General features: G+C 66.8%; 106 protein-coding genes (2 of these 106 running past the window's edge). 55 read left to right on the top strand and 51 right to left on the bottom strand.

All coding sequences use genetic code 11. The features are described 5' to 3' along the window. Window positions 1–521, bottom strand: partial view of a phosphatidylglycerophosphatase A family protein gene (locus EV147_RS00525; protein ID WP_130389187.1) — the 5' portion only. 52 nt of this gene lie to the left of the window's left edge; the window shows 521 of its 573 coding nt (coding positions 1–521); its start codon is at window positions 519–521; its stop codon lies beyond the left edge, outside the window. Window positions 522–639: 118 nt separating this feature from the next. Beyond that, window positions 640–1,668 (bottom strand): thiamine-phosphate kinase, encoded by a 1,029-nt coding sequence (gene thiL, locus EV147_RS00530; protein ID WP_130389188.1) that lies wholly within the window; start codon window positions 1,666–1,668, stop codon window positions 640–642. Window positions 1,669–1,931: 263 nt separating this feature from the next. Here thiL and EV147_RS00535 point away from each other — a divergent pair, with 263 nt between their 5' ends. The 3 genes from EV147_RS00535 (at window position 1,932) to EV147_RS00545 (ending at window position 5,651) form a co-directional block, all read left to right on the top strand. Further along, on the top strand, window positions 1,932–4,256 hold the full coding sequence (locus tag EV147_RS00535) for an NADP-dependent malic enzyme (protein WP_130389189.1): 2,325 nt from the start codon (window positions 1,932–1,934) through the stop codon (window positions 4,254–4,256). Between the two features lie 433 nt (window positions 4,257–4,689). Next, window positions 4,690–5,046 carry a ribonuclease domain-containing protein gene (locus tag EV147_RS00540; RefSeq protein ID WP_130389190.1) on the top strand — a complete coding sequence of 119 codons (357 nt, stop codon included), beginning with the start codon at window positions 4,690–4,692 and terminating at the stop codon, window positions 5,044–5,046. Then, window positions 5,043–5,651, top strand: a complete 609-nt coding sequence (locus EV147_RS00545; protein ID WP_130389191.1) for a barstar family protein — start codon at window positions 5,043–5,045, stop codon at window positions 5,649–5,651. The genes EV147_RS00540 and EV147_RS00545 overlap by 4 nt, the downstream gene beginning before the upstream one ends. 82 nt (window positions 5,652–5,733) lie before the next feature. Here EV147_RS00545 and EV147_RS00550 read toward each other — a convergent pair whose 3' ends face one another. The 4 genes from EV147_RS00550 to EV147_RS00565 form a co-directional block, all read right to left on the bottom strand. Beyond that, complete coding sequence (locus EV147_RS00550; RefSeq protein ID WP_130389192.1) at window positions 5,734–6,348, bottom strand: YidB family protein; 615 nt, start codon at window positions 6,346–6,348, stop codon at window positions 5,734–5,736. Between the two features lie 31 nt (window positions 6,349–6,379). Beyond that, a complete protein-coding gene (locus EV147_RS00555; RefSeq protein WP_130389193.1) occupies window positions 6,380–7,123 on the bottom strand; it encodes a 16S rRNA (uracil(1498)-N(3))-methyltransferase in 744 nt (247 codons plus the stop codon). Window positions 7,124–7,133: 10 nt separating this feature from the next. Next, entirely contained in the window at window positions 7,134–7,583 is a 450-nt protein-coding gene (locus tag EV147_RS00560; protein ID WP_130389194.1) for a VOC family protein, read from the bottom strand. Between the two features lie 67 nt (window positions 7,584–7,650). Continuing rightward, window positions 7,651–8,625 carry a spermine/spermidine synthase domain-containing protein gene (locus tag EV147_RS00565; RefSeq protein ID WP_130389195.1) on the bottom strand — a complete coding sequence of 325 codons (975 nt, stop codon included), beginning with the start codon at window positions 8,623–8,625 and terminating at the stop codon, window positions 7,651–7,653. Between EV147_RS00565 and tkt the strand changes: the two genes are divergently transcribed. The 3 genes from tkt to EV147_RS00580 all read left to right on the top strand — a co-directional run bounded on the left by tkt (window position 8,573) and on the right by EV147_RS00580 (window position 13,132). Next, window positions 8,573–10,660, top strand: coding sequence for a transketolase (gene tkt / locus EV147_RS00570; protein ID WP_407923187.1), 2,088 nt, complete (start codon window positions 8,573–8,575; stop codon window positions 10,658–10,660). The two genes, EV147_RS00565 and tkt, sit on opposite strands and share 53 nt — an antisense overlap. A gap of 84 nt (window positions 10,661–10,744) precedes the next feature. Further along, the gene (gap, locus tag EV147_RS00575) at window positions 10,745–11,743 is read left to right on the top strand and encodes a type I glyceraldehyde-3-phosphate dehydrogenase (RefSeq protein WP_130389197.1); all 999 of its coding nucleotides are present in this window, start codon (window positions 10,745–10,747) and stop codon (window positions 11,741–11,743) included. A gap of 393 nt (window positions 11,744–12,136) precedes the next feature. Beyond that, complete coding sequence (locus tag EV147_RS00580) at window positions 12,137–13,132, top strand: LysR family transcriptional regulator (protein WP_130389198.1); 996 nt, start codon at window positions 12,137–12,139, stop codon at window positions 13,130–13,132. Window positions 13,133–13,212: 80 nt separating this feature from the next. Here EV147_RS00580 and fur read toward each other — a convergent pair whose 3' ends face one another. Then, entirely contained in the window at window positions 13,213–13,644 is a 432-nt protein-coding gene (fur, locus tag EV147_RS00585; RefSeq protein WP_130389199.1) for a ferric iron uptake transcriptional regulator, read from the bottom strand. A gap of 197 nt (window positions 13,645–13,841) precedes the next feature. On the opposite strand from fur, the gene EV147_RS00590 reads away from it, so the two are divergent. The 9 genes from EV147_RS00590 (at window position 13,842) to EV147_RS00630 (ending at window position 23,568) form a co-directional block, all read left to right on the top strand. Further along, the gene (locus EV147_RS00590; protein WP_130389200.1) at window positions 13,842–14,438 is read left to right on the top strand and encodes an outer membrane protein assembly factor BamE; all 597 of its coding nucleotides are present in this window, start codon (window positions 13,842–13,844) and stop codon (window positions 14,436–14,438) included. A 96-nt stretch (window positions 14,439–14,534) separates the two neighbouring features. After that, on the top strand, window positions 14,535–15,332 hold the full coding sequence (dapB, locus tag EV147_RS00595; protein ID WP_130389201.1) for a 4-hydroxy-tetrahydrodipicolinate reductase: 798 nt from the start codon (window positions 14,535–14,537) through the stop codon (window positions 15,330–15,332). 142 nt (window positions 15,333–15,474) lie between these two features. Next, window positions 15,475–18,096 (top strand): leucine--tRNA ligase, encoded by a 2,622-nt coding sequence (leuS, locus tag EV147_RS00600; RefSeq protein ID WP_130389202.1) that lies wholly within the window; start codon window positions 15,475–15,477, stop codon window positions 18,094–18,096. Between the two features lie 50 nt (window positions 18,097–18,146). Continuing rightward, on the top strand, window positions 18,147–18,662 hold the full coding sequence (locus EV147_RS00605) for an LPS-assembly lipoprotein LptE (RefSeq protein WP_130389203.1): 516 nt from the start codon (window positions 18,147–18,149) through the stop codon (window positions 18,660–18,662). Between the two features lie 25 nt (window positions 18,663–18,687). Beyond that, window positions 18,688–19,758, top strand: a complete 1,071-nt coding sequence (gene holA, locus EV147_RS00610) for a DNA polymerase III subunit delta (RefSeq protein WP_130389204.1) — start codon at window positions 18,688–18,690, stop codon at window positions 19,756–19,758. 101 nt (window positions 19,759–19,859) lie between these two features. Further along, window positions 19,860–21,140: a glutamate-5-semialdehyde dehydrogenase gene (locus EV147_RS00615; protein WP_130389205.1), complete on the top strand. Its 1,281-nt coding sequence runs from the start codon at window positions 19,860–19,862 to the stop codon at window positions 21,138–21,140. Window positions 21,141–21,157: 17 nt separating this feature from the next. Further along, window positions 21,158–21,580: a CopD family protein gene (locus EV147_RS00620; RefSeq protein ID WP_130389206.1), complete on the top strand. Its 423-nt coding sequence runs from the start codon at window positions 21,158–21,160 to the stop codon at window positions 21,578–21,580. Between the two features lie 34 nt (window positions 21,581–21,614). Further along, window positions 21,615–22,220, top strand: coding sequence for a 2-hydroxychromene-2-carboxylate isomerase (locus EV147_RS00625; RefSeq protein WP_130389207.1), 606 nt, complete (start codon window positions 21,615–21,617; stop codon window positions 22,218–22,220). Window positions 22,221–22,290: 70 nt separating this feature from the next. After that, complete coding sequence (locus tag EV147_RS00630) at window positions 22,291–23,568, top strand: THUMP domain-containing class I SAM-dependent RNA methyltransferase (protein ID WP_130389208.1); 1,278 nt, start codon at window positions 22,291–22,293, stop codon at window positions 23,566–23,568. Window positions 23,569–23,571: 3 nt separating this feature from the next. On the opposite strand, the gene EV147_RS00635 is transcribed toward EV147_RS00630, so the two are convergent. From EV147_RS00635 to EV147_RS00650, 4 genes are all read right to left on the bottom strand, one after another. Next, a complete protein-coding gene (locus EV147_RS00635) occupies window positions 23,572–24,621 on the bottom strand; it encodes a response regulator (RefSeq protein WP_130389209.1) in 1,050 nt (349 codons plus the stop codon). Window positions 24,622–24,832: 211 nt separating this feature from the next. Next, window positions 24,833–26,305, bottom strand: a complete 1,473-nt coding sequence (locus EV147_RS00640; protein ID WP_407923189.1) for an NAD(P)(+) transhydrogenase (Re/Si-specific) subunit beta — start codon at window positions 26,303–26,305, stop codon at window positions 24,833–24,835. Beyond that, window positions 26,305–26,637, bottom strand: coding sequence for an NAD(P) transhydrogenase subunit alpha (locus EV147_RS00645; RefSeq protein WP_130389211.1), 333 nt, complete (start codon window positions 26,635–26,637; stop codon window positions 26,305–26,307). Before EV147_RS00645 ends, EV147_RS00640 begins: the two co-directional genes overlap by 1 nt. 111 nt (window positions 26,638–26,748) lie before the next feature. Further along, window positions 26,749–27,870: a Re/Si-specific NAD(P)(+) transhydrogenase subunit alpha gene (locus EV147_RS00650; protein WP_130389212.1), complete on the bottom strand. Its 1,122-nt coding sequence runs from the start codon at window positions 27,868–27,870 to the stop codon at window positions 26,749–26,751. A gap of 337 nt (window positions 27,871–28,207) precedes the next feature. Between EV147_RS00650 and EV147_RS00655 the strand changes: the two genes are divergently transcribed. The 5 genes from EV147_RS00655 (at window position 28,208) to mnmA (ending at window position 32,049) form a co-directional block, all read left to right on the top strand. Then, a complete protein-coding gene (locus EV147_RS00655; protein WP_130389213.1) occupies window positions 28,208–29,014 on the top strand; it encodes a TorF family putative porin in 807 nt (268 codons plus the stop codon). Between the two features lie 140 nt (window positions 29,015–29,154). Then, window positions 29,155–29,475, top strand: coding sequence for a hypothetical protein (locus EV147_RS00660; protein WP_130389214.1), 321 nt, complete (start codon window positions 29,155–29,157; stop codon window positions 29,473–29,475). Further along, window positions 29,462–30,370: a 4-hydroxy-tetrahydrodipicolinate synthase gene (gene dapA / locus EV147_RS00665; RefSeq protein WP_130389215.1), complete on the top strand. Its 909-nt coding sequence runs from the start codon at window positions 29,462–29,464 to the stop codon at window positions 30,368–30,370. Before EV147_RS00660 ends, dapA begins: the two co-directional genes overlap by 14 nt. Before the next feature lie 57 nt (window positions 30,371–30,427). After that, on the top strand, window positions 30,428–30,949 hold the full coding sequence (locus tag EV147_RS00670) for an NUDIX hydrolase (RefSeq protein ID WP_130389216.1): 522 nt from the start codon (window positions 30,428–30,430) through the stop codon (window positions 30,947–30,949). 17 nt (window positions 30,950–30,966) lie between these two features. Next, window positions 30,967–32,049 carry a tRNA 2-thiouridine(34) synthase MnmA gene (gene mnmA, locus EV147_RS00675; RefSeq protein ID WP_130391141.1) on the top strand — a complete coding sequence of 361 codons (1,083 nt, stop codon included), beginning with the start codon at window positions 30,967–30,969 and terminating at the stop codon, window positions 32,047–32,049. A 58-nt stretch (window positions 32,050–32,107) separates the two neighbouring features. Here the strand turns inward: mnmA and EV147_RS00680 are convergent, their stop codons facing one another. Next, complete coding sequence (locus EV147_RS00680; protein ID WP_130389217.1) at window positions 32,108–32,722, bottom strand: glutathione S-transferase N-terminal domain-containing protein; 615 nt, start codon at window positions 32,720–32,722, stop codon at window positions 32,108–32,110. Window positions 32,723–33,090: 368 nt separating this feature from the next. Here EV147_RS00680 and purB point away from each other — a divergent pair, with 368 nt between their 5' ends. From purB to EV147_RS00720, 8 genes are all read left to right on the top strand, one after another. Then, on the top strand, window positions 33,091–34,467 hold the full coding sequence (purB, locus tag EV147_RS00685) for an adenylosuccinate lyase (protein ID WP_130389218.1): 1,377 nt from the start codon (window positions 33,091–33,093) through the stop codon (window positions 34,465–34,467). 275 nt (window positions 34,468–34,742) lie between these two features. Continuing rightward, window positions 34,743–35,306, top strand: coding sequence for a cytochrome b (locus EV147_RS00690; RefSeq protein WP_130389219.1), 564 nt, complete (start codon window positions 34,743–34,745; stop codon window positions 35,304–35,306). Window positions 35,307–35,355: 49 nt separating this feature from the next. Beyond that, on the top strand, window positions 35,356–35,931 hold the full coding sequence (locus EV147_RS00695; RefSeq protein WP_130389220.1) for a YceI family protein: 576 nt from the start codon (window positions 35,356–35,358) through the stop codon (window positions 35,929–35,931). Between the two features lie 76 nt (window positions 35,932–36,007). Next, window positions 36,008–36,598: a YceI family protein gene (locus EV147_RS00700; RefSeq protein ID WP_130389221.1), complete on the top strand. Its 591-nt coding sequence runs from the start codon at window positions 36,008–36,010 to the stop codon at window positions 36,596–36,598. A 390-nt stretch (window positions 36,599–36,988) separates the two neighbouring features. Next, window positions 36,989–38,380 carry a class I SAM-dependent methyltransferase gene (locus tag EV147_RS00705; RefSeq protein WP_130389222.1) on the top strand — a complete coding sequence of 464 codons (1,392 nt, stop codon included), beginning with the start codon at window positions 36,989–36,991 and terminating at the stop codon, window positions 38,378–38,380. A gap of 28 nt (window positions 38,381–38,408) precedes the next feature. Continuing rightward, entirely contained in the window at window positions 38,409–39,749 is a 1,341-nt protein-coding gene (locus EV147_RS00710) for a sensor histidine kinase (protein ID WP_130389223.1), read from the top strand. A gap of 7 nt (window positions 39,750–39,756) precedes the next feature. Then, a complete protein-coding gene (locus EV147_RS00715) occupies window positions 39,757–40,890 on the top strand; it encodes a hybrid sensor histidine kinase/response regulator (RefSeq protein WP_130389224.1) in 1,134 nt (377 codons plus the stop codon). Next, window positions 40,887–41,879 (top strand): response regulator, encoded by a 993-nt coding sequence (locus EV147_RS00720; RefSeq protein ID WP_130389225.1) that lies wholly within the window; start codon window positions 40,887–40,889, stop codon window positions 41,877–41,879. Before EV147_RS00715 ends, EV147_RS00720 begins: the two co-directional genes overlap by 4 nt. A gap of 82 nt (window positions 41,880–41,961) precedes the next feature. On the opposite strand, the gene secF is transcribed toward EV147_RS00720, so the two are convergent. The 5 genes from secF to queA all read right to left on the bottom strand — a co-directional run bounded on the left by secF (window position 41,962) and on the right by queA (window position 47,811). Next, the gene (gene secF / locus EV147_RS00725) at window positions 41,962–42,936 is read right to left on the bottom strand and encodes a protein translocase subunit SecF (RefSeq protein WP_130389226.1); all 975 of its coding nucleotides are present in this window, start codon (window positions 42,934–42,936) and stop codon (window positions 41,962–41,964) included. A gap of 22 nt (window positions 42,937–42,958) precedes the next feature. Then, window positions 42,959–44,824 (bottom strand): protein translocase subunit SecD, encoded by a 1,866-nt coding sequence (secD, locus tag EV147_RS00730; protein WP_130389227.1) that lies wholly within the window; start codon window positions 44,822–44,824, stop codon window positions 42,959–42,961. Between the two features lie 210 nt (window positions 44,825–45,034). After that, entirely contained in the window at window positions 45,035–45,361 is a 327-nt protein-coding gene (yajC, locus tag EV147_RS00735; RefSeq protein WP_130389228.1) for a preprotein translocase subunit YajC, read from the bottom strand. A gap of 233 nt (window positions 45,362–45,594) precedes the next feature. Continuing rightward, a complete protein-coding gene (tgt, locus tag EV147_RS00740) occupies window positions 45,595–46,725 on the bottom strand; it encodes a tRNA guanosine(34) transglycosylase Tgt (RefSeq protein ID WP_130389229.1) in 1,131 nt (376 codons plus the stop codon). Between the two features lie 18 nt (window positions 46,726–46,743). Then, window positions 46,744–47,811, bottom strand: coding sequence for a tRNA preQ1(34) S-adenosylmethionine ribosyltransferase-isomerase QueA (queA, locus tag EV147_RS00745; protein ID WP_130389230.1), 1,068 nt, complete (start codon window positions 47,809–47,811; stop codon window positions 46,744–46,746). Window positions 47,812–47,980: 169 nt separating this feature from the next. Here queA and recG point away from each other — a divergent pair, with 169 nt between their 5' ends. From recG to ubiA, 5 genes are all read left to right on the top strand, one after another. Continuing rightward, a complete protein-coding gene (gene recG / locus EV147_RS00750) occupies window positions 47,981–50,134 on the top strand; it encodes an ATP-dependent DNA helicase RecG (protein ID WP_130389231.1) in 2,154 nt (717 codons plus the stop codon). A 126-nt stretch (window positions 50,135–50,260) separates the two neighbouring features. Further along, entirely contained in the window at window positions 50,261–51,217 is a 957-nt protein-coding gene (locus EV147_RS00755) for a LysR substrate-binding domain-containing protein (protein WP_130389232.1), read from the top strand. Window positions 51,218–51,441: 224 nt separating this feature from the next. Next, entirely contained in the window at window positions 51,442–51,642 is a 201-nt protein-coding gene (locus EV147_RS00760) for a hypothetical protein (RefSeq protein WP_130389233.1), read from the top strand. An 87-nt stretch (window positions 51,643–51,729) separates the two neighbouring features. After that, on the top strand, window positions 51,730–52,215 hold the full coding sequence (locus EV147_RS00765) for a Dps family protein (protein ID WP_130389234.1): 486 nt from the start codon (window positions 51,730–51,732) through the stop codon (window positions 52,213–52,215). A 108-nt stretch (window positions 52,216–52,323) separates the two neighbouring features. Beyond that, window positions 52,324–53,208, top strand: a complete 885-nt coding sequence (gene ubiA, locus EV147_RS00770; RefSeq protein WP_130389235.1) for a 4-hydroxybenzoate octaprenyltransferase — start codon at window positions 52,324–52,326, stop codon at window positions 53,206–53,208. A 54-nt stretch (window positions 53,209–53,262) separates the two neighbouring features. Here the strand turns inward: ubiA and proC are convergent, their stop codons facing one another. Further along, window positions 53,263–54,084 carry a pyrroline-5-carboxylate reductase gene (proC, locus tag EV147_RS00775; protein ID WP_130389236.1) on the bottom strand — a complete coding sequence of 274 codons (822 nt, stop codon included), beginning with the start codon at window positions 54,082–54,084 and terminating at the stop codon, window positions 53,263–53,265. Between the two features lie 73 nt (window positions 54,085–54,157). Then, the gene (locus tag EV147_RS00780) at window positions 54,158–54,847 is read right to left on the bottom strand and encodes a YggS family pyridoxal phosphate-dependent enzyme (RefSeq protein WP_130389237.1); all 690 of its coding nucleotides are present in this window, start codon (window positions 54,845–54,847) and stop codon (window positions 54,158–54,160) included. A 65-nt stretch (window positions 54,848–54,912) separates the two neighbouring features. Between EV147_RS00780 and EV147_RS00785 the strand changes: the two genes are divergently transcribed. The 3 genes from EV147_RS00785 to EV147_RS00795 all read left to right on the top strand — a co-directional run bounded on the left by EV147_RS00785 (window position 54,913) and on the right by EV147_RS00795 (window position 57,687). Then, window positions 54,913–55,956: a type IV pilus twitching motility protein PilT gene (locus EV147_RS00785; RefSeq protein WP_130389238.1), complete on the top strand. Its 1,044-nt coding sequence runs from the start codon at window positions 54,913–54,915 to the stop codon at window positions 55,954–55,956. Between the two features lie 10 nt (window positions 55,957–55,966). After that, complete coding sequence (locus tag EV147_RS00790; protein WP_130389239.1) at window positions 55,967–57,106, top strand: PilT/PilU family type 4a pilus ATPase; 1,140 nt, start codon at window positions 55,967–55,969, stop codon at window positions 57,104–57,106. 83 nt (window positions 57,107–57,189) lie between these two features. After that, complete coding sequence (locus tag EV147_RS00795; RefSeq protein WP_130389240.1) at window positions 57,190–57,687, top strand: glutathione peroxidase; 498 nt, start codon at window positions 57,190–57,192, stop codon at window positions 57,685–57,687. 10 nt (window positions 57,688–57,697) lie between these two features. Here the strand turns inward: EV147_RS00795 and EV147_RS00800 are convergent, their stop codons facing one another. The 8 genes from EV147_RS00800 to EV147_RS00835 form a co-directional block, all read right to left on the bottom strand. Further along, window positions 57,698–58,423 (bottom strand): LrgB family protein, encoded by a 726-nt coding sequence (locus EV147_RS00800; protein ID WP_130389241.1) that lies wholly within the window; start codon window positions 58,421–58,423, stop codon window positions 57,698–57,700. Continuing rightward, entirely contained in the window at window positions 58,420–58,788 is a 369-nt protein-coding gene (locus tag EV147_RS00805) for a CidA/LrgA family protein (RefSeq protein ID WP_130389242.1), read from the bottom strand. Before EV147_RS00805 ends, EV147_RS00800 begins: the two co-directional genes overlap by 4 nt. Window positions 58,789–58,921: 133 nt before the next feature. After that, the gene (gene glcF / locus EV147_RS00810) at window positions 58,922–60,187 is read right to left on the bottom strand and encodes a glycolate oxidase subunit GlcF (RefSeq protein WP_130389243.1); all 1,266 of its coding nucleotides are present in this window, start codon (window positions 60,185–60,187) and stop codon (window positions 58,922–58,924) included. Window positions 60,188–60,215: 28 nt separating this feature from the next. After that, entirely contained in the window at window positions 60,216–61,331 is a 1,116-nt protein-coding gene (gene glcE / locus EV147_RS00815; protein ID WP_130389244.1) for a glycolate oxidase subunit GlcE, read from the bottom strand. A 33-nt stretch (window positions 61,332–61,364) separates the two neighbouring features. Then, window positions 61,365–62,309: an ion transporter gene (locus EV147_RS00820; RefSeq protein WP_130389245.1), complete on the bottom strand. Its 945-nt coding sequence runs from the start codon at window positions 62,307–62,309 to the stop codon at window positions 61,365–61,367. A gap of 59 nt (window positions 62,310–62,368) precedes the next feature. Then, complete coding sequence (locus tag EV147_RS00825; RefSeq protein ID WP_130389246.1) at window positions 62,369–63,871, bottom strand: FAD-linked oxidase C-terminal domain-containing protein; 1,503 nt, start codon at window positions 63,869–63,871, stop codon at window positions 62,369–62,371. A 200-nt stretch (window positions 63,872–64,071) separates the two neighbouring features. Beyond that, window positions 64,072–64,962, bottom strand: a complete 891-nt coding sequence (locus tag EV147_RS00830; RefSeq protein WP_130389247.1) for a LysR substrate-binding domain-containing protein — start codon at window positions 64,960–64,962, stop codon at window positions 64,072–64,074. A 13-nt stretch (window positions 64,963–64,975) separates the two neighbouring features. Next, window positions 64,976–66,394, bottom strand: a complete 1,419-nt coding sequence (locus EV147_RS00835; RefSeq protein WP_130389248.1) for an FAD-binding oxidoreductase — start codon at window positions 66,392–66,394, stop codon at window positions 64,976–64,978. A 186-nt stretch (window positions 66,395–66,580) separates the two neighbouring features. Between EV147_RS00835 and EV147_RS00840 the strand changes: the two genes are divergently transcribed. From EV147_RS00840 to EV147_RS00855, 4 genes are all read left to right on the top strand, one after another. Further along, a complete protein-coding gene (locus EV147_RS00840; protein ID WP_130391142.1) occupies window positions 66,581–67,138 on the top strand; it encodes a cob(I)yrinic acid a,c-diamide adenosyltransferase in 558 nt (185 codons plus the stop codon). A gap of 175 nt (window positions 67,139–67,313) precedes the next feature. Beyond that, complete coding sequence (gene dnaK / locus EV147_RS00845; protein WP_130389249.1) at window positions 67,314–69,260, top strand: molecular chaperone DnaK; 1,947 nt, start codon at window positions 67,314–67,316, stop codon at window positions 69,258–69,260. Between the two features lie 173 nt (window positions 69,261–69,433). Then, on the top strand, window positions 69,434–70,570 hold the full coding sequence (gene dnaJ / locus EV147_RS00850; protein ID WP_130389250.1) for a molecular chaperone DnaJ: 1,137 nt from the start codon (window positions 69,434–69,436) through the stop codon (window positions 70,568–70,570). Window positions 70,571–70,684: 114 nt separating this feature from the next. Next, a complete protein-coding gene (locus EV147_RS00855) occupies window positions 70,685–72,535 on the top strand; it encodes a chorismate-binding protein (RefSeq protein ID WP_407923190.1) in 1,851 nt (616 codons plus the stop codon). A 58-nt stretch (window positions 72,536–72,593) separates the two neighbouring features. Here EV147_RS00855 and panB read toward each other — a convergent pair whose 3' ends face one another. The 6 genes from panB to hda all read right to left on the bottom strand — a co-directional run bounded on the left by panB (window position 72,594) and on the right by hda (window position 77,730). Continuing rightward, on the bottom strand, window positions 72,594–73,415 hold the full coding sequence (gene panB, locus EV147_RS00860) for a 3-methyl-2-oxobutanoate hydroxymethyltransferase (RefSeq protein WP_130389251.1): 822 nt from the start codon (window positions 73,413–73,415) through the stop codon (window positions 72,594–72,596). Window positions 73,416–73,510: 95 nt separating this feature from the next. Next, window positions 73,511–74,152: a deoxynucleoside kinase gene (locus EV147_RS00865; RefSeq protein ID WP_130389252.1), complete on the bottom strand. Its 642-nt coding sequence runs from the start codon at window positions 74,150–74,152 to the stop codon at window positions 73,511–73,513. A 3-nt stretch (window positions 74,153–74,155) separates the two neighbouring features. Next, a complete protein-coding gene (gene folK, locus EV147_RS00870; protein ID WP_130389253.1) occupies window positions 74,156–74,674 on the bottom strand; it encodes a 2-amino-4-hydroxy-6-hydroxymethyldihydropteridine diphosphokinase in 519 nt (172 codons plus the stop codon). Between the two features lies 1 nt (window position 74,675). Then, window positions 74,676–76,232 (bottom strand): polynucleotide adenylyltransferase PcnB, encoded by a 1,557-nt coding sequence (pcnB, locus tag EV147_RS00875; RefSeq protein ID WP_130389254.1) that lies wholly within the window; start codon window positions 76,230–76,232, stop codon window positions 74,676–74,678. 1 nt (window position 76,233) lies between these two features. Beyond that, the gene (locus tag EV147_RS00880; RefSeq protein WP_130389255.1) at window positions 76,234–76,908 is read right to left on the bottom strand and encodes a histidinol-phosphatase; all 675 of its coding nucleotides are present in this window, start codon (window positions 76,906–76,908) and stop codon (window positions 76,234–76,236) included. 108 nt (window positions 76,909–77,016) lie between these two features. Continuing rightward, window positions 77,017–77,730: a DnaA regulatory inactivator Hda gene (gene hda, locus EV147_RS00885; protein ID WP_130389256.1), complete on the bottom strand. Its 714-nt coding sequence runs from the start codon at window positions 77,728–77,730 to the stop codon at window positions 77,017–77,019. Between the two features lie 213 nt (window positions 77,731–77,943). On the opposite strand from hda, the gene purM reads away from it, so the two are divergent. After that, window positions 77,944–78,996: a phosphoribosylformylglycinamidine cyclo-ligase gene (purM, locus tag EV147_RS00890; RefSeq protein WP_130389257.1), complete on the top strand. Its 1,053-nt coding sequence runs from the start codon at window positions 77,944–77,946 to the stop codon at window positions 78,994–78,996. Window positions 78,997–79,062: 66 nt separating this feature from the next. Here purM and miaA read toward each other — a convergent pair whose 3' ends face one another. Together miaA and mutL are read right to left on the bottom strand one after the other, a co-directional pair. Continuing rightward, entirely contained in the window at window positions 79,063–80,028 is a 966-nt protein-coding gene (gene miaA / locus EV147_RS00895) for a tRNA (adenosine(37)-N6)-dimethylallyltransferase MiaA (protein ID WP_130389258.1), read from the bottom strand. Window positions 80,029–80,041: 13 nt separating this feature from the next. Continuing rightward, the gene (gene mutL, locus EV147_RS00900) at window positions 80,042–82,024 is read right to left on the bottom strand and encodes a DNA mismatch repair endonuclease MutL (protein WP_235844571.1); all 1,983 of its coding nucleotides are present in this window, start codon (window positions 82,022–82,024) and stop codon (window positions 80,042–80,044) included. Between the two features lie 142 nt (window positions 82,025–82,166). On the opposite strand from mutL, the gene EV147_RS00905 reads away from it, so the two are divergent. Beyond that, the gene (locus EV147_RS00905; RefSeq protein ID WP_198680201.1) at window positions 82,167–82,802 is read left to right on the top strand and encodes a VTT domain-containing protein; all 636 of its coding nucleotides are present in this window, start codon (window positions 82,167–82,169) and stop codon (window positions 82,800–82,802) included. Window positions 82,803–82,826: 24 nt separating this feature from the next. Here the strand turns inward: EV147_RS00905 and EV147_RS00910 are convergent, their stop codons facing one another. Further along, window positions 82,827–83,675 carry a SirB1 family protein gene (locus EV147_RS00910; RefSeq protein ID WP_130389260.1) on the bottom strand — a complete coding sequence of 283 codons (849 nt, stop codon included), beginning with the start codon at window positions 83,673–83,675 and terminating at the stop codon, window positions 82,827–82,829. 16 nt (window positions 83,676–83,691) lie between these two features. Next, window positions 83,692–85,242: a murein biosynthesis integral membrane protein MurJ gene (murJ, locus tag EV147_RS00915; protein WP_130389261.1), complete on the bottom strand. Its 1,551-nt coding sequence runs from the start codon at window positions 85,240–85,242 to the stop codon at window positions 83,692–83,694. A 340-nt stretch (window positions 85,243–85,582) separates the two neighbouring features. On the opposite strand from murJ, the gene rpsT reads away from it, so the two are divergent. Beyond that, a complete protein-coding gene (rpsT, locus tag EV147_RS00920; protein WP_124683347.1) occupies window positions 85,583–85,849 on the top strand; it encodes a 30S ribosomal protein S20 in 267 nt (88 codons plus the stop codon). A 172-nt stretch (window positions 85,850–86,021) separates the two neighbouring features. On the opposite strand, the gene EV147_RS00925 is transcribed toward rpsT, so the two are convergent. Next, the gene (locus EV147_RS00925) at window positions 86,022–86,324 is read right to left on the bottom strand and encodes a DUF3579 domain-containing protein (protein WP_130389262.1); all 303 of its coding nucleotides are present in this window, start codon (window positions 86,322–86,324) and stop codon (window positions 86,022–86,024) included. 403 nt (window positions 86,325–86,727) lie between these two features. On the opposite strand from EV147_RS00925, the gene argF reads away from it, so the two are divergent. Both argF and ppnP read left to right on the top strand, forming a co-directional pair. Next, complete coding sequence (gene argF / locus EV147_RS00930; RefSeq protein ID WP_130389263.1) at window positions 86,728–87,651, top strand: ornithine carbamoyltransferase; 924 nt, start codon at window positions 86,728–86,730, stop codon at window positions 87,649–87,651. Between the two features lie 83 nt (window positions 87,652–87,734). Further along, window positions 87,735–88,046 (top strand): pyrimidine/purine nucleoside phosphorylase, encoded by a 312-nt coding sequence (gene ppnP / locus EV147_RS00935; RefSeq protein WP_130389264.1) that lies wholly within the window; start codon window positions 87,735–87,737, stop codon window positions 88,044–88,046. A gap of 15 nt (window positions 88,047–88,061) precedes the next feature. Here the strand turns inward: ppnP and murB are convergent, their stop codons facing one another. Continuing rightward, entirely contained in the window at window positions 88,062–89,072 is a 1,011-nt protein-coding gene (murB, locus tag EV147_RS00940) for a UDP-N-acetylmuramate dehydrogenase (RefSeq protein WP_130389265.1), read from the bottom strand. A 71-nt stretch (window positions 89,073–89,143) separates the two neighbouring features. Between murB and EV147_RS00945 the strand changes: the two genes are divergently transcribed. Beyond that, window positions 89,144–89,629: a YajQ family cyclic di-GMP-binding protein gene (locus EV147_RS00945; RefSeq protein ID WP_130389266.1), complete on the top strand. Its 486-nt coding sequence runs from the start codon at window positions 89,144–89,146 to the stop codon at window positions 89,627–89,629. 43 nt (window positions 89,630–89,672) lie between these two features. On the opposite strand, the gene EV147_RS00950 is transcribed toward EV147_RS00945, so the two are convergent. The 3 genes from EV147_RS00950 to EV147_RS00960 form a co-directional block, all read right to left on the bottom strand. Then, complete coding sequence (locus tag EV147_RS00950; protein WP_130391145.1) at window positions 89,673–90,131, bottom strand: DUF192 domain-containing protein; 459 nt, start codon at window positions 90,129–90,131, stop codon at window positions 89,673–89,675. Window positions 90,132–90,376: 245 nt separating this feature from the next. Continuing rightward, the gene (locus EV147_RS00955; RefSeq protein WP_130389267.1) at window positions 90,377–90,565 is read right to left on the bottom strand and encodes a hypothetical protein; all 189 of its coding nucleotides are present in this window, start codon (window positions 90,563–90,565) and stop codon (window positions 90,377–90,379) included. Window positions 90,566–90,692: 127 nt separating this feature from the next. After that, a complete protein-coding gene (locus EV147_RS00960; protein ID WP_130389268.1) occupies window positions 90,693–91,304 on the bottom strand; it encodes a pseudouridine synthase in 612 nt (203 codons plus the stop codon). 141 nt (window positions 91,305–91,445) lie between these two features. Between EV147_RS00960 and icd the strand changes: the two genes are divergently transcribed. Then, entirely contained in the window at window positions 91,446–92,696 is a 1,251-nt protein-coding gene (gene icd / locus EV147_RS00965; RefSeq protein ID WP_130389269.1) for an NADP-dependent isocitrate dehydrogenase, read from the top strand. Window positions 92,697–92,708: 12 nt separating this feature from the next. Here icd and EV147_RS00970 read toward each other — a convergent pair whose 3' ends face one another. Next, entirely contained in the window at window positions 92,709–93,449 is a 741-nt protein-coding gene (locus tag EV147_RS00970) for a carbonic anhydrase (protein ID WP_130389270.1), read from the bottom strand. 315 nt (window positions 93,450–93,764) lie between these two features. Further along, window positions 93,765–93,971 carry a cold-shock protein gene (locus EV147_RS00975; protein WP_130391146.1) on the bottom strand — a complete coding sequence of 69 codons (207 nt, stop codon included), beginning with the start codon at window positions 93,969–93,971 and terminating at the stop codon, window positions 93,765–93,767. Between the two features lie 510 nt (window positions 93,972–94,481). On the opposite strand from EV147_RS00975, the gene clpS reads away from it, so the two are divergent. The 4 genes from clpS to EV147_RS00995 all read left to right on the top strand — a co-directional run bounded on the left by clpS (window position 94,482) and on the right by EV147_RS00995 (window position 99,169). Further along, a complete protein-coding gene (gene clpS, locus EV147_RS00980) occupies window positions 94,482–94,808 on the top strand; it encodes an ATP-dependent Clp protease adapter ClpS (protein ID WP_160472928.1) in 327 nt (108 codons plus the stop codon). Further along, window positions 94,805–97,102, top strand: coding sequence for an ATP-dependent Clp protease ATP-binding subunit ClpA (gene clpA / locus EV147_RS00985; protein WP_130389271.1), 2,298 nt, complete (start codon window positions 94,805–94,807; stop codon window positions 97,100–97,102). Before clpS ends, clpA begins: the two co-directional genes overlap by 4 nt. Window positions 97,103–97,313: 211 nt before the next feature. After that, the gene (locus EV147_RS00990) at window positions 97,314–98,318 is read left to right on the top strand and encodes a Bug family tripartite tricarboxylate transporter substrate binding protein (protein WP_198680154.1); all 1,005 of its coding nucleotides are present in this window, start codon (window positions 97,314–97,316) and stop codon (window positions 98,316–98,318) included. Then, a complete protein-coding gene (locus EV147_RS00995) occupies window positions 98,315–99,169 on the top strand; it encodes a VOC family protein (RefSeq protein ID WP_130389272.1) in 855 nt (284 codons plus the stop codon). Before EV147_RS00990 ends, EV147_RS00995 begins: the two co-directional genes overlap by 4 nt. A gap of 77 nt (window positions 99,170–99,246) precedes the next feature. Here EV147_RS00995 and dut read toward each other — a convergent pair whose 3' ends face one another. The 6 genes from dut to EV147_RS01025 all read right to left on the bottom strand — a co-directional run bounded on the left by dut (window position 99,247) and on the right by EV147_RS01025 (window position 106,710). Beyond that, window positions 99,247–99,744, bottom strand: coding sequence for a dUTP diphosphatase (gene dut / locus EV147_RS01000; RefSeq protein WP_130389273.1), 498 nt, complete (start codon window positions 99,742–99,744; stop codon window positions 99,247–99,249). Between the two features lie 55 nt (window positions 99,745–99,799). Beyond that, window positions 99,800–100,831 carry an LLM class flavin-dependent oxidoreductase gene (locus EV147_RS01005; protein ID WP_130389274.1) on the bottom strand — a complete coding sequence of 344 codons (1,032 nt, stop codon included), beginning with the start codon at window positions 100,829–100,831 and terminating at the stop codon, window positions 99,800–99,802. Window positions 100,832–100,852: 21 nt separating this feature from the next. Continuing rightward, complete coding sequence (coaBC, locus tag EV147_RS01010; protein ID WP_130389275.1) at window positions 100,853–102,052, bottom strand: bifunctional phosphopantothenoylcysteine decarboxylase/phosphopantothenate--cysteine ligase CoaBC; 1,200 nt, start codon at window positions 102,050–102,052, stop codon at window positions 100,853–100,855. 134 nt (window positions 102,053–102,186) lie between these two features. After that, entirely contained in the window at window positions 102,187–102,723 is a 537-nt protein-coding gene (gene lspA / locus EV147_RS01015) for a signal peptidase II (RefSeq protein ID WP_130389276.1), read from the bottom strand. Then, complete coding sequence (gene ileS / locus EV147_RS01020; RefSeq protein ID WP_130389277.1) at window positions 102,723–105,602, bottom strand: isoleucine--tRNA ligase; 2,880 nt, start codon at window positions 105,600–105,602, stop codon at window positions 102,723–102,725. Before ileS ends, lspA begins: the two co-directional genes overlap by 1 nt. A gap of 118 nt (window positions 105,603–105,720) precedes the next feature. Further along, window positions 105,721–106,710, bottom strand: a complete 990-nt coding sequence (locus tag EV147_RS01025; RefSeq protein WP_130389278.1) for a bifunctional riboflavin kinase/FAD synthetase — start codon at window positions 106,708–106,710, stop codon at window positions 105,721–105,723. Between the two features lie 257 nt (window positions 106,711–106,967). Here EV147_RS01025 and EV147_RS01030 point away from each other — a divergent pair, with 257 nt between their 5' ends. Further along, window positions 106,968–108,758 (top strand): ATP-binding response regulator, encoded by a 1,791-nt coding sequence (locus EV147_RS01030; protein ID WP_130389279.1) that lies wholly within the window; start codon window positions 106,968–106,970, stop codon window positions 108,756–108,758. Between the two features lie 32 nt (window positions 108,759–108,790). Here EV147_RS01030 and EV147_RS01035 read toward each other — a convergent pair whose 3' ends face one another. Beyond that, entirely contained in the window at window positions 108,791–109,450 is a 660-nt protein-coding gene (locus EV147_RS01035) for a response regulator (protein WP_130389280.1), read from the bottom strand. Window positions 109,451–109,687: 237 nt separating this feature from the next. Between EV147_RS01035 and purN the strand changes: the two genes are divergently transcribed. The 3 genes in view from purN to EV147_RS01050 are tightly spaced (at most 27 nt apart) and all read left to right on the top strand, a layout consistent with a single transcriptional unit that may run on beyond the window. Then, the gene (gene purN, locus EV147_RS01040) at window positions 109,688–110,347 is read left to right on the top strand and encodes a phosphoribosylglycinamide formyltransferase (protein ID WP_130389281.1); all 660 of its coding nucleotides are present in this window, start codon (window positions 109,688–109,690) and stop codon (window positions 110,345–110,347) included. Further along, a complete protein-coding gene (locus EV147_RS01045; protein ID WP_130389282.1) occupies window positions 110,344–111,732 on the top strand; it encodes an RsmB/NOP family class I SAM-dependent RNA methyltransferase in 1,389 nt (462 codons plus the stop codon). The genes purN and EV147_RS01045 overlap by 4 nt, the downstream gene beginning before the upstream one ends. Before the next feature lie 27 nt (window positions 111,733–111,759). Next, window positions 111,760–112,687 carry the 5' portion of a mechanosensitive ion channel family protein gene (locus tag EV147_RS01050; RefSeq protein ID WP_130389283.1) on the top strand. Its footprint extends 425 nt past the window's final position, so the window shows 928 of its 1,353 coding nt (coding positions 1–928); the start codon lies at window positions 111,760–111,762; its stop codon lies off the right edge, out of view.

A 112,687-nucleotide genomic window follows, 5' to 3' on the forward strand; every position in this document is an offset into this window, starting at 1 on the left:
ATATCGTCGAACATCACGCCGAACGCGCCGGTGAAGCCCGGCCCCTTGAGCGTACGGTCGTAGTAGCGGATCGGGGCCGGCTTGACGATGTCGAAGAACCGGAACCACGCGAAGGCGGCGAACTGACCCCAGAAACCGGTGGGCGTGACGAACACCATGACCAGCCAGAACGCGATGATTTCGTCCCAGACCATGCTGCCGTGATCCCACACGCCCATGTCGCGGGCGGTGCGCAGGCAGGCCCAGATCCCCACCACGAAGCCGCCGGCAATGATGTAGAGCCACGTCGAGGGCTCGATCCACATCGAGATCACCACGTACGACAGCCAGGCGTAGAGCGTGCCCACCGTGCCGGGGCTGACCGGCGACAGGCCGGAGCCGAACCCGTACGCGATCAGCCGGGCCGGGTGGCCGAGCATGAAGCGGGCGGTAGGGCGCGTGACGCGGGCGGTCTGGCCGGCTTCCAGCGTGACGGGGTCGACGGGGTCGCGCGGCGCGGCCCCGGGGGGATAGGCGGACATCAAGAAATAGGCTCGTCTGTGTAGTTATCTGTGGCGCGCACGTGGTGGCTCCCGGTACGCGCATGGCGGCATCATGACACGGCTTGCGACGCGTGTCAGGGGCGTCTCGATTCGGAGATTACGGCGCCGCGAAATGGTCGAACGACAACCCCGAATAGCGCAATGGGCTGCCCGTGCCGTCCACGATGCGCAGCCCCGCTTCCGGTGTGATCGATCCGACGCGCGTCAGCGGCAGGCCAAGCTGGCGGCTGATGTCGGCAATGGCCTCGCGCGCACCGATCGGCGCCGTGAAACACAGCTCGTAGTCGTCGCCGCCGGCCAGCACGCATTCGCGCTGGCATGCCAGCGGCTGGTCTGACAGGATCGCCGAGCGCGGCAACGCGTCGACGTCGACGATGGCACCCACCGACGAACGGGCCAGGATATGGCCGAGATCGCCAATCAGGCCGTCGGAAATGTCGAGTGCCGCATGCGCCACTCCGCGCAGCGCCATCCCGAGCGCCACGCGCGGCGTGGGCGTGTCCATGCGCGGACGGACCACGGAGAAATCGGGTTCGGGCAGCAGCCATTCCCCCCGGCAGTCACCCAGCGCCAGCCGCGCATCGCCGAGCGTGCCGGAGATCCAGATGTCATCGCCGGGCCGGGCCGCATCGCGACGCAGCGCATGGCGCGCCGGCACGTCGCCGAACACCGTGATCGAGATCGTCAGTGGCCCCCGGGTGGTATCGCCCCCGATCAGTTCGCAGCCATGGTCGTCGGCCAGCGCCAGCATGCCAGCCGCGAACGGCTCCAGCCAGGCGGGGTCGGAATCGGGCAGCGCCAGCGCCAGCGTGAAGGCGCGCGGCTCGGCGCCCATCGCGGCGAGGTCCGACAGGTTGACCGCCAGCGCCTTGTGGCCCAGCGCGCGGGGCGGCACGTCCGGAAAGAAATGGCGGCCGCTGACCAGCATGTCGGTGCTGATGGCGATCTGGTGGCCGGGACGCGGCTCGACCAGCGCGCAGTCGTCGCCCACGCCCAGCGCGGCCTTGCGCACCGGGCGCGTGAAGAAACGGCGGATCAGGTCGAATTCCGACAGTGGCGCGGAAGGGGACGAGCCAGGGGACAAGCCGGGGGAGGCGGACTGGGGAGCAGGGCTGGGGGCAGGCATGTGGGCGTGGGATGACCCGAAGATCCTGTGGAGATTACGGCTGGTCAAGCCCTTCGGCATGCGGCATATTGTACCGAATCGAAAAGGTGCTCCGCGCAAAACGCTTATTGTGAAAGAGTATTTCACAATATAAAATGCGCAGTTCCTAAAGCGCCAGAAAGCGCAAATAAGCGACAACAGGCGGAGACAGCGGGTTCGTGGAGCCGGCCCGTACTCAACGCCCGTGTTAATCAGTGTGGCTCCACCGATCGGAAGATGCGCAGATGACAAGCCCTCAGCAGTCCCCGTCCCAAGACGATCTGAAACAGCAGCAGCGTGAGGCGCTGCGCAAGGCCGCACTCGAATACCACGAGTTTCCGACCCCGGGCAAGATCTCCGTCACCCCCACCAAGCCGCTGTCGAACCAGCGCGACCTGGCCCTGGCGTACTCGCCGGGCGTGGCCGCGGCGTGCGAGGAAATCGTTTCCGACCAGGCCAATTCGTTCCGCTACACCGCGCGCGGCAACCTGGTGGGCGTGATCACCAACGGCACGGCCGTGCTGGGCCTGGGCGACATTGGCGCCGCGGCGTCGAAGCCGGTCATGGAAGGCAAGGCCGGCCTGTTCAAGAAATTCGCCGGCATCGACGTGTTCGACATCGAGGTCGACGAGAAGGACCCCGAGAAGCTGGTGGAGATCATCGCCGCGCTCGAACCGACGTTTGGCGGCATCAACCTCGAAGACATCAAGGCGCCGGAGTGCTTCTACGTGGAGCGCAAGCTGCGCGAGCGGATGAAGATTCCCGTCTTCCACGATGACCAGCACGGCACCGCCATCGTGGTGGCCGCGGCCATCGTCAACGGCCTGGTGGTGGTGGGCAAGGACATCGGCAAGGTCAAGCTGGTGGCCTCGGGCGCCGGCGCCGCCGCGCTGGCCTGCCTGGACCTGCTCGTCGACATGGGCCTGCCCATTGAGAACATCTGGGTGACCGATCTGGCCGGCGTGGTCTACGAGGGCCGCACCGAACTGATGGACCCGGAAAAGGCGCGCTTCTCGCAGAAGACCGACAAGCGCCGCCTGGCCGAGGTCATCGAGGGCGCCGACATTTTCCTGGGCCTGTCCGCCGCCGGCGTGCTGAAGCCGGAAATGGTGCAGAAGATGGCCGACAAGCCGCTGGTGCTGGCGCTGGCCAACCCGAATCCGGAAATCATGCCGGAACTGGTCAAGGAGATCCGCCCGGACGCCGTGATGGCCACGGGCCGCACCGACTATCCGAACCAGGTCAACAACGTCCTGTGCTTCCCGTTCATCTTCCGTGGCGCGCTCGATTGCGGCGCCACCACGATCACGCGCGAGATGGAAATCGCCGCCGCCAATGCCGTGGCGGAACTGGCGCGCCAGGAACAGAGCGACATCGTGGCGTCGGCCTATGGCATCCAGGACCTGTCGTTCGGTCCGGAATACCTGATCCCGAAGCCGTTCGACCCGCGCCTGATCGTCAAGGTGGCGCCGGCCGTGGCCGAGGCCGCCGCGAAGTCGGGCGTGGCCGCGCGCCCGATCGAGGACATGGACGCGTACCGCCTGCAGCTGCAGCAGTTCGTCTACCACTCGGGCACGCTGATGAAGCCGATCTACGCGGCCGCGCGCAAGGTGGAGATGGAGAAGAAGCGCATCGTCTTTGCCGAGGGCGAGGAGGAGCGCGTGCTGCGCGCCGTGCAGGTGATCGTCGATGAAAAGCTGGCCAACCCGATCCTGATCGGCCGTCCGGCCGTGCTGGCGCACCGCATCGAGCGCTTCGGCCTGCGCCTGCGCATGGGCACCGATTTCACCGTGGTGAACCCCGAGCACGACGAGCGCTTCCGCGATTATTCGGATACCTACTACGGCATGATGGCCCGCGAGGGTGTCACGCAGCAGTACGCCAAGCTCGAAATGCGCCGCCGCACCACGCTGATCGGTGCGATGCTGCTCAAGAAGGGCGAGGCGGACGGCATGATCTGCGGCACGGTCAGCACCACGGCCGCGCACCTGCGCTACATCGACCAGGTCCTGGGCGGCACCAACAAGGTGTACGCGGCCATGAACGGCCTGGTCCTGCCCGGCCGCCAGATCTTCCTGGTGGACACCCACGTGAACGTGGACCCGACCGCCGACGAGCTGGCCGAGATCACGATCATGGCCGCCGAGGAACTGAAGCGCTTCGGCATCGAGCCGAAGGTGGGCCTGCTGTCGCATTCGAACTTCGGCACGTCCGAGGCGCCGTCGGCGCGCAAGATGCGCGACACGCTGGCGATCCTGCGCGACCGCGCGCCGGATCTCGAAGTCGACGGCGAAATGCACGGCGACAGCGCGCTGGACGAAAAGCTGCGCGATTCGCTGGTGCCGGACGGCGCGCTCAAGGGCGAAGCCAACCTGCTGGTCTGCCCGAACATCGACGCCGCCAATATCTCGTACAACCTGCTCAAGGTTGCCGCGGGCAACAATGTGGCGATCGGCCCGATCCTGCTCGGCGTGAAGGCGCCGGTGCACATCCTGACCCCGTCCGCGACGGTGCGCCGTATCGTCAACATGACGGCGCTCGTGGTGGTGGATGCCGCTGCCAAGGTCTGAGCAGAGCTGTCATGAAGCGCCACGGCTCCGGTTTTCCGGGGCCTTGCCACAAAGCCGGGTTCGCCCGGCTTTTTTCATGTCCGCCGTCCGATCTTGTCTGCGAGGTTAGTATGCGCACACATTTCAATAACATGTTGAAACAATTGAGGAAATTCGGGCGGCACCACGGCAGGGATTGATTAATGCGCGACATCCGCGTAACCTTACGCCTTTGAATGCAGGCGCTCGTCCATGGTCTGCCGGCAATGGCGTGGGCCGATGCATGCACCCTGCGCACTGCCGGAATGGCCAGCCAGCCACTTCAGCCACTTTTTCCAGATCATATTTCGATAACGTGGGTCCCCGGAATCCAGCGAGCCAGCCGCAGCGGCAGTCACCACGGCAGTCCCTGGCGCGCAGCCTGGGCCGCGCACTGGCCGGTGCCGCGTTATCGATGGCGCTGGTGCTGTCGCCGCAAGGCGCCATCGCACGGCAGGCGCCGGTGGCGGACGTGGAAGGGGTGGTGGGAACCATCCCGGTACCGCAGTTGCCAAACGAGGCGCGGCAGACGCTGGACCTGATCCAGGCCGGCGGCCCGTTTCCCTATGGCAAGGATGGCTCGCGGTTCGGCAATTACGAGCGGCATCTGCCGGCGCAGTCCCGCGGGTATTACCGCGAATATACCGTCAAGAACAGCAAGAGCCGGAATCGGGGAGCCAAGCGGATCGTATGCGGTGGTGATCAACGCGCCGCCAACGACTGCTATTACACGGAAGACCACTACAACAGTTTCAAACGGATAACCAAATGATGACTGACATTTTCGGATTGGGCGACGCCCTTGCCGCCCGCGAGGAGCGCGGCGCCGGAGATGGCTGGCAAAGGGCCCACCATCAGGCCCAGAACCTATACGACAACGTGCTGATGATGCCGCGACAGGATCTGACGCACCCACTTCCGCCCGCTTGCTCGCCGGTCATGGCCACGTGGGGGGATGACGGCACCAACGAGGGAGCCATGAATCTGTTCAAGACGGTGCGCCCGAACATCGTCCAGTCGATCCGCGCATTCCGCGTACCCGAGTTGGCCCAGGCGGCCTCGGCGCTGAACCAGCATTTTCTCTATGCCAACTGCGCCGATTGCGCCAGCAAGGCCGAGATTCTCGAACGGATTGCCACCGAGTTCATGTTCCCGAAGCATTTTGGCAAGAATTTCGATGCGTTGTCCGATTGCCTGACCGACATGATCTACAAGGCCGGCCCGCAGCCCGGTTTCGTGATCGTGCTCGAAGGTCTGCCGATTGCGCTGAAGTTCGACAAGGAAGCGCGCGAGGTGCTGCTCGACGTGTTCCGCGACGCCGCCGAGTTCTGGCTCGAACGCAAGGTTCAGTTCCGCGTGTTCTACTCGTTCGCCTGACCGGCAACGAAGCGCAACGCAAGAAAAAGCCCGCTGTGGTCCAGCGGGCTTTTTTGCATCCTGGGGAAGAGCGGGCCGCCCGTCAGGACTGCGGCGGCAACTGGCCCCCCGGCGTCAGCCGGTCGATCAGTTCGGGCAGGCCCTCGCTGAGGCTGGCGGCGACATCGTCCGAAGACAGGCCGGTGGTCTCGGCCAGCGATTGCAGCGCGCCGGTGCCGCCGAGCGCGCCCTGCAGGTCGGCCGCGCTGACGGCCTCGTTGCTGCCGGTGCCGATCCACGAATCCACCTGATGGCCGAGCCCCGCCTGGCCGAGGATGTCGCGCAGTGCGCCAATGCCGCCCGACGCCGCGCCCATGGCCTGCGCCGAGTTCGTGGCGTCGCCCTGGCCACCGAGCAGCCCGCCCAGCAGCGAGCCGAGATCGAGTCCGCCCGGCGCCGGTGCGCTGCCGCCGCCCAGCATCCCGCCCAGCACGCCACCCAGGCCGCCGAGTCCGCCCAGCCCACCGAGCCCGCCGGCCGCGTCCCCGGCATCGGCCGGCGCCACGCTGCCATCGGCGCCCTGGCTCTTGTTGCGCATGGCCAGCATCGCCAGCAGGCCCAGCGCCATCATGAGCTTGGGATTCAGTCCGCCGCCGCCCGCCTGCTGGCCGCCGCCTTGTCCGAGCATCCCGCCCAGCACGCTATCGAGTAGTCCCATGTTCGACTCCTATGGTCTGTTACGGTTACGGTCAGAATCCGCCAAGGATGGCGTTCAGCGTGGCGAGGCAGGCCAGCCCCGCCGTTTCGGTACGCAGGATGCGCGGGCCCAGCGACACGCCGATGAATCCCGCGTGGCGCGCCGCCGCCTCTTCTTCCGGCGACAGGCCGCCTTCCGGCCCGATCAGCAGCGTCACGCCCCCGGCCCGCCACGCGTCGGCGTGGGTCCGGGCCAGCTCGGGCAGCGGCGCCACGGCGCGCGGCGAGAGCAGCAGCCGGTGTCCGCCGGCCGGCGCGGCCGCGAGCCACCCTTCAAAAGTAGACACGGGCGCCAGCGCCGGCAAGCGATTGCGGCCGCATTGTTCGCAGGCGGCCTGGATCAGCGCCTGCCAGTGCGCTTCGCGCCTGGCCGCGCGCTCGCCCGAGAGCCGTACCACGGAGCGCTGGGCCTGCAGCGGCTGGATGGCCGCCACGCCCAGTTCCACGGCCTTCTCGATCAGCCAGTCCATCTTGTCGCCACCGGCCAGCCCCTGCGCCAGCGTCACACGGAAGGGCGGCTCCGCTTCGGCCGGGTCATGGGTGCCCACCCGCGCCGTCGCGCTGCGCTTGCCGAGATCGGCCAGCGTGGCGGAAAAGCTGCCGCCCTGGCCGTTGAACAGCGTCAGCGGGTCGTCGGGAGACAGGCGCAGCACGTGGATGTGGCGTGCCACGGCCTCGGGCAAATCCAATACGGTATCGGCGGCAAGCGCCGCATCAACGAAAAATCTCGGTGGCATCGGGGTAGGGTCAGGATTCGGGCGAGGGCACGTCGCCGGTCTCGGCGTCGGCCTTCGGCAGCGGGGTGCCAAAGCCCCAGCGGTAGCCGTCCGGGTCTTCGACCATGCAATAGCGGTCGCCCCAGAACTGGTCGGCGGGCGGCATCACGCTGACGGCGCCGGCACCGGTGGCCTGCGCGTACATCGCATCGACATCGTCGCAATAGACGTAGAACGTCTGCGGCGCTTCCACGCCGAGCGAACGCGGCGTGCGCGCGGTGGTGCCCCAGGCGCCTTCGGGCGCGAACATCACGACGAGTTCGCCCTTGTAGTGCAGTTCGGCATGGGTCGGCACGCCGTTCTCGTCGATCACGTGGCCGGCCGTGAAGCCGAACGCGCGCTGGTAGAAATCAATCGCGGCGCGGCCGCTGGCAACCGTCAGGTAGGGCGTCAACCAGGGCGTATTGGACGGTCTGGGCATGCTGGTCTCCCGGAGGGTGGCTCGGTGGAACGCCCGGTGCGCATGGGCGCCGGGGTGAAAGTGCATGTTACGCGGGTCGGCCGGCGCTGTCGAAGACCGCCTGCAGGTGGCGCGGATGGACAAACAGCGCCGGGTGGAGTTCGGCATGGTAGGCGCGCAGCGCGGTGTCGAGCCGCCATTGGCGCAGCCGGGCGGCGATGGCGGCGGCCGGCGCGGCGGCGATGTCGAGCGCGTCACTGGCCAGCGCCACGCCCCACAGCGCGCCATAGGCCGGCACGAACGCGGTCAGCGGGGCCACGTGGCGGAACGCCTGGCGCAGGCGGCCCAGCAGCAGCCGCGCCGCATCGGGGCGGTGCAGCGGCGGGCCCAGGTGCAGCGACAGCGCGCCGCCGGGCGCCAGGCAGCGGCGCGCGGTCTGCAGGCCGTGCGCCGAGAACAGCGCGGCGGCCGGGCCGCCATCGTCGGCTTCGGTCAGGTCGTAGACGATCAGGTCGAAGCGGCGCCCGGCGCGGGCAAACGCTTCCATCAGGCCCAGCCCGTCGCCGATGGCCAGGTGCAGGCGCGGATCGCCCGGTTCGTCGAGCGCGCCCTGGTGAATGCCGCCGAGCCAGTCGCGCGCCAGGCGCACGACTTCGGCATCGAGTTCGGCCACCACGACTTCCCGCATGGTGGGAATCCGCAACAGTTCGAACGCCGATCCGCCGTCGCCGCCGCCAATGACCAGCGCGTTACGTGGCGTATCGTGCACAACGGCCATCGGCACCGTCATGAGTTCGTGCAGGATGAAGGCGTCCGCTTCGGTGCTCATCACCACGCCATCGAGCCGGAAAATGCGGCCGAAGCGTGCGTTTTCGCCGATTTCCACCTGTTGATGGGGTGAACGGGCGGCCGCCAGCACGGCGATCTCGCCCAGGGTGGTGCCCGTGCCGGGGGCCAGCCACTCGGTCCAGGTTTGATGACCCCTTCGGGACGCCTCGGCGCGCCCGGAAATGCCGCCCGCTTCTGCTAAAATTGCGCTTTTCCCGCCGTCAGGTTCCCGCATGTCTGCCCTCGCCCATCCCGCCACAAGTCCTTTCGCCAACCAGCCCGTCAAACTGATGGCCGACGCCATCCGCGTGCTTGCCATGGACGCCGTCCAGCAGGCCAACTCCGGTCACCCCGGCGCGCCGATGGGGATGGCGGATATCGCCGTGGCGTTGTGGGGCCGGCACCTGAAGCATAACCCGGTGAATCCGCAGTGGGCCGACCGCGACCGCTTCGTGCTGTCGAACGGCCACGGCTCGATGCTGATCTACGCATTGCTTCACCTGACGGGTTACGACCTGCCGGTGGAAGAACTGAAGAATTTCCGCCAGCTGCACAGCAAGACCGCCGGCCATCCGGAATACGGCATCACGCCGGGCGTGGAAACCACCACGGGTCCGCTGGGCCAGGGCATCACCAACGCGGTGGGCATGGCGCTGGCAGAGCGCCTGCTGGCCGAAGAGTTCAACCGCCCGGGCTTCGACATCGTCAACCATCACACCTATGTGTTCATGGGCGACGGTTGCCTGATGGAAGGCATCAGCCACGAAGCCTGCTCGCTGGCGGGCACGCTGAAGCTGAACAAGCTGATCGCGCTGTGGGACGACAACGGCATCTCGATCGACGGCGACGTGGTGGGCTGGTTCGCCGACGACACCCCGAAGCGTTTCGAAGCCTACGGCTGGAACGTGATCCGCGCCGTGGACGGCCATGACGCCGTGGCCGTGGACAACGCCATCGCCCAGGCCAAGGCCAGCGACCGCCCAACGCTGATCTGCTGCCGCACCGTGATCGGCAAGGGTGCCCCGAACAAGGAAGGCGGCCACGACGTGCACGGCGCCCCGCTGGGCGGCGCCGAAGTGCTGGCCACGCGCGAGGCGCTGGGCTGGGCCCATGCCCCGTTCGAACTGCCGCAGGACGTCTACGCCGCGTGGGATGCCAAGCCGACCGGCGCCGCGCTGGAGAAGGCCTGGGACGCGCTGTTCTCGGCCTACGCCGAAGTGCACCCGTACGAAGCCGGTGAATACACCCGCCGCATGCGCGGCGAACTGCCGGGCGCGTTTGACGAGGCGGTGGACGCCTTCATCGCCAAGTGCGAGGAAAAGGCCGAGACGATCGCCACGCGCAAGGCCAGCCAGAACACGATCGAGGCGTTTGCGCCGGTGCTGCCGGAGTTCCTGGGCGGCTCGGCCGACCTGACCGGCTCGAACCTGACCAACTGGTCGGGCAGCAAGGCCGTGCGCGCCGACGCGTGGGGCAACCACATCAACTACGGCGTGCGCGAGTTCGGCATGAGCGCGGTCATGAACGGCATCACGCTGCACGGCGGGTACATCCCCTACGGCGGCACGTTCCTGACGTTCTCGGACTACAGCCGCAACGCGCTGCGCATGGCGGCGCTGATGAAGATCCGCACGCTGTACGTGTTCACGCACGACTCGATCGGCCTGGGCGAGGACGGCCCGACGCACCAGTCGGTCGAGCACGTGGCCAGCCTGCGCCTGATTCCGAACATGGACGTCTGGCGCACCGCCGACACGACCGAGACCGCCGTGGCGTGGGCCCAGTCGATCCGCCGCGAGGACGGCCCGAGCTGCTTGATCTTCAGCCGCCAGAACCTGCCGTTCCAGCAGCGTGACGACGCCACGCGTGCCAATATCGCACGCGGCGGCTACGTGCTGCGCGATGCGAAGAACCCGCGCAAGAAGGCGCCGGACGCCGTGATCATCGCCACCGGTTCCGAAGTGGGCCTGGCCATCGGCGCAGCCGATGCGCTGGCCGCCGAGGGCGTGCACGTGCGCGTGGTCTCGGTGCCCGCCACGACCGTGTTCGACAAGCAGGATGCCGCGTACAAGGCCAGCGTGCTGCCGGCCGGCGTGCCGCGCATCGCCGTGGAAGCCGGCGTGACCGATTTCTGGTGGAAGTACCAGGTCCAGGCGGTGGTCGGTATCGACACGTTCGGCGAATCGGCCCCGGCAGGCGTGCTGTTCAAGCACTTCGGCTTCACGGTCGACAACGTGGCCGACACCGTGCGCGCCACGCTCGCCCAGTAATTTCCGCCCGTGCGGCCTGCCGGTGCGACGCGCCGGCGGGCGGCGCCGGCCCAGGCTTCATCGATTGCACTCTAGGAGATAGACATGACCATCAAGATCGGCATCAACGGCTTTGGCCGTATCGGACGCATGGTGTTCCGCGCCGCCGCCGCGAACTTCAAGGACATTGAAGTCGTCGCCATCAACGACCTGCTGGAGCCGGACTACCTGGCGTACATGCTGCAATACGACTCGGTGCACGGCCGCTTCGACGGCGAAGTGTCGGTGGAAGGCAACACGCTGGTCGTGAACGGCAAGAAGATCCGCCTGACGGCCGTCAAGGATCCGTCGGAACTGAAGTGGGGCGAAGTCGGTGCCGACGTCGTGATCGAATCGACGGGCATCTTCCTGACCAAGGAAGGCGCGCAGAAGCACATCGACGCGGGCGCCAAGAAGGTGATCATGTCGGCCCCGTCGAAGGACGACACCCCGATGTTCGTGTACGGCGTGAACCACGAGTCGTACAAGGGCGAGGCGATCGTCTCGAACGCCAGCTGCACCACGAACTGCCTGGCCCCGGTGGCCAAGGTGCTGAACGACAAGTGGGGCATCAAGCGCGGCCTGATGACCACGGTGCACGCCGCCACGGCAACGCAGAAGACCGTCGACGGCCCGTCGAACAAGGACTGGCGCGGTGGCCGCGGCATCCTGGAAAACATCATCCCGTCGTCGACCGGCGCCGCCAAGGCCGTGGGCGTGGTGATTCCGCAACTGAACAAGAAGCTGACGGGCATGTCGTTCCGCGTGCCGACCTCGGACGTTTCGGTGGTCGACCTGACCGTGGAGCTGGAGAAGTCGGCCAGCTACGAGGAAATCTGCGCGGAAATGAAGGCGCAGAGCCAGGGCGCGCTGAAGGGCGTGCTGGGCTATACCGAAGACAAGGTCGTGGCCACGGATTTCCGCGGCGACGCACGCACCTCGATTTTCGACGCCGAAGCCGGCATCGCGCTGGACGGCACGTTCATCAAGGTCGTGAGCTGGTACGACAACGAATGGGGCTATTCGAACAAGTGCCTGGAAATGGCACGCGTGGTCGCCAAGTAATCGGGCTTCGGCTCCGATCGGAAAACGCGCCTTCGGGCGCGTTTTTTTGTATGGATCGCGGGTAAGCGTCACACATTTGCCCGCGGCGTGCAGGCATCATCACGATAATTCCGAGGAAACTGCGGAAAATGTGTCCGAGCGCAAGGCAGAAAAGGGTCGCTTTTTGCGATCATGGCGGGCCCGGCGCATGGTGGGACAGCAGTCTTTGACATTATCTGTCCCGAATATGCCGAAAATTAGTCGTTAACCCGCGTACTTAGTGCGAGAAATGCCGAATTTGCTTTTCCCTGCCGATTTTTTCTCTTACACTCGGAAGAATCTGTTGAAATCTGATGTGCAGCCAGTGAAAGTGGTGGGGCCATCGAACGTGCAACACTTTAACCGGGCCTGAACATGGTGAACGTTGATACCAAGCTGCTCGTGATTTTTACCGAGCTGCTGAGTAAACGAAACGCCACTTATGTGGCGGAGAAAATGCATATGACGGCGCCTGCCGTCTCGCATTCGCTCGGCCGGTTGCGCGAGATCTTCGACGATCCTCTCTTCATCCGCGTGCCCCATGGCCTGACGCCGACGCCCCGCGCGCTCGAACTCGGCCCGAAGATCCGGGACATGCTGGACCTCTGGTCGTCGATCAATGAAGGCGACGCCGACAATTTTGATCCGGCGGTTGCCACCGGCACGCTGAGCATCGGCTTTGCAGCCGAACTTGGCGACACGGTGTTCAACCGCTACGTCCTCCGCATCAAGCAGTTGGCCCCGGACCTGCACATCCGCCTGGTCGAATCGCATTCCTGGGAAAGTGATGTGGCGTCGATGCGCGCCAATGAACTCGATCTCGGATTTTCGCCATTTCCGACGCGGCATCCGGAAATTGTCGAGGAAATGGTGACCTCGCTGAATCTCTGGGTTTGCGCGCGCAAGAACCATCCGGTGCTCAAGAACGAGTGCACGCTCGAACAATACCTGGAATGCAGCCATATCTTCATGGCGCACTCGGGTGGTGCGGGCCGTCCGGCGCCGGCGCTGATTCCGCTCGACTACGCGCTGCAGCAGCGCGGGCTCAAGCGCAACGCGACGCTGACCATGCATTCGTGGCGCGCCCAGGCCGAACTGGCCGCGCAGACCGACATGATCTTCACGGTCAATGCCCTGACCAAGGACATGGCCTGCGAGACCTACGGCCTCAAGGCGTTCCCGCTGCCGGCCGAACTCGACACCACGCTCGGCCTGAACATGTTCTGGCACCGCAGCCGCAATACCCATCCGATGCTGGTATGGGCCCGCAACCTATTTCGCCAGGTCGTGGGAGAGTTTGTAGGCGTGCCGCAGAATGCGGCGTCGCGCGTGCTGCGCGTGGTGGCCGAGCAGGATCTGCCGCAGGCCTGAAAGCGGTTCGCGGACAAAGAAAAACCGGCGCCTCGGCGCCGGTTTTTTCATGCCTGCTGCCGGAACGTGCCCGGCGCGGCTTATCGTTTGGGTCTGTGGGGACAGTCGTTCTTGGTGCAGTTGCCATACAGCGACAACGCATGTTCCTGCAAGGCGAAGCCGCGCTCGCGCGCAATGCTCTGCTGGCGATGCTCGATGTCGGCATCGAAGAATTCCTCGACGCGACCGCAGTCCAGGCAGACCAGGTGATCGTGGTGCTTGCCCTCGTTGAGTTCGAAGATGGCCTTGCCCGATTCGAAGTTGTTGCGCGACAGCAGCCCCGCCTGTTCGAACTGGGTCAGGACGCGATAGACCGTGGCGAGGCCGATATCCATATGCTCGTTGAGCAGGATACGGTAAACGTCTTCCGCGCTCAGATGGCGCTGTTCGCTGGTCTGGAAGATCTCGAGGATCTTCAGGCGGGGGACGGTCGCCTTGAGGCCGATATTTTTGAGGTCCGCCGGACTCGGCATGGGCGTGACTCCCTAGAGTACAATGTCTGGATAGTTGAATCATAAGGGTTTTGGCGGCAAAAGTCGCCCCGGTGCCATGGCGCCCGGACGCCACCCGCGCGGCGGCGCCCCGGAAAGCGTGGCCGTGCCCCGACGCCGTGCGGTTGCGCGAGGCGCCGGTTCCGGCACAGAACCATTCCCGTCTGGAAGCGAGATACATGCGTTCATTCCGTTCGACCGCCACGCGCCCGGCGCTGGTGTTTTCCCTGCTGGGCGCCGCGCTGCTGGCCGGTGCCTGCTCGGCCTACGACAGCACGTCGCGCAAGGTGGCCCAGGCCATCACGCCGTACCGCATCAATATCGTCCAGGGCAATTTCGTCTCGCGCGAAGCCACGTCGCAACTGCGCGAAGGCATGACGCGCGACCAGGTCCGCTTCCTGCTGGGCACGCCGCTGCTCCAGGATGTCTTCCACGCGAACCGTTGGGATTACTACTTCTCGTTCCGACGCGGCGCCACGCCGGTGGTGCAATCGCGCAAGTTCACCGTGTTCTTCGACGGCGACAAACTCGTGAAGTGGCAGGGCGACGAACTGCCCTCGGAGTACGAACTGATTGCCGAAATCGACGGCATGAAGGCCGCGCAGCGCAACCAGACGCCGGGCAAGATCTCGTCGACGCCGGCCGCGGCGGCGCCTTCGCTGAGCACGCCGGCCTCCGCGCCGGCGGCGGCTCCCGCGCCGGAAGCCGCCCAGGCTGCGCCGGAAGCACCGGCGGCATCGGCCGTGCCGGCCACGCAGGACAAACCGGCAAACTGACCGGTGCCGTCTGGCCGCGCCTGGCGCGCGGCTGACACTCCTCTCCAGACAGCCCGGCGCGCGTGCCGGGCGTCAGCCCCAACTACCCCCAACACCATGAAAATCGCCATCGCAGGTGCCTCCGGCCGCATGGGCCGCATGCTGATCGAAACCGTCCTGAACACCGAAGGCGTGACGCTGGCGGGCGCGCTCGACATCCCGGGCAGCCCCGCGCTGGGCCAGGACGCCGCCATGTTCCTGGGCCGCGAGACCGGCGTGAAGATTTCGTCCGATATCGACGCGGTGATGGCTGCTTCCGACTGCCTGATCGATTTCACGCGCCCGGAAGGCACGCTGGCCCACCTGGCGGTGGCGCAGCGGCTGGGCAAGAAGATCGTGGTGGGCACCACCGGCTTCGACGCGGCCGGCAAGCAGGCGCTGGACGACGCGGCGAAGTCGATCGGCGTGGTGTTCGCTTCGAACTTCAGCGTTGGCGTGAATGCCACGTTCAAGTTGCTGGAAGTGGCGGCCAAGCTACTTTCGAGCGGCTACGACATCGAGGTCATCGAGGCACACCACCGCCACAAGGTGGATGCCCCGTCCGGCACGGCGCTGACGATGGGCGAGGTGATTGCCAAGGCCATCGGCCGCAACCTCGACGACTGCGCCGTCTACGCCCGCGAAGGCCATACCGGTCCGCGCGACCCGAATTCGATCGGCTTTGCGACGATCCGGGGCGGCGATATCGTGGGCGACCACACGGTGATGTTCGCCGGCATCGGCGAGCGCATCGAGATCAGCCACAAGTCGTCGAGCCGCCAGTCGTACGCCGACGGCGCGGTGCGCGCGGCACGCTTCCTGGCGGACAAGCCCAGTGGCCTGTTCGACATGCAGGACGTGCTTGGCCTGAAGTAAAAGACAAGCCGCTTTCCGCTACCCGTGGTGCCCCGGATTGGCCGGGCGCCACGGTTATAATCGTTTCTTTCGCAAACCGATCCCCCAGGCCGTCCGGCGCGCCCGCTGCCGCCGGATCGTTGTCCAGACCGTCGTCCCGACCATGCAAGACAAATATCTTCCGTCCGCCGTTGAACAAGCTGCCCAGCAGCACTGGCAAGCCATCGATGCCTATCGGGTGTCGGAGCACGCTGCCGGCCCGGACGGCAAGGAGAAGCAGAAGTTCTACGCCTGCTCGATGCTGCCGTATCCGTCGGGCAAGCTCCACATGGGGCACGTGCGCAACTACACGATCAACGACGTGATGGCGCGCTACCTGCGCATGAACGGCCGCAACGTGCTGATGCCGATGGGCTGGGACGCGTTCGGCATGCCGGCCGAGAACGCCGCGCTGAACAACAAGGTGGCGCCGGCCGCCTGGACCTACGACAACATCGCTTACATGAAGAAGCAGATGCAGTCGATGGGCCTGGCGATCGACTGGTCGCGCGAAGTGGCGACCTGCAGCCCCGACTACTACCGCTGGAACCAGTGGCTGTTCCTGAAGATGCTCGAAAAGGGCATTGCCTACCGCAAGACCGGTACCGTGAACTGGGACCCGGTGGACCAGACCGTGCTGGCCAACGAGCAGGTCATCGACGGCCGCGGCTGGCGTTCGGGCGCCATCGTGGAAAAGCGCGAGATCCCGATGTACTACCTGCGCATCACCGACTACGCGCAGGAGCTGCTGGGCGACCTGGACGGCCTGGGCTGGCCCGAGCGCGTCAAGATCATGCAGCAGAACTGGATCGGCCGCAGCGAGGGCGTGCGCTTTGCCTTCCCGCACGAGATCCAGGGCGCCGACGGCAAGCTGGTCAATGACGGCAAGCTCTACGTGTTCACCACGCGCGCCGACACGATCATGGGCGTGACGTTCTGCGCCGTGGCCGCCGAGCATCCGCTGGCCACGCACGCCGCCGCGCACAATCCGGAACTGGCCGCGTTCATCGACGAATGCAAGCACGGTTCCGTCATGGAAGCCGACATGGCGACCATGGAGAAGAAGGGCATGCCCACCGGCCTCAAGGTCACGCATCCGCTGACCGGCGCGCAGGTGGAGGTCTGGGTCGGTAACTACGTGCTGATGAGCTACGGCGACGGCGCGGTGATGGGCGTGCCGGCCCATGACGAGCGCGACTTCGCGTTCGCCAACAAGTACGGCCTGCCGATCCGGCAGGTGATCGACGTCAAGGGCCAGCCGTATTCCACGCAAGCGTGGCAGGAATGGTACGGCGACAAGGAACACGGCGTCTGCATCGACAGCGGCAAATACGATGGCCTGGCCTACAAGGCCGCCGTCGACGCGATTGCCGCCGACCTGGCCGCGCAGGGCCTGGGCGAGAAGAAGGTGACCTGGCGCCTGCGCGACTGGGGCATCTCGCGCCAGCGCTACTGGGGCACGCCGATTCCGCTGATCCATTGCGACGCCTGCGGCGTGGTGCCGGTACCCGAGCAGGACCTGCCCGTGGTGCTGCCGGAAGACCTCGTGCCGGACGGCTCCGGCAACCCGCTGAACAAGGACGAGCGCTTCCTGGCCTGCACCTGCCCGTCGTGCGGCAAGCCGGCCCGCCGCGAGACCGACACGATGGACACGTTCATCGACTCGTGCTGGTACTACATGCGCTATACCTGCCCGGACGCCACGGCGATGGTGGACGGCCGCAACGACTACTGGATGCCGATGGACCAGTACATCGGCGGCATCGAGCACGCGATCCTGCACCTGCTGTACGCCCGTTTCTGGACCAAGGTCATGCGCGACATGGGCCTGGTCAAGTTCGACGAGCCGTTCACGAACCTGCTCACGCAGGGCATGGTGCTCAACGAGACGTATTACCGCGAGGACGCCTCGGGCAAGAAGACCTGGTACAACCCGCTCGACGTCGACGTGAAGACGGACGAGCGCGGCCGCCCCGAGGGCGCCACGCTGAAGGCCGACGGCCAGCCGGTGGTGATCGGCGGCGTGGAGAAGATGTCGAAGTCGAAGAACAACGGCATCGACCCGCAGGCGCTGATCGACCAGTACGGCGCCGACACCGCGCGCCTGTTCGTGATGTTTGCCGCGCCGCCCGAGCAGCAGCTGGAGTGGAGCGGTTCGGGCGTGGAAGGCGCGTCGCGGTTCCTGCGCCGGGTCTGGAACTATGGCGTGGCCAACGCGCAGGCGATCCGCGACGGCGCCGGCACGAAGCCGGCCGCCGGCGACGCCGACCTGCGCCGCGAGCTGTACACGGTGCTCAAGCAGGCCAACTACGACTACGAGCGGATCCAGTACAACACCGTGGTCTCGGCCACGATGAAGATGCTGAACGCGCTTGAAGATGCAAAGACCGCCTCGCCGGCCGCGCGCCGCGAGGGCTTCAGCATCCTGCTGCGCGTGCTGTACCCGGTGGTGCCGCACATCGCGCACGGCCTGTGGGCCGAACTGGGCTACGCGGGCGAGGCCGGCGACATCCTCGACGCGGCCTGGCCGCAGGTGGACGAGTCCGCGCTGGTGCGCACCGAGATCGAACTGGTGCTGCAGGTCAACGGCAAGGTCCGGGGCAGCCTGACCGTGCCGGCCGGTGCCGACAAGGCCGCCATCGAGGCAATGGCCGCCGCCAGCGACACCGTGGCGAAGTTTGCCGAGGGCGCCGCGCCGAAGAAGATCATCGTGGTGCCGGGCCGCCTCGTGAACGTGGTGCTCTGAGGCCAGCCGCCAGCAACCAGCCAGAACAGCCAGAACAGCCAGGAAACAGAATGGATCGACCGGACATGGGACGCCGCGGATTTCTCGCCATCGGCGCTGCAATGGCAGCGGCCGGCCTGCTGGCCGGCTGCGGCTTTCACATGCGCGGCAATGCCGATTTCGCGTTCAAGCGGCTCTACATCGGCATTCCTCCCGGCACGCTGATGGGCGCGGACCTGCGCCGCAACATCCGCAATGGCTCGGACACCAAGATCGTGGAAGACAAGGCCGATGCCGACGCCTTCCTCGACGTGCTGTCCGACACGCGCGGCAAGTCGATCCTGTCGATCACGGCCCAGGGCGTGGTGCGCGAGTACCGGCTGAACCAGCGTTTCGTGTTCCGCCTGACCGACTCCACCGGCAAGGAACTGATCCCGCCGTCGACGCTGCTGCTGACGCGCGACCTGACGTACAACGAAGCCAACACGCTGGCCAAGGCCTACGAAGAGGAACAACTGTTCCGCGACATGCAGAAGGATGTCGTGCAGCAGCTGATGCGCCGCCTGGCGGCCGTCAAGACGATCTGAGCCGCCTGGCCCGGAACGCCCGCCGATGCAGCTCAAGCTCGACGCACTCGACGCCCACCTGAGGCAGGCCCAGGCCAAGGGCCTGGCGCCACTCTACGTCGTGCACGGCGACGAGCACCTGCTGGTGCTGGAAGCGGTCGACCGCCTGCGCCGCGCCGCGCGCGAGTCGGGCTTCACCGAGCGCGAGGTGCTGGTGGCCGAACGGGGCTTCCACTGGAGCCAGCTGGTCGAGGCCCAGCAGTCGATGTCGCTGTTCGGCGACCGCAAGATCGTGGAACTGCGTATCCCCACGGGCAAGCCCGGCAAGGACGGCGGCGAGGCGCTGCGCGCGGTGGCGGCGCAGCCGTCGCAGGACGTGGTGATGCTGGTCACGCTGCCCCGGCTCGATTTCGCCACGGCCAAGTCGGCCTGGTTCCAGGCGCTGGAATCGGCCGGCGTGTCGATCAAGGTCGATGCCGTGGACCGCACGCGGCTGCCCGCATGGGTGGGCGAGAGGCTGGGGCTGCAGCAGCAGCGCGTGGAGCCCGGCGAGGCGGGCCGGCGCGCGCTGCAGTTCATCGCCGACAAGGTGGAAGGCAACCTGCTGGCCGCCCATCAGGAAATCCAGAAACTCGGGCTGCTGTATCCGCCCGGCGTGCTGACCTTCGACCAGGTGCACGATGCGGTGCTCAACGTGGCCCGCTACGACGTCTTCAAGCTGTCCGAGGCGATGCTCGGCGGCGATGTGCCGCGCCTGACCCGGATGCTCGAAGGGCTGCGCGGCGAGGGCGAGGCCACGGTGCTGGTGCTGTGGGCGCTGACCGAGGAAATTCGCGTATTATCCAAGGTCCGGCAAGGGCTGGCGGCGGGCAAGCCGGCTGGCGTGCTGATGCGCGAACTGCGGGTCTGGGGCCCGCGCGAGCGGCTCGTGCCGCAGGCGGCGCAGCGGCTGTCGATGCCGCAGCTTGAAGCGGCGCTGGCCATGGCGGCCCGGCTCGACCGGCAGGTCAAGGGCCTGGGGGACATGCCAGGCGCCGGAGGCGCGGCCGGCGCATTGCCAGCCGAGCCATGGGACGGGCTGCTGCAGCTCGCGCTGATGGTGGCGCGGCCGGCCTGACAGCCTGACCAGACAGAATTCCGCCGGCAGCCGCGCCGGCGCACCAAGCGCGGCAACTGAAGCGGCACCCCACAGCAGACCGGGCCAGCGCCCGACACATCATGACCGAGTCCGATCTCCACGCATACATGAACCGCGTCGGCCAGCAGGCCCGCGCGGCGTCGCGCGCCATCGCGCGGGCCTCCACGGCCGACAAGAACCGCGCGCTGCTGACCATCGCCGCCGCCATCCGCCGCGACGCCGCAAAGCTCAAGGCCGTGAACGCCAGCGACGTGGAGCGTGCCCGTGCCAATGGCCAGGACGCCGCCTTTATCGACCGGCTGACGCTGTCGGACAAGGCCATCGACACCATGGCCGCCGGGCTGGAACAGATCGCCGCGCTGCCGGACCCGATCGGCGAGATCTCGAACATGAAGTTTCGTCCGACCGGCATCCAGGTGGGCCAGATGCGCGTGCCGCTGGGCGTGATCGGCATCATCTACGAATCGCGCCCGAACGTGACGATCGACGCGGCGGCGCTGTGCCTGAAATCCGGCAACGCCACGATCCTGCGCGGTGGCTCGGAGGCGATCGAGTCGAACACGGCGCTGGCCGCGCTGGTGGCCGAGGGGCTGTCGTCGGCGGGGCTGCCCGCCGAGGCCGTGCAGGTCATCGAGACCACCGACCGCGCCGCCGTGGGCCGCCTGATCACGATGACCGAGTACGTGGACGTGATCGTGCCGCGCGGTGGCAAGAGCCTGATCGCCCGGCTGATCGAGGAAGGTCGCGTGCCGATGATCAAGCATCTGGACGGCATCTGCCATGTCTACATCGACGATGACGCCGATCTGGAGAAGGCCGTGCGCATTGCCGACAACGCCAAGACGCAGCGCTACGCGCCGTGCAACACCATGGAGACGCTGCTGGTGGCGCGCCACGTGGCCGCCGCCGCGCTGCCGCCGCTGTGCCGGATCTACCAGGAGAAGGGCGTCGAACTGCGCGTCTGCGCCGACACCCGCGCCACGCTCGAAGCCGCCGGCTTCTCGGGGCTGGTCGACGCCACCGAGGAAGACTGGCGCACCGAGTACCTGGCGCCGGTGCTGGCCATCCGCACCGTCGACGGGCTGGACGCCGCCATCGCGCACATCAACACCTACGGCTCGGCGCACACCGATTCGATCGTGACCGAGAACTACAGCGCGGGCATGCGCTTCATCCGCGAGGTCGATTCGGCCAGCGTCATGATCAACGCCTCGACCCGGTTCGCCGATGGCTTCGAGTACGGGCTGGGCGCGGAGATCGGCATCTCGAACGACAAGCTGCACGCACGCGGCCCGGTGGGGCTGGAGGGTTTGACCTCGCTCAAGTACGTCGTGTTCGGGCACGGCGAGATCCGTAGCTGACCGGAGGCCGGATACAGATGCTCTGGGTCAAGGCGTTTCATATCCTGTTCGTGATCTCGTGGTTCGCGGGGCTGTTCTACCTGCCGCGCATCTTCGTCAACCTGGCGATGGAAACCGAGCCTGCCAGCGTGCAGCGATTGCTGCTGATGGCGCGCAAGCTGTTCCGGTTCATGACGATGCTGGCGGTGCCGGCCCTGCTGTTCGGGCTGTGGCTGTACCTGGGCTACGGCATCGGGCGCGGCACGGGGCAGGGCTGGATGCATGCCAAGCTGGCGCTGGTGGTGGTGCTGATCGGCTATCACCACGGCTGCGGCGTGCTGCTGCGCAAGTTCGAGCGGGGTGCCAACACGCGCTCGCACACGTTCTATCGCTGGTTCAACGAATTGCCGGTGCTGGTATTGCTGGCCATCGTGATTCTGGTTGTCGTAAAGCCGTTTTAAGCTGTCGGATCCCCTGACTCCTGATGAGGTCGTGATGAGCAAGCAGGTCGAGTATTTTCTGGCGCCGCATTCCCCGTACGTCTATCTCGGGCATGCCCGTTTCGTCGAGATTGCCACGCGCCACGACGCGCAGGTGCTGCTCAAGCCGATGGATCTGGGCAAGCTGTTCTCGGTCTCCGGCGGGTTGCCGCTGGCGCAGCGTCCGCCGCAGCGCCAGGCGTACCGGCTGGTCGAACTGGAACGCTGGAGCCGCTTCCTGGGCGTGCCGCTCAACCTGCATCCGACGTTCTTCCCGGTGTCCGGCGATGCCGCCGCGCGGCTGATCATCGCCGCGCAACTGGCGCACGGCACGGCGCGGGCGCTGGAACTGACCGGCGCCATCACGCGTGCGGTGTGGGCCGAGCAGCGCAATATCGCCGACGCGGCCACGCTGGCGCAGATTGCCGACGAGCAGGATTTCGATGGCGCGGCGCTGCTCAAGGCCAGCGAGGCGCAGGCCGTGCAGGCGGCCTACGCCCAGAACACGCAGGATGCGATTTCGGCCAATGTTTTCGGCGCGCCGTGGTATGTCCACGACGGCCAGCCCTACTGGGGGCAGGATCGCCTCGATTTTCTCGACCGCGCGCTCGCGGCGGGCTGATCGGCGGCCAACGCCCACGCACGCTCCGTCCGCTGCTGTCGCGGACGTTTTTGTTTCAGGATGACTCGCCATGACCCAAGCTTTTTTCGCTCCCTGCCCGCGCGGCCTTGAACAGGCGCTGGCCGAGGAGCTGCGCGAGATCGCGCAGTACCCGGCCGTGGCGGCCTCGGCGCCGTTCACGGTGCACCGCGATGTGCCGGGCGGCGTGACGTTCTCGGGCGAGATGGCCGCGGCGTACGCGGTCAACCTGCACTCGCGCATCGCCAGCCGTGTGTTGCTGCGCGTGGCGCAGCGTGGCTACCGGCACGAGGACGATATCTATTCGCTGGCGCGCCAGCAGCGCTGGGAGCAGTGGTTCTCGCCCGACGAGACCTTGCGCGTCGACATTACCTCGCACAAGTCGCCGCTGCGCAGCCTCAACTTCACGGCGCTGCGCGTCAAGGATGGCGTCTGCGATGCCATGCGCGACCGGCTCGGCGCGCGTCCGAGCGTCGATACCGTGAGCCCCGATGTCCGCATCTACGCCCACCTGACCGAGACCGACTGCACGCTGTACCTCGACACCACGGGCGAGCCGTTGTTCAAGCGCGGCTGGCGCATGGAGAAGGGCGAGGCGCCGCTGAAGGAAAACCTGGCCGCCGGCATCCTGCGGCTGGCCGGCTGGACGCCCGGCAACACCGATCGTCCGTTCTTCGATCCGATGTGCGGCAGCGGCACGTTCCTGGTGGAAGCGGCCCAGGTGGCGCTCGGCATCGCGCCGGGCGTGGGCCGCACGTTCGCATTCGAATGGCTCAAGGGCGCCGACACCCGGGCGTGGCAGGCCCTGCGCAGCGATGCCCAGCGCCTTCGCGAACAGGCGGCCAGCCGGTCCGGGCCGCTGCAGATTGCAGGCTCCGACATTTCGACCGACATGCTGTACATGGCCCAGGCCAACTGGCGCCGCGCCGGCCTGCCGGGCGACGTCCGGCTCAAGCAGGTGGATGCGCGCTTCGTGCAGCCGCCGTTTGCCGAGGCTGGCGTGGCGATCATGAACCCGCCCTATGGTGAGCGGATCGCGGTACGCGGCGAGCGCCGCGACGCCATGCAGGACACGCCGCGCGACGAGGCCGAGGAAGCCGCCGCCAACCAGTTCGCCAGCGCATTCGCCACCACGCTCAAGCAGAACTTCTCGGGCTGGCAGGCGTGGGTGTTCACGGGCGACCTGTCGATGCCGAAGCGCCTGCGCCTCAAGGAATCGCGCCGCACGCCGCTCTACAACGGCAATATCGAATGCCGGCTGTTCCGGTTCGACATGGTGCGCGGGGGAAATCGGGAAGGAAGAACCGAGCGGGAAGGGAAGAAGGACTGAGCCTCAGGCGAGCTTGTTCTGCCCGGTCATCGCCTGACCGTTGCGGGCGAACTCGGCCAGGAAGCTCTGCAGGCTGACCACCGGCTCCTGCAGCAGGTGGCGCGGCAGGTCGAACAGCGCGTAGAAGTATTCCTCGTTGCCTTCGCAGCGCTCGGCCGGCAGGCAATACTGCTCCCAGTCGGCGCAGGCGGGCGTGTACATGCCGTTGCCGGGCCAGAAGAACGGCACGATGCGGCCTTCACGCAGGCCCTCGATCAGCGTGGCCGGCGCCTCGTAGGCTTCCGCCGACTCCACCTGGCTCATCAGCCCGGCGCGCGTCTCGATCACCATCAGCGTGGCGTGGCCCTGCGTGGTCAGCAGCAGGATGCCGACCGGGTTCGGGTAGAGGTAATACTCGACAAACCCGTAGCGCGCGGCGGTCTGGCGCACGCGCTCGGCCATGACCGGGTCCGACAGGAACGAGTACGAATGGCGCGTCAGCAGGTCGCGCAGCGTGCGCGAGATGGTGGCGAAGTACTGTTGCTGGAGCGCGTCGATCTCGTCGCCGAGCCGGGTCACCATGTCGGAATCGTGCTTCTTGACGTAGCGGTCGATCAGCCCGTGGTTGAACCCCTGCACGGCGATGCTCTCGTCGGCCGTGCCCGTCAGCAGGATCGTCTTGCAGGGCAGGTCCTTCAGCGCCTGGCAGAACTCCAGCCCGTCCATCTGCGGCATCGAATAGTCCACCACGACCACACCGGGCTGCAGGAAGCGGTGCACATCGTGGATCTGGCGGTGGATGCGGTCCACGTCGAGCTGGACCGTGCGGCGTTCGGACAGGAAGGTCAGGTCGTCATGGGTCACGCGCACCGGCAGGAAGGCCGGATGGCGCGTGGTGTAGGCCTCGCGGATCCAGGCCAGCGCCTCGCGCGGATCGGTAAAGCTGACCACCGCGCGCGACGTATCCATCTGGAACGCCAGACTGTCGATGAACGACTTGCTGTCGTCCACCAGCACCGTCAGCACGGGGTGATGGAAGACCGACAGGCTCCTGTCAAACGCGGTAAATGTCATGGTGCGATCAAAGCTGGCCGCCGGCCGCAGAGGGGTGAAAGAACGGGGCAAGCCAGTATAGCGCCGGAATCCCGGCACGCAAGCCGGCGGCACAAAAGGAAACGGCCGGCGTTGGTTGCCGGCCGCACCAGTTCGATTTTATTGATTTCAGGTCTGCGCGTTGCTTTATTCACATCGCGGACCTGACGCCGTCCGCCGTGTTATCGGCAACCTAGTCGACGGCCTTGAACATGTCCTCGACCACCTTCTTGGCATCGCCGAACACCATCATCGTCTTGTCCATGTAGAACAGTTCGTTGTCGAGGCCCGCGTATCCGGCAGCCATCGAACGCTTGTTCACGATGATGGTCTTGGCCTTGTAGGCTTCGAGGATCGGCATGCCGGCGATCGGCGATTTCGGATCGGTCTTGGCGGCCGGGTTGACCACGTCGTTGGCGCCCAGCACCAGCACCACGTCGGCCTGCCCGAACTCGCTGTTGATGTCCTCCATCTCGAAGACCTGGTCGTACGGCACCTCGGCTTCAGCCAGCAGCACGTTCATGTGGCCCGGCATGCGGCCCGCCACGGGGTGGATCGCGTACTTGACGGTCACGCCGTGCTCGGTCAGCTTCTCGGTCAGTTCCTTCAGGGCATGCTGGGCACGCGCCACGGCCAGGCCGTAGCCGGGGACGATGATCACGGTCTCGGCGTTGCTCATCACGAACGCGGCGTCGTCGGCGGAACCCGACTTCACGTTGCGCGCGGCCTGCGCGCCGGCAGTGGCGCCAGCCGAGGCATCGGCACCGAAGCCGCCGAGCAGCACGTTGAAGAACGAGCGGTTCATCGCGCGGCACATGATGTACGACAGGATGGCGCCGGACGATCCCACCAGCGAGCCGGCGATGATCAGCATCGGATTATTTAAGGAAAATCCGATGCCGGCAGCCGCCCAGCCCGAGTACGAGTTCAGCATCGACACCACCACGGGCATGTCGGCGCCGCCGATCGGGATGATGATCAGCACGCCCAGCACGAACGCGATGGCCAGCATCAGCAGGAACGGCAGCCACGCCTGCGTCATGAAGAAGATGATGCCGAAGCCCACCATGGCGATGGCCAGCAGCAGGTTCAGCCAGTGCTGGCCGGCGAACACCACCGGCGCGCCCTGGAACAGCCGGAACTTGTAGCGGCCCGACAGCTTGCCGAACGCGATCACCGAACCCGAGAACGTGATGGCACCGACGAAGCAGCCGATGAACAGTTCGATGCGGTTGCCCAGCGGGATGTCATGCGAGCCGGCCGGCGTGATGCCGAACGCCGCCGGCTCCGCCACGGCCGCCACGGCGATGAACACCGCCGCCAGGCCGATCAGCGAGTGCATGGCCGCCACCAGCTCGGGCATCTTGGTCATTTCGACCTTGCGCGCCACATAGGCGCCGATGCCGCCGCCCACCACCAGCGCGCCGAAGATCAGCGTCAGGCCGGTGCCCACGGACGACTGCGCCGCGCCGGCCGCCAGGAACTCGTGCTTGAGCTTGACGATCAGCACCAGCGTGGTCACCACGGCAATCGCCATGCCGATCATGCCGAACGCGTTGCCCTTGCGCGCCGAGGCCGGATGCGACAGCCCCTTGAGCGCCTGGATGAAGCAGACCGACGCCACCAGGTACAGCAGCGTCACGAGGTTCATGCTGACGGCCTCCATCACGCACCTCCCTTGGCGGCTTCAGCCCCGGCCTTGGCCTTTGGCTCCTTCTTCTTGAACATCTCCAGCATGCGCTGGGTCACCAGGAAGCCGCCGAACACGTTCACGGCGGCCAGCGCCACGGCCAGCGTGCCCATGATGCGGCCCACGTTGCCTTCGGTCAGGCCGGCCGCCAGCATGGCGCCGACGATGATGATGGCCGAGATCGCATTGGTCACGGCCATCAGCGGGGTGTGCAGGGCGGGCGTGACCGTCCAGACCACGTGGTAGCCCACGTAGATCGCCAGCACGAAGATGATCAGGTTGATCACCGTGTGGTTCACCATCTCCATCGACTTCTCCTCGGTTGCTTTGAATACTGTGTCGCGCCCCGCCCAGGCAGGGCGCGTCAGGCCGCGGCGCGGCGGCTCGGCCGGCGCCACGGCAACATCGGGGCGAGATATTCAGGCGGCTTCGCGGACGACCTGGCCATCCTTGCACATCAGGCAGGCGGCGACGATGTCGTCTTCGAGGTTCAGCGTGTAGCGGCCGTCCTTGTCGACGATCAGCTTGAGGAAGTCCAGCACGTTGCGGGCGTAGAGCGCCGAGGCATCGGCGGCCACCATGCTGGCCAGGTTGGTGTGGCCGATCAGCGTCACGCCATGGCGTTCCACGACCTCGTCGGCCACGGTCAGCGGGCAGTTGCCGCCCTGTGCGGCGGCCAGATCCACCACGACCGAGCCGGGTTTCATCTGCCTGACCGTGTCTTCGGCCAGCAGCACCGGCGCCTTGCGGCCCGGGATCAGGGCCGTGGTGATGACGATGTCGGCCTGGGTGGCGCGCTGGTGCACGAGTTCGGCCTGGCGGCGCATCCAGTCAGGCGGCATCGGGCGGGCGTAGCCGCCCACGCCCTGGGCGATCTCGCGCTCCTCGTCGGTGACAAAAGGAACATCGAGGAATTTGGCGCCAAGAGACTCGATCTGCTCTTTTACGGCCGGACGCACGTCCGACGCCTCGATCACGGCGCCCAGGCGCTTGGCCGTGGCAATGGCCTGCAGGCCGGCCACGCCGGCGCCGAGAATCAGCACGCGCGCCGCCTTGACGGTACCGGCGGCGGTCATCAGCATCGGCATGAAGCGCTGGTAATGGTGTGCGGCCACGAGCACGGCCTTGTAGCCGGCGATGTTGGCCTGCGACGACAGTACGTCCATGCTCTGTGCGCGCGTGGTGCGCGGCGCGGCTTCGAGCGCGAACGCGGTGATGGCTGCGCTGGCCATCCGGGCGTTGTTTTCGATATCGAACGGATTGAGCATGCCGACGAGCACGGAGCCAGCCCGGAACTGGGCACGTTCGGCGTCATCGGGGGCACGCACCTTGAGTACCAGCTCGGCACCCAGCGCATCGGCGGCCGATCCGATGGCCGCGCCGGCGGCCTCGAACGCGGCATCGGGAATACTGGCACGTACCCCCGCGCCGGCCTGCACCGTTACGCGGTGGCCCTGGGCCACGTACTTCTTGACGGTCTCCGGGGTGGCGGCGACACGCGTCTCACCTGCCCGCGTTTCGAGCGGGATACCGATATGCATCGTCAATTTCTCCTGTCTGGCGTCGTTCGAATCTGTCTGGTCGGGCCAACGTCCTTGCCCGTGGTGCATTGCAAAACCGGCACCAATTTTTGCGCAGCTTACCCGAAACTTACGCTCGGTGGTGGCCGGGCGGTCAGAGATTTGTGCGGTGACGCCGACTCATTTTTGTTGCGCATGAAACGGCTCGTTTCATGAGCGGGCGATTGCTACGGAAAGTGTCTTTATCGGAAGAAGGCGGCGGGCCGCCTTTTCTTGACGCCGATTTGATGCGCGGCTGCGTATCGTGACGCCAGCGTCTCTTCGAGGCGCCCTGTCCTGCAAACTGCAACAAACTTCAATGATCGCCACTCGCCTGATGACCTCGGCGCCAGCCACGCTGGCCGCCGCCATCCTCCTCGCCGCCCCGTTCTCCAGCGCCGTCGCGCAGGAAGCCCCCGCCGCCACTGCCCCCGCTGCGCCCGCCGCCGCCTCGCCGCACACGTTCACGGCCAACGTCTCGGTGGTGTCCGACTACCGCTATCGCGGCCTCAGCCAGACCGACCGCCGCCCGGCCATCCAGGGCGGGTTCGACTACACGCACGAGAGCGGCTTCTACGTCGGCAACTGGAATTCCAGCATCAGCTGGCTCGGCGATTCCGACCCGTCGGTGTCGGCACCGGTGGAAATGGATTTCTACGGCGGCTTCAAGAACACGTTCCAGTTGGCCGGCCAGGACCTGAACTATGACCTGGGCGTGCTCGAGTACTACTACCCCGGCGCGTACACGGCCACGCGTCCGTACACCACCGAGCTGTACGCCGGCATCGGCTGGGGTCCGGTGTTCCTGAAGTACTCCCACGCCGTGACAAACCTGTTCGGCTTTGCCGACAGCAAGAACAGCTACTACGTCGATCTCTCCGCCAACGTGCCGCTCGACATCTGGGGCCTGACGCTGAACGCGCACGTGGGCTACCAGGGCGTGCAGCACTTCAGCGACGCCTCGTACACGGACTGGAAGATCGGGCTGACCAAGGACCTCGGCAACGGCTTCTCGCTGGCGGTGGCGTACCTCGACACCAACGCGAGCAAGGCGGCGTACACGAACACACGCGGCCGCTACCTGGGCAAGGCCACGGCGTTCGCGTCGATCACCAAGACGTTCTGAGCGGCGGGGGCGATCCGGGGCGCGCGGCCTTTACGCGTTCTTGATACCGCCGGCCCCAATCGCTGCATCAAATTGACGTGCGCCTCCCTAGCATGAAGCCATGTTCAACAGACGGTCCGCCGCGCGCGGATCATCGCTTCATGCGACAGTCATCGAGTCTCGCCATCGCCTTTGCTTCGGTTCCGCGCCGCCGCGCCGTGAGCCAGGACGCGTGGATCCGCCTGCGCCTGGCCGTGTCGTCGGCGCAGGTGTTCGCGCTGCGCCAGACGCTGCATCGTGCGATCGGCGACATGGCGCGCATCTACGTCGTCGAAGTCGATCATCGCCATGGCGAGACCACGCTGCACGTGGAAGTGGAACGTGCCGACCGCGACGCGGCCATGCACGCCATCATGGCCGCGCTGCCCGCCGCCGAGTTCGGCGCGGCCACGGTGCTGGGGGCCGATCATGGCACGCACTGAGACGCCGCGCGGCGTCATTGCCGACGGGTTGTGGCTGCCGATGGTCACGCCGCTGCGCAACGACCAGCTCGATCTCGACGCGGCCCAGCGGCTGGCGTCGGCCTACGCCGCCGCCGGGGTCGACGGCCTGATCGTGCTCGGCACCACGGGCGAGGGCGGGCTGCTGACCGATGCCGAGCGCTTCATGCTGACGGCCGCGGTGCTGGAAGCCGTGGCGGGCGCGGTGCCCGTCATGGCCGGCGTGGGCGGGGTGGCCACGCACGCCGTGTGCGACCAGGTACGCCGCCTGGACCGCCTGCCGCTGGCCGGCTACCTCGTGCCGCCGCCGTACTACCTGCGGGTCTCGGACGAAGGCATCGCCTGGCACATGCGCAGCGTGGCGGGCCAGACCAACCGCCCGCTGATGCTCTACAACGTGCCGAAGCGCACCGGTTGCACGATTTCTCCCGAACTGGCCTGGCGGCTTGCCGCGCATCCGCAGATCGTGGCCGTCAAGGAGTGCGATCCGGCCGGGCTGCGCACGCTGGCGATGCAGGACCTGATCGGTGTGTTCTGCGGCGATGACGCGTCGATGCTCGACCATCTGCTGGCGGGCGGTACGGGTGTGGTGCCGGCGGCCGCGCATGTGCGGCCCGACCTGTTCGTGCGGCTGCTGCAGTTCACGCGCACCGGCCGCGACGAGGCCGCGCGGGCGCTGTTCCGGCAATTGTCGCCGCTGATCGAACTGATGTTCGCCGAGCCGAACCCGGCGCCCGTCAAGGCCGCGCTGGCGCTGCTCGGCCAGACCACGGCCGAGGTGCGCCGCCCGCTGATGCCGGCGTCAAAGGCGCTGATGGCGCGCATCGACGCCGCGATGGCGCTGCTGCCGCCGATGGCCACCGCGCGGGCGGCCTGAGATGCCCGGCCATGCACGTTGGGACGGCAACCGGTAAAATGCCGGATTGCTTAAAAAATGTGCATCATGTCACGTGAATGGAATGCCAGTGTCACGGTTGCCGCCGTCATCGAACGGGGTGGCCGCTTCCTGCTGGTGGAAGAGGAAACGGCTGACGGCCTGCGCCTGAACCAGCCGGCGGGCCACCTGGAACCGGGTGAGAGCCTGATCCATGCCGTCATCCGCGAAACGCTGGAAGAGACGGCTCATACGTTCGAGCCGCGTGCGTTGCTGGGCTGCTACATGAGCCGGGGGCTGTCGTCGCGCGACCAGGGCGACACTACCTATATCCGCTTCGGCTTCACCGGCGACCTCGGCGCGCTTGACGCGGGCCGCCAGCTGGACGCCGGCATCGTGCGTACCGTCTGGATGACCGCCGAGGAACTGCGCGCCAGCGTAGACCGGCACCGCTCGCCGCTGGTGATCGCGTGCGTCGAGGATTACCTGGCCGGCAAGCGGTTTGCGCTGGATGTGCTGCATACGCATCCCACGGCTGTCGGCCCCGCGCTGGCTGCCGTGGCGCCGGGAGCCGCGTCGTGAGCGGTATCGACAGCAGCATCGGCAAGGGCCGGCGCGTGGTGGTCGGCATGTCCGGCGGCGTGGATTCGTCAGTCACGGCCTGGCTGCTCAAGCAGCAGGGCTACGAGGTCATCGGCCTGTTCATGAAGAACTGGGAAGACGATGACGACAGCGAGTACTGCTCCACGCGGCAGGACTGGCTCGACGTGGCGTCGGTGGCGGACGTGATCGGCGTGGACGTCGAGGCGGTGAACTTCGCCGCCGAGTACAAGGACCGCGTGTTCGCCGATTTCCTGCGCGAGTATTCGGCCGGACGCACGCCCAACCCGGACGTGCTCTGCAACGCCGAGATCAAGTTCAAGGCGTTTCTGGACCATGCGATGTCGCTTGGCGCCGATACCATCGCCACGGGCCACTACGCCCGCGTGCGGCAGGGCGCCGGCGGCCGGTTCGAGCTGCTCAAGGCGTTCGACCACACCAAGGACCAGAGCTACTTCCTGCACCGGCTGAACCAGGCGCAGTTGTCGCGCACGCTGTTTCCGCTGGGCGAGATGCCGAAAACGCGCGTGCGCGAGATCGCCGCCGAGATCGGCCTGCCGAACGCGAAGAAGAAGGATTCGACCGGCATCTGCTTCATCGGCGAACGGCCATTCCGCGACTTCCTGAACCGCTACCTGCCGACGAAACCGGGCCCGATGGTGACCGACGAGGGCAAGGTGGTGGGCGAGCATATCGGCCTGGCGTTCTACACGCTGGGCCAGCGCAAGGGCATCGGCCTGGGCGGCAGCAAGGATGGCAACGGCGACGCCTGGTACGTGGCGCGCAAGGACATGGCGGCCAACACGCTGTACGTGGTGCAGGGGCACGAGCACCCCTGGCTGCTCACGCCGACGCTCGGCGCGGCCGATCTGTCATGGGTGGCTGGCGAGGCGCCGGCGGCAGGCGCGGCAATCTCGGCCAAGACGCGCTACCGGCAAAGCGACGCGCCCTGCACCGTGGTGTCAGCCAGCGGCGACGCGCTGGCGCTGTCGTTCGCGCAGGCGCAGTGGGCCGTCACGCCGGGCCAGTCCGCCGTGCTGTACGACGGCGAGGTGTGCCTGGGCGGCGGGATCATCCAATAGGGATCGGGAAAAAGCAGGGAAGGGTGGCCGGACGGCCACCCTTGGCAGGCGCCGCCACTCAGGCGGCCGGCGGTGCGGTGTCGAGGAACGACTGGCGCTTCTCGATCTTGTCCTGGAACGCCACCAGATTGGCGTACTCGTCACGCCAGGCGATGTCCGGGAAGCGGTAGTCGAGGTAGGCCAGCGCACAACCCACGGCCACATCGGCCAGCGTGAAGTGGATGCCGGTGCACCAGGGCTTGTCGCCGAGGCCCGAGGCCATCGCGGCCAGGGCGGCGTCGATCTTACCGCGCTGGCGGGCCACCCAGGCGTCACTGCGCTCGGCGGGCTTGCGCTGCGTGCCTTCCAGGCGTACCAGCAGGGCGGCGTCGAGCAGGCCGTCGGCCAGCGCTTCCCAGCACCGCACTTCCAGGCGCTCGCGGCTGCCCTGCGGAATCAGTCGGCCCACCGGCGACAGCGTATCGGCGTACTCGGCGATCACGCGTGAATCGAAGACCGCGCCGCCATCTTCCATGACCAGGCACGGCACCTTGCCGAGCGGGTTGAACTGGGAAATCGTCGTGTCGGGCGACCAGACGTTCTCCTCGATCATCTGGTAGTCGATCTTCTTTTCCGCCAACACCACGCGCACCTTGCGCGCATACGGGCTGGTATGGGACGCATACAGCTTCATGTTCTCCCCTTGAGCATGTTATGAAGTGCATCGGCGCTCTGGTGGCACGCGGGGCGGCAGGTGCTCACCGCGTGCCCAATGCACTTCGTAACAGGCTAACGGATGGGCGTGCGCGAGTATACCCGCGCGGTGCCGCCGCTGCCGCGCCAATGCGGCCTTTCGCACCGATCATCGCCCAATGCGTGGGCCGGTCCGCACAGCGCCATGGGGCAATGGTAAAATCGCGCGCTACGCGTTTTGACGCGTGGCTGCCGACGGCTGCCGACGACTCCCGGCCGGGCGGCGCATCCGCCGCTTGCCCGACGCCTCGCCCGGTTCCGGCGCCCCCGCACGAACCCCCGATTCCTAATCTCTCCCGGTTGCCCAGCATGTCCACGTCTTCCCTTTCGCCGCTCAGCGCCCTGTCTCCCATCGATGGCCGATACGCCGCCAAGGCCGACGCGCTGCGCGAATGGCTGTCCGAAGCGGCCTTCATGCGCAACCGCGTCAAGGTCGAGGTCAACTGGCTGATCGCGCTGGCCCAGGCCGGCCTGCCCGACGTACCGAAGTTCTCGGCCGATTCCGAGGCAAGGCTGCAGGCCCTGGTGGACAACTTCACCGAGGCCGACGCCGCCCGCATCAAGGACATCGAGGCCGTCACCAACCACGACGTCAAGGCCGTGGAGTACTGGCTCAAGGAGCAGGTCAAGGGCAATGCCGAACTGGAAGCGGCCAGCGAGTTCATCCACTTCGCCTGCACCTCGGAAGACATCAACAACACGTCGCACGGCATGATGCTCAAGGGTGCCCGCGACGGCGTGATCGTGCCCGCGCTCAAGCGCGTGCATGCCCGCCTGGTGGAACTGGCGAAGCTGAACGCCACGCAGCCCATGCTGTCGCGCACCCACGGCCAGCCGGCCAGCCCGACCACGCTGGGCAAGGAAGTCGCCAACGTGGCTGCCCGCCTGGCCCGCGCCATCGAGCGCGTGGAGCGCGTGGAACTGCTCGGCAAGATGAACGGCGCCGTGGGCAACTACAACGCGCACCTGTCGGCCTACCCGACGTTCGACTGGGAGTCGTTCTCGAAGCAGGTGATCGAGCAGCGCCTGGGCCTGACGTTCAACCCGTACACGATCCAGATCGAGCCGCACGACTACATGGCCGAGCTGTTCGACGCCGTGGCGCGCGCCAACACGATCCTGCTCGACCTGAACCGCGATATCTGGGGCTATATCTCGCTGGGCTACTTCAAGCAGAAGACCAAGGCTGGCGAAATTGGCTCTTCTACGATGCCGCACAAGGTCAACCCGATCGATTTCGAGAATTCCGAAGGCAACGTGGGCCTGGCCAACGCCGTGCTGCGCCACCTGTCGGAAAAGCTGCCGGTTTCGCGCTGGCAGCGTGACCTGACCGATTCGACCGTGCTGCGCAACATGGGCGTGGCTTTCGGCTACAGCCTGCTGGCCTACGAGGCGTGCCTGCGCGGCCTGGGCAAGCTGGAAACCAACCCCGAGCGCCTGGACGAAGACCTCGACAACTGCTGGGAAGTGCTGGCCGAGCCGGTGCAGACCGTGATGCGCCGTTTCGGCGTGCCGAACCCGTACGAGCAGCTCAAGGAGCTGACGCGCGGCAAGGGGATCTCGCGCGAGGCCATGCAGACGTTCGTGCAGGGGCTGGCGATTCCAGACGACGCCAAGAAGCTGCTGCTCGAAATGACCCCGGCCAACTACATCGGCAAGGCCGTGGAACTGGCCAACCGCATCTGAGCGGCGGGCGCCCCGGGCGGGCGCGCCATCGGCATTGAAAAGGGCTGACCTCCGGGTCGGCCCTTTTTCCTTGGCGAGCGGGTTCGGATGGCTTGCGCTACGATCGGTTCCCGCGCGGCCGGTGCGGCATTCCGGCACATCAAATGATTTGAACGACTTCATGAAGTTCGGGACTTCCCACGCGCTGCCGCACGCCCAATAATGCGAGAATCGCCTGGCCGTCATGGCATGGGCGGCAAAAAACAAACATAAGCAGCAATCGAAGGGATGAATCGATGGGTTCCATTGCAACCGCGCCGGGGGCGCAGTCGCGCTATACCGCCACGGCCATTGGCCTGCACTGGCTGATTGCGTTCGGCATCTTCGCCGCGTTCGGGCTGGGCCTGTACATGACCGGCATCCCCGGTTTCACGCCCACCAAGCTCAAGCTGTTCTCGTGGCACAAGTGGCTCGGCGTGACGATCTTCGTGCTGGCCGTGCTGCGCGTGCTCTGGCGCGCCACGCACGCCGCGCCGGCCGTGGCGCCCGGCACGCCGGCCTGGCAGGCCCGCGCGGCCGCCGGTGCGCACCACCTGCTCTATCTGCTGATCCTCGTGGTGCCGGTCACCGGCTATTTCTATAGCCTCGCGGCCGGGGTGCCGGTGGTCTATCTGGGGCTGTGGAAGCTGCCGGTCTTGATCGAGGCCAATGAAACGCTGAGTCCGATCCTCAAGGCCACGCATATCTGGCTCAATTACCTCATGGCGACCATTGTCGCCGTGCACGCCGCGGCGGCGATCAAGCACCAGGTGATCGACCGCGACGGCACGCTGGCGCGCATGATCCCGTTCCTGCGCTGAAGCCGCAGTCCCGATACGTACGTTACCCCTGGAACCACTGGAGTCTCAGATGAAACGCATGACCCGTCCCGGCCAGATCTTCGTGGCCGCCGCACTGGCCACGGCCGGCCTGGCTGCCAACCTGGCGTGGGCCCAGATCGACGCCGCCAAGAGCTCGGTCACGGCCGTGGCCAAACAGATCGGCGTGCCGATGGAAGGCAAGTTCAGGAAGTTCGACGCCACGCTCGACTTCGACCCGGCCAGGCTGGCCACGTCGTCGGCCAAGGTCGAGATCGACGTCGCCAGCTTCGAGATCGGCGACGCCGAGACCACGAAGGAGGTCAAGGGCAAGGACTGGTTCGACGCGGGCAAGTACCCCAAGGCCGTGTTCCAGTCGACCAGCATCAAGGCCGGCGCTGCCGGCAAGTACGACGTGGCGGGCAAGCTGACCATCAAGGGCAAGACCGTCGACGTGACCGTGCCGGCCACGTACAGGCAGGAGGGCGGTGCCCAGGTGTTCGACGGCGTGCTGCCGATCAAGCGCACCGCATTCAATATCGGCGACGGCGAGTGGAAAGACACCTCCGTGGTGGCCGACGACGTCCAGATCAAGTTCCATATCGTGACCCCGGCAAAGAAGGGCTGAGGCAGGGTTTGCCCCGCTGACCGCTCCTTGGCCGATTTATGACCTTCCTCTCCAACTTTTTGACGGGAGATTCAATATGAAGATGCGCACCCTGATCGCCGCTGCCGCGGCTGCCTCCGCCACGTTCGCCGCCGGCGCCGCCATGGCCAACGCCACGACGTACAACATCGACCCCACCCACACCTACCCGAGCTTCGAGGCCGACCACCTGGGCGGCCTGTCGAAGTGGCGCGGCAAGTTCGACAAGTCCAGCGGCGTGGTGACGCTGGACCGCGCCGCCAAGGCCGGCACCGTGGATATCAAGATCGACGCCGCCTCGATCGACTTCGGCAACGGCAAGCTCAACGAGCACGCCAAGGGCCCGGACATGTTCGACGTGCAGGCTTTCCCGGATGCCACGTACAAGGGCAAGTTCTCGAAGTTCAAGGGCGACGTGCCGACCGAGGTGGACGGCGTGCTGACGCTGCGCGGCGTGTCGAAGCCGGTCAAGCTCGAGATCAAGGAGTTCAAGTGCATCCAGCACCCGATGCTCAAGCGTGAAGCCTGCGGCGCCGACGCCGTGGCCGAGTTCAACCGCGCCGACTTCGGCATCGACTACGGCGCGAAGTACGGCTTCAAGCAGGACGTGAAGCTGGCGATCCAGGTCGAGGCGGTCAAGGCCGACTGACCCGACGGATCACGGCGCGATGCATTGTTCCAGTGCGTCGGCGCCGTCCGGGAGCATGTCCTGTTCCCAAGACATGGGCTGGCAGCAATGCCGGCCCATTTTTTTTGCCGCTTGCATACCCCCCTATTTGTCGTGGCTGCACGGTTGTGCGTTGCCGAACAGCCACAGTACAATGGTTCGCCGCAGTCCCACCCTCCGGGTCGGCGCCCGCCGCCGCTTTCGCCGCTGGCGTACGCCCATCCGCAACAGGTCACGCGCATCGATATGAGCATTGGCTGCATTCCCTGATTGGTAGTTCGCCGCAAGACCCTTGCCTGAGCTGTACCCGGCCGGCCGCCCTCCTGGCGCCCGAGCCCGCAGCGTTTCTCGGAATTCCCCTGGCGCGATACCGTGTACTCCAAAACGCAAATCGATCCGGTAGTCAGCTTCCGCAACTCGCAGGGCGAGCAGGTGCGGGGCACGATCATCAATCTCCAGCGCAAGTCGCTGGTGATGGAAATCTACAATCCCTATTCGATTGTCCAGGTCAGCGAGGTACTCAGCGAGCTGAACGTCCGCATGGGCGCCAAGAACGCCTACCTCGGCAAGGCCGTGGTCATGAGTCTCGTGAACACCGGCCTGACGGCCGTGGTGTCGCTGACGCTGATTGACGAATGGCGGGAATTGACCGACGTCAATGACGCGCCGAAATCGGTGGCCCGCGAGGCCGACCTGTTCGTCCAGGACTGGGACACGCGCTTCAATATCCGGCGCGACTACCAGATCGTGGTCAACGAGATGCGCGCATTTCTCTCGGAAGTGTCGCGCTGGGTCGAGCAGGTGGACCTGACCGAATCGCTGCCGAAGAAGGAAGGCCGGCTGCGCGAGGACGTGTTCTACGAACTGGCGTCGCCGCTGATGGGGAAGGTGAAGACTTACCTCGACTGGCTCGAAGGCGAGGCCCAGCGCGTGGATACCGAACTGGCGCCGGTGCACCGCACCTACGCCCAGGCCGCGCTGCATCCGCTGCTGCTGCGCGCCCCGTTCGTATATCGTACTTTTACGAAGCCGCTCGGGTATGCGGGCGACTACGAGATGGTCAACCAGATCCTCAGCGATCCGCAGCAGGGACCGACCACCTACTTCCAGATCGTCAACACGGCCTTCCTGAAGGCGGCGGTGGCCACGGCGCACCGCAACCGGATCGACCTGCTGGTGGACTTCCTGACCCGCCAGGCCGAGCGCGCGCGCGCCGAGGGCCGGACGTTCCGGATCCTGAACGTGGGCTGCGGACCGGCCTTCGAGATCCAGCGCTTCGTGCGCGAGTATCCGAACCCCGAATTGCTGTCGTTCCAGCTCGTCGATTTCAGCGAGGAAACGCTCGAATACACGCGCACCTCGATCGAGCGCTCGGCGGCGGCTGCCGGACACAAGGTGTCGGTGGAAATGCTGCACCAGTCGGTGCACGAACTGCTCAAGCGCCGGATTGCCATGGACGACCCCAGCGTGCGGGAGTTCGACGCGGTCTACTGCGCCGGGCTGTTCGACTACCTGTCGGACAAGGTCTGCGCGCGCCTGCTGTCGTATTTCGCGTCGCGCTCCAAGCCGGGCGGACAGTTGCTGGTTACCAACGTCCACTCCGACAACCCCGAGAAATTCGGCATGGAGCACCTGCTGGAGTGGTACCTGATCTATCGCGACGAGGCCGGGATGTCCTCGCTGTTGCCGGAGAATTCGCATGCCCACCGACTCTATGTCGATGAAACCGGCGTCAATGTCTTCGCCGAAGCCACCATCCGCTGAGGACGAGGCGGCGCCGCCAGCCAGGGTCATGAGCTCGAACCAACTCTATGCCGGCTACCAGTCGGAGCTGGCCGACTTCCGTCTCGCCTTCAGCCGCGGCGGCGCCTACACGGCCATCGCGCTGGTGTTGCTGGGCGTGGGGCTCGACTACGGCCAGTATCCGCACCTGCAGCTCCCGTTCGCGATTGCGCGGGTGGTGGTCTCGCTGATGATCGCCGGCGTGGTGGTGGCGCTGTACAGCCAGGCCGGGCGCCGCTTCGCGCCGTGGCTGACCATGACGTGGCTGCTGCTGCCGCAGATCATGATCGCCTGGATGATCTCGCAGACCGAGGGCGTGCAGTCGCCCTATTACGTGGGCCTGAACCTGGCGATCTTCGCCTCGGGCATCGCCCTGCCGTTCGGGCTCTGGCAGAACCTGGTGTTTGGCGTGCTCTCGTACGTGCTCTACGCGCTGGCCTGCCTGCTGCACGCGGGCGGGATCGAGCCCGTGGGTACTTTCATCGTCAACTCGTTGTTCCTGCTGTTCGCGGCGGCGGCCAGCGGCGTCTACACGTTCTTCAACGAACGGGCGCGCTTCATGCTGTTCCGGCTCAAGGCCGAGGTGGCGGACAAGAATACCGAACTCGAAGTCATCAACCGCAAGCTGGTAGACATCAAGGGCCAGATGCTGCAGCAGGAAAAGATGGCCGCGATCGGTACGCTGGCCGCCGGATTGTTGCACGAAGTCAACAACCCGGTGAATTTCTGCCTGATGGCGATCGAGGTGGCCATGGAGGAGCCGGCGGCCAAGTCCGAGCCGGGCATCCAGGAATGCCTGGTCGATGCCAAGCAGGGCATGCAGCGGATCCAGCATATCGTCTCGGACCTGAAGACGTTCGCCTACCGCAAGCCGGGCGCCGAGGTCGAAGGCACGCCGTTCCTGTTCGAGAAGGCGCTCGATTCGTCGCAGCGGCTGACCGCGCACGAGTTGCGCGGCGTCAAGATGACGCGCGAGATGCCCGACGACACCCTGGTGATGGGCGACGAGGCCGCGATCATCGGCGTACTGATCAACCTGTTCTCGAATGCCGCCCTGGCCATGCGCAAGGCCGGCACGAAGGAGCCGATGATCCATACCACCGTGCGCTGGGAGACCGGCGCCGGGCGCCGCCTGCATGTCACGGTGCGCGACAACGGCCCCGGCATCGCGCCCGAGAACCTCGCACGCGTGTTCGAGCCGTTCTTCACCACGCGCGAGGTGGGGCAGGGGCTGGGGCTGGGCCTGTCGATCAGCTACGCGGTGATCGAGCGCCATGGCGGCGTGCTGTACGCCGAAAGCGAAGTGGGCCAGTGGGCCTCCTTCAGCTTCGACCTGCCGCGCGCGGAGTGAGGCCGTCATGATCGACGTCAACCAGGCGCGCCCGACCATCCTCTACGTCGACGACGAGGAGATGGCGTGCAAGTACTTCGCCCGCGCGGTCGGGAGCGAGTACGAGGTGCTGTCTGCCACGGGCGCCGACGAAGCCATCGCCATCCTGCGTACCGAGCACGCGCGGGTGTCGGTGCTCGTCACCGATTTCCGCATGCCGGGCCGCGACGGCGGCGACCTGCTGCGGCAGGTGGCACTCGAATACCCGCAGATGGTCCGGATTCTGGTCACGGCCTACGCGGACAAGGACATCCTGCTGGAAACGGTCAACAACGGCGAGGTCTTCCGCATCCTGGAGAAGCCGATTGCCGTGGCCGACGTGCGCGAGGTACTGCGGCTGGCCGGCGAGCGCTTCCGCGAGCGGGCGGTGCGCCAGCAGCGGCTGATGGCGATCGACGAGACGCTGGCCTTCCTGGCGCATGAACTGAACACGCCGCTGGCGGCGATTGCCAATTTCGCGCGCGGGATCGAATCGCGCGTGGGTGGCGAATACAGCGCACAGCGCCAGGGCGAGATCGGCCACGCGGCCGGTGCCATGTTCGACAACGCGCAATATTGCCTCGGCGTGCTGTCGTCGTTCCTGCAGTCGGTGCGCAGCAGCGCGGGCGGCACCAAGCCGCGCGCCGGCCCCGGGCAGGAAGTCAGCGCGGGCGCGCTGGTGGCGTCGCTACTGGATAGCTATCCATTTGCCGATAACCAGCGTAACTGGGTGCAGGTGGACGTGCACGGCGATTTCACGGTGCCGACGCTGCCCAACTGCGTGGCGCTGGTGCTGTCGTCGGTCATGAGCAATGCGCTGCGGGCGCTGGCTGGCGCCCCGGCGCCGGCGCTGCGCTTCGAGGTGGTGGCCGGCGACCAGCACGAGATCCGCATCGTCGACAACGGACCCGGCATCCCGCCCGAAGTCATGGAGCGGCTGCTGGTGGACCCCGTCACCACCCACGCCGCGGCCGGCGGCAGTGGTATGGGCATGATTTTCTGCAACCGGATAATGCAGTCCTTTGGTGGCGGCATCCGTATCGCCTCCGCGTCCGGCGCGGGCACCACCGTTACCCTCGATTTCCCCAATTTCAAGAATCGTATGCACAGGAGTGATCGATGAGCGAACCGAATATGACGCAGGCACCCCCGGCGATTCTGTTCGTCGACGACGAAGCTACCGCAGTCAAATATTTCCAGCGCGCCATCGGGCAGCTTGCGCCGGTGGTGACCGGCCAGTCGGTGGAGGAGGGCAAGGCCCTGCTCGATGCCCATGCCGAGAGCCTGGCCGTGCTGGTGTCCGACCAACGTATGCCGGGCGAGTACGGCAATGAACTGCTGCGGTACGCGCGTGAGCGCTATCCGCACATCGTGCGGATTCTGACCACGGCCTACTCGGAACTCGACCAGACCGTCGAGGCGGTCAACCAGGGCCAGATCCATCGCTATATCAAGAAGCCGTGGGACATCACGGCGCTGCGCATGGAACTGAAGCAGGCGCTGGAGCTGTCCGGCCTGCGCCGCGAACGCGACCAGCTCGTGCGCGAGAAGCTGATGGTCATGCAGAAGCAGACCGTGGCCACGCGCGTGGGCATGGTGCACGCGCTGTGTGCGAGCCTGATCGGACCGGGCCGCTTCCAGCCCGTGGAGACCTATCTGGCGGGCACGTCGCTGGTGGGCGCCCAGAATCCCGAGCCGGACTGGCAGCGTGTGGACTACGCCGATGTCGTCGGCGCCGAGAGTCAGCGCAGCGGGACGTTCGGCCATGCGGTGGGGACGAAGCTGGCCGCGCTGCGCGCGGCGGGCCGCGGCGCGGGCGACGTGGCGGCGGTGCTGGCCGAGGCGCTGGGCGCGTCGGTACGCCGCGACGGCGATGTCATCACCTGGACCTCGCCGGCCACGCTCAACGAGTTCGTGGCCAAGCCTGTTGACGAGGCGGTTTCGGCGGAGCACGTGGGCTGGCTGGCCACGCTGCTGTGGCTGGAGGAAGCCGGCGGCGCGCTGCAACTGGTGCGCGAGGGCGACGCGATCTCGGCCCGCACCGGCACCCGTGCCGAGTCGTTCTCGGCGGACCGGCTGGCGGTCTGGATCGAGGAGCTGACCGAAGCCTGAGCGCTTGCCGCTGCCGTGGCGGCCGCCCATGAAAAAACCCCGCATACAGCGGGGTTTTTTCTTTGTGACAGCGAACCGTCCGTCAGGCTTGCGCGCCGAAGTTCGGGTCGTTGCGGTCGGTGGAGTCGCCGCCCTTCTTGTCGGCCTTCACGAGATCCTCGCGCTTGACGCCGAACCACATGGCCAGTGCCGCCGCCACGAAGACCGACGAGTAGATACCGAACAGGATACCGACCGTCAGCGCCAGGGCGAAGTAGTGCAGCGTGGGACCGCCGAAGAAGAACATCGACAGCACCATCATTTCGGTGGAGCCGTGGGTGATGATCGTCCGCGACATGGTGCTGGTGATCGCGTGGTCGATGACTTCGTGCGTGGTCATCTTGCGGTACTTGCGGAAGGCTTCCCGGATCCGGTCGAAGATCACGACCGATTCGTTGACCGAGTAGCCGAGCACCGCCAGGATTGCCGCCAGCACCGACAGCGAGAATTCCCACTGGAAGTAGGCGAAGAAGCCCAGGATGATCACCACGTCGTGCAGGTTGGCGATGATGCCCGCCACGGCGAACTTCCATTCGAACCGGAACGACAGGTAGATCACGATGCCGGCCACCACGCACAGCAGCGCCAGCAGGCCGTCGGTGGCCAGTTCCTTGCCCACCTGCGGGCCCACGAACTCCACGCGCTGGAGCTTGACGTCGGGAGCACTGGCGGTCAGCGCGCCCATGACCTGCTCGCTCTGCTGCGCCGAGGTCACGGGCTTGCCGTCCGGACCCTTCTGCAGCGGCAGGCGGATCATCACGTCGCGCGAGGTGCCGAAGTTCTGCACCTGCACGTCGCTGTAGCCGAGCTTGCCGACCTGGCCGCGGATCTTTTCAAGATCGGCGGTCTGCTGGTAGTTGACCTCCATCACCGTGCCGCCGGTGAACTCGATCGACAGGTGCAGGCCCTTTTGCCAGAGGAAGAAGACAGCGGCGGCAAACGTCAGGAAGGAAATCACGTTGAAGATCAACGCGTGCTTCATGAACGGAATGTCGCGCTTGATGCGGAAGAATTCCATGATGTGTAGTTCCTGTCCTGGCTTACTTGGTGACCGGGGTATCGGGGCCCGGCTTCCAGACCTGGCCGATGGCCAGGCTCTGCAGCTTCTTCTTGCGGCCGTACCAGAGGTTGACGATGCCGCGGTTGAAGAACACCGCCGAGAACATCGAGGTCAGGATGCCCAGGCAGTGCACCACGGCAAAGCCGCGCACCGGGCCGGAGCCGAAGGCCAGCAGCGCCAGGCCCGCGATCAGCGTGGTCACGTTCGAGTCCAGGATGGTGGCCCAGGCACGGTCGAAGCCGATGGCGATGGCCATCTGCGGCGACGCGCCGGCGCGCAGTTCTTCCCGGATCCGCTCGTTGATCAGCACGTTGGCGTCGATGGCCATGCCCAGCACCAGCGCGATGGCCGCGATGCCCGGCAGCGTCAGGGTGGCCTGCAGCATCGACAGCAACGCCACCAGCAGCAGCAGGTTCACCCCGAGCGCCACCACCGAGAACACGCCGAACAGCATGTAGTAGAAGATCATGAAGACGCCCATGGCGGCAAAGCCGTACGCCACGGAGTCGAAGCCCTTCTGGATGTTGTCCGCGCCCAGCGACGGGCCGATGGTGCGTTCCTCGATGATTTCCATCGGCGCGGCCAGCGAGCCGGCGCGCAGCAGCAGCGCCAGGTCATTGGCGGCTTCGGTCGAGTACGAACCGGTGATCTGGAAGCTCGAACCCAGTTCAGACTGGATCGTCGCCACGGTCAGCACTTCGCCCTTGCCCTTTTCGAACAGCACGATGCCCATCGGCTTGCCGATGTTCTCGCGCGACACGTCGCGCAGCGTGCGGCCGCCCTGGGCGTCGAGCTTGATGTTGACCGACGGACGCTGGTTCTGGTCGAAGCCGGCCGAGGCGCTCTCGATGCGGTCGCCCGTGAAGATCACCTGCTTGCGCAGGATCACCGGGGCGCCGTTGCCCTGCGTGAAGAGTTCGTCGCCGAACGGCACCGGATCGCCCGGACGCGGGTTGCGCGGGGCGTCGGGGTCGGCCAGGCGGGCTTCCAGCGTGGCGGTGCGGCCGATGATGTCCTTGGCCTTGGCGGTGTCCTGCACGCCCGGCAGCTGCACCACGATACGGTCGGCGCCCTGCTGCTGGATCACGGGCTCGGCCACGCCGAGCTCGTTCACGCGGTTGTGCAGCGTGGTGATGTTCTGCTTGACGGCGGCGTCCTGCACGGCCTTGCGGGCGGCGTCGGTGAACACGCCGACGATGTTGTTGCCGTCCATCGTGAAAGCCAGCTCGCGCAGGTTGTCGGCCAGGATGCCGCGTGCGCGGTTGGCCTCGTCGGCGTTGCTGAAGCGTACGGTCAGGCGGTCGCCGTCGCGGTCGATGCCGCCGTGGCGGATGCCCTTGTCACGCAGCAGCGTGCGTGCATCGCCCGAGAGGCTGTCGAGCTTCTTGTCGACGGCGCCCTTCATGTCCACCTGGAGCAGGAAGTGCACGCCGCCGCGCAGGTCCAGGCCCAGGTACATCGGCAGCGCATGCAGCGAGGTCAGCCATTGCGGCGAGCCCGACAGCAGGTTCAGCGCCACCACGTAGGTGGGATCGTTGGCATCGGGGTTGAGCGCGCGGGCCAGTACGTCCTTGGCCTTGAGCTGCTCGTCGGTGGTGCGGAAGCGGGCCTTGATCGAGCCGGATTGGCCGGCCAGGTCGAAGAACACGCCGTCCGGCTGCAGCTGATGCTGCGCCAGCACTTCCTCGACCTGCCGCTGCATGGCCAGGTCGACCTTGACCGTGGCCTTGGCCGACGAGATCTGGACGGCGGGCGCCTCGCCGAAGAAGTTCGGCAAGGTATAGATGATCCCGATGGCCAGGGCCACCAGGATCACGATGTACTTCCAAAGCGGGTAACGATTCATCTTTGGCCAGTCGTTGCGGTTGGCGTGGCCGATTGTCGCGCGCAGTGCGCGCCGGATCGGCCGGACCGGTTGGCAAACAGCCGCCTGGCAGCTCCGGGCGGGTCCGGACGGACCCGCAGGGCTGGTTCAGGCGGCTGCGCAGGGGACGGTCACTGGCGGGGTAAGCCGCGCGTGGACCGTGCCGGGATCAGGCGAGTGAGGCAGTCCGGATCAGAGCGACTTCAGCGAGCCCTTGGGCAGGACGGTGGTCACGGCGTTCTTCTGCACGGTGATTTCCGTGCCCTCGGCCACTTCCAGCGTCACGTAGTTTTCATTGACCTTCGTCACACGGCCCAGGATGCCGCCGGCGGTCACGACTTCGTCGTTCTTCGCCAGTGCTTCCATCATGGCCTTGGCTTCCTTTTGCCGCTTCATCTGCGGGCGGATCATGATGAACCACAGCACTGCGAACATCAGGATGATCGGCAGGAAACTCATCAGGCCACCAGCCGCGCCGCCAGCACTGGCGGTCTGGGCAAAAGCGTTCGAAATCAGCACGTTACTTCTCCGTCACAAAGGTCGTTCAGTGAATCGGGCATTCTATCACCCGTTAATGTCCCGTCCTGGCATTCTAGGGCGAATTCCGGGTTTGTTCGGGGTGCCTTGCAAGACCTATGCGGACTGCGCAGACACCGCGCCCACGGCAAGCCCGGGCGGGCAGCTATTCGACCGGCCGGCGCCGAAAAGTTCGGTCTATCGGCGTTGCCTGTCTTATTTTCAATACATTGGCGCTACCGGGTGCCGCGCGCGCGGTGCTCGGCGAACTGCCGGCGGAACGCCTCGAAGCGGTGCTCCTCGATGGCGGTGCGCATTTCGCGCATCAGTTCCAGGTAGTAATAGAGGTTGTGGATCGTGTTCAGCCGCGCGCCCAGGATCTCGCCCACGCGGTGCAGGTGGTGCAGGTAGGCGCGCGAGAAATTGCGGCAGGTGTAGCAGCCGCACTGCTCGTCGAGCGGTCGCGGATCATTGCGGTGCGCCGCATTGCGGATCTTGACGTCGCCGAATCGCGTGAACAGCCAGCCGTTGCGGGCGTTGCGCGTGGGCATCACGCAGTCGAACATGTCCACGCCATGCGCCACGCCGGCCACCAGGTCTTCGGGCGTGCCCACGCCCATCAGGTAGTGCGGCTTGTTGGCCGGCAGGCGCGGGCCCACGTGCTCCAGCACCCGCATCATGTCTTCCTTGGGCTCGCCCACCGACAGCCCGCCGATTGCGTAGCCGTGGAAGTCGAGTTCCGACAGCCCGGCCAGCGACTCGTCGCGCAGATCCTCGAACATGCCGCCCTGGACGATGCCGAACAGCGCGTTGGGATTGGCGAGCGTCTCGAACTCGTCGCGCGAGCGCTTGGCCCAGCGCAGGCTCATGCGCATCGATTTCGCCGCCTCGTCGTGCGTGGCGGGGCGGCCGTCGATCTCGTACGGGGTGCATTCGTCGAACTGCATGACGATGTCCGAGTTCAGCGTGCGCTGGATCTGCATCGAGATCTCGGGCGACAGGAACAGCTTGTCGCCATTGACCGGCGACGCGAACGTGACGCCTTCCTCGGTGATCTTGCGCAGTTCTCCGAGCGAAAACACCTGGAAGCCGCCCGAATCGGTCAGGATCGGCTTGTCCCAGCCGATGAACTTGTGCAGGCCCTGGTGGGTGTCCACCACGTCCAGCCCCGGCCGCAGCCACAGGTGGAACGTGTTGCCGAGGATGATCTGGGCGCCGATCTCGTTGAGTTCGAGCGGCGACATCGCCTTGACCGAGCCATAGGTGCCCACGGGCATGAAAATTGGCGTTTCCACGACGCCGTGGTTCAGGGTGACGCGGCCGCGGCGGGCGTTGCCATCGGTGGTCAGCAGTTCGAAATCGAGCATGTTCAGTGGTCCTGGGTTTCAGCGGGCGCCCTGGCGGTCGCGCACGGTGAGCAGCATGGCGTCGCCATAGCTGAAGAAGCGGTAGCGGGCAGCCACGGCGTGGCGGTAGGCGGCGCGGATCGCTTCCACGCCGGCCAGCGCCGACACCAGCATCAGCAGCGTGGACTTGGGCAGGTGGAAGTTGGTGATGAGCGCGTCCACCACGCGGAAACGGTAGCCGGGCGTGATGAAGATATCGGTGTCGCGGCTGCCCGTGGCCAGCGTGCCGTCCTCGGCGCCGGCCGATTCGAGCGCCCGCAGCGACGTGGTGCCCACGGCGATCACGCGGCCGCCGCGCGCGCGGGTCTCCTGCACGGCCGCGGCGAGGCCGGGGGTGATCTCGAACCATTCCGAATGCATCTTGTGCTCGGCCAGGTTCTCGGTGCGCACCGGCTGGAACGTGCCCGCGCCCACGTGCAGCGTCAGGAACGCGCGGCGCACGCCGGCCGCATCGAGCCTGGCGAACAGCGCATCGTCGAAGTGCAGGCCGGCGGTCGGTGCGGCCACGGCGCCCGGGTTACGCGCGTAGACGGTCTGGTAGCGCGTCTCGTCGTAGGCGTCGGGGTCGTGCGTGATGTAGGGCGGCAGCGGCAGGCGGCCGTAGCGCTCGATCAGGTCGAGCGCCGGCTCCGGAAAGCGCAGCGTGAAGAACTGGTCGACGCGCGGCCCCACGGTCACCGAGAAGGCGCCGTCGGCCAGCACCAGCGCGCTGCCTTCGGCCGGGGTCTTCGAGGCGCGCACCTGGGCCAGCACGGTATGGCTGTCGAGCACGCGCTCGACCAGCGCCTCCACGCGGCCGCCGCTCGGCTTCTGGCCGAAAAAGCGCGCCTTGATCACGCGCGTGTCGTTGAACACCAGCAGGTCGTCGGGGCGCAGGTAGGCCAGGATGTCGCTGAACGCCCGGTCCACCAGCCGCACCGCGTCGGCGGTGTCGTCGGGGGCGGTCCGCTCCACCACCAGCAGGCGGCTGGCGCTGCGGTCGGGCAGGGCGGACTGCGCGATCAGCTCGGGCGGCAGTGGGAAATCGAAGTCGGACAGGGTCAGCATGGGTTCTACGGCAAAGCGGCCAGGCAAAACGGTACGCGGGCGGCACTCGTTGCGGAGTGCTGCCGCAGGCATCGGCATGGCATGGGTACAATCGGCGAATCCGACATTGTAAGGCTTGGGCGGCCAGCGTCGCCCCCGCCCCGGCTGTATTTCCCATATTCCAGCGCTGATGCCAGGCACCGCCACCGATCCGATCGACGAACCCGCCAGCCCGGCCCGCGCCAGCGGCAAGCCGGCGCCGGCCGCGAAGACCGCCAAGCCGTCCACGGCCGCCGCGCGGCTGGCCAGGCTCGGGCTGCGCCGGCCGGTGGACCTTGTGCTGCACCTGCCGCTGCGCTACGAGGACGAAACCACGCTCGAACCCATCGGCGAGGCAATCCGCCGCGCCGGCCTGGGGCTGGCCGCGCAGGTGGAGGGCGACGTGATCTCGAACGAGGTCACGTTCCGTCCGCGCCGGCAGCTCGTGGTGAAGATTGCCGACGAGACCGGCGAACTGACGCTGCGGTTCCTCAATTTCTATGGCAGCCAGACCAGGCAGATGGCCGAAGGCACGCGGCTGCGCGTGCGTGGCGAGATCCGCGGTGGCTTCTTCGGCGCCGAAATGGTCCACCCGACCGTGCGCCCCGTGGTGGCCGACGAGGCGCTGCCGGACCGCCTGACGCCGGTCTATCCGGCTACGGCCGGGATCTCGCAGGCCTATCTGCGCCGCGCGATTGGCGGGGCGCTGTCGCGCACGCCGATGCCCGAGACGCTGCCGCAGCCCGTGCTGCGCGGGCCGCTCGCGCAACTGAAGCTGCCACCGCTGATCGACTCCCTGCGGCTGCTGCACAACCCGCCGCCGCAGGAGAGCGAGGCCGCGCTGGCTGACCGCTCGCATCCGGCCTGGGTCCGGATCAAGTTCGACGAACTGCTTGCCCAGCAGATTTCGCTGCGCCGCTCGCAGGCGGCCCGGCGCGAGAAGAACGCGCCCTCGATGCCACGCCGCGACGACGGCCTGCTGACCCGCTTCCTGGCCGCGCTGCCGTTCCGGCTGACGGGCGCGCAGCAGCGCGTGGTCGAGGAAATCGCCGCCGACATGACACGCCCGCACCCGATGCACCGGCTGCTGCAGGGCGATGTGGGCAGCGGCAAGACCATCGTCGCCGCACTGGCCGCATGCCAGGCGATCGACGCCGGCTACCAGGCCGCGCTGATGGCGCCCACCGAAATCCTGGCCGAACAGCACTACCGCAAGCTCTCGGCGTGGCTGGAGCCGCTTGGCGTGCCGGTGGCCTGGCTGGCCGGCAGCCTCAAGACCAAGGCCAAGCGCGAGGCCGTGGCGCGTGCCGAATCGGGCGAGGCGAAGCTCGTGATCGGCACCCACGCGCTGATCCAGGATGGCGTGCGCTTTGCCAACCTGGGGCTGGCGGTGGTCGATGAACAGCACCGCTTCGGCGTGGCGCAGCGGCTTGCGCTGCGCGGCAAGGCCGGGGAGGGCGAGCCGTCCGCCGCGCCGGACAAGGTGCCGCACCAGCTGATGATGTCGGCCACGCCCATCCCGCGCACGCTGGCCATGACCTACTACGCGGACCTCGATGTGTCCGTGATCGACGAACTGCCGCCGGGCCGCACGCCCATCGTCACCCGGCTCGTCAACGATGCCCGTCGTGATGAAGTCATCGAGCGCGTGCACCATGCCGCTGCCGAGGGCCGGCAGGTCTACTGGGTCTGCCCGCTGATCGAGGAAAGCGAGGCGCTGCAGCTCCAGACCGCCGTGGAGACCTGCGAGACGCTGGTGGCGGCGCTGCCGGACCTGCGCGTCGGGCTGGTCCACGGGCGGCTGCCACCGGCCGAGAAGGCGGCCGTGATGGACGATTTCAGCGCCAACCGCCTGCAGGTGCTGGTGGCCACGACCGTGATCGAGGTGGGCGTGGACGTGCCGAACGCCTCGCTGATGGTCATCGAGCATGCCGAGCGCTTCGGGCTGGCGCAACTGCACCAGCTGCGCGGCCGCGTGGGGCGGGGCAGTGCCGAATCGGTCTGCCTGCTGATGTACCAGGCGCCGCTGTCGCCCACGGCGCGCGAGCGGCTGGCCACGATGCGCGAAACGACCGATGGCTTCGAGATTGCCCGGCGCGACCTGCAGATCCGTGGTCCCGGCGAGTTCCTGGGGGCGCGGCAGTCGGGCGAGGCTATGCTGCGGTTCGCCGATCTCGAAACCGACGCCTGGCTGGTGGAATATGCCCAGGAAGCGGCGGAACTGATGTTGGCGCGCTTTCCAGAGGCGGTTGAGTCACATTTGACGCGATGGCTGGGCGGGCGCGAACATTTCCTGAAAGCGTGATCCGCGGCTGACAGTAAGACAAATCTGATTCGTCAGTGTAGTGATGCATGCCTGACATTAGTTCGGCGATCTGACAGACGGCGCAATCGAAGCTAAAATCTATTGCTTAATCGGAATTGATTGATCATGACGCTCACCGAACTCAAGTACATCGTCGCCGTTGCGCGCGAGCGCCATTTTGGCCGGGCGGCCGAGGCATGCTTTGTTTCGCAGCCCACGCTGTCGGTGGCCATCAAGAAGCTGGAAGACGAGCTGACCGTGCAGATCTTCGAGCGCGGCACGTCGGAAGTGTCGGTGACGGCGATCGGCGAGCAGATCGTGGCGCAGGCCCAGCGCGTGCTGGAGCAGACCATGGCGATCCGCGAAATCGCCAAGCAGGGCAAGGACCCGCTGGCCGGCCCGTTGCGCGTGGGCGTGATCTACACGATCGGGCCGTACCTGCTGCCGGCGCTGGTCAAGCAGATGATCGACACCGTGCCGCAGATGCCGCTGATGCTGCAGGAGAACTACACGAACAAGCTGATCGAACTGCTCAAGCAGGGCGAGATCGACTGCGCGATCATGGCCGAGCCGTTTCCGGACTCCGGCCTGACCGTGCGCCCGCTCTACGACGAGCCGTTCGTCGTGGCCGTGCCGCGCGGACACCAGCTGGCCGAGCAGGCCAAGGTGGACCCGGACGAACTGAAGCAGCAGACCATGCTGTTGCTCGGCAGCGGACACTGCTTCCGCGACCATGTGCTGGGCGTATGCCCGGAGCTGTCGCGCTTCTCGCAGGCGGCCGATGGCATCCAGAAGACCTTCGAAGGTTCGTCGCTGGAGACCATCCGCCATATGGTGGCCAGCGGTGTCGGAATCACGGTGCTGCCGCGCACCTCGGTGCCGGACCTGAAGCCCCGCAACGACATGCTGGCCTACGTGCCGTTCGCCGACCCCGTGCCGGACCGCCGTGTGGTGCTGGCCTGGCGCAAGAGCTTCACCCGCCTGCCGGCCATGGAAGCGCTGGCGCGCGCCGTGGCGGCCTGCGACCTGCCGGGCGTGCGGCGGATTTCCGATTCGCCGGCGGTCGAGGCCGTGGCGGCCTGATCCGGGCATCCTTCCCGCGTCATTCGCAAGTTTTCCGGCGGCAGGGTTCTCCTGCCGTTTTTCATTCGATTTCTGGAGAAGTTACGAGGTATAGCTGTCGCCTATTCGATAGTTTGAAATTATCAAATGGTCACATTCATAGCCTGTGACTAGACTGTCTTCCATCGGGTCCTGCAGCTTGCCGGGCGGCGGGCCGGACCCCGGCAACAACAGTGGAGGACATCATGGCAATGGTCGAATACTTCTTTTCCGAGTTCCGCCAACTGCGGACCCAGGCAGCCGAACACGGCGATGCGCAGGCGCGCGACGCCGCCCGGCTGCGCCGCAAGGTGGTACGCAAGGAAGTGGGCATGGCCATCGTTGCACTCGGGGCAACGGTGATGTTCCTGGACGCGGCACGGGGTCTGTCCTTCCTCGCGACATGATCCTGATGCGATAATGACCGCTGTCTCGTTCGCATTTTTAAGCGAACGCCGATCCTCGTGGCTTGACCAGAATGGAGCTGAATCACCATGGCAAAGAAGAATGAGATGAGTGTGAACATCGGTATTTCGGACAAGGACCGCAAGAAGATCGCGGAGGGCCTCAGCAAGCTGCTGGCCGACACCTACACCCTCTATCTCAAGACCCACAACTTCCACTGGAACGTGACGGGTCCGATGTTCAACACGCTGCATACGATGTTCGAGACGCAGTACACGGAGCTGGCGCTGGCCGTGGACTCGATCGCCGAGCGGATCCGCGCGCTGGGCTACCCGGCACCGGGCACCTATCGTGAATTCGCCAAGCTGTCGTCGATCGCCGAGGAAGAGGGCGTGCCCGAAGCCACGGACATGATCCGCAAGCTCGTGGAAGGCCAGGAAGCCGTGGTGCGCACCGCCCGTTCGCTGTTCCCGGCCATCGACGCCGCGGGCGACGAGCCGTCAGCCGACCTGCTGACCCAGCGCATGCAGACGCACGAGAAGACCGCGTGGATGCTGCGCTCGCTGCTGGCCTGAGCGTCATCGGCCCAGTGACCGGTTGAACCGGTACGACGCGCCACGGCAATTGCGCCGTGGCGCGTTTTTGCTTTCCAGGTATTGCCCCGAGGTTCCGAGAAGTCCGCCATGCCACAACCCTCCGCCGCCCCCCATTCCCCGAGCCGCCTTGCGCTGTACGCGCGGCTGGTGCGCATCGACAAGCCGATCGGCACGCTGCTGCTGCTGTGGCCCACGCTGTGGGCGCTGTGGATGGCCGCTGGCGGGCCGCCGTCCTGGCAACTGTTCTGGATCTTCTTCTTCGGTACCTTCCTGATGCGCTCGGCCGGCTGCGCCATGAACGACTGGGCCGACCGCGACTTCGACCGGCATGTGAAACGCACGAAGGAACGGCCGCTGACGGCCGGGCTGATTGCCAGTTGGGAAGCGCTGGCCGTGGCAGCCGTGCTGGCGCTGGTGTCGTTCGCGTTGATCCTGCCGCTGAACGGGCTGACCAAGGGGCTGGCCGTGGTGGCGGCGGTGCTGGCCGGCACGTATCCGTTCTTCAAGCGATTTTTCGCCATTCCGCAGGCGTATCTGGGAATCGCCTTCGGCTTTGGCATCCCGATGGCGTTCGCGGCCACCCAGGGCCAGGTGCCGTTCGTGGCCTGGCTGATGCTGGCCGCCAACGTGTTCTGGGCCGTGGCCTACGACACCGCCTACGCGATGGTGGACCGCGACGACGACCTGCTGCTCGGCATGAAAACCTCGGCGATCACGTTTGGCCGCTTCGACGTGGCGGCGATCATGGTCTGCTACGCGGCGTTCCTGGGGCTGATGGCCTGGGCCGGCGCGCTGCTGGAACTGGGCTGGCCGTACTACGCCGGGCTGGCGGCGGCGGCCGTGCTGGCCGGCTACCACTACACGCTGATCCGCGAGCGCGACCGCATGAAGTGCTTCGCCGCGTTCCGGCATAACAACTGGCTGGGGGCGTGTGTGTTTGCGGGGACGTTTGGGGCGTATTGGATCAAGTAGCTCTTCGCGCCTGGTTTTCGCCCGTCTCCCTCGGGGGGAGAGGGCAGTAAGACTTCAATCCTTCCCGAACTCCGCCCCCATCTCCCTGCCGCGCTCAGCGGCAGAGTGCATGGCCTTCACGAACGAATCCTTCATTCCCGCTGCATCCATCGCGGTCAACGCCGCGTAGGTGGTGCCGCCTTTCGACGTCACGCGCTCGCGCAGCAGCGACACGGGCTCGGGCGACCCGGCGGCCAGCGCGGCGGCGCCCCGGAACGTTTCCACGGCCAGCTTGCGGCCTTGCTCCGCCGACAGCCCCATTTCTGCCGCCGCGCGCTCCATCGCTTCCACGAAATAGAACACGTAGGCCGGGCCGCTGCCCGAGATGGCCGTGACGGCGTCGATCTGGTTGTCGTCGTCCACCCAGACGCACTGGCCCACGGCTTCGGCCACGGCGGTGGCCACGGCGCGATCGGCCTCGGACAGGCCCGGCGCGGCGGCCAGGCCGGTCATGCCCATGCCGGCCAGCGCCGGGGTATTCGGCATGGCACGCACCAGACGGGTACGGCCCAGCCAGCGCGCCATGTCCGCCAGGCGGATGCCGGCGGCCACGCTGATGATCAGGTTGTCGCCCAGCAGCGGTTTCAGCGCAGCGATGGCGTCGCGGAACTGCTGCGGCTTGACGGCCAGCACGATCACGTCGCTGGCGCCGAACGCGGCGTCGGGAGCCGCCAGCGCGTGGACGCCCGGTGCCTGCGCCAGGCGCTGGCGGGCAGCCTCGGAGGGATCGACCACACGGATCGAACCGGCAGGCACGCCGCGGGCCACCAGGCCACCGATCAGTGCCGCGGCCATGTTGCCGCCGCCAAGGAAGCCAAAGGTGAGGGAATCAAGCATCGAAGTTCCTGGTCTGCCAGGGCGCCGCCACGGCGTGCGGCGTCTGGCGTTGATGGGTTGCGGGCGGGGCGTTTCAGCCCCGGGCGCCGAAGATTGCCGTACCGATGCGCACCAGCGTGGCGCCTTCGGCAATGGCGGCGTCCATGTCGGCGGACATGCCCATCGAGAGCGTGTCCACGTTTAGCCCGGATTGGCGCAGTTGATCAAGCAACGACCGCAGCGCCGCGAACGGCCGGCGCTGGGCGTCGGGATCGTCGGCCGGGGCCGGAATGGCCATCAGCCCGCGCAGCCGCAGATTTGGCAGAACTGCGATGGCCTGCGCCAGCGCGGGCACCTCGGCCGGCGCCACGCCGCTCTTGCTCGCTTCGTCGCTGATATTGACCTGGATGCAGACCTGCAGCGGCGCCAGCCCGGCCGGGCGCTGCGCGGAGAGCCGCTCGGCAATCTTCAGCCGGTCGATGGCGTGCACCCAGTCGAACTGCTCGGCTACCACGCGCGTCTTGTTGCTCTGCAGCGGGCCGATGAAATGCCAGCCGATATCGCCGCGCAGGTCGGCCAGCGCCGCGATCTTCTCCACGCCTTCCTGGACATAGTTTTCGCCGAAAGCACGCTGCCCGGCGGCGTATGCCTCCCGGATCGTGGCCGGCGGAACGGTCTTGGAAACGGCCAGCAGGGCCACGTCGGAAGCGGTCCTTCCCGCCTGTTGTGCAGCCGCCGCGATGTCACTTTCCACGGCTTGCAAGTTGGCGGCGATTACAGACATAATCCGGCGAACATATATATCAGAAGTAAAACAATAAGCGGGTTTTCAGGGTGGGGTCATTATAGATGGACATCGCACAGCTTCTGGCCTTCGCGGTCAAGAACAAGGCTTCCGATCTTCACCTCTCGGCTGACATGCCGCCGATGGTGCGTATTCACGGGGACATGCGCCGCATCAACGTCGCCGCCATGGGGCACAAGGACGTGCACGCCATGGTGTACGACATCATGAGCGACGTGCAGCGCAAGACGTACGAGGAACGCCTGGAAATCGACTTTTCGTTCGAGATCTCGGGCCTGTCCCGTTTCCGGGTCAATACCTACACCACGCAGCGCGGCGCCGCCGCCGTGTTCCGGACGATTCCGTCGAAGGTGCTGACGCTGGACGACCTGCGCGCGCCCGCCGTGTTCGCGGACCTCTGCATGAAGCCGCGCGGGCTGGTGCTCGTGACCGGGCCGACCGGCTCGGGCAAGTCCACCACGCTGGCGGCCATGGTGGACCACCGCAACGACAACGACATGGGCCACATCCTCACGGTGGAGGACCCGATCGAGTTCGTGCACGAATCGAAGAAGAGCCTGATCAACCAGCGCGAACTGGGACCGCACACGCACTCGTTCGCCAACGCGCTGCGCTCGGCGCTGCGCGAGGACCCGGACGTGATCCTGGTGGGCGAACTGCGCGACCTGGAGACGATCCGGCTGGCGCTGACCGCCGCCGAAACCGGCCACCTGGTCTTTGCCACGCTGCACACCAGTTCCGCCGCCAAGACCATCGACCGGGTGGTGGACGTGTTCCCGCCCGAGGAGAAGGACATGGTGCGGACCATGCTGTCGGAATCGCTGGAAGCGGTGATCTCGCAGACGCTGCTCAAGACGCGCGACGGCAACGGCCGCACGGCGGCCCACGAGATCATGATCGCCACGCCGGCCATCCGCCACCTGATCCGCGAGAACAAGATCGCGCAGATGTACTCGATGATGCAGACGTCGAGCGGCATGGGCATGCAGACGCTGGACCAGTGCCTGAGCGACCTGATCAAGCGCGGCACGATCAACTACAACGACGCCCGGGCCATCGCCAAGAATCCCGACGCGTTCATGGGTTGAGGAGGACGCCATGCTCGACCGTGAATCTGCATCAAAGTACATCAACGACCTGCTCGAACTGATGGTCAACAACCGGGGCTCGGACCTGTTCATCACGTCCGAGTTTCCGCCGGCCATCAAGGTGGACGGCAAGATCACGCCGGTCTCGCAGCAGCCGCTGAACCCCACGCAGGCGCTGGGCCTGGTGCGCTCGATCATGAACGAGCGCCAGGTCAGTGAGTTCGACGACACGCGCGAGTGCAACTTCGCCATTACCGCGCCCAACGCCGGGCGCTTCCGGGTGTCGGCGTTCATCCAGCAGGGCCGGGCCGGCATGGTGGTGCGGACGATCAACACGCGCATCCCGTCGGTCGAGGACCTGGACCTGCCGAAATCGCTGCACGAGATCGTGATGTCCAAGCGCGGGCTGGTGATCGTGACCGGCGCCACGGGCTCGGGCAAGTCCACGTCGCTGGCGGCGATGCTCGACCACCGCAACGCGCACTCGTACGGCCACATCATCACGATCGAGGACCCGATCGAGTACGTGCACGCGCACCAGAACTGCGTGGTCACGCAGCGCGAGGTGGGCATCGACACCGATTCCTGGCACGTGGCGCTCAAGAACACGCTGCGCCAGGCGCCCGACGTGATCCTGATCGGCGAAATCCGTGACCGCGAGACGATGGAGTACGCGATGCAGTACGCCGAGACGGGCCACCTGTGCCTGGCCACGCTGCACGCGAACAACGCCAATCAGGCCATCGACCGGATCGTGAACTTCTTCCCCGAGGAAAAGCGCCAGCAGCTTCTGATCGATCTGTCGCTGAACCTCAAGGCGATGATCTCGCAGCGGCTGCTGCCACGCGCCGGCCGCAAGGGCCGCGTGCCGGCCGTGGAGATCATGATCGGCACGCCGCTGGTGGCCGACCTGATCTTCAAGGGCGAGATCCACGAGCTCAAGGAAGTCATCAAGAAATCGCGCGAGCAGGGCATGATCTCGTTCGACCAGGCGCTGTTCGAACTATACGAGGAAGAGAAGATCACGTACGAGGACGCGCTCAAGAACGCCGATTCGCTGAACGACCTGCGGCTGATGATCAAGCTGCACAGCGCGCGCCACCGGGATTCGGACCTCGGCGCCGGCACCGAGCACCTGGGCGTCATCTGAGGGTTGTCTGATTGCCCGGCGACGGCGGGACAGGCGGAGTATGCTTGCCGCCTGTCCCGCTTTTCATTTCCAAGGAGCCCCCGATGCCCAACGTCTACGATTTCGAGGCCAGCTCGCTGGCCGGCAAGCCGGTTTCGCTCGAAGCATTCCGCGGCAAGGTACTGCTGATCGTCAATACGGCCAGCGAGTGCGGCTTCACGCCGCAGTACGCCGGGCTGCAGACGCTGCAGGACAGCTACCAGACGCGCGGCTTCGACGTGCTGGGCTTCCCGTGCAACCAGTTCGGCAAGCAGGAGCCGGGCGACGCCGAGCAGATCGGCGCCTTCTGCGAGTCGCGCTTCCAAGTCACCTTTCCGATGTTCGGCAAGATCGACGTGAACGGCGCCGACGCCCATCCGCTCTACAAGTGGCTCACGGCCGAGAAGCCGGGGCTGCTCGGCACGCAGGCGATCAAGTGGAATTTCACCAAGTTCCTGCTGCGCCGCGATGGCACGATCTTCAAGCGCTACGCGCCGACCACCAAGCCCGACGAGATCCGGGCCGACATCGAGGCGCTGCTGGCCGACCCCGGCGCCGCCTGAGCGGCACCGGTCAGCGCGGCATGAAGGTGGCCAGCACTGGCACCAGGATGGCGGTGAGCACGCCATTGAGACCCATGCCGAGCGCGGCAAACGCGCCGGCTTCCTGGCTGACCTGGAAGGCGCGGGCCGTGCCGATGCCATGCGCGGCCACGCCCGTGGCGAAGCCGCGCACCGTGTAGTCCCGCACGCGCAGCAGGTTCAGCAGCCCCGTGGCACTGATCGCGCCGATGATGCCGGTGCCCATCACCAGCACGGCGGTCAGCGACGGCAGGCCGCCGATCTTCTCCGAGACGCCCATGGCGATCGGGATCGTGACCGACTTCGGCGCCAGCGAGCGCACCACCTCGGGCGAGGCGCCCAGCGCGTAGGCCACGCCCACCGCCGACACCACGGCCGCCGCCGAGCCCGCCACCAGCCCGATCAGCAGCGGCAGCACGTTGCTGCGCAGCTTCGGCAACTGGGTGTAGAGCGGCACGGCCAGCGCCACCGTGGCCGGGCCGAGCAGGAAGTGGACGAACTGCGCGCCGTCGAAGTAGGTCTTGTACGGGGTACCGGTCACGGTCAGCACCGTGACCAGCAGGGCAACCGAGATCATGACCGGATTGGCCAGCGGCGAGAACCGCGCGCGCTCGTAGATGCGGAACGCGAAGACGTAGGCGATCAGCGTGGCGGTCAGCCCGATCAGCGGGCTCGCCGCCAGGTAGACCCAGATTTCATTGAGACGCGGCGACATCATGGCTGCACCTCGCCCTCGGACGGAGCGGCCGGCTTGCGCATCAGCGCGCGCGTGACCAGCGCGGTGACGGCGATGGCCACCCAGGTGGAGACAACCAGCGCGACGATGATCGGCATCCATTCGCTGCCGATACGGTTGGCATGGACCATGATGCCGACGCCGGCGGGCACGAATAGCAGGGACAGGTGCTTGAGGAGTTCGTTGGCCGGGCCCTGGACCACCGGCAGCAGCCGGTTGTCGAATACCAGCCAGCCGAACAGCAGGAGCATGCCGATCACGGGACCGGGAACGGGCAGGCGCAGCGCGTAGCTGATCACCTCGCCCACGGTCTGGAAGACCAGCAGAATGGCAAACGTCTGAAGCATGGGGGCAACTTGGGGGTTCCGGAACTGCCGCCATGGTACTCCGGTATGCGGTCGGTTTGCTCCCCTCTCCCGCTTGGCGGGAGAGGGGCCGGGGGTGAGGGTCGGCTTGTGGTGAACGGAGAGATCAAGCCGGTCAGGCCGCCACTGCCACCGGCGTCATCATCCGGTCCACCAGTTCCACCCAATGCATCACCGGCGTGTCCGTGCCGCTCTGCAGGTGCGTGATGCACCCGATGTTCGCGGAAACGATCGAATCCGGCGATGTGGCCTGCAGCTTGGCCAGCTTGTCGTCGCGCAGCTTGTACGACAGTTCGGGCTGCAGCACGGAATAGGTGCCGGCCGAGCCGCAGCACAGGTGGCTGTCGGCGCAGAGCCGCACGTCCACGCCGAGCCGGGTCAGCAGCGCCTCCACCTTGCCGCGGATCTGCTGGCCGTGCTGGAGCGTGCAGGGCGGATGCCAGGCCACGCGGCGGCCGTCGCGCGGCACGGCGCCCGCGAGCTTGTGCAGGTCATCGCCAAACTCGGGCAGCAGTTCGGACAGGTCGCGCGTCAGGGCCGAGACGCGGGCGGCGCGCTCGGCGTAGCGGGGGTCGTCGCGCAGCAGGTGGCCGTAGTCCTTGACCATCGCGCCGCAGCCCGAGGCCGTCATGACGATGGCCTCGGCGCCGGCCTCGATATGGGGCCACCAGGCGTCGATGTTGGCGCGCATGTTGTCGAGCCCGCCCGGATGGTCGCCCGTGTGGAAGCGGATCGCGCCGCAGCAGCCGGCCTCGGGGGCGACGATCAGTTCCACGCCGAGACGGTCGAACACGCGCGCCGTGGCGGCATTGATGTTGGGCGACATCGCCGGTTGCACGCAGCCATCGAGCAGCAGCATCTTGCGTGCGTGGCTGGTGCGCGGCCAGGTGCCCGGCGCGGTGGGATTGGCCGGCACCTTGTTGCGCAGCGCCTGCGGCAGCATGGGCCGCACCACCTGCCCGAGCTTGAGCGCCGGGCCGAAGAGCGCCGGCCGCGTCAGGCCCTCGCGCAGCACCCAGCGCGCCACGCGCTGGCCCAGCGGGCGCCGGATGCCCTCGGCTTCGAGCCGTTCATCAACGATCTGCCGGCCGATATCGACGAGCCGGCCGTACGTCACGCCCGACGGGCAGGTGGACTCGCAGTTGCGGCAGGTCAGGCAGCGGTCCAGGTGCAGCCGCGTGCTTTCGGTCACCGGGTTGCCTTCGAGCACCTGCTTCATCAGGTAGATGCGGCCACGCGGGCCGTCCAGCTCGTCGCCCAGCAACTGGTACGTGGGGCAGGTGGCGGTGCAGAAGCCGCAGTGCACGCACTTGCCGACGATGGACTTCGCCTCTTCGCCCTCGGGGGTGTTGCGCAGGAATTCGGCCAGGGTGGTTTGCATGGTGGGGATCGTTATGGGGGCCCGGAATTCAGAGCCCGTTGTACATGCGTTGCGGATTGAAGATGCCGGCCGGGTCGAACGTGGCCTTCAGGCGGCGGTGGATCGCCGCCAGCGGCGCGGCCAGCGGCGTGAACACGCCCGCCGACTTGTCGCCGTTGCGGAACAGCGTGGCATGGCCGCCGGCCGCCTGGGCCACGGCGCGCACGTGGTCGGCCGCCGCGCCGCTGTCGTCCGGCGCCAGCCACCAGCGCTGGCCGCCGCCCCATTCCACCAGTTGCGCGCCGGGCAGGTCGAGCGGGGGGACGACGGTAGGCACGGCAATGCGCCACAGCGCGGCATTGGCGTCATGGGCCGGCGCGAAGAACGGGTGGGTTTGCTCGCGCAGCGCGTTCCACAGCAACTGTGCGTGGCTGTTGTCCACCACCTCGCCGCCCAGGCTGTCGCGCGCCGCGCAGACCGCCGCCGTGGCGCCGCTCAACCGCACATGCAGCACGCCGTCGTGCCAGGCCGACGCGGCAATCGGCAGCGGCTTGCCGCCCCACTTGTTGAGCTGGTCGATCGCCTCGGCCTGCGGCAGCGTAAAGCGCAGCGTGGCATCGTCGAACGGCACCGGCAGCACCTTCAGCGACACCTCGGTAATCAGCCCGAGCGTGCCGAGCGACCCCGCCAGCAGCCGCGACACATCGTAGCCGGCCACGTTCTTCATGACCTGCCCGCCGAAGTTCAGGATCTCGCCCTGGCCGTCCATCAGTTGCGCGCCGAGCACGAAATCGCGCAGTGCACCCACCGCCTGGCGGCGCGGGCCGGACAGCCCGGCTGCCACGGCGCCGCCCAGCGTGGCCGCGCTGGCCTGGCCGCGCGCGGCGAAGTGGGGCGGCTCGAAAGCCAGCATCTGGCGCCGCTCGGCCAGCGCGTCCTCGATCTCGCCCAGCGGCGTGCCGCAGCGCGCGGTGATCACGAGTTCGGCCGGGTCGTAGTCGACGATGCCGCGATAGGCGCGCGTGTCGAGCACGGTGCCGGCGGGCACCTGGCCATAGAAATCCTTGCTGCCGCCGCCGCGCAGGCACAGCGGCGTGCGGCTGTCGGCGGCGTGGCGGATCGCATCGCGGAAGGTCCCGAGGGCGGCGTCGAGGGTGGCTGGCATGAGGACGGTGTCGTTATGGGAATGGTTTCGGGGTCAGCGCGGCGGGCGCGGCGGCTTTGGTGGTGCCGGCGGCGGCGCATTGTCGAGCGCGCCTTCGAGCTTCGAGTCCGAGCGGTAGTCGGGCAGCACGGTGCCGCAGTGCTTGCAGAACCGGGCGTCCGGCTCGTGCCCTTCGGTCAGGCAGTGTTCGCAACTGCGCGTGGTCAGCGGCCGCTTGATGATGCTGGCGGCCAGCTCGGCGCCCACGATGCCGGTGGGGAACGCGATGATCCCGTAGCCGAGCAGGATGGTCAGGGATGTGATGAACTGTCCCACCGGGGTGCGGGGCACGATGTCGCCGAAGCCGGTGGTGGTCAGCGTGACGATGGCCCAGTACATGCTCAGCGGAATGCTCGTGAAGCCATGCTGTGGGCCTTCCACCACGTACATCACGGTGCCCAGGATCACGGTGATGATGAACACTGTGCCCAGGAACACGAAGATCTTGCGCCGGCTGTTGGACAGCGCGCGCGCCAGGATCTCGGCTTCCTCGAAATAGACGGTCAGCTTCAGGATCCGGAAGACCCGCATCAGCCGCAGCAGCCGCACGTCGATCAGGAAGGCCAGCTCGGGCACGAAGAACGACGCCCAGGTGGGCATGATCGAGATGAAATCGATGATGCCGTAGAAGCTGAACGCGTAGCGCAGCGGCCGCCGCACCACGGCCAGCCGCATGACGTACTCGGCCGTGAACAGCAGCGTGAACATCCATTCGAGCCCCGTGAACAGCGTGCCCAGGCGCTCGTGCGCCGACGGGATGCTGTCGAGCATCACCACGCCCACGCTAGCCACGATGGCCACCAGCAGGATCACGTCGAACAGCCGGCCCTGCCGGGTGTCGGCCTCGAAGATGATCGTGTACCAGCGCTGGCGCCAGCCGGATTCGGGCTGGCCCAGGCGCTGGCGGGTCAGGGCGTTGGTGTTGTGGCGGTTTGGCATATCGGACGTGTCTGGTAACGGAGAAGGCGGCCTGCCGCCTTCCGCACCGGGCCCGGCGGTCAGAACCGGGGCAGGTCCGGATGCGGCAGCAGGCCGCGCCTGACGTGCATCTTGCCGTATTCGGCGCAGCGGGCCAGCGTGGGAATGGCCTTGTCCGGATTCAGCAGCCGCGCGGGGTCGAACGCGGCCTTCACGCCGAAGAACGCGTCGCGCTCGGCCGCCGAGAACTGCACGCACATCGAATTGAGCTTCTCGACGCCCACGCCGTGCTCGCCGGTCACGGTGCCACCCAGTTCCACGCAGGTCTCCAGGATATCGGCGCCGAACAGCTCGGCGCGATGCCACTGGTCGACATCGCCGCCATCGAACAGGATCAGGGGGTGCATGTTGCCATCGCCGGCGTGGAATACGTTGATGCACCGCAAGCTGTACTTCCGCTCCATGTCCTCGATGCGCTTGAGCAGCGTGCCGATGTGCTTGCGCGGGATCGTGCCGTCCATGCAGTAGTAATCCGGCGAAATCCGGCCGGCGGCGGGGAAGGCGTTCTTGCGCCCGCTCCAGAAGCGCAGGCGCTCGGCCTCGCTCTGCGACACCGTGATGCGCGTCGCGCCCGAGGCGCGCAGCACCTCGCTCATGCGGCCGATCTCCTCGGCCACTTCCTCGGGGGTGCCGTCCGATTCGCACAGCAGGATCGCGGCGGCGTCCAGGTCGTACCCCGCCTTGACGAACTCCTCCACGGCCGCCGTGGCGGGCCGGTCCATCATCTCCAGCCCGGCCGGGATGATGCCGGCGGCGATCACGTCGGCCACGGCATTGCCGCCTTTCTCCACGTCGTCGAAGCTGGCCATGATGACCTGCGCGAGCTGTGGCTTGGGCACCAGCCTGACGGTGACCTCGGTGACCACGGCCAGCATGCCTTCGGAGCCGATCACCGTGGCCAGCAGGTCGAGTCCCGGCGAGTCCGGCGCCTCGGAACCGAACACCACCACGTCGCCCTCCATCGTCACGGCCCGCACGCGCAGCACGTTGTGCACGGTCAGCCCGTACTTCAGGCAGTGCACGCCGCCCGAGTTCTCGGCCACGTTGCCGCCGATCGAGCAGGCGATCTGCGACGACGGATCGGGGGCGTAGTAGAGGCCGTGGGCGGCGGAGGCTTCGGAAATGGCCAGGTTGCGCACGCCGGGCTGGACCACGGCCGTGCGCGAATAGGGATCGACCGACAGGATGCGCTTGAAGCGCGCCAGCGACAGCACCAGGCCGCCCGCGATCGGCATCGCGCCGCCGGACAGGCTCGTGCCCGAGCCGCGCGGCACCACCGGCACACCCAGTTCGTGGCACAGGCGCAGCACGGCGCAGACCTGCTCCTCGGTATCGGGCAGCACCACGGCATCGGGCACCTGGCGATAGGCGGCCAGGCCGTCGCACTCGTAGGGCACGGTGTCCTCGGCCTTCCAGAGCACAGCGGTGTCCGGCAGGATCTGGCCGAGCCGGGCCAGCAGCGCGGCGCGGCGGGCGTCGGCGCTGTCACCAGCCACGTTGTGGGCGTCTTGCGGTGCGTTCATGGCAACTCCTGTGACGGCCCGGGCGCCGCGCAGGACCTGCGCGCAGCGGCCGGGGAGGGGGACGGCCGACTATAGCGCAGGCCACCGGCCATGCGCGCGCCGCTGCGCATGAATTCGGCACGGCGGGCCGATCAAGATTGTTCATGCCCCGCGGGCAGCCGCGCACCCCCGGTGCCTCTTCCAGCCTAGCGGCTGGGCCGCTACCAGTCCAGCCCGACCAGCCAGTCGATGAAATAGCGCGCTTCGGGCATCAGCGGCGCCTGCTCGCGCTCGACGATGTAGTAGCCATGCGGCGAAACCGACTCCACATCCAGCATCTTCACGATCTGGCCCGACGCCAGCCACTGCCGCGCCATGCGCTGGCGCACCAGCCCCACGCCCTGGTTCGAGACGATGGCTTCCAGCATCAGCCCGATGTCGTTGAACTGGGCGCCGGTCTGCGGCTCGGGCCAGTCCAGCCCGGCGGTCTCGAACCACGGCCGCCACGGCTCCAGCGGGCTGCGCAGCAGGGTCAGGTTGTGCAGGTCCTGCGGCTTCGTGATGGCGAAACCGTTGACGCGCTCGTAGTACTCGCGCCCGCAGGCCGGGAAGACCTGCTCCACCAGCAGCCTCGTGGTCTTAAGGTCCGGGTAGCGGCCGGTGCCGTAGCGGATCTCCACGTCGGTGTCCTCGGCCTTGACGTCGAGGAAGGGCACCGCCAGGTGCAGCTCCAGGTCGATATGCGGGTACAGCGCGCCGAACTCGGGCAGCCGGGGCACCAGGTGCTGGCGGCCGAACGTGGGCGGGATGGCCACGCGCAGCCGGGCGCGCTGGTTGTTGTACTCGGGCCGCGCCAGTTCGTTGAGCGATTTGAGGGCATCCTCGACATTGCGGTGGTAGCGCATGCCGGCTGCGGTCAGCCGCAGCGCGGCGTTCGAGCGCACGAAGAGATCCTCGCCCCAGAGCTCCTCCAGGTTCTTGATCCGGTGCGAGACCGCGCTGGGCGTGACCGACAGCTCCTCGGCCGCGCGCGCAAAGCTGCCCAGCCGGGCGGCTGCCTCGAACGCAATCAGCAGGTGCAGCGGCGGAACCCGCTGGAAGACCGATGCCATGGCCGGAATCCCCTCAGCGCGCCGCGCTGAAGATTTTGCCCGGGTTCAGGATGTGGTTCGGATCGAGCGCATCCTTGATGGCGCGCATCAGGTCCAGCGCATCCTCGCCATGCTCCTGCACGAGAAAGCCCATCTTGTGCAGCCCCACGCCATGCTCGCCGGTGCAGGTGCCGCCCATGGCCAGCGCGCGCTGCACGATGCGGCGGTTGATGTCCTCGGCCTCGGCCATTTCCCCGGGCTTGTCCGGATCGACCAGGATCGCCACGTGGAAGTTGCCGTCGCCCACGTGGCCGACGATCGGGCACGGCAGCGCCGAGGCGTTCAGGTCGTGCTCGGTCTCGGTCACGCAGTCGGCCAGGCGCGAGATCGGCACGCAGACATCGGTCGTCACCGACTTGCAGCCCGGCTTCAGCTGCAGCATGGCGAAGTAGGCGGTGTGGCGGGCGTTCCAGAGCCGCGAGCGGTCTTCGGGGCGGGTGGCCCACTCGAAGCCCTTGCCGCCGTGCTCGGCCGCGATTTCCTGGACGGTTTCGGCCTGTTCGCGCACGCCGGCCTCGGTGCCATGGAATTCGAAGAACAGGTGCGGGGTTTCGGGCAGCGTCAGGTTGTCGTGGCGGTTGATGGCGCGGATGGCCAGCGCGTCGACAAACTCCACGCGCGCCACGGGCACGCCCAGCTGGATGGTCTGGATGGTGGCGCGCACGGCGTCACCCATGCTCGGGAACGCGCAGACCGCCGCCGAAATGGCTTCGGGCTGCGGATACAGCCTGACGGTGACCTCGGTGATGATGCCCAGCGTGCCTTCGCTGCCGATGAACAGGCGCGTCAGGTCATAGCCGGCCGACGATTTGCGCGCGTGGGTGCCGGTGCGGATGATGCGGCCGTCGGCGGTCACCACGGTCAGCGCCAGCACGTTCTCGCGCATGGTGCCGTAGCGCACGGCGTTGGTGCCCGAGGCACGCGTGGCGCACATGCCGCCCAGCGAGGCATCGGCGCCCGGATCGATCGGGAAGAACAGCCCGGTGTCCTTGATTTCCTGGTTCAGCTGCTTGCGCGTGACGCCGGGCTGCACGGTCACGGTCAGGTCCTCGGGCTGCACGGCCAGCACGCGGTTCATCTGCGAGAGGTCGACGCTGACGCCGCCGGCCACCGCCAGCAGGTGCCCTTCGAGCGACGAACCGGCGCCGTAGGCGATCAGCGGCACGGCATGGGCGTTGCAGAGCTTCGCCAGTTCGGCCACTTCCTCGGTGGAATGGGCGAAGACCACGGCGTCGGGCAGGGCGGGCGGAAACGGGGATTCGTCGCGCCCATGGTGCTCGCGCACGCCGTTGGAGGTGGAGTAGCGCTCGCCGAAGCGTTGGCTCAGGGCTTGGGACAGCTCGGACGGAAACGGACGGCGCGCCAGCGCGGCGGCGGGGGTGGGATGGTTCATGCGGGTCTCCGGCGGGGCCGTTCGGCTCTGTATGCAAAGGAATGCCGCTATTCTACGACTCCCCCTTGCCGTTGGCGTCACCCGGCAGGCCGGCTTTTTGCGGCCGGCGGCCGATCAGCGGCCATTCGGGGCCGAAGCACGCCATAATTGCGCCAATTTCAAGACAACGACACCAAGGAGACCGGCATGGGCAACCGCCTGTCGAAGATAGCCACGCGCACCGGCGACGCCGGCACCACGGGCCTGGGCGATGGCAGCCGCGTGGGCAAGAACAGCCTGCGCATTGCCGCCATCGGCGACGTGGACGAGCTGAACTGCCATATCGGCCTGCTGCTGACAGAAACTGACCTGCCGCCGGACGTGCGCGGCGCGCTGCTCCATATCCAGCACGACCTGTTCGACCTGGGCGGCGAACTGTCGATCCCCGGCTACACGCTGCTCCAGGCGCCCCAGGTGGCGCAGCTCGACGACTGGCTCGAACACTACAATGCCGCGCTGCCCCGGCTGGCCGAGTTCATCCTGCCCGGCGGCAGCCGCGCGGCCGCCCAGGCTCACGTCTGCCGCACCGTCTGCCGCCGCGCCGAGCGCGCGCTGGTGGACCTGGGCGCCGCCGAGCCGCTCAACGAGGCCCCGCGCCAGTATCTGAACCGCCTTTCGGACCTGATGTTCGTGCTGGCCCGCGTGCTGAACCGCGCCGGCGGCGGCACCGACGTCCTGTGGCAGCGCGAGCGCAAGGATAAGTAACGTATAAGCTACTTTTTGAGCTGTGGCAAGGCCGGGGCACGGCCGGGACCCCAAGCCGAGAAAATTACTCGGATTTGCGGATTACACCCTTGAAATGGCCCCGACCGGCCACATTTCGCACTCAGGTTGAATTGCTGCCCCTGCTGAGAGACAGGGCTCAATAGGAGAGAACACTATGGGTAAGATCATCGGTATCGACCTCGGTACCACAAACAGCTGCGTGGCCATTCTGGAAGGCAACACCCCGAAGGTCATCGAGAACGCCGAAGGCACGCGCACCACCCCGTCGATCATCGCCTACATGGAAGATGGCGAGATCCTGGTCGGCGCGCCCGCCAAGCGGCAGGCCGTGACCAATCCGCGCAACACGCTCTATGCCGTGAAGCGCCTGATCGGCCGCAAGTTCGAAGAGAAGGAAGTCCAGAAGGACATCGGCCTGATGCCGTACGCCATCGTCAAGGCCGACAACGGCGACGCATGGGTAGGCGCGCGTGACCAGAAGCTGGCCCCGCCGCAGGTGTCCGCCGAAGTGCTGCGCAAGATGAAGAAGACCGCCGAGGACTACCTGGGCGAGCCGGTGACCGAGGCCGTGATCACGGTGCCGGCGTACTTCAACGACTCGCAGCGCCAGGCAACCAAGGACGCCGGCCGCATCGCCGGCCTGGAAGTCAAGCGGATCATCAACGAGCCGACGGCCGCCGCGCTGGCGTTCGGCCTGGACAAGAACGAGAAGGGCGACCGCAAGATCGCCGTGTATGACCTCGGCGGCGGTACGTTCGACATCTCGATCATCGAGATCGCGGACGTGGACGGCGAGAAGCAGTTCGAAGTGCTGTCGACCAACGGCGATACGTTCCTGGGCGGCGAAGATTTCGACCAGCGCATCATCGACTACATCATCGGCGAGTTCAAGAAGGAACAGGGCGTCGACCTGTCGAAGGACGTGCTGGCCCTGCAGCGCCTGAAGGAAGCCGCTGAAAAGGCCAAGATCGAACTGTCGAGCGCCCAGCAGACCGAGATCAACCTGCCGTACATCACGGCCGACGCCTCGGGTCCGAAGCACTTGAACCTGAAGATGACGCGCGCCAAGCTCGAATCGCTGGTGGAAGAGCTGATCACGCGCACGATCGAACCGTGCCGCACCGCGATCAAGGACGCCGGCGTCAAGGTCAGCGACATCGACGACGTGATCCTGGTGGGCGGCATGACCCGCATGCCCAAGGTTCAGGAGCAGGTGCGCGACTTCTTCGGCAAGGAAGCCCGCAAGGACGTGAACCCCGATGAAGCCGTGGCCGTGGGTGCCGCGATCCAGGGCTCGGTGCTGTCGGGCGACCGTACCGACGTGCTGCTGCTGGACGTGACGCCGCTGTCGCTGGGCATCGAGACGCTCGGCGGCGTGATGACGAAGATGATCAGCAAGAACACGACCATCCCGACCAAGCACGCCCAGGTGTTCTCGACCGCCGACGACAACCAGCCGGCCGTGACGATCAAGGTGTTCCAGGGCGAGCGCGAGATGGCCAGCGGTAACAAGCTGCTGGGCGAGTTCAACCTGGAAGGCATTCCGCCGTCGCCGCGCGGCACGCCGCAGATCGAGGTCTCGTTCGACATCGACGCCAACGGCATCCTGCACGTGGGCGCCAAGGACAAGGCCACCGGCAAGGAAAACCGCATCACGATCAAGGCGAACTCGGGGCTGTCGGAAGACGAGATCCAGCGCATGGTCAAGGACGCCGAGGCCAACGCCGAGGAAGACAAGAAGGCCCGCGAGCTGGCTGACGCCCGCAACCAGGCCGATGCGCTGATCCACTCGACCCGCAAGGCGCTGACCGAGCATGGCGACAAGCTCGAAGCCGGCGAGAAGGAAAAGATCGAGGCTGCGGTCAAGGAACTGGAAGACGCCGCACGCGGTGGCGACAAGACCGAGATCGATGCCAAGGTTGCCGCGCTGTCGGAAGTCAGCCAGAAGCTGGGCGAGAAGATCTACGCCGACATGCAGGCCCAGGCTGGCGAAGCCGGTGCCGCGGGCGCGGCCGGTGCAGCCGGCGGCCAGCAGCAGGCCCAGCCGCAGGACGACAACGTCGTGGATGCCGAGTTCAAGGAAGTCAACGACAAGAAGTAAGCGGGACGGGGGCGGCGGCGCGGGTGATGCCGGCGCCGCCGCCCGTTCCCGACGCCGGGCGACGGTGGTCTGACTTGCGGTGAAAACCACGGTCGGACACCGCGCTCGGCTTTTTTGCTTATCGCGCGGCGGGTGTTTTCAGGGCCCGCCGGGCTTATCAGGTATGAGCCACCATGGCAAAACGTGACTACTACGAAGTGCTCGGGGTAGGCAAGAACGCGAGCGACGACGAGATCAAGAAGGTTTATCGCAAGCTCGCGATGAAGTACCACCCGGACCGCAATCCGGACAACAAGGAAGCCGAGGAGAAATTCAAGGAGGTCAAGGAGGCCTACGAGATGCTCTCCGACCCCGAGAAGAAGGCGGCCTACGACCAGTACGGCCACGCCGGCGTGGACCCGAACATGGCCGGCGGCTTCGGCGCGGGCGGTTTCGGCAACGGCGGCTTCGCCGAGGCGTTCGGCGACATCTTCGGCGATATCTTCGGCCAGCAGGCCGGCGGCCGCCGTGGCAATGGCCCGCAGGCGTATCGCGGCGCCGACCTGCGCTACAGCATGGAAATCTCGCTGGAGCAGGCCGCGCACGGCCACGAGGCGCAGATCCGCGTGCCGCACTGGGACGACTGCGAACACTGCCACGGCAACGGCGCCGAGCCGGGTTCGTCGGTGGAAACCTGCCCGACCTGTAACGGCGTGGGCCAGGTGCGCGTGTCGCAGGGCTTCTTCACGATGCAGCAGACCTGCCCGAAGTGCCACGGCAGCGGCAAGTTCATCCCGAAGCCGTGTACCAAGTGCCATGGCCAGGGCAAGCTGAAGTCGCAGAAGACGCTCGAAGTGAAGATCCCGGCCGGGATCGACGAGGGCATGCGCATCCGCTCGTCGGGCAACGGCGAGCCGGGCATCAACGGCGGCCCGCCGGGCGACCTGTACGTCGAAGTGCACATCAAGCAGCACGAGGTGTTCGAGCGCGATGGCGACGACCTGCACTGCCAGATGCCGATCTCGTTCGCCGTAGCGGCGCTTGGCGGCGACATCGAGGTGCCGACGCTGAACGGCCGCGTCAGCTTCCCGGTGCCCGAAGGCACCCAGGCCGGCAAGACGTTCCGCCTGCGCGGCAAGGGCATCAAGGGCGTGCGCTCGGGCTACCCCGGCGACCTCTACGTGCATGTGAACGTGGAGACGCCGGTCAAGCTGACCGACGCCCAGAAGGAACTGCTGCGCCAGTTCGACCGTTCGGTTCACGAGGGCGGCTCGCGCCACAGCCCGCAGGAACAGTCGTGGTTGGATAAGGTGAAGGGGTTCTTCAGCTGATCGCGCACTGCCGCGAACGATGAAACCGGCTACGTGACAAACGTGGCCGGTTTTTTTATGTATTGTGGGTGCTGGACAGGCCAGCGATTCAATCACCGATCACGCTCGAACCCGTTGCAAACCACCCCCTTCGTCCTCCTGGACGACGCCCACGCCCCCGGCGTCGCCGCCTCGCGCCTCTACACCGGCTTCGTCCGCGAGGACCGCGTGCCGCCCGGTGCCGACACCGCCACACTCGATATCCTGCTCGAAGCAGGCTGGCGTGCCGGTCTCCATGTCACGCTCTTCGCCCCGTACGAATTTGGCGGCGCGCTGGTCGGCGCCCCGGTACGTGTCGATGACGCACTGCCGTTCCATGACGGCGCGCTGCGCCTGCTCTGGTTCCGCGACCTGGCGATGCTCGACGCTGGCCAGGCGGCCCAGTGGATCGACGAACGCGCCGCCTCCGGCCCCGCCGGTGCGCTCGGCGTCTCGGGCAACCTGACGCCGGAGCAGTACGCGGCAGCCATCGCCCGCATCCATGCCTGGATCGAGGCTGGCGACACCTATCAGGTCAATTTCACGCAGCGCCTCGGATTCGAAGTTTTTGGCGATCCGGTGACGTTCTACGCCGCGCTGCGTGCCGCCCAGCCGGTGCCCTTCGGTGTGCTGGCGTCTCTGCCGGGCGACCAATGGGTGCTCTCGCTGTCACCCGAACTGTTCGTCGCCCACGATGGCACCGGGCGGCTCGTGGCACGCCCGATGAAAGGCACGGCGCCGCGCTCGGGCGATGCGCAGCAGGATGCCCGTGCCGCCGCCGCGCTGGCTGCCGATGCCAAGAACCGCGCCGAAAACGTGATGATCGTCGACCTGCTGCGCAACGACCTCGGCCGCATCGCCGTGCCGGGCAGCGTGGCGGTGCCGGACCGCTTCGTGGTGGAACCGTTCGGCCGCGTGCTGCAGATGACCTCCACGGTCACCGCCTCGGCAAGGCCAGACACGACGTTCGGCGAACTGATGCATGCACTGTTCCCGTGCGGCTCGATCACGGGCGCGCCGAAGCGCCGCACGATGCAGCTCATCGCCGAGCTGGAATCTTCGCCGCGCGGCCTCTACACCGGCTCGATCGGCTGGCTCGACGCCCCGGCGCAGGGGGCGCCGCTGGGCGCCTTGGGCATGTCCGTGGCGATCCGCACGCTGGTGCTGGGCGCCACCGGGCCGGACGGTCTGCGGCCCGCCGAAATGGGCGTGGGCGGCGGCATCGTCCATGACAGCGTGGCCACCGACGAATTCGCAGAGTGCGGCTGGAAAGCCCGCTTCCTGACCTTGCACGACCCCGGATTCACGCTGTTCGAGACCATGCGCGCCCAGCGTGGCGGCGTGCAGTACGTCGAGCGTCACTTGCGGCGCATTGCGGCATCGGCGGCGGCATTCGGGTTTGCCTTCGATCCGGAAGCCGCCCGCGCCGCGCTGCAGGCCGAAGCGGCGCGCCTCGGCGACGGTAACTGGCGGCTGCGCATGAGCGTCGACAAGCGCGGCACGCTGGCCTTCGCCCACGGCGCGCTGGTGCCGCTGGCCGAGGCCGTAGTCAGCGTGGAATTGGCGGAATTACGACTCCCCGTGGCCGATGCGCTGCGTCGCCACAAGATCAGCGCCCGCGCCACGTACGACGCCGGCTGGCAGGCCGCCGAGCGCCGGGGCGCCTTCGACGCGCTGTTCTTCAACACGCGCGACGAACTGCTCGAAGGCGGCCGCACGTCGGTCTTCGTCAAGGTGGATGGGCGCTGGCTGACGCCGCCCTTGTCGGCGGACATCCTGCCCGGGGTGATGCGAGCGGTGGTGCTGGAGGAGGGCGATGCACGGATCGATGGCCCCGTGGCCGAGGCAACGATCACGCGGGAGATGGTGCTGCGTGCCGATCAGGTGGTGGTGGTGAATGCGTTGCGAGGGGTGATGCGGGCGGCAGTGCGTCAGGCATCCCGCTAACTTGCTTCCCTCTCCCGCAGGCGGGAGAGGGAAGCCAACCAGCGGGACATGGATGCCCTCACGCCGCAAACGTATGCTCCACCGCCGGGAAACTGCCATCCTTCACCGCCGCCACATACGCGCGCACCGCCGCCTCGATTGACGGCTGCCCATCCATGAAGTTGCGGACGAACTTGGCCTTGCGGCCCGGGTAGATGTTCAGCATGTCCTGCAGCACCAGCACCTGGCCCGTGCAGTCGACACCCGCGCCAATGCCGATCGTCGGCACGGTCAGCAGTTCGGTCACTTCGCCGGCCACCTTGGCGGGCACCGCTTCCATCAGCACCACCTGGGCGCCGGCCTGCTGCAGCGCCAGCGCGTCGCGCCTGAGCTGGGCGGCGCCGGCCTCGGTCTTGCCCTGCACCTTGAAGCCGCCGAAGGCGTGCACCGACTGCGGCGTCAGGCCGATGTGGGCGCACACCGGAATGCTGCGCTCGACCAGGAATTTCACGATCGGCGCGGCCCACTCGCCGCCTTCGATCTTCACCATCTGCGCGCCGGCGCGCATCAGGGCGGCGGCGCTTTCGAACGCCGCTTCGGGCGTCGGGTAGGTGCCGAACGGCAGGTCCGACACCAGCAGCGCGGTCTGGTTGCCGCGTGCCGCGCATTCGGTGTGGTAGACCATGTGCGCGAGCGTCACGGGCAGCGTGGTCTGCTGGCCCTGCATCACGTTGCCGAGTGAATCGCCCACCAGGATCATCTCCACGCCGCAGTAGTCCAGCAGCGCGGCGAAGCTCGAGTCGTACGCGGTCAGCATGACGATCTTTTCACCCGCGTCGCGCATGGCCTGCAGCTTCGGGATGGTGATGGTCTTGCGGGAGGGTTCGAGGAGGTAGCTCATGGCAGTGCCCGTAGGAGTGGCGGCCGCGTTGTGCGCCGGCTGCGCGCAGGCATGCCGGCGGGGGCCGTTGTCGTTATGGTAGGCGCAGCGACAACTCAGGTCGCGGCGAGATTCAGGAAGGCGCGGCGGCCTCGCATGGTCTCGATGCGCGACAACAGTGTACGGAAATCGCCGTCGTTGTCCACCGGATTGAAGTGCGCGGTGTCGACGATCATGACAGGCGCGTCATCATAGGTGTGGAACATCTCGCCGTAGGCTTCCGTGAGGCGCTGCAGGTACTGTTCCTCGATGCCGGTTTCGCCTGGCAGGCCCCGGCGCGCGATGCGCTCGCGCAGCAGCGACGGCGTGGCCTGCAGCATGATGACCAGGTCCACACGCTGGGCAGGCACCTGCAGCCGCGCCGCCAGCGCGTCGTAGAGCGCCAGTTCGTCGGCCTCGAGCGTCAGCGACGCGTAGAGCCGGTCCCGCGCGAACAGGAAATTGGAGATCATGCGATGGCCGGCGAGCATCGCCGCGTGCCATTGCTGAAGCTGGGTGGCGCGCTGGTTCAGGCAGGCCAGCTGCATGGCCAGCGCGTAGCGTTGCGGTTCGCGGTAGTAGCGTTCGAGGAAGGGGTTGTGGCGCGCGCCGTCAGGCAGTTCGCCGGCCCGCAGGGCCTGGGCCAGCCGCTGGGCCAGCGCCGCCTTGCCCGATCCGAGCGGGCCTTCCACGACGATGCGGCGCAGATGGTCGAGCATGGCTCAGCCCCCCGTGCCGCCTTCCTGCAGCCGCGTGCACTTGCATGAGGAAATCTTCTCGATGCGCTGATTGCTGACGCCTGCCAGGTAATCGGCGGCGCGCCCGTGGCCCGGGATCTCGACGTTGGGGTCGAGTTCGAGCAGCGGCACCAGCACGAACGCGCGTTCGGTGATGCGCGGATGCGGCACGGTCAGCGCCTCGGAAGCCATCGTGCCGTCGCCGAACAGCAGCAGGTCGAGGTCCAGCGTGCGCGGCGCGTTGCGAAAAGGGCGCTCGCGGCCGAACTGGTCCTCGATGTGGTGGCAGATGCGCAGCAGCTGCGGCGCCGTGAACGTGGTCTCGACCTTGATCACGGCGTTGAAATAGTCGCTGCCCGTGGCATCGACCGGTGCGGTGCGATAGAACGAGGACCGGGCGGCCACCGTGATCCCGACCTGCTGGGCCAGGCATACGATGGCGTCTTTCAGCGCCTGGCGCGCGTCACCCATGTTGGCGCCAATGCCGATGAAGGCAAGCGTCATGTCATTCCTCCGGCTGGGCGGGGCGCGATTCCTTCACGGCGTGTTCGCCATCGGCGGAATCCGCCTCGCTGCGGGAAGACACTGTATCCGATTTCCGGGGATTCCGCCGACGGCGCCGCTTGCGCGCCGGGGCGTCGCCCGTGGGCTCGCCGGCGTGCTCCGGACCGTCCTCTTCCATTGACTTGCCGGCCTTGCCGCGCGTGGGCTTGACGGACTGGATCAGCGCCTCGCGCTCGTCGGGCGGCGAGTTCTGGAAATCGGTCCACCACTGGCCCAGCTCGGCCGGCTGCTCGCCGGCTTCGCAGCGCAACTGCAGGAAATCGTAGCCGGCGCGGAAGCGCGGCGATTCGAGCAGGCGGAACGGCATGCGGCCCACGCGCTTCTCGAAGCGCGGCTGCATGCCCCAGATGTCGCGCATGTCGGTCACGAAGCGGCGCTGGATCGCCAGCTGGCCGGTCTGCTTTTCGAGCACCATGTCCATGGCCGTGTTCAGCGCCGCGATCGGATGCTCGCCGCCTTCGCGCAGCTTGGTCCAGCGCTGCAGCACGTGGTGCCACAGCAGCGAGGCGAACAGGAAGCCCGGCGAGACCGGCTTGCCCGCCTGCACGCGGCGGTCGGTGTTGTCGAGCGCCAGCTGCACGAAGCGCTGGCCCATCGGCTGCTCGATCGCCACGTCCAGCAGCGGCAGCAGGCCCTTGTGCAGGCCGGCCTTGCGCAGCTCCTGCAGCGACGCCCAGGCGTGGCCCGACATCAGCAGCTTGAGCATTTCGTCGAACAGCCGCGCGCTCGGCACGTTGTGGATCAGCGGCGCCAGCTCGGCGATCGGCACGCGGGTGTCCTCGTCGATGCCGAAACCGGTCTTGGCGGCAAAGCGCACCACGCGCAGCATGCGCACCGGGTCTTCGCGGTAGCGCGTGACCGGGTCGCCGATCATCCGCAGCGTCTTCGCGCGGATGTCTTCCATGCCGTGATGGTAGTCATGCACGGTCTGGGCGGCCGGATCGTAGTACATCGCGTTGATCGTGAAATCGCGGCGCTCGGCGTCCTCGGCCTGCGAGCCCCAGACGTTGTCGCGCAGCACGCGGCCGCTGGCGTCGATCGCATGGGTCTTGCTGTCGAGCTCGGCGCGCTTCAGGCGGCGGCCTTCGGGCAGCGTCTCGCTGGCCACGGCGTCCACGAGGGCGCGGAACGTCGACACCTCGATGATTTCCTGCTCGCGGCCGCCGTAGAACGTCACATGCACGATCTGGAAGCGCCGGCCGATGATGCGCGAGCGGCGGAACAGCGCCTGCACCTGCTCGGGCGTGGCGTTGGTGGCCACGTCGAAATCCTTGGGCTTGATGCCGAGCAGCAGGTCGCGCACGGCGCCGCCCACGATGAAGGCCTGGTAGCCGGCCTGCTGGAGCGTGGACGTGACCTTGACCGCATTGCGCGAGATCAGCGACGGGTCGATGCGGTGTTCGTCCACGCCGACCACGCGCTGGGTGTGGGCGCGGCCGGTGCGGCGCTGCTTGGGGCCCGGCTTGCCGAGCAGCCGGTTGATGAGCTTCTTGATCACGTCAGAACAGGTCCATGATGGGCCAGCCGGCCTCGGCCGCGCGGTTGCGCAGGCGGTCGTCGGGGTTGGCGGCCACCGGCTCGCTGACCTTCTCGAGCAGCGGCAGGTCGTTGGCGGAATCGCTGTAGAACGTGGTGGTGCCGAAGTCATCCCACTTGGCGCCCAGGCTCTTGAGCCAGCTTTCCACGCGGGTGATCTTGCCTTCGCGGAAGCTCGGCACGCCAAAGACCTCGCCGGTGAAGGCGCTGTCCGGCTTGCCGTCGAGCGTGGCCGGTTCGGTGGCGATCAGGTGCTTGATGCCGAACGCCTGGGCGATCGGGGCGGTGACGAAGCTGTTGGTGGCGGTCACCACGGCGCACAGGTCGCCCGCTTCCAGGTGCTTGTAGACCAGCGCGCGGGCCTGCGGCGTGATCACCGGCTCGATGACCTCGTGCATGAAGCGCACGCGCCACTGGTCCAGCCGGTCGCGCGGGTTGGCGGCCAGCGGCGCCAGCGCGAAACGCAGGAATTCCTGGATATCGAGCGTGCCAGCCTTGTATTGGCTATAGAACTCGTCGTTCTTGCGACGATACGATTCCTCGTCGACGACGCCCATGCGGACCAGGAAGCGGCCCCATTCATGGTCGCTGTCGGTCGGGATCAGGGTGTGGTCGAGGTCAAACAGTGCCAGATTCATGGGGCGCGATTTTACATTAGAGTGCAACGGGCGGTCGGATTGGCCCGGCGCGGGAGGTGAGCGGGTTTCATGCCAGCGCGCCCCCTGGAGGCGTCCGCCGGCGGGCGGCTACTCGCGGAATTCGGCAAACATCTCCCGAAGCAGCGGCAGCGTCACGGCGCGCTTGCGTTCCAGCGCGTACATGTCGAGCGCGTCGAGCAGGGCCATCAGGCTGGGCATGTCGCGGTAATGCCGCGTCACGAGCCAGTGCGGGATCTCGGGCGAGAGCTGCAGCCCCCGCTCCCGGGCCGCCTGCACCAGGGCGGCCATCTTGTCGTCGTCTGACAACGATTCGAGCTGGTAGACCAGCCCCCAGCCCAGCCGTGTGCGCAGATCTTCACGTACCGGCATGGCGCGCGGCGCCAGGCCGCCCGCCACCACGATGGCGCAGCGTACGTGGGCGCGCACTTCGTTGTATAGCGAGAACACGGCGATCTGGCGGGCTTCGTCGAGCAGTTCGACGTCGTCCACGGTATAGATCTGGCAGGCCGGGTCGAAGATGAAATCGGACAGCGCGTGGTGCGGGCTCAGGTAGCGGCAGTTCAGCCCGCCGTGCAGCGCGGCGTCGCAGATGGCGTGCAGCAGATGCGTGCGGCCCGAGCCGGTCTCGCCCCAGAGGTAGATCAGGCGGTCGTCGGCATGCTCGCGCGCCACCAGCCCCGGCAGCTCGCGCAGGCGTTGCACGGGCTCGCGGTTGGCGGCCACGAAGAAGTTCTCGAACGTGGACGGCGGCGGGCTGCCCAGTTCGAGCGACAACTGCTTATGACTTGGACGCGGTGACATTGGCGCGCATCGAAAGGCCCGGCGGGGCAAGGGTTGGCAGGGCGGCAGGCGGTTTCTCGGCGAGTCACTGGTCGCCGGGAGCCTGTATCCGTTAAAATCGCGATTTTACTGGAGTCGCGCCCGTGTTCCGCGTCCGTTTCGCCTTTCCGGCGTCGGAAGCGTCTCAAGCGGCGTATTCCAGACTTTACCCTCCTCAAAGACAAGCAGGTTCTCATGAGCGCATCCCCGACCGCCGGCCAGGCAGGCCTTTCCTACCGCGACGCCGGTGTTGACATCGAAGCCGGCGACGCCCTGGTCGACCGGATCAAGCCGTTCGCCAAGCGCACCATGCGCGAGGGCGTGATGGCCGGCATCGGCGGGTTCGGCGCGCTGTTCGAACTGTCGAAGAAGTTCCAGGAGCCCGTGCTGGTCTCGGGCACCGACGGCGTGGGTACCAAGCTCAAGCTGGCGTTCCAGCTGAACCGCCACGACACCGTGGGCCAGGACCTCGTGGCGATGAGCGTCAACGACATCCTGGTGCAGGGCGCCGAGCCGCTGTTCTTCCTCGACTACTTCGCCTGCGGCAAGCTCGATGTGGACACCGCCGCCACCGTGATCCAGGGCATCGCCCATGGTTGCGAACTGGCTGGCTGCGCGCTGATCGGCGGCGAAACCGCCGAAATGCCGAGCATGTACCCGGACGGCGAGTACGACCTGGCCGGTTTCGCGGTGGGCGCCGTGGAAAAGAAGAAGATCATCGACGGATCGACGATCCAGCCGGGCGACGTGGTGCTGGGCCTGGCCTCGTCGGGCGCGCATTCCAACGGCTACTCGCTGGTGCGCAAGATCATCGAGGTGTCGAAGCCGGACCTGAACGCCGACTTCCACGGCCAGCGCCTGCAGGACGCCATCATGGCGCCCACGCGCATCTACGTGAAGCCGCTGCTGTCGCTGATCGAGACGCTGCCGGTCAAGGGCATGGCCCACATCACCGGCGGCGGCCTGACCGAGAACGTGCCGCGCGTGCTGGCCGACAACCTGACCGCCGTGATCAAGAAGGACGCCTGGACGCTGCCGCCGCTGTTCCAGTGGCTGCAGAAGGAAGGCAACGTCGCCGACGCCGAAATGCACCGCGTGTTCAACTGCGGCATCGGCATGGTCGTGATCGTGGCCAAGGAAGACGCCGAACGCGCGATCCGCCACCTGCAGGCCGCCGGCGAGGCAGTCTGGGAGATCGGCGCGATCGAGGCACGGGCCGAAGGCCAGGCGCAGACGGTGGTGGTGTAACTTTTCCACTGCTGGTTTTCCCCTCTCCCTCTGGGAGAGGGGAACAAAGACCAGGCGGTGAAGAAACTACCACCCCGCCGCCCGCTCCACCTCAGCAACGTAATCCCCCCCCAGGCAGTCCACGCTCACCCGTTCGGGTGTACTCCGCAGCCACGTCAACTGCCGCTTGCACAGTTGCCGCGTCGCCGCGATCCCGCGCTCGCGCATCGTGGCGTAATCGCAATCCCCATCGAGATACTCCCAGACCTGCCGGTAGCCGACGCAGCGCATCGACGGCAAGCCCAGGTGCAGGTCGCCGCGCGCGCGCAGGCGCTCCACTTCGGCAATCAGCCCGCCGGCCAGCATGGCGTCGAAACGTTCGGCGATCCGGGCGTGCAGCACGGCGCGGTCCGACGGCTCCAGCGCAATCACGCGATAGCGCGCGTCGGCGGCGCCCGTGAAGGTGCGCGCCGCGGCCTCGCGCGCCAGCAGCGCGGACATCGGCTGGCCGCTCAGGCGGTGGATTTCCAGCGCGCGCTGGATCCGTTGCGCATCGTTGGGCGCCAGCCGCGCGGCGGTGACCGGATCCACCTCGGCCAGCATCGCGTGCAGCGCGGGCCAGCCGCGCCCCGCGGCCAGCGCATCGAGTTCGGCGCGCACGGCGGGGTCGGCCTGCGGCAGGTCGTTGAGGCCCTGCGTCAGCGCCTTGTAATAGAGCATCGTGCCGCCGACGATCAGTGGCGTGCGATCGCGCTGGCGGATTTCGCCGATCAGCCGCTCGGCGTCGGCCACGAACTGGGCGGCCGAATAGCTGTCGAGCGGGTCGATGATGTCGATCAGGTGGTGCGGCGCGCTGGCCAGCTCGGCTGGCGTGGGCTTGGCCGTGCCGATATCCATCTGGCGATACACCAGCGCGGAATCCAGGCTGATGATCTCGACCGGCCGGCGCGCGGCCAGCGCCAGCGCGGCAGCGGTCTTGCCCGACGCCGTGGGCCCGAGCAGGCAGACGACCGGCGGAAACGCGGAAAACGGCGCGGAAAGCTGCGATGACATGGCGGAAATACGATTACTGGCCGCGCAGGAACAGCCGGTCCAGTTCGGCCACCGTGAGCTGCACCCAGGTGGGGCGGCCGTGGTTGCACTGGTCGGCGCGCTCGGTCTGTTCCATCTGGCGCAGCAGCGCGTTCATTTCCTCGATGGTCAGCTTGCGATTGGCGCGCACGGCGCTGTGGCAGGCCAGCGTGGCCAGCAGTTCGTTCTGGCGCTCGGCCAGCACGCGCGAGCCGCCGAACGATTGCAGGTCGCGTAGCACGTCGCGCGCCAGCGCCTCGGCGTCGGCCTGCTTGAGCAGCGCGGGAATGGCGCGCACGGCCAGCGTCGTGGGCGACACCGGCGCGATGTCGAATCCCAGTAGCTGCAGCGTTTCCTGATGTTCCTCGGCGGCGCCGATCTCCACCGGGTTGGCCGGCAGCGTGACCGGGATCAGCAGCGGCTGCACGGCCAGGTCGCGCGCATCGAGCCCGGCCTTGATCTGTTCGTAGAGGATGCGCTCGTGCGCCGCGTGCATGTCCACCAGCACCAGCCCGCGCGCGTTCTGCGCCAGCACGTAGATGCCATGCAGTTGCGCCACGGCGTAGCCGAGCGGATGGTCGTCGCCGGCCCCCGGCTCGTCGCCGGGCAGTGCCGACGGCTGCGCCGGCAGCCGGTCGAGCAGGCTCGGCGGCTCGTCGGCGCGGGCCGCCTGAGCGTCGGCCAGCCAGGCGGGCGGCTGTGACGAAGGCTGCCAGGCCCGCGCCGCCGTGCCATCGCCGGACGTGGCGGCGCGCACCATGCCGAGGTAGGCCTGGCGCGGCTGGGCGATGCCGAGTTCCGACTGGCGCCCGGCAGAGTAGTTGATCCACTGCGAAGCGCCGCCCGGCGCGGCCGGCGCGTTCGGAGCCGACGAGGGCGAGAGGCCCGCGCCGTCGCCGGTATCGGAATGCAGGCTGTCGCCCACCTCGCCGGCCTGGCGCGCCAGGCAGCGCTGCACCGCGTGGTAGACGAACTGGTGCACGGCGCGCGATTCGCGGAAGCGCACCTCGATCTTGGACGGATGCACGTTCACATCGACCAGTTCGGGCGGCAGGTCCAGGCACAGCACGTACGAGGGAAAGCGGTCGCCGTGCAGCACGTCCTGATAGGCACTGCGTACGGCGTGGGTCAGCAGCTTGTCGCGCACGAAGCGGCCGTTGACGAAGAAATACTGCTGGTCCGGCCGCCCGCGCGAGGCGGTGGGCAGCCCGGCAAAGCCGTAGAGGTGCAGCGCGTCGGCGCCTTCGTCGAGCGGCAGGCGGGCACGCGCGAAGTCGCTGCCAAGCACCTGCGCGGTGCGCGTGGCGACGTCGCCGGCATTCCAGTGTTCGAGCGGTTTGCCGTTGTGATGCACCGAGATCGTGACGTCAGGCCGCGCCAGCGCCACACGCCGGATCATCTCCAGGCAATGCCCCACCTCGGTCTGCTCGGTCTTGAGGAATTTACGACGTGCCGGCGTGTTGAAGTACAGGTGCTGCACGTCGATCATCGTGCCCACGCCGCCGGAAGCCGGCTGAACGTGGCCGGTATCGGCGCTGATCTGGGTGGCGTGCGCGTCGGCGGCGGTGCGGCTGGTCAGCACGAGGTGCGAGACCGAGGCAATCGACGCCAGCGCCTCGCCCCGGAAACCCAGCGTCAGTACCGATTCGAGTTCGTCGAGCGAGGCGATCTTGCTCGTGGCATGGCGCATCAGCGCCACGGGCAGTTCGTCGGCCGGGATGCCGCAGCCGTTGTCGGTGATGACGATACGCCGCACGCCGCCTTCTTCCAGCCGGATGCCGAGCTGCGTGGCGCCCGCGTCGAGCGCGTTTTCAAGCAGTTCCTTGACCACCGAGGCCGGCCGTTCCACCACCTCGCCGGCGGCGATCTGGCTGATCAGCTGGTCGGGCAGCGGCCTGATCGGGCGGCCCGGCTGCGCGGTGCGCGCGGTGTTGGGGGCAGGCGTGGAAAGGTCAGGGCGGGCGGCGTCGGCGGGCATCGGGCGATTATACGTGCGCGCGGACACGATTTCGGCACAGTTATGACAGTTCCGTAACCTCGGCGCCAAACCGGCTCTTGTATGATGGGGGCCTTCTTCAATTGGGGACACCGCGTTGGATACCGTATTGCACCTGATGGACATGGTTCTCCATGTCGACAAGTTTCTCGACCAGTTCGTGCTGAATTACGGCGTCTGGGTCTACGGCATCCTGTTTGCCATCGTCTTCGCCGAAACCGGCCTCGTGGTGCTGCCCTTCCTGCCGGGCGACTCGCTGCTGTTCATTGCCGGGGCGATGTGCGCCACGGGCGCAATGAACGAGTGGGCGCTGTCGGGCCTGCTGTTCGCGGCCGCGATCATCGGCAACACGGTCAATTATTTCGTCGGCAGCTGGATCGGGCCCAAGGTGTTCGACCAGCACTGGCGCTTCCTGGACCAGAACGCGCTGCGCAAGACGCATGATTTCTACGAGCGCCACGGCGGCAAGACGCTGGTGATGGCGCGTTTCATCCCGATCGTGCGCACGTTCGCGCCGTTCGTGGCCGGCGTGTCGCAGATGACGTTCGTGCGCTTCCAGCTGTTCAACGTGATCGGCGCGGCCGCCTGGGTGTTCGGCCTGGTGTTCGCCGGCTACTTCTTCGGCAACCTGCCGTTCATCAAGCAGTACCTGAACCTGATCGTGCTGGCCGGTATCGGCGCGGCCGTGGTGCCGCTGGTGCTGGGCGGCCTGTGGAAGCTGGTGCGCGGCCCGCGCCGCCCGGCAAGCCGCAAGCCCTGATCAGGGCGTACCCCGCCGCACGCCTCAGTCGAGGCTGCGGCTCATGTTGCGCAAGGCCGGCATGCGGTCGCGGATCTGGGTGGAATCGGCCGCGTCGGGGCGGGCCTGGACATAGGCTTCCAGGTCCTCCAGCGCCGGCCGGAAGCACTCCAGGTTGGCGTACGCCAGCCCCCGGTCGCGGACTTCCTCGATCGAATCGGGCAGCAGGATCACCAGCCGGTTCTGCACCGCCAGCAGCCGCTGCCAGCGCGATTCCTGCAGATAGATCGCCTTCAGGTTGCGCAGCATGCGCGCGATGATCTCGCGGTGCCCGGCCACCTGCAGGAACAATCCCAGCGGCACCTCGGATGCATCCGAAATCCCTTCCCGTTCGAGATAGGGCTCGAGCATCTCCTGCAGTTGTTCCTTCGACAGCGTTTCACCGGTCAGCGGATCGAGCACGACCTCGCCGGCCGGAATCGTCATGCGCACCAGGAAATGGTTCGGGAACGACACGCCCTTGAGCGGCAGCCCGATCTGCTGGCCCAGCTCCAGGTACAGCACGGCCAGCGAGATCGGAATGCCCCGGCGCTGCTTGAGCACCATGTTCAGGTACGAGTTGTCGGGGTCGTAGTAGTCGTTCGCGTTCGGGCCGAAGCCGAGGTCGCGGTAGAAGAAATGGTTCAGCAGGCGCAGGCGCTGGATGGCGGGGGTGCCTTCGGCGATACGGCGCTTGAGCCTTACGGCCAGCACGTCCAGCGCCGCCAGTTCCGCCTGCAGGTCGAGGTCCGGGTAGGCATCCTGGGCGATGGCGAGCGCGGTTTCCGTGAGCGGGATCGCATCGTCGTCGGCCACGAGGCTGGCAAAGTAATCCAGGACTTTCGTGGAGGTCATGGGCGGTGTTTCCTGACTAGCCGGCGCGGCGCCGGAAGGCCGCATAGCGCAGGCCCATGAGCCACAGTGTACCGAAGTAGACCGTTGCCGCAAGTACCAGGCAGGCCGCCAGCAGCGCCACGCGCAGCCACGGCGTGCCCCCCAGCGCCACCCAGTCGAAATTGCGCGCAAACCACATCAGCATGCCCGACAGGATCAGCATGGCCGCCACCAGCCGCAGCAGGAACAGCCCCCAGCCCGCCGAGGGCCGGTAGAAGCCACGCCGGCGCAGCCCGAAGAACAGCAGCAGCGCGTTGACCGTGGAGCCGAAGCTGATCGACAGCGGCAGGCCGGCGTGCCCGAGCAGCGGCACGAACGCGAAGTTGGCCAGCTGCGTGATGATCAGCACGAAAATGGCGATCTTGACGGGCGTGCGGATGTCCTGCCGCGCATAGAAGCCCGGGGTCAGGATCTTGATCAGGATGATCGCCAGCAGCCCGATTCCGTAGGTGGCCAGCGCCTGGCGCGTCATCTCGACGGCATGGGCGTCGAAGCGGCCATAGTTGAACAGCACCGAGGTCAGCGGCGTGCCGAACAGGATCAGCCCGGCCGCGCACGGCAGCGCCAGCAGGAAGGTCAGCCGCAGGCCCCAGTCGAGCAGGCCCGAATATTCCTCGCGGTTGTCGGCGGCGTTGGCCTTGGACAGGCTGGGCAGCAGGATGGTGCCGAGCGCTACGCCAAGCAGCGCCGTCGGGAATTCCATCAGGCGGTCGGCATAGGTGATGTACGACACCGCCCCGGCGCCGAGCCGCGACGCGATGTTGGTATTGATGATCAGGCTGATCTGCGCCACGGACACGGCCAGCAGCGCCGGCGCCATCTGCTTGACCACGCGCCGCACGCCGGGGTTGGCCCAGGCCGCGCGCAGGTTCAGCGAGACCCGCGGCAGCACGCCCAGGCGGCGCAGGGCGGGCACCTGGATCAGCAGTTGCAGCACGCCGCCCACCAGCACGCCCCAGGCCTGGGCGTAGATCGGCTGGTCCATGTGGGGGCCGACGAAGACCGCCGCCACGATCAGGCTCAGGTTCAGCAGCACCGGGGTAAAGGCCGGCACCGCGAAGTTGCGCCAGGTGTTCAGCACGCCCGAGGCCAGCGCCACCATCGAGATCAGGCCGATGTACGGGAACATGACGCGCGTCATGAACACGGCGGCGTCGTAGGTGCCGGCCTCGCCCCGGAAGCCGGTGGCCACCACGGTCATGACCACCGGGGCGCCGATCACGCCGAGCAGCGACACCGCGGCCAGCGCCCAGGCCATGACCGTGGCCACGGCGTCGATCAGGTGCCGGGTCTCCTCGTCGCCGCGCTTGCCGTGGTACTCGTTCAGGATCGGCACGAAGGCCTGCGAGAACGCGCCCTCGCCGAAGATCCGGCGCAGCAGGTTGGGGATGCGGAAGGCCACGTTGAAGGCGTCGGTCAGTTCCGAGGCGCCGAATGCGCGGGCAATCAGGATTTCGCGCAGCAGGCCGGTGATGCGCGACAGCATCGTCAGGCCGCTGATGGTGGCAAGCGCTTTGAGCAGGTTCAAGATCGGAAACCGGGGGACGAGCGGGTGGCGGACGCGTTTCAGACGCCCGCACGGTCGTTTGGTTGCGGCGGCGCCACGTTTTCGAGGGTGCCGGGCGCCAGATGTGGCGCTTATTATACGGATCGGCCAACGGCGGCGGCACTTGCGGCCGGTTCGGGGCGGAAGCGGTTGGCAGGCTTGCCTGCGCCGCCGACGTGTGTGTATAATCGCCGATTCGCAAGGACAGTCGCGTCCAAGGATTCGTTTGTCGAACATCCCGGGTCGCAAGATGTGACTTAATTGTTGCGTCCCAAATTATTGCGTCGCCCCGGGCGCGCACACTGAATTCAGGAAGAGATACATGGCAAATTCCGCACAAGCTCGCAAGCGCGCGCGCCAGGCCGTCGCCGCGAACGCCCACAACTCCAGCCTCCGCTCGCGTCTGCGTACCGCCGTCAAGGCCGTTCGCAAGGCCATCGACGCTGGCGACAAGGCAGCCGCTGCCGAGATCTTCAAGCAGTCGCAGACCATCATCGACAGCATCGCCGACAAGAAGATCGTGCACAAGAACAAGGCTGCACGCCACAAGTCGCGCCTGTCGGCCGCCATCAAGTCGATGGCTGCCTGATCGCTGCCCCGGCCGCCCGCGTGGTGGCCGAGCAGTTGCAAAAAGCCCGTCTCCGGACGGGCTTTTTGCATTTCGGGCCCGGTTTCGCTTCGGTCCCGGTTTTCCGGACGGCGGGCAACAAAAAACCCGGCGTCCGGCCGGGTTTGCTTGTTCAGGCGGCGGGGTCAGCCGCTCATTCGAGCGAGCACGCCTCTACCACCTGCAGGTCGTTGTCGCGCGCGAAGTTCAGCACGAAGTCGAGCGCCTTGGGCTCGATGTCGCGCAGGCGGGAATCGACCACCACGTTCTTGACGCCCGCCACGATCACCGGCCGCACATAGGGCGAGTAGGTCAGGCGGGGATCGCCGGTATCGCCCTCGGGCCGGAACTGCGCCATCACGCCGCACAGCCGCTCGGCCCAGTCGCTGGGACGAAAGGTCCTGCCTTCCTTGGTGACGCCTTGGATGAAGTACTCGCGAACGTGGGGGGTAGTCATGGACTGCGGGGGTCTGCTTTGTGACTCGACGGTAAACCCGCTCACGACGGGCGCCCGTTTGACGCGTCCGGCTGGCGATTGGTTCGCACACGGCCGGAATAAGACGAGCGGGGCGCTGGGTGTCGGCGGGGGCACTTTTGATGCCGGGCGGCGGGCCATGGCAAGGGTATGCCGGGCCCCGCGTGAATCAGCGGGTATTATATCTTATATAAGACTCACGCATACGTCGTTTTCCTGTCGGGAAGCTGTCAGCGGGCGATGTCCGGCGGCTTGCGGGGCGCTCCCGGTATAACGGCGCGGACTCGCCAAAGCTGGAATAATCCCTTATGATCATTGCCACTACATTGCGCAAGCGACGCGAAAGGCGGCTCCGCGACACGAAGCGAGCCGCCTTCTTTGTTTTATGAGCCCAACCCCGATCAAGCATTACCTCCAGTTCAGCGACCTCGGTGCCTCGGAATACGAGTACCTGCTGGACCGCGCGAGAATCCTGAAGGCGAAGTTCAAGAACTACGAGACCTGGCACCCGCTGCACGACCGCACGCTGGCCATGATCTTCGAGAAGAATTCCACGCGTACGCGCCTGTCGTTCGAGGCGGGTGTCCACCAGCTTGGCGGCCATGCGGTGTTCCTGAACACGCGCGATTCGCAACTGGGCCGCGGCGAGCCGATCGAGGACGCCGCGCAGGTGATCTCGCGCATGGTCGACATCATCATGATCCGCACGTACGGCCAGGACATCCTGGACCGCTTTGCGGCGCACTCGCGCGTGCCGGTCATCAACGGCCTGACCAACGAATACCACCCGTGCCAGGTGCTGGCCGATGTGTTCACCTACATCGAGCAGCGCGGCAGCATCGCCGGCAAGACCGTGGCGTGGATCGGCGACGCCAACAACATGTCGTACACCTGGATCCAGGCCGCCGAACGCCTTGACTTCACGTTCCATTTCTCGGCGCCGCCGGGCTATCAGCTCGATCCGGCCATGGTGCCGCAATCGGCCGCCGCGCGTGTCAAGGTGTTCGACAACCCGCTGGAAGCCTGCCAGGGCGCCCACCTGGTGACCACCGACGTGTGGACCAGCATGGGTTTCGAGGCCGAGAACGACGTCCGCAAGCGCGCCTTCAAGGACTGGATGGTGACCACGGCCATGATGGACCGCGCCACCGACGACGCGCTGTTCATGCACTGCCTGCCCGCCCACCGGGGCGAGGAAGTCGAGGCGGCGGTCATCGACGGCCCGCAGAGCGTGGTCTGGGATGAAGCCGAGAACCGCCTGCATGTGCAGAAGGCGCTGATGGAATACCTGCTCTGCGGCCGCTATTGAGCCACAGGGTTGAGAGAAAGGGAGCCGTGACGGCTCCCTTTTTTGCGTCCGCAGTTTTGTTTTTCGTTTCCGAGGAGAGTGAGATGAGCCAGTTCGACAACGTGTCCGTGGTCAAGAAGGCCAACCTGTATTTCGACGGCAAGTGCATCAGCCACACGGTCCTGTTCGCCGATGGCACGCGCAAGACGCTGGGAGTGATCTTCCCGGCCACGCTGACGTTCAACACGGGCGCGCCGGAAGTGATGGAAGTCAATGCCGGCAGCTGCCGCGTGCGCCTGGCGGGTGCCGACGACTGGCAGACCTACGGCGCCGGTCAGCAGTTCAACGTGCCGGGCAACAGCAGCTTCGACATCGAAGTGACCGAGACGCTCGATTACGTCTGCCACTTCGAGTAAGGAAGCAGGTTTCGCCTAGAGGATCACCGGTTCCGGTTCGATCCTCACCCCGAAGCGGGCCTCGACCGTATCGGCGATGCGGTTGGCCAGGCCCAGCAGCGCCGCGCCGGTGCCGCCGCCGTGGTGCACCAGCACCAGCGCCTGCTTGCCGTAGACGCCCACCGGGCCATCGTCGAGCCCCTTGAAGCCGCACTGGTCGATCAGCCAGCCGGCGGCCAGCTTGTAGCGGCCGTCCGGTTGTGGATAGCTGACCAGCGCCGGGTATTGCGCCGACAGGGCGTCGCGCCGCGCAGCCTCCACCACCGGATTCTTGAAGAACGACCCCGCGTTGCCGATCTGCGCCGGATCCGGCAGCTTGCGCGAGCGGATGGCAATCACCGCCGCGCGGATCTGCGCCGCGTCCGGTGCCGGTATCGATTCCAGCTCGCGCGCCAGTTCGCCGTAGTTCAGCACGGGCTGCCAGACCTTGGGCAGGCGCAGCGTCACGGCCGTGATGATGTAGCGGTCGCGGCCGTCGCGCTTGAACAGGCTGTCGCGGTAGCCAAAGGCGCAGGTGTCGAGGTCGAGCGTGACGAACTGGCCGGTCTGGCGGTCAAGCGCGCGCAGGCTGTGGAAGCGCTCGCGCAGCTCCACGCCATAGGCGCCGATGTTCTGGATCGGCGCGGCGCCCACCGTGCCTGGGATCAGGGCCAGGTTTTCGAGGCCCGGCATCCCGTCGGCGATCGTGCGGCCCACCGTGGCGTGCCAATTCTCGCCCGCCCCCACCGTCACCAGCCAGTTGGCGGCATCGTGTCCGACCTCGTAGCCCGGAATTTCCATCAGCAGCACACTGGCGTCGAGATCCCCGGTCAGCACCACGTTGCTGCCGCCGCCCAGCACCACCACCGGCAGGCCGGCCGCCCGCGGGTCGGAGAGGGCCGAGACGAGGTCGGATTCGCTGCGGATATGTGCAGCCAGACGCGCGTGGCTGTCGAAGCCGAATGTATTGTGGGCGCGCAGGGGATAAAATTCGTGGAAATCTGCCATGCAAGGTCGGGAAATCACCCCGGGCCGGGGCAGGCCCCGATTATACGTAACCGCATTCCAGGAGAAATACGATGCCGTCGTTCGATGTAGTGTGCGAAGCCAATATGGTGGAAGTGAAGAACGCCGTGGAGCAGGCCAACAAGGAAATCTCCACGCGCTTCGACTTCAAGGGCTCCGACGCCCGCGTGGAGCACAAGGAGAACGAACTGACCGCGTTCGCCGACGACAACTTCAAGCTCGACCAGGTCAAGGACGTGCTGATCAACAAGATGGCCAAGCGCAACGTGGACACGCGCTTCCTGGACCATGGCAAGGTCGACAAGGTCAGCGGCGACAAGGTCAAGCAGGTCATCACGATCAAGAAGGGCGTGACGGGCGACCTGTCGAAGAAAATCGTGCGCCTGATCAAGGACAGCAAGATCAAGGTGCAGGCCAGCATTCAGGGCGACGCCGTGCGCGTGTCGGGCGCCAAGCGCGACGACCTGCAATCGGTCATGGCGATGCTGCGCAAGGACGTGAGCGAAGCCCCGCTGGACTTCAACAACTTCCGCGACTGAGCTTCAGTTTCAGCCCCAAGCCCCAGCCGCGGCGCCCGCGCGGCTACTGCGCCTGCCGCGGCTGCGGCAGGCCGCCAATCTTCGCGCCGGGCTTGATGCCCTTCTGCGCAAACCAGCCCTTGTTCATCTCCAGCGCATAGCGCACGGCGGCGCGCGGGCAATGGTTGTCCTCGGTCTGCGGCGCCATGTCCTCGATATTGACGATGCTGCCGTCATCGGCCAGGAAGGCGATCGACAGCGGCAGGTTGGTGTTCTTCATCCAGAAGCAGTGCCCGGCCTTGTCCTCGAAGACGAACAGCATGCCGGTGTTGGCCGGCATCGTCTTGCGGTACATCAGCCCGCGCTCGCGCGCTTCGGGCGACGCGGCCACCTCGGCCTGGATGGCGTACATGCCTGCGGTCAGCGGGATCACGGGCAGCGCGGTCTGGGCGTGCGCCGTGGCGGACAGCGCGGCGGCACCCATCGCGCCGACGATCAGCAGGGTCTTGAACACGTGAGGCATGGCGGAATCGATATGGAAGTTCGACGGCAGGCCGCAAGCATAGCGCAGCCGGCGCCGGTGCGCGTTGCAGGCGACCATGAAAAAAGGCAGGCCGCTGGGGCGGGCCTGCCTTGCATCGCCGTCAGGCAAAAAAGGCAGGCCGCTGGGGCGGGCCTGCCTTGCATCGCCGTTTGGCAAAAAAGGCAGGCCGCTGGGGCGGGCCTGCCTTGTATCGCCGTTTGGCCAGATTGACCAGATTGGCCAGATCAGCTGGCCGATGCCGGGGCGGCGGCCTTCTTGGCGGCGTGCTTCCTGGTGTGCTTCTTGTGGGTCTTCGCGGGCTTGGCCGATTGCGTGGCGGCCGGCGTGGCGTCAGCCGCGGGAGCGGCCGGAGCCTGTGCAAACGCGCCGGTGGCGAACAGGCCGACAACCGCGGCAGCGATCAGTTTTTTCATTGCGATTACCTCTGGAATTTGAGTCCGGGTTCGGAGGGGCGACGCGTGTTGATACGTGTCTGCATCCAGAAACGGCGCGCCATCTTCTGCCGTTGACCCGCCAATAATCGTGATTTGTAACCGCGTTTTACGGTCTTGCGCGAACTTGTATTGCGCGCCGGACAGGTGTGCGGGCTTCCGCAAGTCCTAATGCGCGGACATCCACCGCGCACCATTGGCCGGGCCCCAGCCCAAGTTCGGCTACCGAGACCTTGCCGATCGACGCGCGCACCAGCCGCAGCGTCGGAAAGCCCACCGCCGCCGTCATGCGCCGCACCTGGCGGTTCTTGCCCTCGCGGATCTTCACTTCGAGCCAGGTGGTAGGAATGGCTGCGCGATACCGGATCGGCGGATGCCGCGCCCAGAGCCAGGCCGGTTCGCCGACGATGCGGGCCTGTGCCGGCAGCGTCGTGAAATCGCCAAGATCGACACCACGGCGCAGGCGCGCCAGCGCAGCGTCGTCGGGCACGCCTTCCACCTGCGCGAGATAGGTTTTTTCGAGCTTGTGGCGCGGGTCCGCGATGCGGGTCTGCAGCGCGCCATCGTCGGTCAGCAGCAGCAGGCCCTCGCTGTCGGCATCGAGCCGGCCGGCCGGATACACGCCGGGCAGGTCGACGCAATCGGCCAGCGTGGGCCGCGTCGGATGCGCCGAGAACTGGCTCATCGTCTGAAAGGGCTTGTTGAGGGCGATCAGGGTCATGGGCGCGCATTATCCTCCAGCCGCGCGGGCGCGCCACGGCGCAACGCCCGTTACAATGACTCGCACAACACAATCGCAGCGCGCGGGGCCGCCCCCGATGGCCCGGCGCCAGTCATGACCCATCGGCAGTTGGAGACAGATATGTATCAGCACATCAAGGTGCCGGCAGGCGAGAAGATCACGGTGAACGCCGATTTCTCGCTGAACGTGCCCGATCACCCGATCGTTCCGTACATCGAAGGCGACGGGATTGGCGTAGACATCACGCCCGTGATGCTGAAGGTGGTGGATGCGGCCGTGGCCAAGGCCTACGGCGGCCAACGCAAAATCGGCTGGATGGAGATCTACGCGGGCGAGAAGTCCACCCGGATCTATGGCCCGGACGTCTGGCTGCCCGACGAGACGCTCGAAGCGGTCAAGGACTACGTGGTGTCGATCAAGGGACCGCTGACCACGCCGGTGGGCGGCGGCATCCGCTCGCTCAACGTGGCGCTGCGCCAGCAGCTCGACCTCTATGTCTGCCTGCGTCCGGTGCGCTATTTCAAGGGCGTGCCCTCGCCGGTGCGCGAGCCCGAGAAGACCGACATGGTGATCTTCCGCGAGAACTCGGAAGACATCTATGCCGGGATCGAATGGGAAGCCGGCAGCGAAGGCGCGAAGAAGCTGATCGCGTTCCTGCAGGAGGAGATGGGCGTCAAGAAGATCCGCTTTCCGGACACCTCTGGCGTGGGCGTCAAGCCGGTGTCGAAGCAGGGCACCCAGCGCCTGGTGCGCAAGGCGATCCAGTATGCGATCGATAACGACAAGCCCTCGGTGACGCTGGTGCACAAGGGCAACATCATGAAATACACCGAGGGCGGGTTCCGTGACTGGGGCTATGAACTCGCGCTGGGCGAGTTTGGCGCCGAACTGGTGGACGGCGGCCCGTGGTGCAAGATCAGGAATCCGAAGACCGGCCGCGACATCGTGGTCAAGGACGCCATCGCCGACGCGTTCCTGCAGCAGGTGCTGCTGCGTCCGGCCGAATACTCGGTGATCGCCACGCTGAACCTGAACGGCGACTATATCTCCGACGCGCTGGCGGCCCAGGTGGGCGGCATCGGCATCGCGCCGGGCGCCAACATGTCCGATTCCGTGGCGATGTTCGAGGCCACCCATGGCACGGCCCCGAAGTACGCTGGCAAGGACTACGTCAATCCCGGCTCGGAGATCCTGTCGGCGGAAATGATGCTGCGCCACATGGGCTGGACCGAAGCCGCCGACCTGATCATCGCCTCGATGGAGAAGTCGATCCAGTCGAAGAAGGTCACCTACGACTTCGCCCGGCTGCTGGAGGGCGCCACGCAGGTGTCGTGCTCGGGCTTCGGCCAGGTCATGATCGACAATATGTGATTGCCGGGGCGCTTATTCCGAGCCCGTGACCGCCCGGCCGTGCAGCGGCTGGGTAGGGCGGGCGTTCATCGGATAGATCTCGCGGAACGCTGCGATCTGGCCAGCGCTCGCTTCAACCGGCTCCCTGAGCACATACCACTTCACGCCTTCGGTGCAGGGCGGCGTCGTCAGGCTGCCGTCGAATGCGTAGTAGTTCCGGCTCACCGGCAGCAGTTCCGACACATTGAGCCGTTCGATCTTGTTCCGGTCGCCGCGATCGTGCGGCAGGGCCGAGAACACCGGGGCGAGGATCGGATTGTTGGCACCCTGCCGGAACAGCACCGCCACCACGGCCAGCTGGCCCGCCGCGTTGCGGTGGACGAAATGTGCGGTCAACGGATAGGCGCGCCCGTCGAAAGTGACTTCGCTGGGCGAGTGGAAGTGGAACTGGAGCAGGTCGAACTCGCCGTCCGGCAGGTGGACCGAACCGCCCTTGGCAGGCACGACCTTGATCGTGTGGCCATTGTTGACGACCTTGGCGCTGGTCGGGCGATAGTCGAAGCCGATCGTGTCATGCGTCACGCGCGTGGTGGTGACGATGTCGATCGGCGACTGGAACTGGCCTTTCTTGCACGCGGCGAACGATTCCTCCAGATCGCCCCAGTGTTCCGCGCCGTGCGGGCCTGCATAGCCCCATTCCGTGCGGTGTCCCGCGGCCTGGGCCGCGCCGGCCAACATGAATGTGCAAAGGGCGAACGCAATCGATCGTTTCATCTCGGAGCCTCGTAGATTCTTCAAAACGGGGGCATGGCGGACCATGCCGTCGGAGCGAGCTTGAGTTTAGGTAGCGTCGCACCGCCCGGAAATCGCAAATCCCTGAAACTCGGGTGTCAGAAGTGTCAGAAACAGAAACGCCCGGCACATGGTTCACATGTGCCGGGCGTCTCGCCGGATGCCTGGCGTACTGCCTTTCAGTGCGCCGTGCCGGTCATTGCCCGGTACGGCGCCGGATCCCGTTCCGAAGGGTGCGATCCCTCCGCATCCGCATGGGCCGACGCAGCTCTACCGGCGCGCTCGGCCGCGGCGCACTTAGTGGGCTTCCTGGATATTCGTGGCCTGCTTGCCCTTGGGGCCCTGCACGACCTCGAACACCACCCGCTGGCCTTCCTTCAGCGTCTTGAAACCGGACATCTGGATTGCCGAAAAGTGCGCAAACAGTTCTTCCTCGCCGTCGTCCGGCTTGATAAAGCCGAAACCCTTGGCGTCATTGAACCATTTGACGATACCGCTAGCCATAAACTCCCCCAACGAAGTAACTGATTTCAAGCGGGGAAACCGATGGCCAGCCGAAAACCGCCGGCGCCACGCATCGGAAATGCGCGGCGCATCGGGTTTCGCGCGGCCATCCATACGCGCAATCCGAAGATCGGCGAAAATGGCGGACCGGCGCCGGTCGTGGGCCTCCCTGCTCACGGAAACATCCGGACGGGCCTGTATGCCTGGCTCGCGGGCCCATGCCGGATGTGCAATCGATTCTTTCGGTAAAGGCACAGGCTGTCAATCCGGCAGATTCCCCACTGGGCGTGGGGTGTGGCGGGATTGAAACGGCCGCAGATGGTACGCTTTGCCGGCGTGGTGCATGGTGTTGGCGTACGTTGGCGGCAGGCCGGCCGGATGCACCGGGAGCGTGCGCGGCGCGCACCTCTGTGCGTTCGCGCACGCCCGGATATTTCGTAGGTGCGGGGCTTGAATAAGGGCCCAGTTCCCCAAATTGCAGACTTGTGAGTAAGGGTTAGAATAAAAGCCATGGCGACACGGCTGGCGAACACCCCCCAACGCGAAGCAGGCACTGTCATCGAGCGGAAGGAGCAGCAGCTCAAGCCGCCGGCGATGTACAAGGTGGTCCTGCTCAATGACGACTACACTCCGATGGAGTTTGTCGTGATGATCCTGCAGCAGTATTTCAGCAGGGACCGGGAAACGGCTACGCAGATCATGCTGACCGTGCACCGGGAAGGCAAGGGCGTCTGCGGTATCTACACACGGGATATCGCGGCAACCAAGGTCGAGCTTGTATCAACCCATGCGCGGCAGGCGGGCCACCCGCTGCAGTGCGTGATGGAGGAAGCATGATTGCGCAAGAATTGGAAGTCAGTCTCCACATGGCCTTCGTCGAGGCGCGCCAGGCGCGCCACGAGTTCATTACCGTGGAACACCTTCTGCTGGCGTTGCTCGACAACCCCACCGCAGCCGAGGTGCTGCGAGCGTGCGCGGCCAATATCGAGGACTTGCGCACGAGCCTGAAGAATTTCATCGCCGACAACACGCCGGTCGTACCGGGCACCGACGAGGTGGACACGCAGCCCACGCTGGGCTTCCAGCGTGTGATCCAGCGCGCCATCATGCACGTGCAGTCGACCTCGAACGGCAAGAAGGAAGTGACCGGCGCCAACGTGCTGGTGGCCATCTTCGGCGAGAAGGATTCCCACGCGGTGTACTACCTGCAGCAGCAGGGCGTCACGCGCCTGGACGTGGTCAACTTCATCAGCCACGGTATCCGCAAGGACCAGGCCGAGCCGGCCAAGCACGGCGAGGGCAATCCGGAAGGCGAGGGCGGCGACGGCAAGGAAAGCCCGCTGGAACAGTACACCCAGAACCTGAACGCGCTGGCCAAGGCCGGCAAGATCGATCCGCTGATCGGCCGCGACAGCGAAGTCGAGCGCGTGGTGCAGGTGCTGTGCCGCCGGCGCAAGAACAACCCGCTGCTCGTGGGCGAGGCTGGCGTGGGCAAGACCGCCATCGCCGAGGGGCTGGCGTGGCGCATTACCAAGAACGAAGTGCCCGACATCCTTGAGAAGGCGGTGGTCTACTCGCTGGACATGGGCGCGCTGCTGGCGGGCACCAAGTACCGCGGCGATTTCGAGCAGCGCCTCAAGGGCGTGCTGAAGTCGCTCAAGGACAATCCGAACGCGATCCTGTTCATCGACGAGATCCATACGCTGATCGGCGCGGGCGCCGCGTCGGGCGGGACGCTGGACGCCAGCAACCTGCTCAAGCCGGCGCTGTCGTCGGGCCAGCTCAAGTGCGTGGGTGCCACGACGTTCACCGAATACCGGGGCATCTTCGAGAAGGACGCCGCGCTGTCGCGCCGCTTCCAGAAGATCGACATCGTCGAGCCGTCGGTGGACCAGACCATCCAGATCCTGCGCGGCCTGAAGTCGCGCTTCGAGGAGCACCACGGCGTCAAGTACGCGGCGTCGGCGCTGACCGCGGCGGCCGAACTGTCGGCACGCTTCATCACGGACCGGCACCTGCCGGACAAGGCGATCGACGTGATCGACGAAGCGGGCGCGGCGCAACGCATCCTGCCGAAGTCGAAGCAGAAGAAGACGATTGGCAAGAACGAGATCGAGGACATCGTCTCGCGCATCGCACGCATCCCGCCGCAGAGCGTGAACCAGGACGACCGCAGCAAGCTGCAGACGCTGGAGCGCGACCTGAAGTCGGTGGTGTTCGGCCAGGACCCGGCCATCGAGGCGCTGGCTTCGGCGATCAAGATGTCGCGGGCCGGCCTCGGCAAGACCGACAAGCCGATCGGCTCGTTCCTGTTCTCGGGCCCCACGGGCGTGGGCAAGACCGAAGTGGCCAAGCAGCTCGCGTTCATCATGGGCATCGAACTGCTGCGCTTCGACATGTCCGAATACATGGAGCGCCATGCGGTGAGCCGGCTGATCGGCGCGCCGCCGGGCTATGTCGGTTTCGACCAGGGCGGCCTGCTGACCGAGGCCGTCACCAAGAAGCCGCACTGCGTGCTGTTGCTCGATGAGATCGAAAAGGCACATCCGGACATCTTCAACATCCTGCTGCAGGTCATGGACCATGGCTCGCTGACCGATAACAACGGCCGGCGCGCGGATTTCCGCAACGTGATCATCATCATGACCACGAACGCGGGTGCGGAGACCATGAACCGGGCGACCATCGGCTTCACGACGGCGCGCGAGCAGGGCGACGAGATGGCGGACATCAAGCGGATGTTCACGCCGGAGTTCCGCAACCGCCTGGATGCGACGATCAGCTTCCGTGCGCTGGACGAGGAAATCATCCTGCGCGTGGTGGACAAGTTCCTGATGCAGCTCGAAGAGCAGCTGCACGAGAAGAAGGTGGAAGCCAGCTTCTCGGAAAAGCTGCGCAAGTATCTGGCGAAGAAGGGCTTCGACCCGCTGATGGGCGCGCGGCCGATGCAGCGCCTGATCCAGGACATGATCCGCAAGGCGCTGGCCGACGAACTGCTGTTCGGCAAGCTGGTGACCGGCGGTCGCGTGGCCGTGGATCTGGACGCCGAGGATCAGATCAAGCTGACCTTCTCCGAAGGCGATCCGGAGCCGCCCGATACGGGCGAGACCGAGGAGCGCGCCGAGGTCTGAAGCACGGACCGGAGCGGGTAGCGAGCGCCAATGACGGCCGGGTTTGTCCCGGCCGTTTTTTCGTCCGGCGACTGCCGATTGTTCCAGTTTCTGGGCGATCAGCGATGGAGGCCGGGCAGCCTGGGCGATCATCGGGCAAAATACCGGGTGGCGGCATGCCGCCCTTTTCTTTTCTGCCCCGCGGCCCCCGGCCGTCTAGCCCGAGTTTGCGATGTCCTCTCCCGACCGCATGCGGTTGCGCCGCCTGCTGCTGAAATCCCTGCCGATGGGCGCCATGCCCGTAGCGGCGCTGTCCGGTCTCGCCCAGGCCGCCGAACATGGCGCCAGCTCCCGGCCGATTTCGCTGGTACTGCCGTTCCCGCCGGGCGGCAGCGTCGACATCGTGGCGCGGCAACTGCAGCCCGGCCTCAAGGCCGCGCTGGGCCAGACCGTGGTGGTAGACAACAAGCCGGGCGCCGGCGGGCTGATCGCCAGCAGCAACGTGGCCCGGGCCAAGCCGGACGGCACCACGCTGCTGATGGCGTTCGATACCCACGCCATCAACCCGTTCGCGTACAAGAACCTGCCGTACGATACGTTCAGGGACTTCACGCCAATCAGCCAGCTGGTGCGCTTTCCGCTCGTTATTGCCGCGAACCCAGCTGTATCGGCATCTAACGTGCGCGAACTGGTGGAACTGGCGAAGTCGAATCCGAATGGCGTGCGGTACGCCTCGTCGGGCATTGGCAGTCTGAACCAGCTGGCCGCCGAGGCGCTCGGCACCGAGGCTGGCGTGAAATTCCTCCACGTGCCCTACAAGGGCGGTGGCCCGGCCGTGCAGGCGGTGTTGTCGGGCGAGGTTGACGTGTTCTTCAGCAGCTACGCGGCCGTGCAGGCCCATGTGGCCGCCAAGACGATCAAGGTGCTCGGCGTGACCGGCACGAACCGTATCAAGCAGCTTCCGCAGGTGCCGACCGTGGCCGAGCAGGGTTTCAAGGGCTTCGAGGCGTATTCGTGGATCGGGGTCTTCGGCCCGGCCAACCTGCCCGCGGACCAGGTCACGCGGCTGCACGACGCGTTTGCCGCGTCGATCAGGCAGCCGAAGGTGGTGGAGGCGCTGACCGCACAGGGCTTCGAGATCGCCGTGGGCACGCCGGCCGAACTGGGCCAACTGGTGCGCCGCGAGCATGACAAGTGGCAGGCCGTGGCCCGCAAGGCCAATATCCAGTTCGAATGAGCGGGGCGGCCTTGCAAGTGTCCGAACCATTCGACCACGCCGTCATCGTCTGCAACGATCTCGATGCCGCCGTGGCCCGCTGGCAGGCGCTGGGCTTCACGCTGACGCCGCGCGGCTTCCACACGCTGGGGTCGCAGAACCACTGCATCATGCTGGCGCGCGACTATCTGGAACTGCTCCACGTCACCGCGCCAAGCCCGAGCCGCCAGTATTACTGGGACGCCCAGCAGCGCGGCGATGGCTGCGCGGCGATGTCGTGCAAGAGCCGCGACGCGTTTGCTACCGCCGACCGGCTGCGGGCGGCGGGTTTCCAGCCGTCCGACCCGATCGAATTCTCGCGTCCCGTGCGTCTCGACGACGGCAGCGAGCATCCCGCCACGTTCCGCGTGACGGCGCTCGACAACGCGCCGGGCGCCCGCTACTTCGTCTGTGAACACCGTACCCCGGAACTGCTGTGGCGGCCCGAGTGGACGGCCCACGCCAATGGCGCCACGGCGATTGCCGCGACGTATCTGGTAGTGGAAGCCGGCGAGGTGGCGCGCACGGCGAATGCCTACGCGACGCTGACCGGCGGCGCGATGACCCACGTTTCTGGCGAAATGGCGATGCTTGATATCGCCGGGGCTTCGTTTGTGGTCACGGCACCCCAGGCGCTGGCCGATGCGGCTGACGTGCCGGGGCTGCACGCGACGGCGGGTTACGCGGCGATTCGGCTGATGACGGACGATCTGGAGCGGGCTCGGACGCACTGGCGTGCGAACGGCGTGCGGCCGGAGGATGTGTCGGCGACGGTGTCGGTGATTCCGGGGGAGCACGCCAACGGCGTGACGCTGGTTTTCGAACAGCGCTGAGTCTCACCCATATCCCATTGTTTTCTCCCCTCTCCCGCATGGCGGGAGAGGGGAGCATCACATCAGCGGGAAGAAACTTAACCCGCCTTCACATGCGCCACGCCCGTGGACCCAAATCCACCGGCACCACGCACCGAATCCTCGGAAAATTCCTCTACCGTCGTGAATACCGGCCGCAGCACGGGCACGAACATCATCTGGGCGATGCGTTCGCCGGGCTGGATGACGATGGGCTCGGTGCCGGGCGCGTTGCGGTTCCACACGCTGACCATGATCTGGCCCTGGTAGTCGGCATCGATCACGCCGATCGAGTTGCCGAGCACGAGGCCCTTCTTGTGGCCCAGGCCCGAGCGCGGCACGATGGTCGCGCACATGTACGGATTGCCCATGTGCACGGCGATGCCGGCCGGCACCAGTTGGGCGGCGGTACCGGGGGCGATGGTCAGCGGGCCGTCCACGCAGGCGTGGAGATCGATGGCCGCGGCCATGTCGCTCTGGTAGGCGGGCAGGCCCCAGTCATTGAGGCGGGCGTCGAGAACCTTGATTTCGACGGTGGGGTTGGCGGTGACGGTCATGAGTGCGGATTCCTGCGGACGAAGGCGGCATGATACCGCGCCCGGCCCGCCGATCTCAGGCACCCAGTTCGAATGCCTCGGCCAGCAGCTCGTAGGTGCGCCGGCGCGCGGCATACGACGCGGCCACGCTCAGCACCACCAGTTCGTCGGCGGCAAAGCGGTCGCGCAGCGCCAGCATGCGCTCGGCCACGTGGTCCGGCGTGCCGCAGATCGTGCGCGGACGTTCGCGCTCGATGATCAGCCGGTCACGCTCGGTGGGCGTGTAGCTGTCCGCCTGCGCCAGCGACGGGATCGGCGCGTTGACGCCGTAGGCCATCTGCAGCCGGCGGATATCGACGGCCCGCTCCAGCGCGGCCGCCTCGGCCCCGGTATCGGCGCAGATCACGAAGATCGCGGCGGCGCTGTAGGGCTGCTCGTGATAGCCGGGCTCGAAATCCTGCCGGTACTGCTGCGCCACGGCGTGGCCGCCGTGGGCGTTGATGAAGTGCGCGAACGCGAAGCGCAGGCCCATCCGGGCCGCCAGCGCACCGCCGAAATCGCTCGATCCCAGTACCCACAGCTCCGGGTGGGTGTCGATGGCCGGCTGCAGCAGCACGCCTTCGGCCAGGTGGTCGGCCGGCACCTCTCCACGTAGCAAAAACGCCAGATCCTGGACCTGCTGCGGAAACTGGTCGCCCCGGTTGTACTGGCCCATGGCCACGGCCTGCGCGGTGCGCATGTCGCCGCCGGGCGCGCGGCCCACGCCAAGGTCGATCCGGTTCGGGAACAGCGCTTCGAGCATGCGGAACTGCTCGGCCACCTTGAACGGGCTGTAGTAGGGCAGCATCACGCCGCCCGAGCCCAGCCGGATCCGTTTTGTCACGCTGCCCAGGCGGGCCAGCATGACTTCGGGCGCCGGGTTGCAGACGCCTTGCAGGCCGTGGTGTTCGGCGCACCAGTAACGGGTGTAGCCGAGGTCGTCGGCCATCTGGGCCAGTTCGACGGTGGCGGCCAGCGCGTCGCGTGCGGTATGGCCGTGGATGACCGGGCTCTGGTCGAGCACGGACAGGCGCAGCCTGGGGCGGTGGGGGGTCTCGGCAGGGCTCATGATGGATGGGTTCGGACGGTCTCAGACAGGCTTGCGCGGCAGGCGCTGGCCGATGGCACCCACCAGTTCGCGCGCCAGCGACAGCTTGTCGGCGCGCGGCAGCCGCGTCATGCCGTTGGCATCGAACAGCACGATCTCGTTGTCATCGAGCCCGAACGTGTGGTGGCCGATGTTGCCCACCAGCAGCGGCACGCCCTTGCGCTGGCGCTTCTGCTCGCCGTACTGCTCCAGGTTCTCGCTCTCGGCCGCGAAGCCCACGCAGTAGGGCGCATCGGCGCGGGCGGCCACGGCGGCCAGGATGTCGGGGTTCTGCACGAACGCCAGCGTCGGCGTATCGGAATCGTTGGCCTTCTTGAGCTTCTGCTGCGCGACTTCCGCCGGCCGCCAGTCGGCCACGGCGGCCACGGCCACGAAGACATCGACATCACGAAGCTGGGCCATCACGGCGTCGTGCATCTGCTGGGCGCTGCGCACGTCGGTGCGCGCCACGCCGCGCGGGGTGGGCAGCGCGGTGGGGCCAGCCACCAGCCGCACGTCGGCGCCCGCTTCACGCGCGGCGCGGGCAATCGAGAACCCCATCTTGCCCGACGAGAGATTGGTGATGCCCCGTACCGGGTCGATCGCCTCGAAGGTCGGGCCGGCAGTTATCAGTACGCGCTTGCCGGCCAGCGGCTTGGGCTGGAAGAACGCGATCAGGTCTTCGACGAGTTCCTCGGGTTCGAGCATGCGCCCGTCGCCGATCTCGCCGCACGCCTGGTCGCCGGTGCCCGGACCCAGGATCGCCACGCCATCGGCGCGCAGTTGCGCCGCGTTGCGCTGGGTGGGTGCCGCCGCCCACATCTGGCGGTTCATCGCCGGCGCCACCAGCAGCGGGCATTCGCGGGCGATGCAGAGCGTGGTCAGCAGGTCGTCGCAGAGGCCGTTGGCGAGCTTGGCCAGGAAATCGGTGGAAGCCGGGGCGATCAGGATGGCGTCGGCCTCGCGCGAGAGGTCGATATGCGCCATGTTGTTGTCCACGCGCGCATCCCATTGCGAGAGGTACACCGGCCGCCCGGACAGCGCCTGCATCGTGACCGGCGTAATGAAATGCGTCGCCGCCTCGGTCATGGCCACCTGCACGGTGGCACCGGCCTTGGTCAGCAGCCGGACCAGCTCGGCCGACTTGTAGCAGGCAATGCCGCCAGTCAGGCCAAGGACGATGTGCTTGCCGCGCAGATCCATGGGGAAGGGCTCTTCAGAAATCGGGGGTTCCGCATGATACCGCTGGCGGGGGAGGTGTGCTGGGGGGGCGGGTTGGTTTTGCTCCCCTCTCCCGCGCGCGGGAGAGGGGAGAACACTGTCAGCGGAGGCGAGGCTTAGTGCCGCCTCACCCGCCGCAACTCATCCACGATCAGCAGCACCGCGCCTACCGTGATCGCGCAGTCCGCCACATTGAAAGCCGGGAAGTGCATGTTGCGCAGATGAAAATCCAGGAAGTCGATCACGTGGCCGTGGAGGATGCGGTCGATCACGTTGCCGATGGCGCCGCCGAGGATCAGCGACACCGCCAGGCAGAACATCTTCTGGCCCGTGTGGCGGTACAGCAGCCAGACGATGAAGGCGCCCACCACCACGGCCAGCAGCGTGAAGAACCAGCGCTGCCAGCCGCCCGCGTCAGCCAGGAAGCTGAACGCGGCGCCCTTGTTGTAGACCAGTACCAGGTTGAAGAAGCTCGTGACCGGGCGCGACTCGCCGTAGGTGAACGAGCGCGAGATCACGACCTTGAAGAACTGGTCGAGCAGCACCACCAGCGCGGCAAACGCCATCCACAGCAGCGGGGTGACGTTGGTGCTGCCCTTCTTCTTGCTGCGCGCCGGGGCCGGCCGCGTGGAACGGGTGGAAGACGATGCCATCAGGCGTGGCTCCTGTGTTCACCGGCGCCGAACAGGTTGCTGTCGCAGCGGCCGCAGAGGGTGGGGTGGGCCGGGTTGTGGCCCACGTCGGCGCGGTAGTGCCAGCAGCGCTCGCACTTGGCGTGTGACGACGGCGTGACGGTGACCAGCAGGTCGCCGCCCTCGGGGGCCGGCGTGACCTTGGCCGCCGAAGTCAGCAGCACGAAGCGCAGGTCGTCGTCCAGGCTCTGCAGCGCGGCCAGCACCGGGCCGCCGGCCGCGATGGTGACCTCGGCCTGCAGCGACGAACCGATCTCGCCTTCCACGCGCACCGCTTCGAGCTGGCGCGTGACTTCGGCGCGCACGGTACGGATCTCGTGCCACTTCTGCAGCAGGTTGTCCGCCTCGTCCACGGCCGGCACGTCGTAGTACGTGCTCGTGAAGATGGTGTCGGTGTGCTCGGTGCCGTGGGCGAAGATCTGCCAGGCTTCCTCGGCCGTGAACGACAGGAATGGCGCCATCCAGTGCAGCATCGCCTGGGTGATGTGGTAGATCGCGTTCTGGGCCGCGCGGCGCTCGCGGGAGCCGGCTGCGGTGGTGTAGAGGCGGTCCTTGAGCACGTCGAGGTAGAAGCCGCCGAGATCCTCCGAGCAGAACGTCTGCAGCTTGGCCACCACCGGGTGGAACTCGTACTGCTGGTAGTGCGACAGCACCTCCACCTGCAGGCGCCCGGTCAGCGCCACGGCGTAGCGGTCGATTTCCAGCCACTCCGACGCCGGCAGCGCGTGCTTGCCGTGGTCGTAGTCGGTCAGGTTGGCCAGCAGGAAGCGCAGCGTGTTGCGGATGCGGCGATAGCCTTCCACCACGCGCTTCAGGATTTCGTCAGAGATCGACAGTTCGCCCGAGTAGTCGGTCGAGGCCACCCACAGGCGGATGATTTCGGCGCCCATCTTGTTCGAGATGTCCTGCGGCGCCACGGTGTTGCCGATCGACTTGGACATCTTGCGGCCTTCGCCATCGACCGTGAAGCCGTGCGTCAGCAGCGCCTTGTAGGGCGGCTTGCCGTACAGCATCGAGGCGGTCAGCAGCGACGAGTGGAACCAGCCGCGGTGCTGGTCCGAGCCTTCGAGGTACAGGTCGGCCAGGCGGCCGTCGGGCTGGTCGGCGGACGGATCGTACAGCTCGTCGCGGTGCGAGCCGCGGATCACGGTCCAGTGCGTGGTGCCGGAGTCGAACCAGACGTCGAGCGTGTCGCGGTTCTTCTCGTAGAACGCGGCGTCGTCGCCGAGCAGTTCCTTCGGGTCGAGCGACTGCCAGGCCTCGATGCCGCTCTTTTCCACGCGCTTTGCCACTTCTTCGAGCAGCGCCGGGGTGTTCGGGTGCAGCGCGCCGGTTTCCTTGTGGACGAAGAACGCCATCGGCACGCCCCACTGGCGCTGGCGCGAGAGCGTCCAGTCCGGCCGGTTGGCGATCATGTTGTGCAGGCGCTGCTTGCCCCAGGCCGGGAAGAACTCGGTGTTGTCGATGCCGGCCAGCGCGGTCTCGCGCAGCGTGGCACTGTTGTCCACCGGCGTCACGTCCATGCCCGCGAACCACTGCGACGTGGCGCGGTAGATGATCGGCGTCTTGTGGCGCCAGCAGTGCATGTAGCTGTGCTCGTACTTGTGCGAGTTGAACAGGTTGCCCGACTCACGTAGTACTTCTACGATTTTTGGGTTCGCATCCCAGATCGACAGCCCGCCGAACAGCGGCAGCGTGCTGGCGTAGACGCCATCGCCCATCACGGGGCTGATGATGTCGGCGTCGGGCATGCCATGGGCCTTGCACGACTGGAAATCCTCCACGCCATAGGCCGGGGCCGAGTGGACGATGCCGGTGCCGGTATCGGTGGTCACGTAGTCGCCCAGGTACACCGGCGACGTGCGCGCGTAGCCGGCATCCATCTTGGCCAGCGGATGGTGGAAACGCACCTCCGACAGCGCATCGCCGCGTGCCGTGGCCACCACCGTGCCTTCCAGCGCGTAGGTCTTGAGCTGTTCCTCGACGCGGTCCTTCGCCAGGATCAGGAAGCCGCGCGCGGTGTCCACCAGCGCGTATTCCACTTCCGGGTGCATGTTCAGCGCCTGGTTCGACGGGATGGTCCACGGCGTGGTGGTCCAGATCACCACCCAGCCCGGCTTGCCTTCCAGCGAGGCCAGCGGCACGTGGAACGCCTGGGCGATCTTGTCGGTGTCCGCGAACGGGAAGCCCACGTCGATCGACAGGTCCACCTTGTCCTTGTACTCCACCTCGGCCTCGGCCAGCGCGGAGCCGCAGTCGAAGCACCAGTTCACGGGCTTCAGGCCGCGGAACACGTAGCCCTTCTCCATGATCTGGCCCAGCGCGCGAAGCTCGTCGGCCTCGTTGCTGAAGTTCATGGTCAGGTACGGGTTGTCCCAGTCGCCGAGCACGCCCAGGCGCTCGAAATCCTTCTTCTGGCGGGCGATCTGCTCGGTGGCGTAGGCGCGCGCCTTGGACTGCACTTCCTGCACCGGCAGGCCCTTGCCGAACTGCTTCTCGATCTGGATCTCGATCGGCATGCCGTGGCAGTCCCAGCCCGGCACGTAGACCGCGTCGAGGCCGGTCAGCCCGCGCGCCTTGATGATCATGTCCTTGAGGACCTTGTTTACGGCGTGGCCGATGTGGATGTCACCGTTGGCGTACGGGGGGCCGTCGTGCAGCACGAACTTCTTCGCGCCCTTGCGCGCGGCGCGGATCTTCTTGTACAGCTGCTTGTCCTGCCATTGCTTGACCCACAGCGGCTCGCGCCTGGGCAGGTCGCCACGCATCGGGAACGGGGTATCCAGCAGGTTCACCGGGTACTTGCTTTTTTCGGGCTTGGCGCGTTTGTCGTCGGACATGTTCGATTCTCGGGGCAATTCGTGGGGCGCGGCTGGCGGATGGCCGCCGCGCGTGTCATTTCGGATGAGGCAGGGCGGGTCCGGCGGCGGGGCAGGGTCTGCACCGCGCTGCCGGCCGCTAGCTAATTCGGTCGGTGGCCGAGGTGGCAAAGTCGCGCCGGCCGCTGCCCGCCTCGGGCGCCGACAGGCCGAAGAACGCGCGCGCATCGTCGGCATCCTTCGCGATGGCGGCGGTCAGGGCCTCCAGCGTGTGGAACCGTTCCTCGTCGCGCAGCTTCTTCATGAATTCCACGCGCACGAGCTTGCCGTAGAGGTTCTCGCTGACGTCGAACAGATGCACTTCGAGCAGCACGCGCCCGGCATCCTCGACGGTCGGCCGCACGCCGATACTCGCCACGCCGGGCAGCGGGTGGTCGGCAATGCCATGCACCTGCACCACGAAGATGCCGTTCACGGCGGGCCGCTTGTGCGAGATCTTGAGGTTCAGCGTGGGGAAGCCGAGATTGCGGCCCAGCTTGCGGCCGTGGATCACGTGCCCGCTGATGGCGTAGCCGTGGCCCAGCAGCCGGCGCGCGTGTTCGAGGTCGCCCTCGGCCAGCGCCTGGCGCACCGCCGAGCTGGAGATGCGGATGCCGCCTTCGGAGACCGAGCCCATCTGCTCCACGTCGAAGCCGAACTCGCGGCCCGCTTCCTGCAGGTAGGCGAAGTCGCCGGCGCGGCGCGCGCCGAAGCGGAAGTCGTCGCCCACCAGCACCCAGCGCGCGTGCAGCCCGTTCCAGAGCACGTTCTCGACGAACTGCTGCGGCGACTGGGCGGCGAAATGGGCGTTGAAATGCTCCACGACCACGCGGTCCACGCCGTTGCGGCGCAGCGCGTCGAGCTTGTCGCGCAGCAGGGCGATCCGGGTGGGAGCGTGTTCGGGCGCGAAAAACTCGCGCGGATGGGGCTCGAACGTCATCACGCACAGCGGCAGGCCACGCGCATCGGCGGCCGCGCGGGCGCGGGCGAGCAGCGACTGGTGGCCGCGATGCACACCGTCGAAATTACCGATGGTGAGCGCGCAGGGCGCCCGGCTTTCGGCGTTGGGCAGGCCGCGGAAGACTTTCACGAGGACGGCGGACGAGCGTTTTAGGGAAAGCGAGCATTATAAGGCGAATGGCCCGCCTTGCCCCGTGGTTCCCCGAATTGCGGGCCACCCGCCGGCGCTGGTGTGGGCAAGCCGCCAAAAATGGCGAAATTGTGGTGGACAGGGCCGCCCGACGATGGCGCGGCGCTGCGAAAGGCGGCATGATATGCGCCATTCCGAACATAAACCGCGCGATTCCCGCAACAGTCGGTCGCCATCCGCCTCCCGAGCCTGCCTCCTTGAACGCGCTGCTCAACAAGCTCCTGCCGCCGCCCGGCCCGCAGCTGGACACCGAAACGCGGGCCAAGCTGCTGGTGACCGTGCATCGGGTCTCCCCCACGGCCATCGCGTCGTCGGTGCTGCTGCCCGGCCTGACCACCTGGGCCTTCTGGTACGAAGCCAACCAGATGGCGCTGTTGCTGTGGTGCGCCACCATGCTGGTGCTCACGGCGGCCGGTAGCTGGTTCTATGTGGGATTCAAGCGCGACAGCGGCAAGATGAGCCGTTCGGCGCACACGCGCAAGTGGTGGAACCACATGCGCGCCATCGCCTTCCTGACCGGCCTGACCTGGGGCAGCTCCGCGCTGCTGCACCTCTATACCAGTTCGATGGTGTTCTCGGCGGTGCTCTACCTGCTCACGCTGGGCGTGCTGGCCGGGGGCGCCACGTCGCAATCGCCGATCCCGTCGAACCTGGTCTTCGCCGGCGTGCCGATCCTGGTGCCCAACATCCTGCTGGCCGACTTTGCCTTCCCGGGGCATGGCGGCTACGTGCAGATCCTGCTGGTGGTCTACGCGCTGATGCTGGCGCGCCATTCGCTGAACCTGCAGCACACGCTGGTCCGGGCCATCCAGCTCGAATCGGAGAGCCGCCGGCTGGCCAAGCAGTTCCAGGAAGAAAAGGAGCGTGCGCTGCACGCCAGCGAGGAAAAATCGCGCTTCCTGGCCGCCGCCAGCCACGACCTGCGCCAGCCGGTCCATGCGCTGGTGATGCTGGTCGAGGCGTTGCGTGCGCGCAACCAGTCCACCGCGCTGCATCCGCTGGTGGAGCAGGTGGCCGCCGGCACGCAGACCATCGACCTGCTGTTCCGCTCGCTGCTCGACCTTTCCAAGCTCGAAGGCCGCAAGGTGCTGCCGACGCTGGAGCCGTGCGAACTCAATGCGCTGATCCACGACGTGATGGGCCAGTTCGCCGCCGATGCGCGCGAAAGCGGCCTGACGCTGACCCCGCGCGTGCCCGACGAACTCTATGGCATGGCCGAGCCGGTGCTGCTGCGCCGCGCGCTGTTCAACCTCGTGCAGAACGCGCTGCGTTACACAAAGCGCGGCGGCATCCTGGTGACAGCCCGCCAGCGGCGCAAGCATGTGCGCGTGGAGGTCTGGGATACCGGCGCGGGCATCACGCCCGAACACCTGCCCGAGATCTTCTCGCCGTACTACCAGGTCCACAATCCGCAGCGCGACCCCTCGCAGGGGCTCGGCCTGGGCCTGGCGATCTTCAAGGAGTGCGTGCGGCTGATGCGCGGGACGTACGGCGTGCGTTCGGTGCCTGGCAAGGGCTCGGTATTCTGGTTCGCGCTGGCGCCGGTGCCGGCCGAGACCGTGGCCAGCGTGCGCGCGATGCGCAAGAACGCGCAGGCCGAGGAGGCGCGCCAGGATCGGCTGCGCGGCACGGTGCTGGTGGTCGATGACGACAGCCAGATCCGCAAGGCGTGGATTGCGCTGATGGAAGCGTGGGGCATACGCGTGGCGTGCGCCGCGCACGGGCAGGAGGCCGACGCGCTGTTCGCCAAGGGCCTCAAGCCGGACATCATCTTCTGCGACCTGCGCCTGCCCGGCAACGAGAACGGCCTGGACCTGCTGGAACGGTGGCAGACCACGCAGCCGCAAGCGCGCAGCGCGCTGCTGACCGGCGATCTGAAATCGGCCGCGCTGCTGGCGGCCGAGGATGCGGGCTACTTCGTGCTGCCCAAGCCGGTGGACCCGGCCAACCTGCGCATGCTGCTGCGGCGCTGGCTCACGGCGGTGTGAACCAGACATCGTAAAACGGCCAGAAAAACCGCTTACTGCCGCAGCCGGAACCGCTCCATCCGCGACATGACCTGCATGCGCGTGCGCACGCCCAGGCGTTGCAGAATGGCGGAAACGTGTTCCTTGACGGTGTTCTCGGTCAGTCCCAGCTTGCGCGCGATCACCTTGTTCGGCAGCCCTTCGAGCACCAGCGCCAGCACCGAGCCCTGGCGCGGCGTCAGGCCCAGCTCGGCCGGCGTCACGGGAATGCCGTGCGCGGGGCCGAAGGACTGGGCGCGGCCGGACAGCGCCTCGTCGGTCGGAAAGCTCGTGTCGCCGGCCAGTACCTTGCGTACGGCGGCCGTGAAGGCGTTGGCGTCGAGATGCTTGCCGACGAAGCCGCACGCGGACAGCGCGCGGGCGCGGCCGACGATTTCGGGCGTGGCTTCGGCGGACATGAAGATGAAGCGTGCGCCGGGGATCACGGTCTTGAATGCCTGCATGGCGTCGAAGCCGGTGCCATCATTCAGCCAGATATCCAGCAGCACGATATCGGGACGGAGTCCCTGGTTCAGCGAGTGGAGAGCTTCCTTGGCGCTGCCGGCAGCATGGACTGCAACGTCGGGCATCACCTCCGCCAGAAACGCGGTGGTGCCGGAAAGAGCCATAGGATGATCATCGACCACCAACAGAGTCGGTGCAGCGTTCGACATGCGTATTCCCGTCTAATTTCCCGTTTCGTCCTTGTTGTCACCGTAATCCGAAGATCCGGCGCGTGGACGTAGGGACCACTCTAACAGAGCGGGGTGCGCGTCACAATCCGTCGCACCGTGATGTTTCATGTTGCAATTAAACCCGAGAGCGTTGCCCCGTGCGCGTTTGGCGGTAATTAAGTACCTAATGTGCATGCTTTGCGGGCGTTTGCACCACAGCTTGGTAGAATCGCGGCGATGAAAAATATTGTCATATTGATTTCCGGGCGCGGCTCCAACATGGAAGCGATCGTCCGGGCCTGCGCAGCCGAGCGATGGCCGGCGCGCGTGGCCGCCGTGCTGTCGAACCGGCCCGATGCCTCGGGCCTTGAATTCGCGGCCGGCCACGGCATTGCCACCGGTGTGGTGGACCACAAGCAGTACCCCGACCGTGCCGCGTTCGATGCCGCCATGCGCGATGCCATCGATGCCCACCAGCCCGACCTCGTCGTGCTGGCCGGCTTCATGCGCATCCTGACCACGGAGTTCGTCGAGCACTACGCGGGGCGCATGCTGAACGTGCATCCGTCGCTGCTGCCGAGCTTCCCCGGCATGCATACGCACCGCCAGGCGCTCGAAGCGGGCGTGAAGCTGCACGGCGCGACGGTACATTTCGTCACGCCGGAACTGGACCACGGCCCGATCGTGATCCAGGCCGCGCTCGATGTTCTGCCAGGCGATACCCCTGAATCGCTGGCCGATCGTCTGCTCGATAGCGAACATGTCATCTACCCGCGCGCAGTGCGCTGGTTTGTCGAAGACCGCCTGCACGTGCAGGACGGTATTGTTCAAGTTCAACCGGCCGAACCCCAATGGTTCATGGCCATCTCGCCCACAGCGGCAGGAAAACAGCCATGAGTCGCAATCCCGCAACTTCCCCGGACAACCGCCAGCGCCCGCGTTCCAGCAAGGGCAAGGGCAGTCCCATCCGCCAGGCGCGTGCGCCGGGCGCCGACGGCCCGCGCCATCCGGGCGGCCTGCAGGCGTTCCACCTGCAACATATCGAGCGGCTGCTCGGCAAGGTGCTGCTGTTCGCGCGTCCGTCGGATGCCGTGGTCAGCTACTACTTCCGAGAAAATAACAAACTTGGCCATCGTGACCGCGGAATCATTGCTGAAGCGATTTTTGCAGTGTTGCGTAGACGCGTCGAATTTGGTCAATTTGCCGAAAGCGGCACCGGATCCGCCACACGGCGGCTGGGTCTGCTGGGTCTGGCATCGACGCTGGGCCGCGACACGTTGACGCCGTTCCTGTACCCGGACGAGTCCGAGTGGCTGGATCGCCTCACGACGATCGAGCGGTCGAGCCTGGCGCCGCGCGTGCGCGCCAACCTGCCGGAATGGCTCTATGACGAACTCGTCACGCAGCACGGCGAACCGTTCACCGCGGCGCTCGGCGATGCGTGGCTGCGCCCGGCCCCGCTCGACCTGCGTGTGAACACTGCCAAGCTGTCGCGCGAGGAAGCGCTGGCCGAACTGGAGACGGCCGGCATTGCCGCCGAGCCCGCCCCGATGGCGCCGGCCGGCATCCGCCTCAAGGGCAAGCCCGCGCTGAACCAGTTGCCGCTGTTCATCAATGGCGGCGTGGAGGTGCAGGACGAAGGCAGCCAGCTGCTATGCCACCTGGTGGCGCCGAAGCGTGGCGAAATGGTGGTGGACTTCTGCGCCGGCGCGGGCGGCAAGACGCTGGCGCTGGGCATGCAGATGCGCTCGACCGGCCGCCTGTATGCGTTCGACGTTTCCGAGAAACGCCTGACCAACCTCAAGCCGCGCCTGGCGCGCAGCGGCCTGTCGAACGTGCATCCGGTGCTGATCGACTCCGAGCGCGATCCCAAGGTGAAGCGTCTGGCCGGCAAGATCGACCGCGTGCTGGTGGACGCACCTTGCAGCGGGCTCGGCACGCTGCGCCGCAATCCCGATCTGAAGTGGCGCCAGACGCCGGAATCGATCACCGAGCTGACGGCCAAGCAGGCTGCCATCCTCGACGCTGCCGCCAAGCTCGTGAAGGGTGGCGGACGTGTGGTATACGCCACTTGCAGCGTGATCGCCGCCGAAAACGAGAAGATCGTGGCCGATTTCCTCGCGCGCAACGAGAATTTCCGTCTCGTACCGGTAGCCGAGGTGCTGGCCGAGCAGAAGATCGATGTTCCGAACTTGCCGGCAGAAGGCGGCATGCTGGCGCTGTATCCGCACGTCCACCAGACTGACGGCTTCTTCGCTGCCGTCCTTGAACGGACGCGTTGAGACCACGTTGAGCGCTGATTGCACGCGATGAACGAACTTTCGCTGGCCGAGCTGGCCCGCTCCCACTCCGTACTGGGCAAGATGCTCGACGACCTGCTGCACGATGCCGGTGGTCCGGGCTTCTTCTGGCAGATCGGGGTGCTGGTGGCCTGCCTGGGCGTGGCGTGGCCGCTGGCCCGCTACGTGGTCCGGCGGCTGGCGGCGCGCCACGAGGATTCCAGCTTCGCGCTGCGCCTGGCGGCCGTGAGCCTGGAGCGGGCGATGTTCCCGCTGTTCGGGTGGGTGCTGGTGCTGGTGGCCCGCTTTGCGCTGGCGCCGTTTGTCTCGGTCAGCGTGCTGCGGCTGGCGCTGGTGCCGCTGTTCGGCATTTCATCGCTTTATATCGCGTTCTACGTGCTGCGCCGGGTGATTTCGGCAAGCGGCCAGTTGCACGGCATGCTGGTGCTGCTGGAGAAGGTGCTGACCACGCTGGTCTGGATCGGCATGGCGCTGTACGTGGTGGGCCTGCTGCCCGACGTGATCCGCTGGATGGAGGAAGTACGATTCCCGGTGGGTGGCAAGCACCCGATCAGCATTGCCGATGCGCTGATGGGCGTGGTCTGGATTCTGCTGACCGTGCTGGTGGCGATGTGGTTTGGCTCGTGGCTCGAAGAGCGCCTGATGCGGGCGCGCAGCCTCGACGCCAACCTCAAGGTCGTACTCACGCGCGTGACCAAGGCGCTGCTGCTGCTGGTGTCGCTGCTGCTGAGCCTGTCGCTGGTGGGCATCGACCTGACCGTGCTGTCGGTGTTCGGCGGCGCGCTGGGGGTGGGGCTGGGGCTGGGCCTGCAGAAGATCGCCAGCAACTACATCTCGGGCTTCATCATCCTGCTGGACCGCTCGGTCACGCTGGGCGACCAGATTACCGTGGACAAGTACACCGGGATCGTCTCGCAGATCCGCACGCGCTACACCG

This window comes from Cupriavidus agavae (assembly GCF_004217045.1).
In the GTDB taxonomy this organism is placed as follows: Bacteria; Pseudomonadota; Gammaproteobacteria; order Burkholderiales; family Burkholderiaceae; genus Cupriavidus; species Cupriavidus agavae.

Excerpts from the sequence above, each read along its gene's own strand:
- EV147_RS00680 (WP_130389217.1), bottom strand. The coding sequence starts at position 32,722 with ATGAAGCTGTATGCGTCCCATACCAGCCCGTATGCGCGCAAGGTGCGC.
- EV147_RS00660 (WP_130389214.1), top strand. The coding sequence starts at position 29,155 with ATGCGACAGTCATCGAGTCTCGCCATCGCCTTTGCTTCGGTTCCGCGC.
- EV147_RS00630 (WP_130389208.1), top strand. The coding sequence starts at position 22,291 with ATGACCCAAGCTTTTTTCGCTCCCTGCCCGCGCGGCCTTGAACAGGCG.
- EV147_RS00790 (WP_130389239.1), top strand. The coding sequence starts at position 55,967 with ATGCTCGACCGTGAATCTGCATCAAAGTACATCAACGACCTGCTCGAA.
- dapA (WP_130389215.1), top strand. The coding sequence starts at position 29,462 with ATGGCACGCACTGAGACGCCGCGCGGCGTCATTGCCGACGGGTTGTGG.
- coaBC (WP_130389275.1), bottom strand. The coding sequence starts at position 102,052 with ATGGATCTGCGCGGCAAGCACATCGTCCTTGGCCTGACTGGCGGCATT.
- murB (WP_130389265.1), bottom strand. The coding sequence starts at position 89,072 with ATGGCAGATTTCCACGAATTTTATCCCCTGCGCGCCCACAATACATTC.
- EV147_RS00755 (WP_130389232.1), top strand. The coding sequence starts at position 50,261 with ATGACGCTCACCGAACTCAAGTACATCGTCGCCGTTGCGCGCGAGCGC.
- EV147_RS00625 (WP_130389207.1), top strand. The coding sequence starts at position 21,615 with ATGAGCAAGCAGGTCGAGTATTTTCTGGCGCCGCATTCCCCGTACGTC.
- EV147_RS00620 (WP_130389206.1), top strand. The coding sequence starts at position 21,158 with ATGCTCTGGGTCAAGGCGTTTCATATCCTGTTCGTGATCTCGTGGTTC.
- tgt (WP_130389229.1), bottom strand. The coding sequence starts at position 46,725 with ATGCTCGATTTCGAACTGCTGACCACCGATGGCAACGCCCGCCGCGGC.
- EV147_RS00715 (WP_130389224.1), top strand. The coding sequence starts at position 39,757 with ATGATCGACGTCAACCAGGCGCGCCCGACCATCCTCTACGTCGACGAC.
- EV147_RS00910 (WP_130389260.1), bottom strand. The coding sequence starts at position 83,675 with ATGACCTCCACGAAAGTCCTGGATTACTTTGCCAGCCTCGTGGCCGAC.
- EV147_RS00820 (WP_130389245.1), bottom strand. The coding sequence starts at position 62,309 with ATGCCAAACCGCCACAACACCAACGCCCTGACCCGCCAGCGCCTGGGC.
- EV147_RS00960 (WP_130389268.1), bottom strand. The coding sequence starts at position 91,304 with ATGACCCTGATCGCCCTCAACAAGCCCTTTCAGACGATGAGCCAGTTC.
- EV147_RS00970 (WP_130389270.1), bottom strand. The coding sequence starts at position 93,449 with ATGAAACGATCGATTGCGTTCGCCCTTTGCACATTCATGTTGGCCGGC.
- EV147_RS00765 (WP_130389234.1), top strand. The coding sequence starts at position 51,730 with ATGGCAAAGAAGAATGAGATGAGTGTGAACATCGGTATTTCGGACAAG.
- EV147_RS00555 (WP_130389193.1), bottom strand. The coding sequence starts at position 7,123 with ATGCCACCGAGATTTTTCGTTGATGCGGCGCTTGCCGCCGATACCGTA.
- EV147_RS00800 (WP_130389241.1), bottom strand. The coding sequence starts at position 58,423 with ATGATGTCGCCGCGTCTCAATGAAATCTGGGTCTACCTGGCGGCGAGC.
- EV147_RS00650 (WP_130389212.1), bottom strand. The coding sequence starts at position 27,870 with ATGCATATCGGTATCCCGCTCGAAACGCGGGCAGGTGAGACGCGTGTC.
- EV147_RS00560 (WP_130389194.1), bottom strand. The coding sequence starts at position 7,583 with ATGCCCAGACCGTCCAATACGCCCTGGTTGACGCCCTACCTGACGGTT.
- EV147_RS00880 (WP_130389255.1), bottom strand. The coding sequence starts at position 76,908 with ATGAATCTGGCACTGTTTGACCTCGACCACACCCTGATCCCGACCGAC.
- rpsT (WP_124683347.1), top strand. The coding sequence starts at position 85,583 with ATGGCAAATTCCGCACAAGCTCGCAAGCGCGCGCGCCAGGCCGTCGCC.
- queA (WP_130389230.1), bottom strand. The coding sequence starts at position 47,811 with ATGCTGACCCTGTCCGACTTCGATTTCCCACTGCCGCCCGAGCTGATC.
- EV147_RS00945 (WP_130389266.1), top strand. The coding sequence starts at position 89,144 with ATGCCGTCGTTCGATGTAGTGTGCGAAGCCAATATGGTGGAAGTGAAG.
- EV147_RS00640 (WP_407923189.1), bottom strand. The coding sequence starts at position 26,305 with ATGGAGGCCGTCAGCATGAACCTCGTGACGCTGCTGTACCTGGTGGCG.
- EV147_RS00635 (WP_130389209.1), bottom strand. The coding sequence starts at position 24,621 with ATGACATTTACCGCGTTTGACAGGAGCCTGTCGGTCTTCCATCACCCC.
- EV147_RS00840 (WP_130391142.1), top strand. The coding sequence starts at position 66,581 with ATGGGCAACCGCCTGTCGAAGATAGCCACGCGCACCGGCGACGCCGGC.
- ubiA (WP_130389235.1), top strand. The coding sequence starts at position 52,324 with ATGCCACAACCCTCCGCCGCCCCCCATTCCCCGAGCCGCCTTGCGCTG.
- EV147_RS00590 (WP_130389200.1), top strand. The coding sequence starts at position 13,842 with ATGCGTTCATTCCGTTCGACCGCCACGCGCCCGGCGCTGGTGTTTTCC.
- icd (WP_130389269.1), top strand. The coding sequence starts at position 91,446 with ATGTATCAGCACATCAAGGTGCCGGCAGGCGAGAAGATCACGGTGAAC.
- miaA (WP_130389258.1), bottom strand. The coding sequence starts at position 80,028 with ATGTCATCGCAGCTTTCCGCGCCGTTTTCCGCGTTTCCGCCGGTCGTC.
- hda (WP_130389256.1), bottom strand. The coding sequence starts at position 77,730 with ATGTCACCGCGTCCAAGTCATAAGCAGTTGTCGCTCGAACTGGGCAGC.
- EV147_RS00925 (WP_130389262.1), bottom strand. The coding sequence starts at position 86,324 with ATGACTACCCCCCACGTTCGCGAGTACTTCATCCAAGGCGTCACCAAG.
- EV147_RS00545 (WP_130389191.1), top strand. The coding sequence starts at position 5,043 with ATGATGACTGACATTTTCGGATTGGGCGACGCCCTTGCCGCCCGCGAG.
- EV147_RS00615 (WP_130389205.1), top strand. The coding sequence starts at position 19,860 with ATGACCGAGTCCGATCTCCACGCATACATGAACCGCGTCGGCCAGCAG.
- EV147_RS00550 (WP_130389192.1), bottom strand. The coding sequence starts at position 6,348 with ATGGGACTACTCGATAGCGTGCTGGGCGGGATGCTCGGACAAGGCGGC.
- EV147_RS00695 (WP_130389220.1), top strand. The coding sequence starts at position 35,356 with ATGAAACGCATGACCCGTCCCGGCCAGATCTTCGTGGCCGCCGCACTG.
- dnaK (WP_130389249.1), top strand. The coding sequence starts at position 67,314 with ATGGGTAAGATCATCGGTATCGACCTCGGTACCACAAACAGCTGCGTG.
- EV147_RS00690 (WP_130389219.1), top strand. The coding sequence starts at position 34,743 with ATGGGTTCCATTGCAACCGCGCCGGGGGCGCAGTCGCGCTATACCGCC.
- glcE (WP_130389244.1), bottom strand. The coding sequence starts at position 61,331 with ATGCCAGCCACCCTCGACGCCGCCCTCGGGACCTTCCGCGATGCGATC.
- EV147_RS00540 (WP_130389190.1), top strand. The coding sequence starts at position 4,690 with ATGGCGCTGGTGCTGTCGCCGCAAGGCGCCATCGCACGGCAGGCGCCG.
- EV147_RS00700 (WP_130389221.1), top strand. The coding sequence starts at position 36,008 with ATGAAGATGCGCACCCTGATCGCCGCTGCCGCGGCTGCCTCCGCCACG.
- purN (WP_130389281.1), top strand. The coding sequence starts at position 109,688 with ATGAAAAATATTGTCATATTGATTTCCGGGCGCGGCTCCAACATGGAA.
- argF (WP_130389263.1), top strand. The coding sequence starts at position 86,728 with ATGAGCCCAACCCCGATCAAGCATTACCTCCAGTTCAGCGACCTCGGT.
- EV147_RS01005 (WP_130389274.1), bottom strand. The coding sequence starts at position 100,831 with ATGAGCCCTGCCGAGACCCCCCACCGCCCCAGGCTGCGCCTGTCCGTG.
- EV147_RS00720 (WP_130389225.1), top strand. The coding sequence starts at position 40,887 with ATGAGCGAACCGAATATGACGCAGGCACCCCCGGCGATTCTGTTCGTC.
- EV147_RS00955 (WP_130389267.1), bottom strand. The coding sequence starts at position 90,565 with ATGAAAAAACTGATCGCTGCCGCGGTTGTCGGCCTGTTCGCCACCGGC.
- clpA (WP_130389271.1), top strand. The coding sequence starts at position 94,805 with ATGATTGCGCAAGAATTGGAAGTCAGTCTCCACATGGCCTTCGTCGAG.
- EV147_RS01035 (WP_130389280.1), bottom strand. The coding sequence starts at position 109,450 with ATGTCGAACGCTGCACCGACTCTGTTGGTGGTCGATGATCATCCTATG.
- holA (WP_130389204.1), top strand. The coding sequence starts at position 18,688 with ATGCAGCTCAAGCTCGACGCACTCGACGCCCACCTGAGGCAGGCCCAG.
- dut (WP_130389273.1), bottom strand. The coding sequence starts at position 99,744 with ATGACCGTCACCGCCAACCCCACCGTCGAAATCAAGGTTCTCGACGCC.
- panB (WP_130389251.1), bottom strand. The coding sequence starts at position 73,415 with ATGAGCTACCTCCTCGAACCCTCCCGCAAGACCATCACCATCCCGAAG.
- dapB (WP_130389201.1), top strand. The coding sequence starts at position 14,535 with ATGAAAATCGCCATCGCAGGTGCCTCCGGCCGCATGGGCCGCATGCTG.
- secF (WP_130389226.1), bottom strand. The coding sequence starts at position 42,936 with ATGGAATTCTTCCGCATCAAGCGCGACATTCCGTTCATGAAGCACGCG.
- EV147_RS00655 (WP_130389213.1), top strand. The coding sequence starts at position 28,208 with ATGATCGCCACTCGCCTGATGACCTCGGCGCCAGCCACGCTGGCCGCC.
- EV147_RS00645 (WP_130389211.1), bottom strand. The coding sequence starts at position 26,637 with ATGGAGATGGTGAACCACACGGTGATCAACCTGATCATCTTCGTGCTG.
- leuS (WP_130389202.1), top strand. The coding sequence starts at position 15,475 with ATGCAAGACAAATATCTTCCGTCCGCCGTTGAACAAGCTGCCCAGCAG.
- EV147_RS00670 (WP_130389216.1), top strand. The coding sequence starts at position 30,428 with ATGTGCATCATGTCACGTGAATGGAATGCCAGTGTCACGGTTGCCGCC.
- fur (WP_130389199.1), bottom strand. The coding sequence starts at position 13,644 with ATGCCGAGTCCGGCGGACCTCAAAAATATCGGCCTCAAGGCGACCGTC.
- recG (WP_130389231.1), top strand. The coding sequence starts at position 47,981 with ATGCCAGGCACCGCCACCGATCCGATCGACGAACCCGCCAGCCCGGCC.
- thiL (WP_130389188.1), bottom strand. The coding sequence starts at position 1,668 with ATGCCTGCCCCCAGCCCTGCTCCCCAGTCCGCCTCCCCCGGCTTGTCC.
- glcF (WP_130389243.1), bottom strand. The coding sequence starts at position 60,187 with ATGCAAACCACCCTGGCCGAATTCCTGCGCAACACCCCCGAGGGCGAA.
- EV147_RS00760 (WP_130389233.1), top strand. The coding sequence starts at position 51,442 with ATGGCAATGGTCGAATACTTCTTTTCCGAGTTCCGCCAACTGCGGACC.
- EV147_RS00780 (WP_130389237.1), bottom strand. The coding sequence starts at position 54,847 with ATGTCTGTAATCGCCGCCAACTTGCAAGCCGTGGAAAGTGACATCGCG.
- lspA (WP_130389276.1), bottom strand. The coding sequence starts at position 102,723 with ATGGCATCGTCTTCCACCCGTTCCACGCGGCCGGCCCCGGCGCGCAGC.
- clpS (WP_160472928.1), top strand. The coding sequence starts at position 94,482 with ATGGCGACACGGCTGGCGAACACCCCCCAACGCGAAGCAGGCACTGTC.
- ppnP (WP_130389264.1), top strand. The coding sequence starts at position 87,735 with ATGAGCCAGTTCGACAACGTGTCCGTGGTCAAGAAGGCCAACCTGTAT.
- EV147_RS00785 (WP_130389238.1), top strand. The coding sequence starts at position 54,913 with ATGGACATCGCACAGCTTCTGGCCTTCGCGGTCAAGAACAAGGCTTCC.
- EV147_RS00565 (WP_130389195.1), bottom strand. The coding sequence starts at position 8,625 with ATGCGGGAACCTGACGGCGGGAAAAGCGCAATTTTAGCAGAAGCGGGC.
- EV147_RS00535 (WP_130389189.1), top strand. The coding sequence starts at position 1,932 with ATGACAAGCCCTCAGCAGTCCCCGTCCCAAGACGATCTGAAACAGCAG.
- EV147_RS00605 (WP_130389203.1), top strand. The coding sequence starts at position 18,147 with ATGGATCGACCGGACATGGGACGCCGCGGATTTCTCGCCATCGGCGCT.
- EV147_RS01045 (WP_130389282.1), top strand. The coding sequence starts at position 110,344 with ATGAGTCGCAATCCCGCAACTTCCCCGGACAACCGCCAGCGCCCGCGT.
- EV147_RS00795 (WP_130389240.1), top strand. The coding sequence starts at position 57,190 with ATGCCCAACGTCTACGATTTCGAGGCCAGCTCGCTGGCCGGCAAGCCG.
- EV147_RS00975 (WP_130391146.1), bottom strand. The coding sequence starts at position 93,971 with ATGGCTAGCGGTATCGTCAAATGGTTCAATGACGCCAAGGGTTTCGGC.
- EV147_RS00905 (WP_198680201.1), top strand. The coding sequence starts at position 82,167 with ATGGTTCTCCATGTCGACAAGTTTCTCGACCAGTTCGTGCTGAATTAC.
- EV147_RS00835 (WP_130389248.1), bottom strand. The coding sequence starts at position 66,394 with ATGAACCATCCCACCCCCGCCGCCGCGCTGGCGCGCCGTCCGTTTCCG.
- EV147_RS00830 (WP_130389247.1), bottom strand. The coding sequence starts at position 64,962 with ATGGCATCGGTCTTCCAGCGGGTTCCGCCGCTGCACCTGCTGATTGCG.
- EV147_RS00710 (WP_130389223.1), top strand. The coding sequence starts at position 38,409 with ATGAGCTCGAACCAACTCTATGCCGGCTACCAGTCGGAGCTGGCCGAC.
- EV147_RS00825 (WP_130389246.1), bottom strand. The coding sequence starts at position 63,871 with ATGAACGCACCGCAAGACGCCCACAACGTGGCTGGTGACAGCGCCGAC.
- EV147_RS00865 (WP_130389252.1), bottom strand. The coding sequence starts at position 74,152 with ATGCTCGACCATCTGCGCCGCATCGTCGTGGAAGGCCCGCTCGGATCG.
- purB (WP_130389218.1), top strand. The coding sequence starts at position 33,091 with ATGTCCACGTCTTCCCTTTCGCCGCTCAGCGCCCTGTCTCCCATCGAT.
- proC (WP_130389236.1), bottom strand. The coding sequence starts at position 54,084 with ATGCTTGATTCCCTCACCTTTGGCTTCCTTGGCGGCGGCAACATGGCC.
- tkt (WP_407923187.1), top strand. The coding sequence starts at position 8,573 with ATGCCGCCCGCTTCTGCTAAAATTGCGCTTTTCCCGCCGTCAGGTTCC.
- purM (WP_130389257.1), top strand. The coding sequence starts at position 77,944 with ATGAGCGCATCCCCGACCGCCGGCCAGGCAGGCCTTTCCTACCGCGAC.
- dnaJ (WP_130389250.1), top strand. The coding sequence starts at position 69,434 with ATGGCAAAACGTGACTACTACGAAGTGCTCGGGGTAGGCAAGAACGCG.
- gap (WP_130389197.1), top strand. The coding sequence starts at position 10,745 with ATGACCATCAAGATCGGCATCAACGGCTTTGGCCGTATCGGACGCATG.
- EV147_RS00950 (WP_130391145.1), bottom strand. The coding sequence starts at position 90,131 with ATGCCTCACGTGTTCAAGACCCTGCTGATCGTCGGCGCGATGGGTGCC.
- EV147_RS00995 (WP_130389272.1), top strand. The coding sequence starts at position 98,315 with ATGAGCGGGGCGGCCTTGCAAGTGTCCGAACCATTCGACCACGCCGTC.
- ileS (WP_130389277.1), bottom strand. The coding sequence starts at position 105,602 with ATGTCCGACGACAAACGCGCCAAGCCCGAAAAAAGCAAGTACCCGGTG.
- EV147_RS00990 (WP_198680154.1), top strand. The coding sequence starts at position 97,314 with ATGTCCTCTCCCGACCGCATGCGGTTGCGCCGCCTGCTGCTGAAATCC.
- EV147_RS00805 (WP_130389242.1), bottom strand. The coding sequence starts at position 58,788 with ATGCTTCAGACGTTTGCCATTCTGCTGGTCTTCCAGACCGTGGGCGAG.
- folK (WP_130389253.1), bottom strand. The coding sequence starts at position 74,674 with ATGACGCTTGCCTTCATCGGCATTGGCGCCAACATGGGTGACGCGCGC.
- mutL (WP_235844571.1), bottom strand. The coding sequence starts at position 82,024 with ATGCCCGCCGACGCCGCCCGCCCTGACCTTTCCACGCCTGCCCCCAAC.
- secD (WP_130389227.1), bottom strand. The coding sequence starts at position 44,824 with ATGAATCGTTACCCGCTTTGGAAGTACATCGTGATCCTGGTGGCCCTG.
- EV147_RS00580 (WP_130389198.1), top strand. The coding sequence starts at position 12,137 with ATGGTGAACGTTGATACCAAGCTGCTCGTGATTTTTACCGAGCTGCTG.